The sequence below is a fragment of the Huaxiibacter chinensis genome (assembly GCF_022171985.1).
Taxonomy (GTDB): Bacteria; Pseudomonadota; Gammaproteobacteria; order Enterobacterales; family Enterobacteriaceae; genus Enterobacter; species Enterobacter chinensis_A.
In genome coordinates this window covers 56,047-170,029 of record NZ_JAJVHF010000001.1, presented here as the reverse complement: position 1 = coordinate 170,029, position 113,983 = coordinate 56,047, and the positions used below count along the sequence as shown (strand labels likewise).

General features: G+C 54.1%; 113 protein-coding genes, 2 tRNA genes and 1 other RNA gene (2 of these 116 running past the window's edge). 56 read left to right on the top strand and 60 right to left on the bottom strand.

The genetic code is table 11. The features are described 5' to 3' along the window. The 4 genes in view from LZP96_RS00855 to LZP96_RS00840 are tightly spaced (at most 11 nt apart) and all read right to left on the bottom strand, a layout consistent with a single transcriptional unit that may run on beyond the window. Positions 1–1,020, bottom strand: the 5' portion of a protein-coding gene (locus LZP96_RS00855) for an alpha-amylase family glycosyl hydrolase (protein ID WP_258925646.1). Its footprint begins 561 nt before the window's first position; the window shows 1,020 of its 1,581 coding nt (coding positions 1–1,020); its start codon is at positions 1,018–1,020; its stop codon lies beyond the left edge, outside the window. Between the two features lie 11 nt (positions 1,021–1,031). Then, on the bottom strand, positions 1,032–1,859 hold the full coding sequence (locus LZP96_RS00850; protein WP_258925645.1) for a carbohydrate ABC transporter permease: 828 nt from the start codon (positions 1,857–1,859) through the stop codon (positions 1,032–1,034). Beyond that, entirely contained in the window at positions 1,860–2,726 is an 867-nt protein-coding gene (locus LZP96_RS00845) for a carbohydrate ABC transporter permease (protein ID WP_258925643.1), read from the bottom strand. A 9-nt stretch (positions 2,727–2,735) separates the two neighbouring features. Further along, a complete protein-coding gene (locus tag LZP96_RS00840; protein ID WP_064325834.1) occupies positions 2,736–4,022 on the bottom strand; it encodes an ABC transporter substrate-binding protein in 1,287 nt (428 codons plus the stop codon). Positions 4,023–4,229: 207 nt separating this feature from the next. On the opposite strand from LZP96_RS00840, the gene LZP96_RS00835 reads away from it, so the two are divergent. The 4 genes from LZP96_RS00835 (at position 4,230) to LZP96_RS00820 (ending at position 10,473) form a co-directional block, all read left to right on the top strand. Then, positions 4,230–5,264: a LacI family DNA-binding transcriptional regulator gene (locus tag LZP96_RS00835; RefSeq protein ID WP_258925642.1), complete on the top strand. Its 1,035-nt coding sequence runs from the start codon at positions 4,230–4,232 to the stop codon at positions 5,262–5,264. Positions 5,265–5,384: 120 nt separating this feature from the next. Further along, complete coding sequence (locus tag LZP96_RS00830; RefSeq protein WP_258925641.1) at positions 5,385–6,458, top strand: ABC transporter ATP-binding protein; 1,074 nt, start codon at positions 5,385–5,387, stop codon at positions 6,456–6,458. 234 nt (positions 6,459–6,692) lie between these two features. Further along, positions 6,693–8,093 carry an MFS transporter gene (locus tag LZP96_RS00825; RefSeq protein ID WP_258925640.1) on the top strand — a complete coding sequence of 467 codons (1,401 nt, stop codon included), beginning with the start codon at positions 6,693–6,695 and terminating at the stop codon, positions 8,091–8,093. A 4-nt stretch (positions 8,094–8,097) separates the two neighbouring features. After that, positions 8,098–10,473, top strand: a complete 2,376-nt coding sequence (locus LZP96_RS00820) for a glycoside hydrolase family 3 N-terminal domain-containing protein (protein ID WP_258925638.1) — start codon at positions 8,098–8,100, stop codon at positions 10,471–10,473. Between the two features lie 5 nt (positions 10,474–10,478). Here the strand turns inward: LZP96_RS00820 and rprA are convergent. Together rprA and ydiK are read right to left on the bottom strand one after the other, a co-directional pair. Further along, positions 10,479–10,586, bottom strand: an RNA gene (gene rprA, locus LZP96_RS00815) — antisense sRNA RprA. Positions 10,587–10,783: 197 nt separating this feature from the next. Next, positions 10,784–11,899 carry an AI-2E family transporter YdiK gene (gene ydiK, locus LZP96_RS00810; protein ID WP_064325839.1) on the bottom strand — a complete coding sequence of 372 codons (1,116 nt, stop codon included), beginning with the start codon at positions 11,897–11,899 and terminating at the stop codon, positions 10,784–10,786. Positions 11,900–12,099: 200 nt separating this feature from the next. On the opposite strand from ydiK, the gene ydiJ reads away from it, so the two are divergent. From ydiJ to LZP96_RS00795, 3 genes are all read left to right on the top strand, one after another. Further along, positions 12,100–15,156, top strand: a complete 3,057-nt coding sequence (gene ydiJ, locus LZP96_RS00805; RefSeq protein ID WP_258925636.1) for a D-2-hydroxyglutarate dehydrogenase YdiJ — start codon at positions 12,100–12,102, stop codon at positions 15,154–15,156. Further along, a complete protein-coding gene (gene menI, locus LZP96_RS00800) occupies positions 15,153–15,563 on the top strand; it encodes a 1,4-dihydroxy-2-naphthoyl-CoA hydrolase (protein WP_258925635.1) in 411 nt (136 codons plus the stop codon). Before ydiJ ends, menI begins: the two co-directional genes overlap by 4 nt. A 94-nt stretch (positions 15,564–15,657) precedes the next feature. Next, positions 15,658–15,852, top strand: a complete 195-nt coding sequence (locus LZP96_RS00795) for a YdiH family protein (RefSeq protein ID WP_064325842.1) — start codon at positions 15,658–15,660, stop codon at positions 15,850–15,852. Positions 15,853–15,906: 54 nt separating this feature from the next. Here the strand turns inward: LZP96_RS00795 and LZP96_RS00790 are convergent, their stop codons facing one another. Next, positions 15,907–16,548, bottom strand: coding sequence for a winged helix-turn-helix transcriptional regulator (locus LZP96_RS00790; RefSeq protein WP_064325843.1), 642 nt, complete (start codon positions 16,546–16,548; stop codon positions 15,907–15,909). A 94-nt stretch (positions 16,549–16,642) separates the two neighbouring features. Then, a complete protein-coding gene (locus LZP96_RS00785; RefSeq protein WP_064325844.1) occupies positions 16,643–17,302 on the bottom strand; it encodes a winged helix-turn-helix transcriptional regulator in 660 nt (219 codons plus the stop codon). A gap of 484 nt (positions 17,303–17,786) precedes the next feature. On the opposite strand from LZP96_RS00785, the gene LZP96_RS00780 reads away from it, so the two are divergent. The 6 genes from LZP96_RS00780 to LZP96_RS00755 are packed head-to-tail and all read left to right on the top strand — an operon-like array spanning position 17,787 to position 23,793. Next, complete coding sequence (locus LZP96_RS00780; RefSeq protein WP_064325845.1) at positions 17,787–18,317, top strand: fimbrial protein; 531 nt, start codon at positions 17,787–17,789, stop codon at positions 18,315–18,317. Between the two features lie 57 nt (positions 18,318–18,374). Further along, positions 18,375–19,052 (top strand): fimbrial biogenesis chaperone, encoded by a 678-nt coding sequence (locus LZP96_RS00775; protein ID WP_064325846.1) that lies wholly within the window; start codon positions 18,375–18,377, stop codon positions 19,050–19,052. Between the two features lie 34 nt (positions 19,053–19,086). Next, positions 19,087–21,606: a fimbria/pilus outer membrane usher protein gene (locus LZP96_RS00770; RefSeq protein ID WP_064325847.1), complete on the top strand. Its 2,520-nt coding sequence runs from the start codon at positions 19,087–19,089 to the stop codon at positions 21,604–21,606. 13 nt (positions 21,607–21,619) lie between these two features. Beyond that, complete coding sequence (locus tag LZP96_RS00765) at positions 21,620–22,579, top strand: fimbrial protein (RefSeq protein WP_232462965.1); 960 nt, start codon at positions 21,620–21,622, stop codon at positions 22,577–22,579. A gap of 11 nt (positions 22,580–22,590) precedes the next feature. Further along, positions 22,591–23,103 (top strand): fimbrial protein, encoded by a 513-nt coding sequence (locus LZP96_RS00760; protein WP_064325848.1) that lies wholly within the window; start codon positions 22,591–22,593, stop codon positions 23,101–23,103. Between the two features lie 60 nt (positions 23,104–23,163). Then, positions 23,164–23,793, top strand: a complete 630-nt coding sequence (locus LZP96_RS00755) for a helix-turn-helix transcriptional regulator (protein ID WP_064325849.1) — start codon at positions 23,164–23,166, stop codon at positions 23,791–23,793. 39 nt (positions 23,794–23,832) lie between these two features. Here LZP96_RS00755 and fdhF read toward each other — a convergent pair whose 3' ends face one another. The 4 genes from fdhF to ycgZ form a co-directional block, all read right to left on the bottom strand. Continuing rightward, positions 23,833–25,983 carry a formate dehydrogenase subunit alpha gene (fdhF, locus tag LZP96_RS00750; protein ID WP_064325850.1) on the bottom strand — a complete coding sequence of 717 codons (2,151 nt, stop codon included), beginning with the start codon at positions 25,981–25,983 and terminating at the stop codon, positions 23,833–23,835. A gap of 191 nt (positions 25,984–26,174) precedes the next feature. Beyond that, positions 26,175–26,453 (bottom strand): biofilm development regulator YmgB/AriR family protein, encoded by a 279-nt coding sequence (locus LZP96_RS00745; protein WP_064325851.1) that lies wholly within the window; start codon positions 26,451–26,453, stop codon positions 26,175–26,177. 36 nt (positions 26,454–26,489) lie between these two features. Then, positions 26,490–26,810 carry a hypothetical protein gene (locus tag LZP96_RS00740; protein ID WP_064325852.1) on the bottom strand — a complete coding sequence of 107 codons (321 nt, stop codon included), beginning with the start codon at positions 26,808–26,810 and terminating at the stop codon, positions 26,490–26,492. Between the two features lie 95 nt (positions 26,811–26,905). Continuing rightward, entirely contained in the window at positions 26,906–27,145 is a 240-nt protein-coding gene (ycgZ, locus tag LZP96_RS00735; protein WP_064325853.1) for a regulatory protein YcgZ, read from the bottom strand. 344 nt (positions 27,146–27,489) lie between these two features. Between ycgZ and LZP96_RS00730 the strand changes: the two genes are divergently transcribed. Further along, positions 27,490–28,710, top strand: a complete 1,221-nt coding sequence (locus LZP96_RS00730) for a diguanylate phosphodiesterase (RefSeq protein ID WP_064325854.1) — start codon at positions 27,490–27,492, stop codon at positions 28,708–28,710. 187 nt (positions 28,711–28,897) lie between these two features. Further along, positions 28,898–29,635 carry a MerR family transcriptional regulator gene (locus LZP96_RS00725; protein WP_064325855.1) on the top strand — a complete coding sequence of 246 codons (738 nt, stop codon included), beginning with the start codon at positions 28,898–28,900 and terminating at the stop codon, positions 29,633–29,635. A 19-nt stretch (positions 29,636–29,654) separates the two neighbouring features. On the opposite strand, the gene LZP96_RS00720 is transcribed toward LZP96_RS00725, so the two are convergent. Continuing rightward, positions 29,655–29,927: an ElaB/YgaM/YqjD family protein gene (locus LZP96_RS00720; protein ID WP_064325856.1), complete on the bottom strand. Its 273-nt coding sequence runs from the start codon at positions 29,925–29,927 to the stop codon at positions 29,655–29,657. A 402-nt stretch (positions 29,928–30,329) separates the two neighbouring features. On the opposite strand from LZP96_RS00720, the gene sufA reads away from it, so the two are divergent. The 7 genes from sufA to ldtE all read left to right on the top strand — a co-directional run bounded on the left by sufA (position 30,330) and on the right by ldtE (position 36,962). After that, on the top strand, positions 30,330–30,698 hold the full coding sequence (gene sufA / locus LZP96_RS00715) for a Fe-S cluster assembly scaffold SufA (protein ID WP_064325857.1): 369 nt from the start codon (positions 30,330–30,332) through the stop codon (positions 30,696–30,698). An 8-nt stretch (positions 30,699–30,706) separates the two neighbouring features. After that, on the top strand, positions 30,707–32,194 hold the full coding sequence (gene sufB, locus LZP96_RS00710; RefSeq protein WP_064325858.1) for a Fe-S cluster assembly protein SufB: 1,488 nt from the start codon (positions 30,707–30,709) through the stop codon (positions 32,192–32,194). A gap of 16 nt (positions 32,195–32,210) precedes the next feature. Next, on the top strand, positions 32,211–32,957 hold the full coding sequence (gene sufC / locus LZP96_RS00705) for a Fe-S cluster assembly ATPase SufC (RefSeq protein ID WP_064325859.1): 747 nt from the start codon (positions 32,211–32,213) through the stop codon (positions 32,955–32,957). Beyond that, positions 32,932–34,203, top strand: coding sequence for a Fe-S cluster assembly protein SufD (gene sufD / locus LZP96_RS00700; protein ID WP_064325860.1), 1,272 nt, complete (start codon positions 32,932–32,934; stop codon positions 34,201–34,203). Before sufC ends, sufD begins: the two co-directional genes overlap by 26 nt. Then, positions 34,200–35,420 (top strand): cysteine desulfurase SufS, encoded by a 1,221-nt coding sequence (sufS, locus tag LZP96_RS00695; RefSeq protein WP_258925634.1) that lies wholly within the window; start codon positions 34,200–34,202, stop codon positions 35,418–35,420. Before sufD ends, sufS begins: the two co-directional genes overlap by 4 nt. Positions 35,421–35,434: 14 nt before the next feature. Further along, complete coding sequence (sufE, locus tag LZP96_RS00690) at positions 35,435–35,851, top strand: cysteine desulfuration protein SufE (protein WP_064325862.1); 417 nt, start codon at positions 35,435–35,437, stop codon at positions 35,849–35,851. 97 nt (positions 35,852–35,948) lie between these two features. Beyond that, positions 35,949–36,962, top strand: a complete 1,014-nt coding sequence (gene ldtE / locus LZP96_RS00685; protein ID WP_064325863.1) for a L,D-transpeptidase LdtE — start codon at positions 35,949–35,951, stop codon at positions 36,960–36,962. A gap of 64 nt (positions 36,963–37,026) precedes the next feature. Here the strand turns inward: ldtE and LZP96_RS00680 are convergent, their stop codons facing one another. The 3 genes from LZP96_RS00680 to ynhH all read right to left on the bottom strand — a co-directional run bounded on the left by LZP96_RS00680 (position 37,027) and on the right by ynhH (position 39,245). After that, positions 37,027–37,263: a major outer membrane lipoprotein gene (locus tag LZP96_RS00680; protein ID WP_012017161.1), complete on the bottom strand. Its 237-nt coding sequence runs from the start codon at positions 37,261–37,263 to the stop codon at positions 37,027–37,029. A gap of 307 nt (positions 37,264–37,570) precedes the next feature. Then, complete coding sequence (pykF, locus tag LZP96_RS00675) at positions 37,571–38,992, bottom strand: pyruvate kinase PykF (protein ID WP_064325864.1); 1,422 nt, start codon at positions 38,990–38,992, stop codon at positions 37,571–37,573. A gap of 7 nt (positions 38,993–38,999) precedes the next feature. Continuing rightward, a complete protein-coding gene (gene ynhH / locus LZP96_RS24275) occupies positions 39,000–39,245 on the bottom strand; it encodes a protein YnhH (protein ID WP_445297874.1) in 246 nt (81 codons plus the stop codon). 427 nt (positions 39,246–39,672) lie between these two features. On the opposite strand from ynhH, the gene LZP96_RS00670 reads away from it, so the two are divergent. The 4 genes from LZP96_RS00670 to fumD all read left to right on the top strand — a co-directional run bounded on the left by LZP96_RS00670 (position 39,673) and on the right by fumD (position 42,529). After that, positions 39,673–40,695, top strand: a complete 1,023-nt coding sequence (locus LZP96_RS00670) for a methionine ABC transporter ATP-binding protein (RefSeq protein ID WP_064325865.1) — start codon at positions 39,673–39,675, stop codon at positions 40,693–40,695. Beyond that, a complete protein-coding gene (locus LZP96_RS00665) occupies positions 40,688–41,356 on the top strand; it encodes a methionine ABC transporter permease (RefSeq protein WP_064325866.1) in 669 nt (222 codons plus the stop codon). Before LZP96_RS00670 ends, LZP96_RS00665 begins: the two co-directional genes overlap by 8 nt. Before the next feature lie 28 nt (positions 41,357–41,384). Beyond that, a complete protein-coding gene (locus LZP96_RS00660) occupies positions 41,385–42,197 on the top strand; it encodes a MetQ/NlpA family ABC transporter substrate-binding protein (RefSeq protein ID WP_064325867.1) in 813 nt (270 codons plus the stop codon). 116 nt (positions 42,198–42,313) lie between these two features. Further along, positions 42,314–42,529, top strand: a complete 216-nt coding sequence (gene fumD / locus LZP96_RS00655; protein WP_064325868.1) for a fumarate hydratase FumD — start codon at positions 42,314–42,316, stop codon at positions 42,527–42,529. 94 nt (positions 42,530–42,623) lie between these two features. Here the strand turns inward: fumD and LZP96_RS00650 are convergent, their stop codons facing one another. Continuing rightward, a complete protein-coding gene (locus LZP96_RS00650) occupies positions 42,624–42,764 on the bottom strand; it encodes a hypothetical protein (protein WP_010430278.1) in 141 nt (46 codons plus the stop codon). A 127-nt stretch (positions 42,765–42,891) separates the two neighbouring features. Here LZP96_RS00650 and LZP96_RS00645 point away from each other — a divergent pair, with 127 nt between their 5' ends. Both LZP96_RS00645 and LZP96_RS00640 read left to right on the top strand, forming a co-directional pair. Beyond that, a complete protein-coding gene (locus LZP96_RS00645; protein ID WP_064325869.1) occupies positions 42,892–43,680 on the top strand; it encodes an MBL fold metallo-hydrolase in 789 nt (262 codons plus the stop codon). A 72-nt stretch (positions 43,681–43,752) separates the two neighbouring features. Then, complete coding sequence (locus LZP96_RS00640) at positions 43,753–44,388, top strand: carbonic anhydrase (protein ID WP_064325870.1); 636 nt, start codon at positions 43,753–43,755, stop codon at positions 44,386–44,388. A gap of 47 nt (positions 44,389–44,435) precedes the next feature. Here LZP96_RS00640 and LZP96_RS00635 read toward each other — a convergent pair whose 3' ends face one another. The 4 genes from LZP96_RS00635 to mdtK all read right to left on the bottom strand — a co-directional run bounded on the left by LZP96_RS00635 (position 44,436) and on the right by mdtK (position 47,881). Further along, positions 44,436–46,046 (bottom strand): FAD-NAD(P)-binding protein, encoded by a 1,611-nt coding sequence (locus LZP96_RS00635; protein WP_064325871.1) that lies wholly within the window; start codon positions 46,044–46,046, stop codon positions 44,436–44,438. Positions 46,047–46,196: 150 nt separating this feature from the next. Next, positions 46,197–46,273, bottom strand: a tRNA-Val gene (locus tag LZP96_RS00630). Positions 46,274–46,277: 4 nt separating this feature from the next. After that, positions 46,278–46,354 (bottom strand) — tRNA-Val (locus tag LZP96_RS00625). Between the two features lie 153 nt (positions 46,355–46,507). Then, the gene (gene mdtK, locus LZP96_RS00620) at positions 46,508–47,881 is read right to left on the bottom strand and encodes an MdtK family multidrug efflux MATE transporter (RefSeq protein ID WP_064325872.1); all 1,374 of its coding nucleotides are present in this window, start codon (positions 47,879–47,881) and stop codon (positions 46,508–46,510) included. A gap of 227 nt (positions 47,882–48,108) precedes the next feature. On the opposite strand from mdtK, the gene LZP96_RS00615 reads away from it, so the two are divergent. Further along, complete coding sequence (locus LZP96_RS00615; RefSeq protein ID WP_064325873.1) at positions 48,109–48,747, top strand: riboflavin synthase; 639 nt, start codon at positions 48,109–48,111, stop codon at positions 48,745–48,747. Positions 48,748–48,776: 29 nt separating this feature from the next. Here the strand turns inward: LZP96_RS00615 and cfa are convergent, their stop codons facing one another. Both cfa and punC read right to left on the bottom strand, forming a co-directional pair. Beyond that, a complete protein-coding gene (cfa, locus tag LZP96_RS00610) occupies positions 48,777–49,925 on the bottom strand; it encodes a cyclopropane fatty acyl phospholipid synthase (RefSeq protein ID WP_064325874.1) in 1,149 nt (382 codons plus the stop codon). A 296-nt stretch (positions 49,926–50,221) separates the two neighbouring features. Then, positions 50,222–51,418, bottom strand: a complete 1,197-nt coding sequence (gene punC, locus LZP96_RS00605) for a purine nucleoside transporter PunC (protein ID WP_064325875.1) — start codon at positions 51,416–51,418, stop codon at positions 50,222–50,224. A gap of 116 nt (positions 51,419–51,534) precedes the next feature. Here punC and punR point away from each other — a divergent pair, with 116 nt between their 5' ends. Beyond that, positions 51,535–52,446 carry a DNA-binding transcriptional activator PunR gene (gene punR / locus LZP96_RS00600; protein WP_064325876.1) on the top strand — a complete coding sequence of 304 codons (912 nt, stop codon included), beginning with the start codon at positions 51,535–51,537 and terminating at the stop codon, positions 52,444–52,446. 16 nt (positions 52,447–52,462) lie between these two features. On the opposite strand, the gene purR is transcribed toward punR, so the two are convergent. Then, positions 52,463–53,488, bottom strand: coding sequence for an HTH-type transcriptional repressor PurR (gene purR, locus LZP96_RS00595; protein WP_064325877.1), 1,026 nt, complete (start codon positions 53,486–53,488; stop codon positions 52,463–52,465). 296 nt (positions 53,489–53,784) lie between these two features. Between purR and cydH the strand changes: the two genes are divergently transcribed. Next, positions 53,785–53,874: a cytochrome bd-I oxidase subunit CydH gene (cydH, locus tag LZP96_RS00590; RefSeq protein WP_157685353.1), complete on the top strand. Its 90-nt coding sequence runs from the start codon at positions 53,785–53,787 to the stop codon at positions 53,872–53,874. 162 nt (positions 53,875–54,036) lie between these two features. Next, positions 54,037–55,203, top strand: coding sequence for an MFS transporter (locus LZP96_RS00585; protein ID WP_064325878.1), 1,167 nt, complete (start codon positions 54,037–54,039; stop codon positions 55,201–55,203). Between the two features lie 36 nt (positions 55,204–55,239). On the opposite strand, the gene sodB is transcribed toward LZP96_RS00585, so the two are convergent. Both sodB and LZP96_RS00575 read right to left on the bottom strand, forming a co-directional pair. Next, positions 55,240–55,821 (bottom strand): superoxide dismutase [Fe], encoded by a 582-nt coding sequence (gene sodB / locus LZP96_RS00580; protein ID WP_064325879.1) that lies wholly within the window; start codon positions 55,819–55,821, stop codon positions 55,240–55,242. Positions 55,822–55,941: 120 nt separating this feature from the next. Then, positions 55,942–56,709: a C40 family peptidase gene (locus LZP96_RS00575; protein WP_064325880.1), complete on the bottom strand. Its 768-nt coding sequence runs from the start codon at positions 56,707–56,709 to the stop codon at positions 55,942–55,944. 337 nt (positions 56,710–57,046) lie between these two features. On the opposite strand from LZP96_RS00575, the gene grxD reads away from it, so the two are divergent. Further along, on the top strand, positions 57,047–57,394 hold the full coding sequence (gene grxD, locus LZP96_RS00570; protein WP_064325881.1) for a monothiol glutaredoxin 4: 348 nt from the start codon (positions 57,047–57,049) through the stop codon (positions 57,392–57,394). A 45-nt stretch (positions 57,395–57,439) separates the two neighbouring features. Here grxD and rnt read toward each other — a convergent pair whose 3' ends face one another. From rnt to eptA, 5 genes are all read right to left on the bottom strand, one after another. Then, positions 57,440–58,090, bottom strand: a complete 651-nt coding sequence (gene rnt, locus LZP96_RS00565; RefSeq protein ID WP_064325882.1) for a ribonuclease T — start codon at positions 58,088–58,090, stop codon at positions 57,440–57,442. A gap of 96 nt (positions 58,091–58,186) precedes the next feature. Further along, a complete protein-coding gene (gloA, locus tag LZP96_RS00560; protein WP_064325883.1) occupies positions 58,187–58,594 on the bottom strand; it encodes a lactoylglutathione lyase in 408 nt (135 codons plus the stop codon). A 98-nt stretch (positions 58,595–58,692) separates the two neighbouring features. After that, entirely contained in the window at positions 58,693–59,790 is a 1,098-nt protein-coding gene (locus LZP96_RS00555) for an alkene reductase (RefSeq protein ID WP_064325884.1), read from the bottom strand. Positions 59,791–59,843: 53 nt separating this feature from the next. Next, the gene (locus LZP96_RS00550; protein WP_064325885.1) at positions 59,844–60,440 is read right to left on the bottom strand and encodes a TetR/AcrR family transcriptional regulator; all 597 of its coding nucleotides are present in this window, start codon (positions 60,438–60,440) and stop codon (positions 59,844–59,846) included. Positions 60,441–60,478: 38 nt separating this feature from the next. After that, positions 60,479–62,110 carry a phosphoethanolamine transferase EptA gene (gene eptA, locus LZP96_RS00545; RefSeq protein ID WP_064325886.1) on the bottom strand — a complete coding sequence of 544 codons (1,632 nt, stop codon included), beginning with the start codon at positions 62,108–62,110 and terminating at the stop codon, positions 60,479–60,481. Between the two features lie 146 nt (positions 62,111–62,256). Between eptA and LZP96_RS00540 the strand changes: the two genes are divergently transcribed. From LZP96_RS00540 to sodC, 3 genes are all read left to right on the top strand, one after another. Next, complete coding sequence (locus LZP96_RS00540) at positions 62,257–62,496, top strand: DUF1289 domain-containing protein (RefSeq protein ID WP_064328110.1); 240 nt, start codon at positions 62,257–62,259, stop codon at positions 62,494–62,496. Between the two features lie 49 nt (positions 62,497–62,545). Further along, positions 62,546–63,442 (top strand): aldo/keto reductase, encoded by an 897-nt coding sequence (locus tag LZP96_RS00535; protein WP_064325887.1) that lies wholly within the window; start codon positions 62,546–62,548, stop codon positions 63,440–63,442. Positions 63,443–63,520: 78 nt separating this feature from the next. Beyond that, complete coding sequence (gene sodC / locus LZP96_RS00530; RefSeq protein WP_064325888.1) at positions 63,521–64,039, top strand: superoxide dismutase [Cu-Zn] SodC; 519 nt, start codon at positions 63,521–63,523, stop codon at positions 64,037–64,039. Here sodC and LZP96_RS00525 read toward each other — a convergent pair. Genes LZP96_RS00525 through LZP96_RS00515 form a run of 3 tightly spaced genes read right to left on the bottom strand, consistent with a single transcriptional unit; the run spans position 64,018 to position 67,147 of the window. Beyond that, entirely contained in the window at positions 64,018–66,048 is a 2,031-nt protein-coding gene (locus LZP96_RS00525; RefSeq protein WP_064325889.1) for an FUSC family protein, read from the bottom strand. The genes sodC and LZP96_RS00525 overlap by 22 nt on opposite strands. Further along, the gene (locus LZP96_RS00520) at positions 66,048–66,908 is read right to left on the bottom strand and encodes an efflux RND transporter periplasmic adaptor subunit (protein WP_064325890.1); all 861 of its coding nucleotides are present in this window, start codon (positions 66,906–66,908) and stop codon (positions 66,048–66,050) included. Before LZP96_RS00520 ends, LZP96_RS00525 begins: the two co-directional genes overlap by 1 nt. 2 nt (positions 66,909–66,910) lie before the next feature. After that, a complete protein-coding gene (locus tag LZP96_RS00515) occupies positions 66,911–67,147 on the bottom strand; it encodes a DUF1656 domain-containing protein (RefSeq protein ID WP_064325891.1) in 237 nt (78 codons plus the stop codon). 185 nt (positions 67,148–67,332) lie between these two features. Between LZP96_RS00515 and slyA the strand changes: the two genes are divergently transcribed. Further along, the gene (slyA, locus tag LZP96_RS00510; protein WP_064325892.1) at positions 67,333–67,773 is read left to right on the top strand and encodes a transcriptional regulator SlyA; all 441 of its coding nucleotides are present in this window, start codon (positions 67,333–67,335) and stop codon (positions 67,771–67,773) included. Positions 67,774–67,808: 35 nt separating this feature from the next. Here the strand turns inward: slyA and LZP96_RS00505 are convergent, their stop codons facing one another. Continuing rightward, entirely contained in the window at positions 67,809–69,170 is a 1,362-nt protein-coding gene (locus LZP96_RS00505) for a sensor domain-containing diguanylate cyclase (RefSeq protein WP_258925633.1), read from the bottom strand. A gap of 207 nt (positions 69,171–69,377) precedes the next feature. Then, positions 69,378–69,845, bottom strand: coding sequence for an outer membrane lipoprotein SlyB (gene slyB / locus LZP96_RS00500; RefSeq protein ID WP_064328111.1), 468 nt, complete (start codon positions 69,843–69,845; stop codon positions 69,378–69,380). 252 nt (positions 69,846–70,097) lie between these two features. On the opposite strand from slyB, the gene anmK reads away from it, so the two are divergent. From anmK to pdxY, 5 genes are all read left to right on the top strand, one after another. Beyond that, positions 70,098–71,222: an anhydro-N-acetylmuramic acid kinase gene (gene anmK, locus LZP96_RS00495; protein ID WP_258925632.1), complete on the top strand. Its 1,125-nt coding sequence runs from the start codon at positions 70,098–70,100 to the stop codon at positions 71,220–71,222. A 95-nt stretch (positions 71,223–71,317) separates the two neighbouring features. Continuing rightward, a complete protein-coding gene (mliC, locus tag LZP96_RS00490) occupies positions 71,318–71,641 on the top strand; it encodes a C-type lysozyme inhibitor (RefSeq protein ID WP_258925631.1) in 324 nt (107 codons plus the stop codon). 57 nt (positions 71,642–71,698) lie between these two features. Then, entirely contained in the window at positions 71,699–72,355 is a 657-nt protein-coding gene (pdxH, locus tag LZP96_RS00485; RefSeq protein WP_064325896.1) for a pyridoxamine 5'-phosphate oxidase, read from the top strand. Between the two features lie 125 nt (positions 72,356–72,480). Next, the gene (tyrS, locus tag LZP96_RS00480) at positions 72,481–73,755 is read left to right on the top strand and encodes a tyrosine--tRNA ligase (protein WP_258925630.1); all 1,275 of its coding nucleotides are present in this window, start codon (positions 72,481–72,483) and stop codon (positions 73,753–73,755) included. 62 nt (positions 73,756–73,817) lie between these two features. After that, the gene (gene pdxY, locus LZP96_RS00475; RefSeq protein ID WP_064325898.1) at positions 73,818–74,678 is read left to right on the top strand and encodes a pyridoxal kinase PdxY; all 861 of its coding nucleotides are present in this window, start codon (positions 73,818–73,820) and stop codon (positions 74,676–74,678) included. 79 nt (positions 74,679–74,757) lie between these two features. Here the strand turns inward: pdxY and gstA are convergent, their stop codons facing one another. From gstA to blr, 12 genes are all read right to left on the bottom strand, one after another. Beyond that, positions 74,758–75,363: a glutathione transferase GstA gene (gstA, locus tag LZP96_RS00470; RefSeq protein ID WP_064325899.1), complete on the bottom strand. Its 606-nt coding sequence runs from the start codon at positions 75,361–75,363 to the stop codon at positions 74,758–74,760. Between the two features lie 108 nt (positions 75,364–75,471). Further along, on the bottom strand, positions 75,472–76,980 hold the full coding sequence (gene dtpA / locus LZP96_RS00465) for a dipeptide/tripeptide permease DtpA (RefSeq protein WP_258925629.1): 1,509 nt from the start codon (positions 76,978–76,980) through the stop codon (positions 75,472–75,474). Between the two features lie 615 nt (positions 76,981–77,595). Next, positions 77,596–78,231 (bottom strand): endonuclease III, encoded by a 636-nt coding sequence (nth, locus tag LZP96_RS00460; protein WP_258925628.1) that lies wholly within the window; start codon positions 78,229–78,231, stop codon positions 77,596–77,598. Continuing rightward, on the bottom strand, positions 78,228–78,914 hold the full coding sequence (locus tag LZP96_RS00455; RefSeq protein WP_258925627.1) for an electron transport complex subunit E: 687 nt from the start codon (positions 78,912–78,914) through the stop codon (positions 78,228–78,230). The genes nth and LZP96_RS00455 overlap by 4 nt, the downstream gene beginning before the upstream one ends. A gap of 2 nt (positions 78,915–78,916) precedes the next feature. Then, positions 78,917–79,537 carry an electron transport complex subunit RsxG gene (gene rsxG, locus LZP96_RS00450; RefSeq protein WP_064325903.1) on the bottom strand — a complete coding sequence of 207 codons (621 nt, stop codon included), beginning with the start codon at positions 79,535–79,537 and terminating at the stop codon, positions 78,917–78,919. 9 nt (positions 79,538–79,546) lie between these two features. After that, positions 79,547–80,599, bottom strand: coding sequence for an electron transport complex subunit RsxD (gene rsxD / locus LZP96_RS00445; protein ID WP_258925626.1), 1,053 nt, complete (start codon positions 80,597–80,599; stop codon positions 79,547–79,549). Further along, a complete protein-coding gene (gene rsxC / locus LZP96_RS00440) occupies positions 80,600–82,909 on the bottom strand; it encodes an electron transport complex subunit RsxC (RefSeq protein WP_258925625.1) in 2,310 nt (769 codons plus the stop codon). Continuing rightward, on the bottom strand, positions 82,902–83,480 hold the full coding sequence (rsxB, locus tag LZP96_RS00435; protein WP_258925624.1) for an electron transport complex subunit RsxB: 579 nt from the start codon (positions 83,478–83,480) through the stop codon (positions 82,902–82,904). The genes rsxC and rsxB overlap by 8 nt, the downstream gene beginning before the upstream one ends. After that, complete coding sequence (gene rsxA, locus LZP96_RS00430; RefSeq protein ID WP_064325907.1) at positions 83,480–84,061, bottom strand: electron transport complex subunit RsxA; 582 nt, start codon at positions 84,059–84,061, stop codon at positions 83,480–83,482. The genes rsxB and rsxA overlap by 1 nt, the downstream gene beginning before the upstream one ends. A gap of 83 nt (positions 84,062–84,144) precedes the next feature. Continuing rightward, entirely contained in the window at positions 84,145–84,585 is a 441-nt protein-coding gene (locus tag LZP96_RS00425) for a DUF2569 domain-containing protein (protein WP_258925623.1), read from the bottom strand. Between the two features lie 88 nt (positions 84,586–84,673). Then, on the bottom strand, positions 84,674–84,889 hold the full coding sequence (gene ydgT / locus LZP96_RS00420; protein WP_064325909.1) for a transcription modulator YdgT: 216 nt from the start codon (positions 84,887–84,889) through the stop codon (positions 84,674–84,676). 223 nt (positions 84,890–85,112) lie between these two features. Beyond that, positions 85,113–85,238 (bottom strand): division septum protein Blr, encoded by a 126-nt coding sequence (gene blr / locus LZP96_RS00415; protein ID WP_198324768.1) that lies wholly within the window; start codon positions 85,236–85,238, stop codon positions 85,113–85,115. 241 nt (positions 85,239–85,479) lie between these two features. On the opposite strand from blr, the gene LZP96_RS00410 reads away from it, so the two are divergent. Next, positions 85,480–86,520, top strand: coding sequence for an oxidoreductase (locus LZP96_RS00410; RefSeq protein ID WP_258925622.1), 1,041 nt, complete (start codon positions 85,480–85,482; stop codon positions 86,518–86,520). Between the two features lie 32 nt (positions 86,521–86,552). Here the strand turns inward: LZP96_RS00410 and add are convergent, their stop codons facing one another. The 3 genes from add to malX form a co-directional block, all read right to left on the bottom strand. Beyond that, a complete protein-coding gene (add, locus tag LZP96_RS00405) occupies positions 86,553–87,554 on the bottom strand; it encodes an adenosine deaminase (RefSeq protein WP_064325912.1) in 1,002 nt (333 codons plus the stop codon). A gap of 96 nt (positions 87,555–87,650) precedes the next feature. Continuing rightward, a complete protein-coding gene (locus LZP96_RS00400) occupies positions 87,651–88,823 on the bottom strand; it encodes a MalY/PatB family protein (RefSeq protein ID WP_258925621.1) in 1,173 nt (390 codons plus the stop codon). Positions 88,824–88,872: 49 nt separating this feature from the next. Further along, complete coding sequence (gene malX / locus LZP96_RS00395; RefSeq protein ID WP_064325914.1) at positions 88,873–90,465, bottom strand: maltose/glucose-specific PTS transporter subunit IIBC; 1,593 nt, start codon at positions 90,463–90,465, stop codon at positions 88,873–88,875. A 178-nt stretch (positions 90,466–90,643) separates the two neighbouring features. On the opposite strand from malX, the gene LZP96_RS00390 reads away from it, so the two are divergent. After that, on the top strand, positions 90,644–91,672 hold the full coding sequence (locus LZP96_RS00390; RefSeq protein ID WP_064325915.1) for a Mal regulon transcriptional regulator MalI: 1,029 nt from the start codon (positions 90,644–90,646) through the stop codon (positions 91,670–91,672). A gap of 5 nt (positions 91,673–91,677) precedes the next feature. Here LZP96_RS00390 and LZP96_RS00385 read toward each other — a convergent pair whose 3' ends face one another. The 3 genes from LZP96_RS00385 to manA form a co-directional block, all read right to left on the bottom strand. Next, positions 91,678–92,781 (bottom strand): serine hydrolase domain-containing protein, encoded by a 1,104-nt coding sequence (locus tag LZP96_RS00385; RefSeq protein ID WP_374230082.1) that lies wholly within the window; start codon positions 92,779–92,781, stop codon positions 91,678–91,680. A gap of 298 nt (positions 92,782–93,079) precedes the next feature. After that, entirely contained in the window at positions 93,080–94,624 is a 1,545-nt protein-coding gene (locus LZP96_RS00380; protein ID WP_064325917.1) for a YdgA family protein, read from the bottom strand. Between the two features lie 101 nt (positions 94,625–94,725). Beyond that, positions 94,726–95,901 carry a mannose-6-phosphate isomerase gene (manA, locus tag LZP96_RS00375; protein ID WP_258925620.1) on the bottom strand — a complete coding sequence of 392 codons (1,176 nt, stop codon included), beginning with the start codon at positions 95,899–95,901 and terminating at the stop codon, positions 94,726–94,728. 200 nt (positions 95,902–96,101) lie between these two features. On the opposite strand from manA, the gene fumA reads away from it, so the two are divergent. Then, the gene (gene fumA / locus LZP96_RS00370; RefSeq protein ID WP_064325919.1) at positions 96,102–97,748 is read left to right on the top strand and encodes a class I fumarate hydratase FumA; all 1,647 of its coding nucleotides are present in this window, start codon (positions 96,102–96,104) and stop codon (positions 97,746–97,748) included. A gap of 173 nt (positions 97,749–97,921) precedes the next feature. Further along, positions 97,922–99,316, top strand: a complete 1,395-nt coding sequence (fumC, locus tag LZP96_RS00365) for a class II fumarate hydratase (RefSeq protein WP_258925619.1) — start codon at positions 97,922–97,924, stop codon at positions 99,314–99,316. On the opposite strand, the gene tus is transcribed toward fumC, so the two are convergent. After that, complete coding sequence (gene tus / locus LZP96_RS00360; protein ID WP_258925618.1) at positions 99,317–100,246, bottom strand: DNA replication terminus site-binding protein; 930 nt, start codon at positions 100,244–100,246, stop codon at positions 99,317–99,319. A gap of 240 nt (positions 100,247–100,486) precedes the next feature. Between tus and nikA the strand changes: the two genes are divergently transcribed. From nikA to nikR, 6 genes are read left to right on the top strand one after another with little or no spacing between them, the layout of a single operon-like run. Then, a complete protein-coding gene (gene nikA, locus LZP96_RS00355) occupies positions 100,487–102,061 on the top strand; it encodes a nickel ABC transporter substrate-binding protein (RefSeq protein ID WP_258925729.1) in 1,575 nt (524 codons plus the stop codon). Continuing rightward, positions 102,061–103,005 carry a nickel ABC transporter permease subunit NikB gene (nikB, locus tag LZP96_RS00350; RefSeq protein WP_258925617.1) on the top strand — a complete coding sequence of 315 codons (945 nt, stop codon included), beginning with the start codon at positions 102,061–102,063 and terminating at the stop codon, positions 103,003–103,005. Before nikA ends, nikB begins: the two co-directional genes overlap by 1 nt. Continuing rightward, positions 103,002–103,835 (top strand): nickel ABC transporter permease subunit NikC, encoded by an 834-nt coding sequence (nikC, locus tag LZP96_RS00345; RefSeq protein WP_258925616.1) that lies wholly within the window; start codon positions 103,002–103,004, stop codon positions 103,833–103,835. Before nikB ends, nikC begins: the two co-directional genes overlap by 4 nt. Continuing rightward, positions 103,835–104,596, top strand: coding sequence for a nickel import ATP-binding protein NikD (gene nikD, locus LZP96_RS00340; RefSeq protein ID WP_258925615.1), 762 nt, complete (start codon positions 103,835–103,837; stop codon positions 104,594–104,596). Before nikC ends, nikD begins: the two co-directional genes overlap by 1 nt. After that, positions 104,596–105,375: a nickel import ATP-binding protein NikE gene (gene nikE / locus LZP96_RS00335; RefSeq protein ID WP_258925614.1), complete on the top strand. Its 780-nt coding sequence runs from the start codon at positions 104,596–104,598 to the stop codon at positions 105,373–105,375. The genes nikD and nikE overlap by 1 nt, the downstream gene beginning before the upstream one ends. A 2-nt stretch (positions 105,376–105,377) precedes the next feature. Next, entirely contained in the window at positions 105,378–105,779 is a 402-nt protein-coding gene (gene nikR / locus LZP96_RS00330) for a nickel-responsive transcriptional regulator NikR (RefSeq protein WP_064325926.1), read from the top strand. Positions 105,780–105,785: 6 nt separating this feature from the next. Here nikR and rstB read toward each other — a convergent pair whose 3' ends face one another. Then, positions 105,786–107,087 carry a two-component system sensor histidine kinase RstB gene (gene rstB / locus LZP96_RS00325; RefSeq protein ID WP_258925613.1) on the bottom strand — a complete coding sequence of 434 codons (1,302 nt, stop codon included), beginning with the start codon at positions 107,085–107,087 and terminating at the stop codon, positions 105,786–105,788. Between the two features lie 16 nt (positions 107,088–107,103). After that, entirely contained in the window at positions 107,104–107,820 is a 717-nt protein-coding gene (gene rstA / locus LZP96_RS00320) for a two-component system response regulator RstA (protein WP_064328113.1), read from the bottom strand. Between the two features lie 127 nt (positions 107,821–107,947). On the opposite strand from rstA, the gene LZP96_RS00315 reads away from it, so the two are divergent. Then, a complete protein-coding gene (locus LZP96_RS00315) occupies positions 107,948–108,283 on the top strand; it encodes a GlpM family protein (protein ID WP_258925605.1) in 336 nt (111 codons plus the stop codon). Here LZP96_RS00315 and folM read toward each other — a convergent pair. The 3 genes from folM to ydgH form a co-directional block, all read right to left on the bottom strand. Beyond that, the gene (gene folM, locus LZP96_RS00310; protein WP_258925727.1) at positions 108,280–109,002 is read right to left on the bottom strand and encodes a dihydromonapterin reductase; all 723 of its coding nucleotides are present in this window, start codon (positions 109,000–109,002) and stop codon (positions 108,280–108,282) included. The two genes, LZP96_RS00315 and folM, sit on opposite strands and share 4 nt — an antisense overlap. A 37-nt stretch (positions 109,003–109,039) precedes the next feature. After that, complete coding sequence (locus LZP96_RS00305) at positions 109,040–110,422, bottom strand: amino acid permease (protein ID WP_258925604.1); 1,383 nt, start codon at positions 110,420–110,422, stop codon at positions 109,040–109,042. Positions 110,423–110,606: 184 nt separating this feature from the next. Then, positions 110,607–111,551, bottom strand: a complete 945-nt coding sequence (gene ydgH, locus LZP96_RS00300; protein ID WP_258925603.1) for a DUF1471 family protein YdgH — start codon at positions 111,549–111,551, stop codon at positions 110,607–110,609. A gap of 252 nt (positions 111,552–111,803) precedes the next feature. On the opposite strand from ydgH, the gene LZP96_RS00295 reads away from it, so the two are divergent. The 3 genes in view from LZP96_RS00295 to pntB are tightly spaced (at most 39 nt apart) and all read left to right on the top strand, a layout consistent with a single transcriptional unit that may run on beyond the window. Beyond that, positions 111,804–112,049, top strand: coding sequence for a hypothetical protein (locus tag LZP96_RS00295; RefSeq protein WP_157685354.1), 246 nt, complete (start codon positions 111,804–111,806; stop codon positions 112,047–112,049). A 39-nt stretch (positions 112,050–112,088) separates the two neighbouring features. Further along, positions 112,089–113,618, top strand: coding sequence for a Re/Si-specific NAD(P)(+) transhydrogenase subunit alpha (gene pntA, locus LZP96_RS00290; RefSeq protein ID WP_064325932.1), 1,530 nt, complete (start codon positions 112,089–112,091; stop codon positions 113,616–113,618). Positions 113,619–113,628: 10 nt separating this feature from the next. Further along, positions 113,629–113,983, top strand: the 5' end (the start) of a protein-coding gene (pntB, locus tag LZP96_RS00285; RefSeq protein ID WP_064325933.1) for a Re/Si-specific NAD(P)(+) transhydrogenase subunit beta. It continues 1,034 nt past the right edge of the window; only the first 355 of its 1,389 coding nucleotides appear in the window; it begins with the start codon at positions 113,629–113,631; the stop codon falls past the right edge of the window.

Below are 113,983 nucleotides of genomic sequence, written 5' to 3'. Positions count from 1 at the left end.
GGGCACACCCTGGGCGGAAAGCTGCAACATCATCACCGCACGGGCGCGATCGGTATCACCGGCGCATTCACCAAATCGCCCAATCATGCGGGGCATATCGTGGCTGGAGAAAAAGAGCGTCGGTAAGCCGGATTGTTTCTGCCTCATGGCCTGAAGCTCAGCAAAAAGCGTGTCGACGTGAAAGGTTTTAAGGCTGCCGAGGTTGAAGTTAAACACAACGTCCATCAGATCCGCCGCCTGATAGCGGCTGATAACTTCAAGGTCATCGCTACCCACTTCACCGATCAGGAAAAACTCACCTCGCTGGCGAATAGAGCGACAGAGACGGCGTAACGTGGGCAAGATAGCCGGCTGGTTAATATCGTGAGCGTGAATCTGTTGGCCATCTGCAGAAGGATTGTCCTGCCCGATGCCGTCCGTTGTCAGAAAATTAATCACGTCGAAGCGAAAACCGTCCACTCCCAGCGCTATCCAGAAATCGATTACCGTTAAGATATGCGCTTCAACGTCGGGGTTACCCCAGTTGAGATCCGCCTGTTCCGGGGCAAACTTATGATAGTAATACTGTCCGGTGTCCGGCTCTTTTTCCCATGCGCTGCCCGAGAAAAAGGCCTGCCAGTTATTGGGCGTGGAGGTAAAAAGAAAAAAGTCACGGTACGGGCTGGCGGGCGTGTTCCAGGCATCCTGAAACCAGGGATGGGCGGTTGACACATGGTTGAGCACTAAATCGATGACAATTTTGATCCCTTTTTGATGACACGCGCTCACCAGCTGCCGGAAATCGTCCAGCGTGCCAAAGCGCGGATCGACGTTGCAGTAATCGCTGATGTCATAGCCATTATCCACCAGCGGAGAAGGGTAAAAAGGGGTGATCCACAGCCCGCCGATCCCCAACGAGGCGAGATAATCAACCTTACTGATAAGGCCTGGAAAATCGCCGAGTCCGTCGTCATTCCCGTCAAAGAAAGAGGGTAAATAGACTTGATAAAAAACGCTTTTTTGCCACCATCCTGGGTTCATTTATCGGCTCCTTATTTCAGTGATAACGACATACCGGCGAGGAAATATTTGCGAAACAGAATAAACAGCACCACGACCGGCAGCATCTGGACGACCGAGCCTGCCAGCACCGGGCCGAGCCAGACGCCGTAGGATTGACTGAAGGTGGCGAGCAGAACGGAAAAGGGCATTTTATTGGCATCGCGCATAACGATGAGCGGCCAGAGAAAATTATCCCAGGCGCTGGAAAAGGTAAAAAGCGCCACGATGGCGAGGATAGATTTATTTAGCGGCATCATGACGTGGCGTAAAATGCCCCATAACCCCGCCCGGTCAAGACGGGCAGCAAAAAGATAATCATTCGGCGTGCCTTTAAAACTCTGCGAGACCATAAAGATCCCCCATGCGCCCATGGCGTAAGGCAGGATCATGGCGCTGTAGCTGTTAATTAACCCCAGCTCGCGCATTAAAATAAACTGCGGGATCACGAACATAAACGCCGGAAAAACCATCTGCACGATGATCAAATTTTTAAACGCCCCAAGGCCCGGGAATCGCGTTTTCGCCACCGCATAACCCACCAGAACGGAGCTCAGGGTCACGCTTGCGGTGATAGTGAAGGAGACAAAAAGCGAATTCAGGAGGGTGCGCAAAAAAGGCTTATCGGCACGCTGGCTGTTATCGAACAGAAACGCGTAATTTTCCAGCGTCAGCGGGCCGGAAAAGAGTGAATCGGTGTAAATATTCGCCGTCGGTTTAAGCGAAGAGAGCACCATCCAGATAAAGGGATAAAGCCAGGTTAACGCCAGCAAGAACATGGCCAGATGGATAAGCAGACTGGAGACGGAATGTTTTTTCATTTAAACAATCTCGATGTTTTTTTCGCAAAACCGCCTGAAGAGCCAAATCATCAGGAAGCTGCTCGCCGCCACGATAATCGACATCGTCGCGGCCAGATTCGGCCTCATCTTTTGAAAGGCGACCTCGTACATCACGACCATTGGGCTGGTGGTGCTGTTGAGCGGGCCTCCGCCGGTAATTAAATAGGGTTCGGTGAAAATGCTGAAGGCGACGGTGATGGCCAGCACCGTCACCATGATCCATTGTGGATTCATCATCGGTAAGGTGATGGACCATGTCTGTTTGAACCTGCCAGCTTTGTCCAGACGGGCGGCAGCGTAGATATCTTCGGGAATGGCCATCATGCCCGAATAGAGGATTAGCCCGTAATAGCCGACAAATTTCCAGGTGACAATCAGGGCAATCGACAGCATGGCGCAGTCGGGATCGGTAAACCAGGGAACGGAGAGGCCAAAGGCCTCTCGTAGCAAGGCATTAAGCGGGCCAAATTCGCTGAACAATTTTGAAAAGACGATGGAATAGGCCACGCCGGAGGAGATATTGGCCAGTAAAAAACTCAGTGCGATAAACCCGTTGCCAACGCGCAGCTTTTTTAACCCTGCGGCAAATAACAGCGAGGCCAGCAACACCAGAGGAAGGTAGTAACATAAAAACCGGCAGACGTTCCACATCGACTGCCAGAACAGGGGATCCTGAAAGACCTCCCGCACATTACTGAGCCCGGACCAGACGGGCACGCCGATAAACTGCCACTGCGTAACGCTTAACAAGGCCAGCCAGATCAGCGGATAAAACCAGAATACCGATGAATATCCCAGCCAGAGGGAGGCCAGAAGGCCTCCGGTACGTGCTTCGTGTCCCAACATGTTCATCTCTTATGGCTTGAGAAGGGCGTTAACGTCTGCCGCGGATTGCGTCACTGCCTCTTCAGGTGTCGATTTTTTGAATATCACCTGCTCAAGCATCTGCGTCATGCTGCGCTGAACGTCGCTGGTTTTTGTGGTAACGGCAGGCGGCAGCGCAACGTCCACGTACGAGGCAATCGCTTTTTCTAACGGGTTTTTCGTGAAATAGTCGACGAAAACGGGGTTGCTGAGCAGGTCGGCGCGGGCGGGGGGCATCCCGGTCAACTCAAGCCAGCTGAGGTCGTGTTGTACGTTGCCGTACACCCACTGAATAAACGCCCAGGCCTCTTCTTTATGCTGGCTGGATTTGAAAATCACCACGCCTTTGCTGTCGCCAAAGGTGTACGGATGCGCTTTGCCCTGCTGGGTCAACATCGGGCCGATAAGAATATGCTTTAACACGTCTGGATATTGCGTCCGGTAGCGGGCGATATCCCATGGACCGCGCGTGGACGCCAGGACCTGACCGCTGGCAAGAGGATCGTCCGCTGAGGTGAAGTCATAGCTTGACCACTTGTTGTGGAAGACCTTCCCCATAAACGTGACCACGGCCTTGCCGGTAGGGTTGTCAAAGCGCGCCTGGTTATTTTCGATATAGGGTTTGCCCTCCCCGGCGGCGTAAAACAGGGGGATAAGATCAAACCAACGCTCCCACCAGTTTTTTCCGTAGGTCATCTGAATGGTATAGCCGCCGTTATCCGCTGCCCGACGTTCTGCCAGGCGGTAGAGTTCATCGTAGGTGTCAGGGGGGCTCTCGTAACCATACTGCCTGAGCAGATCGCCACGCCACCACCACACGACAGGGTTGATATAAAGCGGTAACACGGTTTGTTGCCCGTTTATTTTCCATGCCGGGAGAAGGCTCTCCATTGCGCGCGAGGTGACAAGCGTGGCAAAACCGGGCAGCGTCGCGAAATCTTCCAGTTGTCCAAGCTCGCCAAGCTGGCTGGCGAAGCCGGTGAAAATGTTGCTGGACATATCCGGCTCGGTGCCGGAGGCGAGGGCATTCATGATGGCCTCTTCAGAACTGCCAGCCGCAGGAATGGGCGAGAAGGTCACCGGGGTATGGGCGGGATCGCGATTCCATTCGGTAACCATTTTGTTCCAGAACGCTTCTTCGTTTTCATTTGGCGCGACCCACAGGGTAATGGCCTTTGCTGGCAGTGGGACGGCTGACTTTTCATCCGGCCCACAGCCTGTCAGAAACAGGGCGCAGGCCAACGGGGCTGTCCATCGGGCGAGTCTTTCCACGTTCACAATGTTCTCCTTCACAGTGTTACCGATGAGCACGTTGCTCAGGTATTGAACGAAACGTACGCTAACACCCTGCTTTTTTGTTTAACGTTAAACAACTCACAAAACGATTTATGTTTAACGTTAAACTTGCTTCAACGTAGCCACAAAGACCAGTAAGATTTCCTGTAACGCACCTTGTCGATGCAGGCTACCGAGAAAACTAACTTCATGAAAAATGACGGCAAAATTACCACTAAGTCGCTGGCGAAGCAGATGGGCATTTCCCACACCACCGTATCGAACGCGTGGAATAACCCGGAAAAGCTCTCTGAAGAGCTCCGGGAGAAGATCTTCGCTCGCGCACAGGAGGTGGGGTTTCAGGGGCCGGATAAACTGGCCCGTGCGCTGAGGACAGGCCAGGCTGACGCGATTGGCGTCATCTTTAACGATCCGATGAGCTATGTCTTCATCGATCGGCACGATATTAATTTGATGCGCGGGATCGCGATGGAGTGTGAAAAACAGCGGACTAACCTGGTGTTAATACCGCTAAACGGCGAAAAAGAGAACCACACCGCGCCCGTGACGACCCTGGTCGATGGATACATTCTGAATGCGACGTACAACAATGAGCGGGTCATCCAGCAAGCGTTTGGACGGCGGATCCCCATCGTGACGCTCGATTTCTCGCTGCCCTGGTACAGCAGCGTCTCTATCGATAATAGCCGCGCCATGCGCGACCTGTGCCTGTATCTGGTGGAAAAGGGCCATCGGCATTTTGGCATTATTGCCTTCCCCTCATCGACAGCGGCGGCGGGCGAAAGCCGGCTCAGTGAGCCACGGTGCGGCGATAACGATCTCATGCTAACCCGCGTGAATGCCTGTCAGGAAACCCTCTTTACCCAGGGTATTCCGCTTGAGCAGTGCTGGCTGTACGAGACGCAACACGATGAGGAAAATGGCGCCCGTGCAGCCGGGGCACTGTTGAGCGCGCATCCTGAGATTACGGCGCTGATCTGTCTGTCCGATCGCTTTGCCGCAGGCGCAATTCAGTACTGTTTAGACCACCACATCGCCATTCCGCAGCATGTGGCGGTGACCGGATTCGATAATACGTTGCCGGAGGTGCAGGGCATTGGCCTGACCACGATCGCGCAGGATGCTGTGAAAAAGGGCCAACTGGCGGCGCAGATCCTTCTGCAAAAAGGGCCGGTGACCCACTGCGAGCTGGAGTATCAGCTTATCAGCAGAGCTTCAGCCTGACGGGGGGTGCGCGGAGGCAGAGACAGGGAACTGACCGAATATCACGCGAGCGGCATTCGTACAGAGAGGAATGTCACGCTCACACAGACGCACACGCAGAACAGGATAAGGACATCGACTATGGCAGGCCTGATCTTAAAAAACATTCACAAGCAGTACGACAAAAACACCATCATCGAAAATCTGTCGCTGGAGATCGCCTCCGGTGAATTTATCGTACTGGTGGGGCCCTCCGGCTGCGGAAAATCGACGCTGTTGCGCATTATCGCCGGGCTGGAAGAACCCGATGGCGGGAGCCTGTACATGGGGGAGGAGGACGTGACGCATCTTGCTGCCGGTAAACGAAGCCTGTCGATGGTCTTTCAGTCCTATGCGCTCTATCCCCACATGACGGTGCGCGGGAATCTGGCTTTTGGCCTGAAGAATCTGAAAACCCCGCCGGAGGAGATTGAACGTCGCATCACCGAGGCGGCAAGCATGCTGCAACTGGAGACATTACTGGATCGCCTGCCGCAGCAGCTCTCCGGCGGACAGCGCCAGCGCGTGGCTATCGGACGTTCGATCGTCCAGCAGCCGGCCCTCTTTTTATTTGATGAACCTTTATCGAATCTTGATGCGGCACTGCGCGTGGAGATGCGTCAGGAGATCCAGGAGCTGCATGCCCAGCTCAAAAACACCATGGTGTATGTCACCCACGATCAGGTCGAGGCCATGACGCTGGCCGATCGGATTGTGGTGATGTACAAAGGCAAGATTGAGCAGTCGGGCACCCCGCTGGATCTCTATAATCAGCCCGCGAATCTGTTTGTCGCGCAGTTTATCGGTACGCCAAAAATTAACGTGCTTCCTGCACGCTGGAAAGCGGGGCGTATTGTTATCACTCCCCATGTAAGCTTTCAGCCAACAAAGGCGCCGTCGGGCCTGGCAGAAGACGATGCGCTGTTTGTCGCCATCCGGCCTGAGCATATTAAGCCGGATGAAACGGGCGCTTTTAGTTGCCAGGTTACCACCCGGTTGTGCGAGCTGCAGGGGGATTCAACGCTGGTGTGGTGCAACCTGGAGGAGAGTACGTTGTGCTTTAAATCTTTTCAGCAGCTGGATTATCCGCCGCGCAGTTCAATTACCGTCAGCGTCGATGAAAAACATCTTCATTTATTCGATGGATTAGGTAAACGTCTCGCCTGGCAGGAGTGAATAGCTACCCTGCCGTCCACACATCTGCAAAAAAGGGGAGCCCAGGCTATTGCTCCCCGCTTTTTGCGCTCCGTCACAATTAACGTAAATAACCAAATATCATAATTCACCTGGTCATTTAGACAATTGTTAGCCTGAAAAGAGACGCTAATACTTGTGCCTTCACTGCGCATTATTCTGGACCGTGCGCAACTGGTTGAAATACGTTTTAACCTGATAAAAGGCATATAAAAAATGACAATCTCCTCTGTATTGCGTACTCAAGATAAAATAGGCTATGGCTTAGGTGATATGGCAAGTGCGCTGGTCTGGCAAACCGCAACCTTATTTCTCGCGTATTTTTATACCGATGTGTTTGGTCTTCCGGCTGCGATAATGGGCACCATGTTTCTGGTGGTGCGGGTTATTGATGCCTTTGTCGATCCCTGTATTGGCGCGCTGGTGGATCGCACCCAAACCCGACATGGACGGTTTCGCCCGTGGCTGCTGTGGTTTGCCATTCCGTTTGGCGCCAGTTGCCTGATTACCTTTTACGTTCCGGACGTCGGTGAAACAGGGAAGATTATTTATGCCTGCGTCACCTATGCCATTCTGAGCCTGATCTATTCCGCGATTAATGTACCCTATTGCGCGATGCCTGGCGCACTCACCCAGGATCCCCGGGAACGTCACTCCTTACAGTCATGGCGATTTGGTTTGTCCTTTATTGGCGGCCTGATTGTGACGGTCATTGCTTTACCGCTGGTCTCGCATTTAGGCCAGGGTAATGTGCAGAAAGGCTATTTTTATGCCATGAGCTTAATGGGGCTGTTAGGCATTATCTTATTCTTCTGCTGCTTTATGATGACCCGCGAACGTTATTCCCCACGTAGCGACACCTCCGGCTCAATGTTGACTGATTTAAAATTGCTGGCGGGGAATAGCCAGTGGCGTATTGTCTTCCTGTTTAATATTTTACTGCTGACCGCCGTGGTCACCCGCGGTTCGGCGACGATGTATTATGTGAAATATGTTCTGCTGCGCCCGGAACTGGTCTTTATGTTTATTGTCTCCGGCATGATTGCCTCTCTGACCGGGGCATTATTATCCGAGCATCTGCTGGGGAAATTTGACCGCGTTCGCGCCTATCAGTGGACCATTATTTCCTTTGTCATTTTTGGCGCGCTGATTTTCTTCCTGCCCCCCACGCAAATCTGGCTGATTCTTGGCCTGAACATTGTCTTTAGCTTTATCCAGAACCTGACCACGCCGCTACAGTGGACGATGTTTTCAGACGTGGTGGATTACGAAGAGCATCGCAGCGGCCGCCGCCTGGACGGTCTGGTCTTCTCGACCGCGCTCTTTGCCATTAAATTCGGCCTCGCGCTGGGTGGGGCCGTGGTCGGCTGGGTACTGGGCATGATGGATTATATGCCCGGTCAGGATCTTCAGACACCTCAGGTACTGACCACCATCAATGCCCTCTTTACGCTGATCCCCTGCGCGCTGTTCCTGTGCATGGTGGCGTTGCTCACCATTTACAAACTCAACAGCCGTCTGGTAGACACCATCGCCCGCGAGCTGGCCAGCAAACGCGAGGCGCGTACTGACGCAGGACAGATGCGTCCGGCAGTTCATTCCCCACTACAGGAGTAACGACATGACGGCTATTTATAAGGACGCGGGGCGTCCCGTTCAGGAACGTGTCGATGATTTACTGGCGCGCATGACCCCTGAAGAGAAGTTTGCGCAGATGCATGCGTACTGGTTAATCCTCGATGAAGAAGGGCATCACCGCGAACGCAGCGATTTAAGCGATGAGTTTGCCGGCGTGAGCGCGCAGGCGGCCTTAAGCGAACGGCTGAAGCTGGGCGTGGGTCAAATCACTCGCCCGTTAGGTACGCATATTGTGGATGCTCATACCGGGGTACGGGCGGCGAACCGTCTGCAACGGACCATGATGGAACAGACGCGGCTGGGGATCCCGGCGCTGTTTCATGAGGAGTGTCTGGTCGGGCTGTTGGCCCGGGATGCGACGCTGTTTCCGTCTTCATTGAACTATGGTTCGACGTGGGACCCGCAGCTGGTGGAACGGGCTGCGCAAAAGATTGGGGCCGAAGCGCGCTCCGTCGGATGTCAGCAGGGGCTTGCGCCGGTGCTCGACGTGTCGCGTGACGTCCGATGGGGGCGCACGGAAGAGACCTTTGGCGAAGACCCGTGGCTGGTGGGGGTGATGGCCACCGCGTATGTGAAAGGCTTACAGGGTGAACGGCGCGATTTACTGGCGACGCTGAAGCATTATGTCGGCCACTCATTCAGCGAAGGGGCGCGTAACCATGCCCCGGTGCATCTGGGTTTTTCTGAGCTAAACGACACCTTCCTGCTGCCGTTCGAAATGGCGGTGAAGCTGGCAAACGCCGGCTCGGTCATGCCAGCGTATCACGACATTGATAACCAGCCGGGGCACAGCGACAGCTTCCTGCTCACCACGGTTTTGCGCGAGCAGTGGGGATTTGACGGCATCATCGTCGCGGATTACGGCGGCGTAAGCCTGCTCCATCAGCATCATGGTATCTCTCACGATGCCGCGGAATCTGCCGCGCTGGCCTTTAACGCGGGCCTGGACGTGGAATTACCAAAAGACGACTGCGCCCGTCATCTGGGCGAGGCCGTAGAGCGCGGGCTGATTGCCATGAGCAAAATTGATGAGATAGTCGCGCGCGTGCTGACGGAAAAATTTCGTCTTGGCCTCTTTGAGCATCCGTATGCCGATGAAGATGCAATCGACTTACAGAACAGCGAAACGCGACAGGTAGCCCGTGAGGTCGCCACCCGCTCGATCACCTTGCTGGAAAATAACGGTATCCTGCCGCTCTCCACGACCCGGCGCGTTGCGGTGGTCGGCCCAACGGCTGACGATCCGCTGGCGCTGCTGAGTGGTTATAGTTTTCCGGTGCATCTCATCATCAGCGATATGCTGGATGAAACCTCGCAGGTCACCACGCCGCTGGCGGCCCTGCAGCAGGCTTTCGGGGAGGCGCACATTCGCTACGCCAAAGGCTGCCATATTATTGAAAAACGCATGGCGGGCGCGCCGGTCTTCCCGGGTGACAGCGCAGGGAAACCGATGCAGCATTCGCCGGTCTCCTTCGATACGCACTTGATACCTGAGGCCGTGCGAGCGGCACAGGAGAGCGAGGTGGTTATCGCCTGCGTGGGGGACCTGGCCGGTCTGTTCCAGAGTGGGACGGTCGGTGAAGGCTCGGATACCGACAGCCTGAATCTGCCGGGTGTTCAGCAGCAGCTCTTGCACGCCCTTGTCGAGACGGGCAAACCGGTCGTCGTGGTGATGACCGGCGGGCGGCCCTACAGCCTGCAAGGGCTGGAAGACAAGGTCGCCGCGCTTATGCTGGCCTGGGCGCCAGGACAGGAGGGCGGCTGGGCGATTGCCGATGTGTTGACCGGGCGCGCCGAGCCTCAGGGGCGTCTGGTGGTCAGCGTACCGAAAAGCGCAGGCGCCATGCCCTATTATTACAACCACAAGCTCAAGAGCGGCGGCACGCCGTTTGCTTTCCACTTCGGCGCCCGCTATCCCTTTGGTTACGGCCTGGGCTGGACTCGCTTCGACTGGCAGGCGCCACGGCTTCATCAGGAGAGCGTCGCCATAGACGGTGAGGTGACCTTAAGCGTGACGGTGAAAAACGTAGGGGAGCGCAGCGGCAGTGAGGTCGTTCAGATCTATGTGCGCGATAAGGTCGCGACCCAGGTGCGCCCGTTGCAGGAGCTAAAAGCTTTCCAGCGCGTCACGTTGTCACCCGGGGAACGGCAAACGCTGACCTTTACCCTGCCGGTAGACCTCTTTAACTTCACGTGTCGGAAGGGGAAACGTATCGTGGAACCGGGCGAGTTTGAGCTGCAGGTCGGGGCCTCATCGGCGGATATTCGCGCTACCGTCACCGTGAAGGTCACAGGCGAAACACGCGTGCTCCCTGATGACTGGCGAATGCTGAGTACCTGTGAGATCGCGAAGGAATAATCAGGATAAAAAAAAGCCCATCGTGGGAGATGGGCAAAGACTACACACAGCAATTCGTTGTTTCACTCAGGGGATTTCCATGCTTATAAATCAAGGTGTTGATTTATAACCGTGTCCTAATAGTAGGCATGCTAACTTTTTGCGTCGATCAGATTCGTCTCAATAGTTTAAGAGGCGTTACGATTCTGAGAGGTTTAAAGAGGGAGCAGGGACAATACAGGGGGTCTGACCAGTGTGCAGAGAATAAATTGATTAGTCAGGCTTAAGTATTCGCGGCCGGGCACTACAATCTTGCCCGGCCGCGCAGCGTTTACGGTTTGTTAATCTCTTCCAGCGTTTCCAGTTCGCTGATGATGACATCCGGGTCGGTTGCTGGCGGTGGGATTTCGTGTACCCAGGCAGAGAAGAGACGCCAGGTGACGGCCAACAGCACCGGGCCAATAAACAGTCCGATCATGCCAAAGGCGATCAATCCGCCAATCACGCCGGAAAGAATAAGAATTAACGGCAGATCGGCGCCCATGCGAATCAACACAGGGCGAATCACGTTATCCATGGTGCCCACCACGCAGCTCCATACCAGCAGCACGGTTCCCCAGGTGGTATCGCCGCTCCAGTATAGCCAGATAATACTCGGCACCAGGACCAGCAAAGGGCCAAGCTGTGCCAGGCAGGTCAGGATCATAATCACGGTTAAGATCGTGGCATAGGGCACGCCAGAGATAGCCAGCCCAATGCCGCCCATTACCGCCTGGACCAGCGCCGTCACCACCACGCCCAGCGCGACCGCACGGACTGCCTGCGCGGCCAGCAGAACCGCTGCGTCCCCGCGCGTGCCCGCAAGACGGGTAGCAAAATGCCGTACGCCCAGCGCCACCTGCTCACCGCGCCAGTAAAGCAGGGCGCTAAAGAGCAGCATCAGCACGCAGTGCATCATAAAGCGGCCAATGTGCGCCGCCTGGCCGACAAACCAGGTGGTGGTGGTGCCGATGTAGGGACGTACCTTTGCCATGATGGCGCTGCCGCCCATTTCCAGCAGGCTGTGCCAGCCGCTGTAAAGCTTAGCGCCAACAACCGGAATGCTGTTCAGCCACGCCAGATCCGGCACGGTCATTTCTCCGCTGGTGATAGAGCGAATTACCGGGCCGCTGTTGTCGACAAGGCTGTTGACCAGCAGGGCAATAGGAATGATAAAGACCAGGAAGAGCAAGAGCGTCATCACCAGCACCGCCAGCCCGCGGCGGCCAAAAAGCACCCGCTGTAAACGCAACAGCAACGGCCAGGTGGCGACGACGACCGTACCGGCCCACGCGAACCCCAGGACAAAGGGGCGAACAATCCATAGACACGCAATGATCATGATGGCTAAAAACAGCACCGACAGCAAAATTTGCGCAACATCCCTGGGCTGACGAAGATTGACCATAAATGAAATTTACCTTGAATGAATACCAGCCGCGCTGGCAGAAACAAAAAACCGCGTCCCTCTTATCATTAGTGATTTCGGCGATTTTTGACAGACGAATTCTGCCCGTAATTCAGCAGAGCGCGTAAGAAAAAAATGTGATACAACTTTTCAGACACAACGCAAACGATTATCTACAACTACTATTAGGGTCGACAGTAATGATCCCACAGATTTCTCAGGCACCGGGCGTAGTACAGCTGGTGCTCAATTTTTTGCAGGCACTGGAGCAGCAGGGTTTTACGGGTGATACCGCCACAAGTTATGCCGACAGGCTCACCATGGCGACCGACAACAGTATCTATCAGTTACTCCCCGATGCCGTCGTTTTTCCTCGTTCGACTGCGGATGTCGCGCTCATCGCCCAACTGGCCGCGCAGGAGCGCTTCGCTTCGCTGATATTTACCCCTCGCGGCGGGGGCACCGGCACCAACGGTCAGGCGCTGAATCAGGGCATTATCATCGATATGTCCCGTTATATGAATGCGATCATCGAAATCAACCCGGAAGAGGGCTGGGTACGCGTCGAAGCGGGGGTCATCAAAGATCAGCTGAATCAGTTCCTCAAGCCTTACGGCTACTTCTTCGCGCCGGAGCTCTCAACCAGTAACCGTGCGACGCTTGGCGGGATGATAAACACCGATGCCTCGGGCCAGGGTTCGCTGGTTTACGGTAAAACCTCCGATCATGTGATGGGCGTGCGGGCGGTTCTGCTGGGGGGCGATATTCTCGATACGCGACCGATGCCCGTGGCGCTGGCCGAAACGCTGGCCAGCGAAAGCACCACGTCCGGGCGCATCTATCGGACTGTCCTTGAAAGCTGCCGCGATAACCGCCAGCTTATTCTCGATCATTTCCCTAAGCTTAACCGTTTCCTGACCGGGTACGATTTGCGTCATGTTTATAATGACGACCTCAGCGAATTCGACCTGACGCGTATTCTCACCGGCTCTGAAGGGACGCTGGCCTTTATCACCGAAGCGCGTCTGGATATCACCCGCCTGCCCAAGGTCCGTCGTCTGGTTAATGTGAAGTACAACTCTTTCGACTCGGCATTGCGTAACGCGCCGTTTATGGTGGAGGCGCGGGCCCTGTCGGTGGAGACGGTGGATTCCAAAGTGCTAAATCTGGCCCGGGAAGACATCGTCTGGCATTCGGTCAGCGAACTGATTACCGACGTGCCCGATAAAGAGATGCTGGGCTTAAACATCGTCGAGTTTGCTGGCGACGATGAGGAACTGATTGAACGCCAGGTGTCCATGCTCTGTCAGCGGCTGGATGAGCTGATTGCCCTGGGGGAAGGCGGTGTGATCGGCTGGCAGCTGTGCAGCGATCTGTCCGGCATCGAGCGTATCTATGCCATGCGTAAAAAAGCGGTCGGCCTGTTGGGCAATGCGAAAGGTGCGGCAAAGCCGATCCCGTTTGCGGAAGATACCTGCGTGCCGCCGGAGCATCTGGCCGATTATATCGTTGAGTTTCGTGCGCTGCTCGACGGTCATGGCCTGAGCTATGGCATGTTTGGTCATGTCGATGCCGGCGTGCTCCACGTGCGTCCGGCGCTGGATATGTGCGATCCGCAGCAGGAGATCCTGATGAAGCAGATCTCCGACGATGTGGTGGCATTAACGGCTAAATACGGCGGCCTGCTCTGGGGAGAACACGGCAAAGGCTTCCGGGCACAATACAGCCCGGCCTTTTTCGGCGAGCAACTTTTTGGCGAGCTGCGTAAAATTAAAGCCGCCTTTGACCCAAATAACCGTCTGAATCCGGGCAAGATTTGTCCACCAGCGGGCCTCGACGCACCGATGATGCAGGTCGATGCCGTGAAGCGGGGCACCTTTGACCGACAAATTCCGATTGCGGTACGTTCGTCCTGGCGTGGCGCCATGGAGTGTAACGGCAATGGCCTGTGCTTTAATTTCGACGTGAAAAGCCCGATGTGCCCGTCGATGAAAATCACCAGCAACCGTATTCACTCGCCCAAAGGGCGCGCGACGCTGGTGCGTGAATGGCTGCGTTTGCTGGCCGATCGCGGTGTCGATCCGCTGAAGCTTGAACATGACCTGCCCGAAAAACGCGCCAGCCTGCGCACGCTGATCGAGCGCTCGCGTAACAGCTGGCACGCCAGCAAAGGCGAGTATGATTTTTCGCACGAAGTGAAAGAGGCGATGTCAGGGTGTCTGGCCTGTAAGGCCTGCTCCACGCAGTGCCCGATTAAAATCGATGTGCCGGATTTCCGCTCACGCTTCTTACAGCTCTACCATTCGCGTTATCTGCGCCCCGTGCGCGATCACCTGGTGGCGACCGTCGAGAGCTACGCCCCGCTGATGGCGCGAGCGCCGAAGACCTTCAACTTCTTTATAAACCAGCCGCTGGTGCGCAGACTCTCTGAAAAGCATATCGGGATGGTGGATCTGCCGTTGCTGTCCACGCCGTCGCTCCAGCGGGAACTGGTGGGTCACCGTTCGGCGAATATGACCCTCGAAAAGCTTGAAACCCTGAGCGACGAGCAAAAAGCGAAAACGGTTCTGGTGGTTCAGGATCCGTTTACCAGCTATTACGATGCGCAGGTCGTCGCAGATTTTGTCCGTCTGGTTGAGCGCGTGGGATATCATCCTGTGGTGCTGCCATTCTCGCCAAACGGCAAAGCGCAGCATATTAAGGGCTTCCTGAGCCGCTTCGCGAAAACCGCGCAAAAAACGGCTGATTTCCTCAATCGCGTGGCGAAACTGGGTATGCCAATGGTAGGGGTCGATCCCGCGCTGGTGCTGTGCTATCGCGACGAATATAAGCAGACGCTGGGTGAAAAACGCGGCGATTTTCACGTCATGCTAGTGCATGAATGGCTGCCAGCCGCCCTGCAACACGCCGAAGAGAAAGAGCTGAGCGGAGAGTCCTGGTACCTGTTTGGCCACTGTACGGAAGTCACCGCGCTGCCGGGCGCGGCTTCGCAGTGGGCCGCTATCTTTGCACGCTTTGGCGCCAGGCTGGAAAGCGTCAGCGTGGGCTGCTGTGGCATGGCGGGGACCTACGGTCACGAGGTAAAAAACCATGCCAATTCGCTGGGTATTTACGCGCTGTCCTGGCAACAGGCGATGCAACGTCTGCCGCGAAATCGCTGTCTGGCGACGGGGTACTCCTGTCGTAGCCAGGTGAAGCGGGTCGAAGGCAGCGGGGTGCGCCATCCATTACAGGCATTACTGGAGATGATGGGATGATCTGGAAACGTGCAGTAACGCTTGAGGCACTTAACGTGATGGGCGAAGGCAATATGGTGGGTCTGCTGGATATTCAGTTTAGCCGTATTGGTGAAGACAGTCTTGAAGCGACGATGCCCGTTGACAGCCGGACGCATCAGCCGTTTGGTCTGCTGCACGGAGGAGCGTCCGTGGTACTGGCTGAAACGCTGGGCTCGGTGGCGGGTTATCTCTGCACACAGGGGGAGCAGAAAGTGGTTGGGCTTGAGGTTAACGCCAACCATATTCGCTCCGTCCGCAGCGGACGGGTGCGCGGCGTTTGCCGGGCGCTGCACGCGGGCGGGCGTCATCAGGTGTGGCAGATTGACATCTTTGACGAGCAGGATCGCCTGTGCTGTTCGTCCCGTTTGACGACCGCCGTGGTGTAAAAGACAAATATCATCGTTCTGAGTTGCTTTTGGTCAAAAATTAGCCAGCGAAAGGTGTTATACTGGTTGGGTTTTGTACAAAAGAGAGGACAACATGGATACCGATTTAAACCCAACCACACTTGCCATTGAATTTTTACGTCGCGATAAGAGCAATTTGTCACCGGCGCAGTACCTGAAAAAGCTTAAACAGCTTGAACTGGAATTTGCCGATCTGCTTACGCTCTCTTCAAATGAACTGAAAGAAGAGATCTACTTCGCCTGGCGGTTGGGTGTTCATGTCCATTGATAACAGAGCAATCTGTCATCCCGGAAAAGGCCGCCTGTGCGGTCTTTTTTATGCTCAGTATTTCTCCGGAAGCTTATGAATTTTCATCAGCACGCCATCTTCCATCTCGACATAGCCCCCCGCTTTAAGATCCGCCAGAATGCGCATCACCCCGCTGCGTGAAAGATGTGTTTTATCCCTGATATAGCGTTCGGCGGTGATGTCGTGGCGAAAACTCTCTTCTTCGTTCATTAACTCAAAGAGCTGCTGTCGCACCATATCGTAGGCGGTTGCCGCCCCGCGGGGCATAATATGGTGATAGAGACGGTCATAGATGACCATTAAATGATCCGAGACCAGCTTCCACAGTCCCTTCTCTTTAATGACCGTATTGGCCGTTTGCGTATCGATAAAGCCTATGGTGCAGGGTTTAAGGGTTTTGAGATAATCGTCAAAATAGACGTCGGTAAGATTTGCCAGCCCAAACACGCCGGGGCTGGTGGAGGTCGATAACAACATATTGTCCGAGCTGCGGTATATGGCGACGCTGCCTTCAATAATTAAATAGCACATTCCCTGTCCGTTCACCTCCAGGTTTAACCGTTCCCCGCGCTCAACGCGGCGAATGGAAGCGTAGGGCGCGAGATGCGTAATAAGTTCCTGAGACCAGGGCGAGCCGCGATGCGTCGCGCCGGGAGGCGTTCCTGACGTAGACATATTCACCTCAAAATAATAAAAACCTTCCTTTCGCCCTAATTATAGTGCCAGTTGGAAAAGACCAGAAAATCCTGAGCGTCATTTCCCCGCAACGTCAGTAGCGCAAGGGTAGTCGGTTGATCTCAATCAATATACCGCGATGCATGGTAATGTATCCCCCGGTGCGCAGCTCGGCAAGGATGCGCATAATGCCGCTGCGCGAAAGGTAGGTTCTGCTCTTGATATAAGCCGCTGCAGTAATGTTGTTGCGAATAGCGTCATGCTCCTGCATCAGTTCAACCAGCTGGAAACGAATAATATCGTACGCGGACATTTGTGATATGAGCGCGCAGTGCTCATATACCCGCGATGCGGTATACACCAGAAGCCGGGCGAAATTTTCCCACAGGTTATCTTCCGCCACAATCCGGTTAAAACAGTCGAGCGGCAAACGGGCAATTTCACTGGTTTCCAGCGCTCTTACATACAGATGTTCCGTCGCCAGCTGGCTGCTCACGCCCAGTAAAAAAGGCGAGGATTCTGAATTCAGCACAATGCCATCACCGCGTCGGTGCAGGGCCACGCTGCCATTCAGGAGGAGGAGGCACTGCTGCGTCTCATCGCTATAATAATTGACGATATCGCCCCGTGAGATAACCATTCTCTCGGCAAAGGGCAGTATGTGTGTCAGTAATGTCTCAATATCGCTAAAGGGTTTTAACGCCAGCACGGGCGTTTTTTTCTCTGCTAACCCGGCAGACAGGCGAGTATTCATAGGCACCTCATCGATCACAGTTACTTTTCTCGTGATAAATAAATAAGTATCTTAGAAATTACCGCTGGCTGGAATATTACTCATCGGTCCAAAAATAGACTGATGCCCACCAGGCGGGATTAACTGTTTGAATTACATCTGTTCGGTATCAGAGTCCAAAGCTGGACTCAGGAGGACGGTCAATAAAATAAAATCGGCACGCAATCACCAAAGTAATACTCAACAATTAACGCAGGAAGGATGTTTATATTTTGTTAACTGAAGATCCACAGCTAGACCGGGAAAGTGTTTGAGTTTCGAGCGGTGACTCTATAGATTTTACTTAGTCGGTAAGCGAATGTGTAAAACAAATCTTACTCTAAATAAGCGTGAGAAATAACGCACGGTCTATGAACGCACCACGTCGTATTACCCGCGATAAAAATAAAGCCGGACTCTGCTGAGCCGGTAGCGGTAATAAATAAAGTTATAGAGGAATAGCGTAATGAAGAAGAATATGCTCACAACCATTGTGGCGGCAACGGTCGTCGTCTCAATGTCACAGGCCTTTGCCGCCGCCGGCACGGTTAATTTTAATGGCAATATCCTGGACAGCGCCTGTGATGTCGACGTGGGTTCGCAGAATCAGGTGGTCACGCTGGGCGATATCTATAAAACAGAATTCCCCGCGGCGGGCGCACGTGCCGCAGCGAAGCCTTTCCAGATTGTCCTGAAGAACTGTCCGCCGGGCGTGAATGCGGCACAGGTGCGTTTTGACGGGACGCCGGACCCGTCTAACCCGAACCTGCTTGCCATCGATAACGCTTCGCTGAATGCGGCAACCGGCGTGGCGATTAACCTGATGTCTGCAGATAAAGCGGATCTCCCGCTGCACGGAAGCAATGGTTACCGTTATTTACTGAGCAGCACGCAGGACAATGCCCTGAATTTCTACGCGCAGTATCAATCCACGGCTGCGGCAGTTACCGCCGGTACGGCAAACTCCGTGGCCAATTTCTCTGTCGTTTACAATTAATCACGTCATCCGTCAGACGGCGCAGGTAATGGCTCCGTCTGACCTCCGGGGTCTGTTATGCGATTTATTCATTATGTGCTGTGTATAACGGCCATTTTTGCGACGCTGTTCGGCAGCGCTCGCGCAGGTGTCATTATCGGCGGGACGCGCGTGATATTTGACGGCCATAAAAAAGAGGCCTCCCTGAATATTAATAATCCGGACAATGCTGCTTATTTAATTCAGTCGTGGATGGAAAGCGCAAACGGTGGGTCGGAAAACGTGCCGTTTATTATCACGCCACCGCTTTATCGTCTGGATAAAGGTCAGCAGAACGTTGAACGCATTGTGATGACGGATTCGCTACCGCAACAAAAAGAGAGTTTATTCTGGCTGAATATAAAAGCGATACCCTCAGCGAGCCAAAAACAAAACACGCTGCAAATAGCCGTGAAAACGCGGATTAAATTAATTTATCGCCCGGCGGGTTTAGCGGGATCACTCCCTGAAGAGGAGGCGGACAAATTAACCTGGAAGGTGAGCGGGGATCGCCTGCTGGTCTCCAATCCAGGGCGGTTTGTGATGAATTTTAACGAGGTGCGCATCGGTAATAACAAGGTTGAGGATGCAACCTATGTCTTACCCGGCGCAACGGCATCCTTCAGCCTGCCAAAGGGACATCCCCGCGGTTCGCTCAGTTTTAAATTGATCAACGATTTCGGCAGCACGGGGGCCGAACATCGCGCCAGTCTGTAGGCCAAAGGTCTCCCCCGTTGAAGAAAATAATGAGATGGGAAAGCGAAAAATACTCTCTGGATGGCTGGCTGTTGTCATGACTCCGGCGTTAACCACGCCCTTTGAGTGTGCCTCAGAAACGTTTAATGCCGAGCTGATAGAGCTGGATAATCCTCGTGGCGGGCAGGTTGATTTGTCCGCTTTCGAAAGGGGAACCCAGCCGCCCGGCACTTACCGTGTTGACATTGTGCTGAACAACCAGCTCCAGGAAACCACCGACGTCACTTTTGACGCCGGTAACAATACCGACGGCACACCGACGCTAACGCCCTGTCTGAGCACGGAACAACTGGCGCAGTGGGGCGTGAAAACCGCGCTGTTTACGGGTCTCGTCGTGCCGGGGCATGCCTGTGCCCGGCTCGACGCTATACCGCAGGCGCTGAGTGAGTTTGATTTTGCAGCGCAGAGGCTGACCCTCAGCATTCCCCAGGCCGCCATGCAGTCACAGGCGAGGGATGCCGTGCCACCCGCGATGTGGGATGAAGGTATTGCTGCGGCATTGCTTAACTACAGCCTGAGCGGCGCCACCACGTTGCCGCGAAACGGTGCGGCGACGGTCCAGAGCCAGTATGCGAATCTGCGGCCCGGCATCAACCTCGGGCCCTGGCGGTTGCGCAATTACAGTACCTGGAGCCGGGACGAGAGCGGCCAGGACCAGTGGGATACCGTCTACACCTATCTTCAGCGTACGGTCATCCCGCTGAAGGGACTGCTTACGCTGGGCGACAGCAGCGCCCCGTCTGACGTCTTCGACAGTATGCCGTTTCGCGGCATTCAGCTGGCGTCTGACGACGACATGCTGCCGGAGTCGATGAAAGGCTATGCGCCGGTAGTGCGCGGAATAGCCCGCTCTCAGGCGCAGGTGGTGATTCGCCAGAACGGTTATCAGATTTACCAGAGCTATGTGGCGCCCGGTGCGTTTGAAATCCGCGATATGTATCCAACCGGCGGCGCGGGCGATCTGGAGGTGACCGTGAAAGAGGCCGACGGCAGCGAACAGCATTTCACCGTGCCATTCGCCTCGCTGCCGGTGCTGCAGCGTGAAGGTCGGCTCAGATACGCGCTGACGGCGGGGCAATACCGTTCGTATAACCGTGACGCAGAGAAAACGCCGTTCGCACAGCTAACCGGCATCTATGGCTTGCCGCATGGCTTTACCGTTTATACCGGCGGCCAGGGGGCGGACACGTACCGTTCCATGGCGGCTGGGATCGGCAAAAACATGGGCGATGCGGGGGCCGTATCCGTTGATGTGATTCAGGCATGGTCCACACCGCAGGCGCAACCTGCCTCGTCGGGGCAATCCTGGCGGGCTCGTTACAGTAAGAATTTCACCCATACCGGTACGAACATTTCTGTCGCCGGTTATCGCTATTCCACGCGAGGTTACTACGGAATGCAGGAGGTTCTGGATACTGTCGGGAGCAAGAACCCTGACATCGAACGCCGACGCAATCGCGCAGAGCTGACCTTGAGCCAGTCGTTAGGGCGTGGGGCCGGATCGCTTTCGTTCAGTGTCGTGAAAGAGGACTACTGGAATTCGGCAAAGCCGATGCAGTCATTAAGCCTGGGATATAACAACGACTGGCGCAGCATCAGTTATGGGGTGACCTATACCGACAGTCAAAACGGCAGTCCCGGAGGCACAGGATCGTCGTCGCGAAACGATCACGATCGTCTGTTGGCTATCAACGTTAGCGTACCGCTGGATAAATTCCTGCCACAAACGTGGGTCAGCTACAGCATGAATACCAGCAAAAGCAACGGGACGACACACACGCTGGGTCTGAATGGAACCGCGCTTGAGACTAACGCGCTCAACTGGAACCTCCAGCAAGGATACAGTACGCAGGGCACGGGTTACGTTGGCATGCTTAATGCCGACTATAAGGGAACCTACGCCGGGGTGAACGCCGGTTACAGCTATGACCCGTACAGCGAGCGGTTCAATTACGGCGTGCAGGGTGGGGTGGTGGCCCATGCGGACGGCGTCACGCTTTCACAGGCGCTGGGAGAGACCAACGTTCTGGTGAAAGCGCCGGGCGCGAAAGGGGTCAGTATTCAAAACCAGAACGGGATGCGGACCGACTGGCGCGGCTATACCGTAGCCAGCAACCTTACCCCCTACCGGAAAAATGATGTGGCGTTGTTAACCGAGACCCTGCCAGAAAATGTCGAACTGACATTGACCCGCCAGACGGTTATTCCCACACGCGGGGCGATGGTCGTCGCCCGCTACGACACCAGTATTGGAATGCGTGTTCTGTTGACGCTTAAACGTAAAGATGGAACGCCGCTTCCCTTTGGGACGCTGGTCACCCTGTCGGGGCAGTCTGCCGATCAGACTTTCATCGCAGGAGATAACGGGCAGGTGTTTCTGACAGGGATGCCGGAGCGAAGTCAGCTCCATGCTCAATGGGGCCAACAACCGGAAGCCCAGTGCGATGCGAACGTCTCTCTTTCTCAGGCGTTGGCCTCAAATGGCCTGTATCGCCTGAGCGCCTCCTGTCAGTAATTCAGAGCGTAAGATGATGAAAATAGTTTTATTCACGATGTTATTGATTACCGCCTGGGTCGGGTCGACCCGCGTAAACGCGGCCTGTGGGTATACCTGGAATAACAGCTATACGACCGCTGCTGTCACCATAGGCACCGTCTACGTTCAACGAGATACGCCAGTGGGGAGCGTTATTGCGACGACGCCAGCGAACGTGTCCAATGCGACGAATCAGTTGTATCAGTGTGACGTGGTGTGGTCATGGAGCACGGCACCTGCGCTGTTCACGCTGTCGTCGGCACTCAATCAAAGCATCTATGAAACCAACGTGCCTGGAATAGGTATTCGTATACGCGATACCTTAAGAAACATGGTTGTACCCTATGTGAAAACCAACCCTATGACATCCGGGGCAGCGAACACACCGTTCACGATTGAATTGATAAAAACCTCCAGCGCGCCGGTTAAAGGCGGCATTCTCACTTCCGGCACGCTGGTTTATTTTAAAAGTCTGGAAGATGGTGTGACCTTCGCGCAACTAGATTTAACCGGCAATAACGCTATCGTCCCCGTTGCCTGTTCGATTATGACGCCTTCTCTGACCTTTCCCATTGGCGATGTGCTGGTCGACACGTTTAGCGATGTTATCGGTACTGTCCCCCGGCAGGGGGGGAACACCCAGAATCTGGGACTGGATTGCGATGCAGGGGCAAATATCAATATTAGCCTGTCAGGTATTCAGAACCCCGATGTTGAAACCTCCAGCGTGCTGGCGTTGACCGGACAGGGAAATGAAGGGGTGGCGAAAGGCGTGGGCGTGCAGCTTCTGTATAACGATGTTCCTCTTGAGCTGAACAATCGAATCGTCCTGAAACTCTCAACGGGTGGGCAGGAGTCATTGCCCCTCACCGCCCGATACTACCAAACGCAAACGGAAGTCACGCCGGGTACTGCCAATGCATCAGCCACGCTAAATCTTACGTATCAATAGGGACGAAGAATATGACGCTCTGGAAATACAGCTGGCTTTTTACCCCTGTACTGATTGCTTCTCTTCAGGCGGCTGAGCGCGTCAACCTTAACGTGACGGGAAATATCGTCGCCTCGCCTTGCCAGTTTAACGGCGGTATTAACCAGCTGGATGTTGATCTTGGCGATATTCAGGCAAGCAACATGGTGCAGGCGGGTTCCGTTTCGCAGCCGGTGAATTTTACGCTGTTGTTTAGCGCCTGCCCGGCAGGGACCTCGCAGGTTACGGTGACGTTTACCGGTAATCAGGATCCCATCGCGGGCGTCGATTACTATCAAAATAACGGAACGGCGACGAATGTCGCTGTCGGAATTCGCGATTCCGGCACAGGTGCAATGAAAGGCAGTGGTTCAAGCATGACTCAACAGGTTCTGCCTGACAGAACCGCTGCGATGCCGGTGCAGGCATTTGTCTATTCAGCGGCTGGACACCCCATGCCCGGCAGCCTGCGCAGCGTAGTGCTGCTGACGATGCAGTACAACTAAGTCTGATTGTGCGTCGGGAGTTATCCGGGACGCGATGACCTTTATGACATGGGTACAATAATGATCACTATTTTGTTTCGTGAGCCGGACGTCTATTTTCGTCATGGTGTCGCGTATTTACTTTCCGATCTCTTTCAGAACGCGTTTAACGAAACGATTCAAATTCATTCTGATATGACCCTGGCGCAGTGTGAGCGTGCCGATGTCATTATTCTCTCGTTATGTCATGGGGAGCATCTGGTGTGCAGACCCGAACTCCGTGCGCAAAAGAGGCGTCTGGTGATTGGCTTTGTGGATCGCAAAGAGACTACGCCTTCCGCTTTGCCGATTTGTCATCGCGATATGCTTTTACTGCCCCGACGGATTTCGCCCGCCGACACCGGCGACGCGCTGCGTGCCGCCTGGCTTGCCGTGCAGCAGCGGGCAAGCCCGCCACAAATACCGTCGTGCGCAGAATGTCCGCATAAAACCCTCTCCGCGCAGCAGGCGCGGGTAATGGCCCGTCTGTTAAAAGGCCATGCCATAGAGCAGATTGCCGAAGCGATGACGATCGATGCCAAAACGGTTTTTAATCATAAGTACAAGGTCATGCAGAAGTTTGACTTGCAGAGTGATTACGAATTACATCAGTTCATGCATCGGCAGAGGGAGAAAAACACCGGGTGCCAGTTCTTTCACCATTATCTTTAGGTCTGTAAAAAAGGCTCGCCGCTGCGAGCCCCGGGAGAGTTATACGTTTACGGCACTGATTAGGCGCGTCTTCATCGACTGATAGGCGTTAGCGGCGTAATCTTCCGCCCAGCGCTGGTCGTTGATCGCCTCGATATTCACCGCGCAGTATTTGGTTTCAGGCGTTTTGGATGTGGGATCGAGATTATCCTGCGTCAGTTCGTTACAGGCACCAATCCACCACTGATAGGTCATATACACCGCACCTGTATTAATACGTTCGCTCAGGCTGGCGCGCGTGATCACTTTCCCGCGTCGCGACCGCACCCAGACGAGCTGGCCTTCAGCAATGCCGAGTTTTTCCGCATCTGCCGGGCTTATCTGCACGCGACCTGGCTCATCTGCCAGGCTTTGCAGCGCGGCACAGTTGCCGGTCATCGAACGACAGCTGTAATGACCGACCTCGCGCACGGTACAGAGCACCAGAGGGTAATCAGCATCCGGGACTTCGGCAGGCGCTCGCCAGGGGGCGGCGAACAGCTGGCCCTTACCGTCTGGCGTATCGAACTGATTCTCTTTGTACAGATATGGCGTGCCGGGGTGATCGAGCGTAGGGCATGGCCACTGAACGTGCCCCATCTCACCCATTTTCTGGTAGGTAACGCCATAAAAGAGCGGACAAAGTTCGCGCATTTCATCCCAGATTTGCTGGTCAGAGTCATAATGCATCGGATACCCCATCTCGCTTGCCAGCAGGCTGATAATCTCCCAGTCCCTTTTCACGTTGCCGCTGGCCTCGATGGCTTTGCCAAACCGCTGAAATCCCCTGTCTGCACAGGTAAAGACGCCGCCGTGTTCTCCCCAGGAGGTGGCGGGTAAAAGCACGTCTGCGACTTCGGCGGTTTTAGTCATAAAGATATCCTGAACCACGACAAACTCGAGCGCGTCAAAACCGCGGCGAACCAGACCCAAATCGGCCTCGGTCTGAAGCGGATCTTCCCCCATGATGTAATAGGCTTTGATTTTTCCTTCCAGCGCCAGATGAGGCACTTCGGTAATGCGCGTACCGACCCGATCGTCCATGGTATTGACATCGATTTGCCAGGCATCGGCGAATTTCGCCCGGACGCGGGCATCGGTCACGTTCTGATACCCCGGAAACATATTGGGTAAGACGCCCATATCGCAGGCACCCTGAACGTTATTTTGCCCGCGTACCGGGCCTACGCCGACGGCAGGCCGCCCCAGGTTCCCGGTCAATAGCGCCAGACTGGACAAGCCTTTGACCACATCGACCGCCTGTCCAAACTGCGTCACGCCCATCCCCCACATCACCGTGGCGGACGGAGCCGCAGCGAAGGTGCGCATCGCCTGACGCACCTCGTGTGCGGGAACGCCGGTCAGATATTCCACTTTTTCCGGCGCGTAATCTTCAACCTGTTTCCGGTATTCACTTAACCCCTCGGTAAAGCGTGCTACATAGTTTTTGTCGTAAAGTTCCTCTTCCAGCAGGACGTAGCCAAAGGCATTCACCAGCGCCATATTGCTGCCGTTGTTCAACTGCAAATGCTGATCGGCAATGCGTGCTGTTTCGATACGGCGGGGATCGCAGACGATGATTTTCGCGCCGTTTTGCCGGGCTTTAATGACGCGACGGGCGACAATAGGATGTGAATCCGCGCAGTTATAGCCAAACACCAGTAAGCATTTCGAATTTTCGATGTCGTTGATGGAATTACTCATCGCGCCGTTGCCGAGCGTCTCCTGCAACCCGGCGACGGACGGCCCGTGGCAAACGCGGGCGCAGCAATCGACGTTATTGGTTTTCAGCACCGCGCGGGCAAATTTTTGCATCACATAGTTGGTCTCATTGCCTGTGCCACGAGACGACCCTGTGGTCATGATGGCGCGGGGACCGTGTTGATCCTTGATCGCCTGGAGTTTACTGGCGGTATACCGAATGGCTTCTTCCCAGGTAACCGGGGTTAATTTGTCGCCTTTGTGGTAGCGGATCATGGGCTGGGTGAGGCGAGGGGTGAGTAAGCGGGTATCGTTAAGGAAGTCCCAACCGTAAAAGCCTTTAAGGCACAAGGTTCCCTGGTTGGTCACGCCGTGGGCGGCTTCGGCACGGACAATGCGGTTGTTTTCTACGATAAGGTTTAATTTACAGCCTGCACCGCAATAAGGGCAGACGCTTGCGACTTTTTTCATCAATAACAGACCTGTTAAGAAATGAAGCGGGTAACTGGAACACCAGTCTCGAAACATGAATTAAGCAGAATTCATGCCACTTCATCAGGTCATTGATTTAAAAGGGGAAGGGTGAGAAAGCCTGCGTGTCATCGTCATTAAGTTCGACAGTTATGACGATGACACGCCAGCAACATCCACACGATAAGCGATTAAATATCATCCATAGTGTAACCGACCACAATTTCCAGAGTTTTGCGGATGACATCGGCCTGAACCACATCATCCGTCGATTCCAGGGCCTGAATCAGCCACAGAATAATCGCTTTATTCGAGAGATGCCCTTCAGATTCCAGAACACAACGTACCGCCGTTGAAAAAATGGCGGATTCATCTGCAAATCGATCGCCAGCCGTACGGAAATACTCCGCAAGGGCGCTATCAAAAATGGCGTTGTTTAGTTCGGGTTGAACCTGAATATTCTGTCTCATTTATTCTCACCGTGTTGGTTAAGTAGCAGGTTGCTGTTAATGTATTTTTTTCGGATCGACGGGCTTTCCAGTGTTAAACAGAGGCACAACATTGTTACTTTTTACACGTTGAGATCCCTCTCGCTCCGTTCTCTCGGTAACGGCCCGGTAATGCTTAAATCCACCGCCACCGCCGTTAATTTCGGCGATAACATTTCCAATGGCGTCCCGCCGCTCTGGATCCTTTTCATGAGATTTCATACTTCTTAACCGTTGCACCAGGGCATGCGTATTGATGGGGCCGTTCTCTTTCAGTAGCGAAAGAACGGCCTCACCAATAAGCTCGTCTATCAATTTGTCTACGTCACTTCTCTTCATAACTGCATCTCTGATCGCCTGGTTGCGCTTGTCTGGAGCATTCCTTCGTTCTGTTGACCGACAACCCAGGAAATCTATTAATGGTTTGGCTCACCTTATCGATCGAATAATAAACCGATCAGCATTTGATAATGTTGTTCCTCATGCGTGTCAGTGGCCTTTTCGAGTCTGCCCAGTAATTTGGTGCAGAGCGTCTTGCGATTAAGACTCCGTCCATCACGCAGAATTTCGACAACCACCTGGCCCAGTGTTTCCTGCTGCGATGGCAGGGCCGCTTTGTCAAAGTACTGCGCTATAGCAGCAGCGGCATCGAGCTGGTATCCGTTCTGTTGCATGTTTCGCTCCTGTAAAAAAGTTTAATCACTCGCGTTACAAATAAGGTATACAGTTTTTTTAAATCTGTACATAAAAAATGTACAGTATTTTCGATTTTTTTTAAGTCAGAAATAGTGTGCCATATAAATCAATTGCTTATGCGTATTTTTGCGAATGAAACAGTCAAAAATATATTGTACAAAACACGTCAACGTTAAAAGTTGTACAAGCTTGCTCATTTGTCACGCGAGGGGCGGTAAATCCTTGAGCTGTAAATTATTTGTTATGCAACGAATGTGGTATAACAAGGGATACCCACCTTGCTTCGCACGCGTGGTCCACTTTATCAACGCCCTGGGAAATCATGCTTACAACCATTATTTACCGCAGTCATATTTGCGCGAACGTGGCAGTTAAAGCTCTGGAAGAGATGGTCGCCGCCGCAAATATCACCAACCGGCAGTCAGACGTCACGGGGATTTTATTGTTTAACGGAACGCATTTCTTCCAGCTGCTCGAAGGCCCGGAAGAGAGCGTGACTTCTATCTACCAGCATATTTGCAAGGATGCGCGCCACTATAACGTGGTTGAATTGCTCTATGATTTTGCGCCGTCCAGGCGATTCGGCAAGGTGGGGATGGAACTCTTTGACCTGCGTCGCTATGACCGGGAGGAGGTGCTCCAGCAGGTGCTTGATAAAGGGACAACCCGCTTCCAGTTGACCTACAACGACAGGGCGTTACAGTTTTTCCGCACGTTTGTCGAAGCCACTGAAAAAGAGAACTATTACGAAATTCCCCCCGGGGATTCGTGGGAGTTTATCCCTCAGGAAGACGCGTTTTCCCGCCAGCCTGCCGTGGTGGCGAAGGGGGCTGACTGCAGCTTTGCATTCCAGCCTATCGTAGATCCCTTCACCCTGAACGTGGTGTCGTGGGAAGCCCTGGTCCGTACGCCTTCGGGCGGCTCACCGGGCGACTATTTTGCCTCGCTGAGTGACCATGATGTGTATGAATCCGATCTCAACAGCAAGCAGGTGGCCCTGGCCATGGCCAGCGCGCTAGGCCTGCAGGGGCAGACGTTATCGCTGAATCTTTTACCCATGACGCTGGTCAATGTCCCGGGCGCGGTCAATTTCCTGTTAAGAGAGATCGAGGCTAACGGGCTGGTGCCTGAGCAGATCATCATTGAATTCACCGAAAGTGAGGTGATTTCCCGCCTTAATGAATTTAAAGGGGCCGTCAGGGAGTTAAAAAGCGCGGGTATCAGCGTGGCAATTGATCACTTTGGCGCCGGGTTTGCCGGGTTACTCTTACTGGCGCAGTTTCAGCCCGACCGCATCAAAATTAACCGCGAATTAGTGGCTGATGTGCATAAAAGCGGGCCACGGCAGGCGATCATTCAGGCCATCATCAAATGTTGTTCTTCGCTGGAAATTCAGTTTTGCGCCGTAGGCGTCGAAAAAGCGGAAGAGTGGATGTGGCTGGAATCTGCCGGGATCTCTGAGTTCCAGGGCCATCTTTTTGCCAGTCCAAGACTGGGAGGCATCCCTCCGATTGCCTGGCCAGAAAAGAAATCTGAGTTTTAATCTTCCGGCTCATCGCCCTCACGATTAGCTGTACAGCCTTTAAAATTTGTACAACAATATGTAAACAAGTTCCCGGTTTGCTTAACAGATGCTTGTTATCCGCCGGGTTCTTGGTTATACATTTCATTTGTACAATCTGATAAGGTTAGTTAGTTTTAGTATGGAAGTCTTAAGCGTGAGGGAGTTAATGGCCTATTACAGTATCGGCGAAGTGGCCGAACGATGCGGAATCAACCCCGTAACGCTGCGTGCGTGGCAACGTCGCTATGGTTTGCTTAAACCTCAACGCAGTGAAGGCGGTCATCGGCAGTTTGATGAAGAAGACATTCTGCGTATCGAAGAAATTAAACGCCTGATGAAAAGCGGCGTGTCGGTGGGGAAGGTTAAAGCCCTGCTCGGAACCGAAGAGTTGATGACGCAAAGCGGGTGGAGCTCCTCTCAGGAAGAGATGATGCTCGTGGTACGTTATGCCAGCCCGACAAAGCTCCGCGCCCGACTTGCTGAATTACGCCGCGAACACTCCTTAGAAGCCCTTATCGACAACATCCTGGTGCCCGTGCGCCAGCGCATGAGTCTTGACCAAAATACGGTGCGTCATATGGCCAGCATGCTGGACGGCGTCCTGATTGAGGTGGCAGCCGCGTCGCTGGTGGAATCGCGTAAAAAGCCCGGGAAAGATGCGTTATTAATTGGCTGGGATTGTGAAGATCGCACACGTTTATGGCTGGAGGCGGCGCGTCTGTCACAGAAAGGATGGCATATTGATGTCCTGGCGGACCCTATCGATTCTCCTCGTCCTGAACTGTTTCCCGGTCAAAAGATTTTCGTCTGGACGGGAAAAGCTCCCACTGCACGGCAGCAGGAGCAGTTAGATCACTGGCACGAACAAGGATTTGCAGTTTCCTTCCACGGTGCAGAGTTCTGATTGGCCTTACGGGCCACTATTATTTACGCCCAACCAACAGACCAATAATAAGACCAATAGCACCAGCCGCCATTAACCCGGTCAGTGGGTTATCGCGCACTCTTTCCGAGACATCGTCTGCCACGTCGGAGGCTTTGGCCGCATACTTTCTGGCCGCGCCTTTAAGCTGATGTTTAGGTGAATCAACTGCATCACCGAACTGATATTGCGCTTCGCCCGCCACTTCATCAGCTTTGTTGAAAGCTTTATTTGCCAGGCGATCTGCTTCATTCTCAAAATCTTGTGATGACATAACGTTCTCCTTTTTGTGTCAGTCTTAAGCTTAGAAGTTGTGGACGAAATCACAAATTCTCGCGACCTGTTTCAGGGGATTCCTGGAGGCAGTCGTCAACTTAAAATCGAACCCTTGGCCTCATTTGAACTTTTACTGCGGCTATCTCAAAAATAGGCATTTTCGATACATCATTTGCTTTTCAACCAGTCACGCTTGTCAGCCCTGCTTAATCTTATATTTTTCAATTAATTGAACATTTACATCCAACGATGCTCTCTCGCTATGCAGGGTCTATGCTTAAGTAAAGTTGCCAAAAAGGGCGGTTTAACCGAAAGCCCCTGCTATCAGGGGGTTGAAGTGATAATCGTTATCACTAACATGGTGTTATGCCCTGTGTGGCTTAATCGATGAGGTGGACCTATGGAATTGCAGTCAGAAACCTTTAACCCCGCGGATTTCACCTGGCGCGGCTTATCTCTTACGCCTGCTGCCGCAGCGCATATTCACGAGCTGGTGGCGAAAAACCCTGAAATTATTGGCCTGCGGTTAGGCGTGAAACAGACCGGCTGTGCCGGGTTCGGCTACGTGCTGGATACCGTTACGGAAGGCGAAAAAGACGATCTGGTTTTTGAAACCGATGGGGCAAAACTGTATGTCGCATTACAGGCAATGCCTTTTATCGACGGGACTGAAGTCGATTATGTGCGCGAAGGTTTAAACCAGTTATTTAAATTTAATAACCCGAAAGCGCAGAACGAGTGCGGCTGTGGCGAAAGCTTTGGGGTATAGGCGGTACTATGTCTCGTAATACTGAAGCAACTGATGACGTCAACACCTGGAGCGGCGGACACCTTAATTATAAAGAGGGGTTCTTCACTCAGCTGCAAACCGACGAGCTGGCGAAGGGCATCAATGAGGATGTCGTTCGGGCGATCTCGGCTAAACGTAACGAGCCGGAATGGATGCTCGAGTTTCGCCTGAGTGCGTTTCGTGCATGGCTGGAGATGGACGAGCCTCACTGGCTGAAAGCGCATTACGACAAGCTCAATTATCAGGATTACAGCTACTACTCCGCACCTTCTTGCGGCAGCTGTGACGATACCTGCGCCTCTCAGCCGGGCGCAGTGCAGCAAACCGGCGCCAACGCCTATCTGAGCAAAGAAGTGGAAGATGCGTTTGAGCAGCTGGGCGTGCCCGTGCGTGAAGGGCGTGAAGTGGCGGTTGATGCGATCTTTGACTCCGTTTCGGTGGCAACGACCTATCGCGGCAAGCTGGCGGAGCAGGGCATTATTTTCTGTTCTTTCGGCGAGGCGATCCACGATCATCCCGAACTGGTGAAAAAATATATCGGGACCGTCGTTCCCAGCAACGATAACTTTTTTGCCGCACTGAATGCGGCGGTGGCCTCAGACGGCACCTTTATCTATATTCCGAAAGGCGTGCGTTGCCCGATGGAGCTATCGACCTATTTTCGCATTAATGCGGAAAAAACCGGTCAGTTCGAACGCACGATCCTGGTGGCGGATGAAGGGAGCTACGTCAGCTACATCGAAGGCTGTTCGGCACCGGTCCGTGATAGCTATCAGCTTCATGCCGCGGTCGTTGAAGTCATCATCCATAAAGACGCCGAGGTGAAATACTCGACGGTGCAGAACTGGTTCCCCGGAGACGGTAATACCGGCGGTATTCTTAACTTTGTCACCAAGCGGGCGCTCTGCGAAGGTGAAAACAGCAAGATGTCCTGGACCCAGTCAGAAACCGGTTCAGCCATTACCTGGAAATACCCGAGCTGTATTCTGCGCGGGGATAACTCCATTGGCGAATTCTACTCTGTGGCGTTGACCAGCGGACATCAGCAGGCCGATACCGGCACCAAAATGATCCATATCGGCAAGAACACCAAATCGACGATCATCTCAAAAGGCATCTCTGCCGGTCATAGCCAGAACAGCTATCGCGGGTTAGTGAAAATCATGCCGACGGCGACCAACGCGCGCAACTTTACCCAGTGTGATTCCATGCTGATTGGCACGGATTGCGGCGCGCATACCTTCCCGTACGTGGAGTGTCGAAACAATAGCGCGCAGCTGGAACACGAAGCGACCACCTCGCGCATTGGTGAAGATCAGCTCTTCTATTGCCTGCAACGCGGGATCAGCGAAGAAGATGCGATTTCGATGATTGTGAACGGCTTCTGCAAAGACGTGTTCTCTGAACTGCCGCTCGAATTTGCCGTAGAAGCGCAAAAACTGTTGGCGATTAGCCTTGAACACAGCGTCGGTTAAGGATTAAGGAAAGCACATGTTAAGCATTAAAGATTTACAGGTCAGCGTGGAAGATAAAGCGATCCTGCGCGGGCTGAATATCGACGTTCGCCCGGGCGAGGTGCATGCCATTATGGGGCCAAACGGGTCCGGGAAAAGTACCCTTTCAGCAACGCTGGCGGGCCGGGAAGATTACGAAGTGGTCGGGGGTTCTGTCGAATTTAAAGGTAAGGATTTACTCGAACTGTCACCGGAAGACAGGGCTGGCGAGGGGATCTTTATGGCGTTCCAGTATCCGGTCGAGATCCCGGGTGTCAGCAATCAGTTCTTCCTGCAAACCTCACTGAACGCGGTGCGCAAATACCGTGGGGAAGAGGCGCTGGATCGCTTTGATTTCCAGGATTTAATGGAAGAGAAGATCAAGCTGCTCAAAATGCCCGAAGATCTGCTGACCCGCTCGGTCAACGTGGGGTTCTCCGGCGGCGAGAAGAAACGTAACGATATCCTGCAAATGGCGGTACTTGAGCCTGATTTGTGCATTCTGGATGAGACCGACTCTGGCCTGGATATTGATGCGCTGAAAATCGTCGCTGACGGCGTCAACTCCCTGCGAGACGGCAAGCGGTCGTTCATTATCGTGACGCACTACCAGCGCATTCTGGACTATATCAAACCGGATTACGTGCACGTGCTGTATCAGGGCCGCATCGTTAAGTCCGGTGATTTCACTCTGGTCAAACAACTGGAGGAGCAGGGCTATGGCTGGCTTACCGAACAACAGTAAGGCGCTGCAGCAGTGGCACCGCCTGTTTGAGGCTCAGGGGGAGAATCGTTCTGAGTACGCGCAACATCATCTTCAGCAGATGTTGCGTCTGGGCCTGCCGACGCGCAAACATGAAAACTGGAAATACACGCCGCTTGACGGGTTGCTCAACGCGGACTTTGTTCTTCGTCCGGCCGAAGTAAGCCCCGCTCAGCGAGATGCGCTGGCGCTTGACATCGATGCGGTAAGGCTGGTCTTTGTCGACGGTCACTACCGTCCCGAACTCAGTGACAATACGGCTGAAAGCGGTTTTGACGTAACGGTTAACGACGATCGTCACTCCCTTCTGGCGCCTGTGCAGCCAGACGTCTTTCTGCATTTAACCGAAAGTCTCTCTGCGGGCGTGACGCATATTCAGGTTAAGCGCAACCAGCGCCCGGCGAAGCCGTTGTTGCTCATGCACATCACCCAGGGCGTTGAAGGGACGGAGATCAATACGGCCCACTATCGGCACCATCTTGAGCTGGCAGAAGGTGCAGAAGCAACGCTCATTGAACACTACGTCAGCCTTAACTCGCTGCCGCACTTCACCGGCGCGCGTGTAACGATGAACGTGGCGGCAAATGCCCAGCTGCATCATATTAAGCTGGCCTTTGAAAACGCCGGTTGTCATCACTTTGCCCATAACGATCTGGTTATGGGGGGAGATGCCGGGGCATTCAGCCACAGTTTCCTGTTGGGCGGCGCGGTACTTCGTCATAACACCAGCACGCAGCTGAACGGTGAAAACACCACCCTTCGCATTAACAGCCTGGCGATGCCGGTGAAGTCAGAAGTGTGCGACACGCGCACCTGGCTTGAGCACAATAAGGGCTATTGCAATAGTCGTCAGATGCATAAGGTTATCGTTAACGATAAAGGCCGTGCGGTGTTTAACGGTCTGATCAAAGTGGCGCAACACGCCATTAAGACGGATGGTCAGATGACCAACAATAATCTGTTGCTGGGACGGCTGTCCGAGGTGGATACCAAGCCGCAGCTGGAAATTTACGCTGACGATGTGAAGTGTAGCCACGGTGCAACGGTGGGACGTATCGACGACGAACAGATGTTCTACCTGCGTTCACGCGGTATAAGCCAGCAGGCGGCGCAGAAGATGATCATCTACGCATTTGCCGCCGAACTGACGGAGGCGTTGCGCGATGACACGTTAAAACAGCAGGTGCTGGGCCGGATCGGTGAGCGTCTGCCTGGAGGCGAAGCATGAGTTTTTCTGTAGAGAACGTGCGGGCGGATTTTCCTGTCCTGACCCGTGAAGTCAATGGTCTGCCGCTTGCCTATCTCGACAGCGCTGCCAGCGCGCAAAAACCGGCTCAGGTGATTGACGCTGAAGCCGAATTTTATCGTCACGGCTATGCTGCGGTGCATCGGGGAATTCATACCCTGAGCGCCGAGGCGACCGAACGCATGGAAAACGTGCGCATCCGCGCTGGCGCTTTCCTTCATGCGCGATCGCCTGAGGAGCTGGTCTTCGTGCGCGGCACCACCGAGGGTATCAATCTGGTGGCGAACAGCTGGGGAAATGCGCAGGTCCATGCCGGTGACAACGTCATCATCACGCAAATGGAGCATCACGCCAATATCGTGCCCTGGCAGATGCTTTGTGAACGAACGGGCGCCGAGCTGCGGGTGATTCCGCTCAATGCCGATGGCACGTTGCAGCTTGAGGTCCTGGATAGTCTGCTTGACGAACGCACGCGCCTGGTGGCGGTCACCCACGTCTCTAACGTGCTGGGGACAGAAAACCCTGTCGGCGACATCATTGCCAAAGCGCATCAGGCTGGCGCAAAAGTACTGGTGGATGGCGCTCAGGCGGTGATGCACCATGCGGTGGATGTGCAGGCGCTGGACTGCGATTTTTATGTCTTTTCCGGCCATAAACTCTACGGGCCGACCGGTATCGGCGTGCTGTACGTCAAAGAAGAGATTTTACAGGCGATGCCACCCTGGGAAGGAGGCGGGTCGATGATTGCCACGGTCAGCCTGACAGAGGGCACCACCTACGCGAAAGCGCCCTGGCGTTTCGAAGCGGGCACGCCAAATACGGGCGGCATTATCGGCCTCGGCGCGGCCATTGATTATGTCAGCGCCATTGGCCTTGAGGCCATCGACGAGTATGAACAGACGCTGATGCGCTATGCGCTGGATGCCCTGAGCAGCGTGCCGGATTTAATCCTTTACGGCCCCGCGACGCGTAAAGGGGTGATTGCCTTCAATTTGGGTAAACATCACGCTTATGACGTGGGCAGTTTCCTCGACAATTATGGTGTCGCGGTACGCACCGGACACCATTGCGCCATGCCGCTCATGGCGTTTTATCAGGTTCCGGCCATGTGCCGCGCATCGCTGGTGATGTATAACACAACGGAAGAGATCGACAGACTGGTGGCAGGACTGAAACGTACGCATCATCTGTTGGGATAAGAGAGAGGCAAGAGATGGCAGCGTTGCCAGATAAAGATAAGCTGTTGCGTAACTTCAGCCGTTGCGCAAACTGGGAAGAAAAATATCTCTATATCATTGAGCTGGGCCAACGATTGCCGACGCTCAGCGATGAGGCGCACAGTGCAGACAATATTATCCAGGGCTGTCAAAGCCAGGTCTGGATTGTGATGCAGCAAAATAAAGACGGAGTGATTGAATTACAGGGCGACAGCGATGCTGCCATTGTAAAAGGGCTTATCGCCGTGGTGTTTATTCTTTATCAGTCGATGACGCCGCAGGATATTCTCGCCTTTGATGTCCGTCCGTGGTTTGAAAAAATGGCGTTGACCCAGCACCTGACGCCGTCACGCTCGCAAGGGCTGGAAGCAATGATCCGCGCAATTCGCACCAAAGCAGCCAACATTAGCTAGACTAAACAGACAGCTCTCATTCTGTTCCGCGGGCGGGTTCTCTACCCGCGGGTGTTTCAGCTTTCTGGCATTCAGCCAGTGAATAAGGAATCTCAGCATGAAGCGCGCGTCTCTAATTACACTTTTACTTCTTGGTTCCTTCAGCGCGCTTCATTCTGCGCGCGCGATGGATTATCCCTTGCCGCCTGCGGGCAGCCGTTTGATTGGTCAAAACCAGACCTATACCATTCAGGAAGGGGATAAAAACCTTCAGGCTATTGCCCGGCGATTTAATACCGCAGCGCAGGTGATCCTTGAGACCAATAATACTATGGCCCCGGTGAATCCGGCGCCGGGAACGGTCATCACTATCCCGTCACAAATGTTGCTACCTGATACACCGCGTGAAGGCATCGTGGTCAATCTGGCCGAACTGCGACTCTACTATTTCCCGCCGGGTGAAAATATTGTCCAGGTTTATCCGCTGGGCATTGGCCAGCTCGGACTGGAAACCCCGGTCTCCACCACCCGGGTGAGTCAGAAAATCCCCAATCCTACCTGGACGCCTACAGCGGGCATCAGAGCGCGTTCACTGGCAAATGGGATCAAGTTACCGCCAGTGGTGCCAGCGGGCCCTAACAATCCCCTGGGGCGCTTTGCGTTGCGTTTAGGCATTGGTAATGGGGAATATCTTATCCATGGGACCAGTGCGCCGGACAGCGTCGGCTTGCGCGTCAGTTCCGGCTGTATGCGCATGAATGCCCCGGACATTAAAGCGCTGTTTGAACAGACCCGTGTCGGCACGCGCGTGCAAATCATTAATGAGCCGGTGAAGTTTTCTGTCGAGCCGGATGGCAAACGCTATGTGGAAGTACACCGACCGCTGGCGCAGGTAGAAGGTGAGAATCCACAGACCACACCGATCGCGCATACGGCGGGCTTTGCGGCCTTTGTCACGGAGGAGGGCAGCGATAAGGCGCTGGTCGATAAAGCGTTGTATCGTCGGGCAGGGATCCCGGTGGTGGTATCAGCCGGAAACGGACCGTCAGCCAACAGCGCGGTGTTATCGGTTCAGAACAGCAGAGCGTCTTCGGCGGTCACGGAAAACCAGAGTGAAGCCATCATGCAGTAGCGATGAGCGGAATACAGATAAAAAAAATGGCGCACAATGTGCGCCATTTTATTAACAGGTACTATTACTTACGGTATTTAGTAGCCTGGTTGTCCAGACGCTGGTTAGCGCGTGCTGCGTCGTCTTTAGCAGCCTGAACGTCAGAACGCATTGCGTTCACGTCGTTGCTCAGCTGGTCAACTTTAGCGTTCAGAGTCTGAACGTCAGAAGACAGTTGGTCGATTTTAGCATTGCTAGAACAACCAGCCAGCATAGTAGAAGCCAGGATTACCGCGCCCAGTACCAGTTTAGTACGATTCATTATTTATACCCTCTAGATTGAGTTAATCTCCATGTAGCGTTACAAGTATTACACAAAGTTTTTTATGTTGAGAATATTTTTTTGATGGGAATACACCTATTTTTGATCGTTCGCTCAAAGAAGCAACGAATCCGACACTTTCTCGAAAAAGCTATGTTAAAAAAGGGATTTTTCATCGGATTCATCTTAGATAAATCAGACTTAAATAGAGAATCTCTATTTGCTTTTTATTAAACTTGTCAAAAGACACCCATAAAAAAAGCGCCCCGCAGGGCGCCTTACGTAAAACTAATTCGTTTTAAAATGATTACAGCACGTGAACAGAAGCCGTGTTGGTCGTTCCGCTTGGGACTAATGCACCAGACACCATCACCACAACGTCACCTTTCTGGGCCAGGCCGCGATCGACCAGCTGCAGAGCCACTTCTTTACCCAGACGGTAGAAATCGTCGGTAGAGGCGATCTCTTTCACCAGGTGTGGTACCACACCCTTGCTCAATACCAGCTGGCGAGCGGTGGTTTCGTTCGTGGTCAGCGCCAGAATGGTCGCGTTCGGGAAGTACTTACGGACGGCTTTCGCTGATTTGCCGCCCTGGGTGGCAACCACGATCAGCGGTGCTTCCAGTTTCTCAGCGGTTTCAACAGCACCACGGCAAACGGCTTCAGTGATGCGCAGTTTGCGGCTGTCGTTGTTGTTGTCCAGACGGCTGGTCATGACGCGATCAGTACGCTCACAAATCGTCGCCATGATGGTCACGGCTTCCAGCGGATATTTCCCTTTTGCGGATTCGCCAGACAGCATAACTGCGTCGGTACCGTCGAGGATGGCGTTCGCCACGTCGCCAGCTTCTGCGCGGGTCGGACGTGGGTTTTTGATCATGGAGTCGAGCATTTGCGTTGCGGTGATAACCACTTTACGAGCACGCACGCATTTTTCGATCATCATCTTTTGCGCAAAGATCACTTCTTCTACCGGGATCTCAACGCCCAGGTCGCCACGTGCAACCATGATGCCATCAGACGCTTCGAGGATTTCGTCGAAGTTGTTCAGGCCTTCCTGGTTTTCAATTTTGGAAATGATCTGGATGTTTTCGCCACCGTGCGCTTTCAGGTGCTCACGGATCTCAACCACATCAGAACGTTTACGGATAAAGGATGCCGCAACGAAGTCTACGCCTTGTTCGCAACCGAAGATCAGGTCCTGTTTGTCTTTTTCAGCCAGTGCTGGCAGGGCAATAGAAACGCCTGGCAGGTTAACGCCTTTGTTTTCGCCCAGATCGCCGTTGTTCAGCACTTTACAGATAACGTTGTTACCTTCGATAGCCGTGACTTCCATACCAATCAGACCATCGTCGACAAGCACAGTGTTGCCAACGGACAGATCGCTGGTGAAGCCTTCATAGGTGACGGCAACAATCTCATTGTTACCCACAACGGTTTTGTCGGTAGTGAAGGTAAAGGTCTGGCCCGCTTTCAGGGAAACGTCGTTACCGCCTTCCAGCTTGATGGTGCGGATTTCAGGACCTTTAGTGTCCAGCAGAATGGCGGCTTTTTTACCGGTCTTGCTCATCACGTTGCGCAAGTTTTTGATGCGCTGACCGTGTTCAGCATAATCACCGTGAGAGAAGTTCAGACGCATCACGTTCATGCCCGCGTCCAGCATTTTGGTCAACATCTCTTCGGATTCGGTTTTAGGGCCGATGGTGCAAACAATTTTCGTCTTTTTCATGACAGTCTTAGTCTTTAAGTTGGGAAGGATATGGGAATCTCGCTCCGGGGGCGCACTGCCGCAGAGTCAAACCTGTGTTGCGAAATTTTAAATGACACGCACTAAGAATAGGTGACATCAAATGAGCGTGCAGAAGAAAGTGTGCCTGAGTGACAGCCCAACGGGAGAGAGGAGAAGATGTAGGGTGTTTTCTGTATTCCAAGCGCTGAAACCATTCACCAGGGATTTGGTGCGCATTATACGCTGAATTCATCGCAAAAGGAAAATGAAAACAGCGTTTCAAAAATAATCTGTGCACTTACACATAATATTGTTATCAAGGCGTTAAGCGATGTCGTCATCTTTAGACGCTCAATACCGCCACCTTCAGCCGGTTGTGCGATTTTAAGTCAAACCGCGTGGTTTTTGACGCCGCTGGCGACGATGAACGTCCTTTGAGCGCAGGCTAAACCCACTCGTTGCGGGTTTATTCTCTCATCGTTGCGCAACCCGAAACGCACGTTAGCAATGCGGATGTCCCACCGCGTCTCACCCGTGAAAAGACCGGCCAGCAAAATGCTTATTCTTTAAAGTCATAAGCTAGACGATTTTGTTCATTTAAAACATTAAGACCTCTGATTACTATCATTTGGACATCCATACTTCTAAACCGCTATAAGCGGTACGGATCCAGAAAAAGAATGATTGTTCTCAGGAATATTTCGAAGATTTTCGACACCGGCAACGTCAGCCTGACGGCCGTTGATAACGTCAGTCTGACGGTCGAACAGGGGCAAATTTACGGCATCATTGGCTACAGCGGCGCGGGAAAAAGCACGCTTATTCGCCTGTTGAACGGTCTTGAAAAACCGACACAGGGCCAGGTGACGGTGAATGGGCAGGATATCTCCTCGGCAAAAGGCGAGGCGCTGCGCCAGGCCCGGCTGAAAATCAGCATGGTTTTCCAGCATTTCAATCTGCTGTGGTCACGCACGGTAAGAGAAAACATTGCCTTTTCTATGCAGATTGCGGGCGTTCCTAAAGCCAAAATCACCGCCCGCGTCGATGAACTGATTGAGCTGGTGGGATTAAAAGGGCGCGAAAACGCCTGGCCATCACAGCTGAGCGGTGGGCAAAAGCAGCGCGTAGGTATTGCACGCGCGCTGGCGAATAACCCGGATGTGCTGTTGTGTGATGAAGCAACGTCGGCGCTCGACCCGCAGACCACGGATCAAATTCTGGATTTACTGCTGGATATAAATCGCCGCTTTAATCTCACCATCGTGCTCATCACCCATGAGATGCATGTCGTGCGCAAGATTTGCGATCGTGTGGCGGTCATGGAAGAGGGCAAAGTGGTGGAAGAGGGTGACGTACTGCAGGTGTTTACCCATCCACAAAAGCCCATCACCCAGCAATTCATTCGACAGGTCAGTCAGTATGCCGAGGAAGAGGCATTCAACCCGGAGTTGACCAGCGAGCTCGCCGGTACGGTGATTAAATTGACCTTTACCGGTCACAGCACCCATAAACCGGTGGTAGGGGAACTGACGTTACGTTACGGCCTGCCGTTTAACATTTTACACGGAAAAATGACGCAAACCGCGCACGGTGTGTTTGGTCAGCTATGGCTACAGGTCGTGGCAACAGATGAACAATTAAACAATATCCTCGCGGATCTGCAGCAAAGCGATATTGAAGGCGAGGTCATTAAACATGTTTGAGAATCTTTTCCCGCATCTCAAAGGGGACCAGCTGTGGGCCGCCACGCTCGAAACGCTTTATATGACGGCCCTCTCCGGTATTGCCACTTTTGTTCTGGGTATCGCGCTGGGCTTAGCGCTCTTTTTAACCGCCCGTGGCGGCCTGTTCCATAACCGGACGGTCTACAGCGTCATTTCGATTCTGGTGAACGTCTTCCGCTCGATTCCGTTCATCATCCTGATTGTTTTGTTGATTCCCTTCACCAAAACGCTGGTGGGGACCATTCTGGGCGCGAATGCCGCACTGCCGGCGCTGATTGTCGGCGCGGCGCCGTTCTACGCACGTCTGGTTGAGATTGCGCTGCGCGAAGTGGATAAAGGGGTTATCGAAGCCACGCGCTCCATGGGCGCCCGCCTGAGCACGCTCATCTTCAGAGTGTTACTGCCTGAGTCTTCACCCGCACTGGTCTCAGGCATCACGGTGACGCTGATAGCGCTGGTCAGCTACAGCGCCATGGCAGGGGTCATTGGCGCCGGTGGTTTGGGGAATCTGGCTTATCTGGAAGGATTCCAGCGTAACCATGGTGACGTCACGTTAGTGGCTACGGTGACCATTTTAATCATCGTGTTCATTATCCAGTTCTGCGGCGACGTCATTACTTCACTGTTAGATAAACGATAAACACTAATAACACACAGGAACCATCATCATGACTAAAACACTGACATTGATCGCCGCGGCCACCCTGAGCGCCCTGAGTTTCGCCTCCTGGGCTGACACCCTGACCGTGGGCGCTTCCAACACGCCGCACGCCGAAATTCTGGAGCAGGCAAAGCCTATCCTGGCAAAGCAGGGTATCGATCTGGAGATCAAACCCTTCCAGGACTATATTCTGCCGAACACCGCGCTGGCGGGCCGCGACATTGATGCCAACTACTTCCAGCATATTCCCTATCTGAACAGCGTGCTGAAAGATCATGCAGGCGAGAAAGATTACGATTTCGTCAGCGCCGGTGCGATTCACATTGAACCGATTGGCATTTATTCAAAAAAATACAAGTCGCTGAAAGATCTGCCAGAGGGCGGCAAAGTCATCATGCGTGATGCGGTTTCTGAAGAGGGGCGTATTCTCTCTATCTTCGAAAAAGAGGGTGTCATCAAGCTGAAGCCTGGTATCGATAAAGTGACCGCGCGCATCAGCGATATCGTGGAGAACCCGAAAAAGCTGAAGTTCACCCCTAACGTAGAGGCTGCGTTACTGCCGCAAATGTACAATAACGACGAGGGCGACGCGGTGGTCATTAACGCCAACTACGCCATCGACGCGGGGCTGGATCCGGTCCATGACCCGATCGCCGTTGAAAGCGGTGAAAATAATCCGTATGCCAACATCATCACCGTGCATCGCGGCGATGAGAAGAAAAAGGATATTGTCGCCCTGGTGAGCGTGCTGCACTCGAAAGAGATTCAGGACTGGATCCGTACCAAATATAAAGGCGCAGTGATCCCCGTAAATAACTAATTCACTGATTTTACGTCAGAAGCCCGGAGATCATTCGCCGGGCTTCTTTTTTTGTTTTTTTGTATAGAAGCCATGAATCCTTTAAGCTGATTGTTTACTGCAATGGAGTGATGGCGATGGGCAATGTGACGAAAGATGACGCGCTCTATCAGGAGATGTGTCGTGTCGTAGGAAAGGTCGTACTGGAGATGCGCGATTTAGGGCAGGAGCCAAAACATATCGTGATTGCGGGTGTGCTGAGAACGTCACTGGCAAATCAGCGGGTAAAACGCAGTGAATTAACGACGCAGGCGATGCAGGCAGTGGTCACAGCGCTGGCAGGCCAGGGGTAAGCGTAGCGTCCGTTTTCCGCTTCCGTGAAACGTGCCGGACGGGTTCATTAATTTAGCCATACCGGACGAACGTCCGGTATGGCCAGGTCACTGATTAGATTTTACAGGCGTCGCCGCAATCGTCGTCAGCCACCATCGCCTGGGCTTTTTTATCCGCATCGTCCAGGCGCTCAGCATTTCGCTCTTCCGCTTCATCCAGACCGTTAAACACCAGATTATCGAGATCAATTTCCATTATTTTCCTGCTCTCTATCGTTTTGCTGTAGGTCATATTATAAGGCAAAACGGATGGAGGATGCACGCCAGCGCACATAAGGATAATCCTTGCCATACTCTTTCAGACACCACTGAAAGGAGACGCAATGATCACGTTATGTCACGCCTGCGGCACGTCTTACGACGGGGCGGGTGAACCTGCGCACTGTAAAATCTGTGCGGATGAGCGCCAGTATATCCCGGCGACCGGGCAGAAATGGGTGGGGTTTGATACGGTGAAAGCGACCCACACCAACAAATGGCAGCAGCTGGAGCCGGAGTTGCTCAGTATTAAAACGGTGCCTGCGTTTGCCATCAACCAGCGCGCGCTGCTTCTGCGAACGCCGCAGGGAAATATCTTATGGGACTGTATCGCAAATCTGGATCCTGCAACCCGGTCGCTGGTCTCGGCGCTGGGGGGGATCCACGCCATTGCGATATCGCATCCGCACTATTATACAACGATGCAGGACTGGGCCGAGGCCTTTGACGCCCCGGTGTATCTTCATGCCAGCGATCGCGAATGGGTGATGCGCGACAGTCCGGCGCTGCATTTCTGGCAAGGCGACAGGCTGGAGATTGTGCCATCGGTAACCTTATTGCGGCTTGGCGGTCATTTTGCGGGGGGCACCGTGCTGCACTGGGATCGGGGGCCGGGTGTCCTGCTGGCCGGGGATATTTTGCAGGTCACGCCGGGTAAAGATGCGGTCTCCTTTATGTGGAGTTACCCGAATATGCTGCCCCTGCCTGGCAGAACCGTGGCTGAGATGACCGATCGTCTGCGCGACGTCGCCTTCGCCAGGTTGTACGGCGCGTTTGAAGGCCAGGATATCCAGGCGAACGCCAGTGACATTGTGAAGCGGTCGGGCCAGAAATATATTGCTTGTCTGAAGTAAAGTTCGCTAGTTAAACTCATAAAGCGTGATCGCGATCATGCCTAAACAATTACAGAAAAAAGAGACATTGCTATGCAACATATCATTGAAGGTTTTCTAAGCTTTCAAAAAGAAGTTTTCCCACAACGTAAAGAGCTCTTCCGTAGTTTAGCGTCCAGCCAGAATCCCAAAGCGCTTTTCATTTCCTGTTCTGACAGTCGTCTGGTTCCAGAATTAGTCACGCAACAGGAGCCAGGACAGCTCTTTGTCATTCGTAATGCTGGCAATATCGTGCCACCGTTCGGGCCGGAGCCAGGCGGCGTATCCGCGACGATTGAGTATGCGGTCGTTGCGCTGGGCGTCACTGATATTGTGATTTGTGGGCACTCCAACTGCGGTGCGATGAAGGCCATTGCAGACAATGCAAATCTCGATCCGATGCCTGCGGTTTCTCACTGGTTGCGTTATTCCGACGCGGCGAAAGCGGTAGTAGAGAAAAAAACCTGGGATACCCCGGTCGATAAAGTGAATGCGATGGTGCAGGAGAATGTGTTTGCGCAGCTCAGCAACATCAAGACGCATCCCTCCGTTGCGGTAGGTCTTCGCAACAACTCTCTGCGCCTGCATGGTTGGGTGTATGACATAGAAAGCGGCAAAATTCTGGCACTGGATAAAGAGACCAAAACCTTTGTTTCCCTCTCTGAAAATCCGTCCATTTACTTCGAGTAAGTCATAAAGTTAAGGGCGGGTTATCCCGCCCTTAAGCTCTGTTTCGTTCAGTCTGCTATAGACGGAAGCCGTCTGCGGGCTTTCGACGCAGGCTGTGAGCAGGCTTTCGCAATGGCCTCGCCCATCTCTGCGCAAACGACCAGACCCTGAATAAAGGGCCGATCGTGCATCAGCCAGGGCAGCGCACCAAAGGCAATCTGCCCACGCAGTTCATCAGGTTGAAGCAGCGTGTAATCATCGCCCACGTCGGGGATATCATCACCGGCTGCCTGCAGTTGCTTACGCAACGTGGGGAAGGGAAGATCCTTCGTTTTGAGCGCCTGTTGCCCGCGAGCATCGATAAACAGATCAAACGTTTCACGTTGTCCCTGCGCGACAATGACCGTCTTATCAGCCTGAACCTCCATCTCATAGTCATCACCCAGCGTCAGGATGCTGATAATGCCGGCTTCCCGCAGCGCCAGTAAACGGCGGATAGACTGCGACGGGATGGCGGCATAGTTATCGATAAAAATCCGCGCAAGGCCACGATTAAAGCGCTCCCGGTCCTGCTCATTAAGATGGGGAACGATGTCCTGTACAGCTTCATGCAACCGCAAAACTGTATAACGCCACGGCACCGTGCGTTTATCGCGTTTATTTCTCTCGACTTCATTCAGATTGGAAATGGCCCAGTTAAACGGACCGTGTTGCAACCGGTCGGCAAACCAGGCATCGCGCAGGCTATCGGCATCAAGGGTCGTTAATTTGATGGCCTGGCACCATTGAGGATCGGCCCGTTCAAGCTCCTGCACCATCAGCTGGAATACGCGGTCGAGCAGGCCTTCTGAACCTTTCTCGATCGCCGAAGCGATAGCCTGCCCGGTGACAATGGTTAAGGGTTCATAGGGAAGTGGGCAGTAAAAATCCGCTTCAGGCAGAATACCGGAACGGGACATCAGGACAATGTTGAGTGCCTCGCTGCCTTCGTCCAGATTGAACTGAATATGTCCGTCGTCCGCTTCCTGAAAGCGACCGTGCTGGATGACCACCGCCATCGCCGCATCCAGGCCGCTCAGAGACGTGCCCATGATACCGACACGGCAGGGCGGGATTTTCGCCTCCATTAATCCCGACCAGGGGCTGGGGAAAAATGAGCGAGGCGTGGACGCCTCCTCAGGCCAGACGTGGCCCGTGGCCAGGATGGCCAGATCGAAGTTTTCCGCTACCGGCGTACCCTCCGTCCACAGTCTGACGCCGTCGGGCGTGGCCTCAATGTCGGTAACCTGACAAGATTCATGCACCCTGACGTCGAAACCCTGCGCTTTTGCCTGCTTAACGAGGGTCAGAAAACGGTCGCGGTAGTACTCGCCAAGCAGAATGCGCGGCAAAAACTGACGATCGTGAAGGGTTGATTTCTCCACGCCATAGCGCGCGAGGTGGGCTTCATCCTGTTCGCGTAACCAGTCGAGATAGGTCTGGAAAATAGGGGGTATTTCAATACTGGCGATATTTGCCAGCATCATGCGCGAATTGTCTTCATCGCTGTAGGGCATACCGACCCCAGCCTCAGCCGCCTGCTCATAAATCACCACTGACAGCGGCGTTTTCTGGTTCAGAAGTGAGAAAAACGTATAAATGCCCGTCGGTCCCGCACCGATAATGGCGATCTTTTTCATTGTGTTCACCCGCTTGTTATTGCACCGAATCCATGGGAAAAGCCATACAGGATAAGTGTGGTCGAAAACGAGTAATGAGCAAATAACGGATTGTTCGGGAGAGGGAAAACAGGGAGTAAGAAGAGAATGTGCACCATTTCAGGACTGAAATGGTGCGTCCGAGTGGACTCGAACCACCGACCCCCACCATGTCAAGGTGGTGCTCTAACCAACTGAGCTACGGACGCAGAATGGTGCGTTCAATTGGACTCGAACCAACGACCCCCACCATGTCAAGGTGGTGCTCTAACCAACTGAGCTATGAACGCAACGTGTTGTCTGGGACAACGGGGACGAATATTAGCGGCACGTGCGGGCCGAGGCAAGAGGGAAAATGCAATTTTCTTCCAGATTTCACGCGATTGCTTCATTCCCGCGCAAAGTGCGGAGAAAGTAGCCGCCCGAAGGCGGCTGATGGAGAATTAACGCGCAGCCCGCTGCAAAATAATGGCGGAAGACTGACGTTGCAGGAAGCGCATCCGCAGCATCATCATGATGGCGGCTGAGGTCAGACCGATGATAAAGCCCATCCAGAATCCTGCCGGCCCCATGCGATCCACCACCAGATCGGTCAGCGCCAGCACGTAACCAGTAGGCAGGCCGAGCACCCAATACGCGGTAAACGTAATAAAGAAAATGGAACGTGTATCTTTGTAACCACGCAAAATCCCGCTGCCAATCACCTGAATGGAGTCAGAGATCTGATATATCGCGGCCAGCAGCATCAGGTGCGACGCAAGAAGAACCACTTCCGGATTGTCGTTATAGAGCAGGGCGATATGCTCGCGCAGGGCGACGGTAAACAGCGCTGTACAGATGGCCATGCAGACGCCGACGCCCAGGCCGGTACGCGCAGCGGTTTGTGCATCCAGCGTCGAGCCCTGACCCAGACGGTAGCCAACACGGATCGTGACTGCCGCAGCCAGCGACAACGGGAGGACGAACATCAGCGAACTGAAGTTAAGCGCAATCTGGTGGCCTGCCACGTCAATGATACCGAGCGGCGAGACAAGCAGGGCGACAACCGCAAAAAGCGTGACCTCAAAAAAGAGCGCCAGAGCGATAGGTAAGCCAAGCTGAATCAAGCGCTTGAGAATCACACTGTCAGGTTTACTGAAAGACGCCTCGTGTCGAATATCGCGCATGGCACGCGAGCGTTTCACGTAGGAGAGCATACAGGCGAACATCACCCAATACACCGCCGCCGTGGCTACGCCGCAGCCCACGCCGCCGAGCTCCGGCATGCCAAAGTGGCCATAAATAAAGATATAGTTGACCGGGATGTTCACCAGCAGCCCGATAAAGCCCATCACCATGCCGGGCTTGGTCTTCGCCAGCCCTTCACACTGGTTACGCGCCACCTGGAAGAAGAGATAACCCGGCGCACCCCACAGCAGGGCGCGCAAATAGCCCACGGCTTTATCGGCCAGCGCCGGATCAATGTTGTCCATGGAGCGGATGATATAGCCCGCGTTCCACAGCACGACCATAATCAGAATGGAGACAAAACCGGCCAGCCAGAATCCCTGGCGCACCTGATGCGCAATGCGTTCGCGTCGGCCAGAGCCGTTCATTTGCGCAATGACCGGCGTCAGGGCCAGCAGCAGTCCGTGACCAAAGAGAATGGCGGGCAGCCAGATAGAGGTCCCGATGGCGACGGCGGCCATGTCGGTGGCGCTATAGCCGCCGGCCATTACCGTATCCACAAACCCCATAGCGGTCTGGGCCACTTGCGCAATGATCACCGGTATGGCCAGGGCCAGTAATTGACGCGCTTCAATCATGTACTTCTGCACGTGTACACCTTTTCTATTTTTGTTATATGAGAGACTAAAAGAGCCGCCGTAACTGGCAGCAAGAAGAAAATGCAGGGGGAATAGCAGCTATTGTAGCGGGGTTTATCTATTAATCTAGTGAAAAAATCGTCAGAAAATGCGCTTCACTGGCAACCTGTTTTTCCAACTGTTATTGTGATGGGATTAAACGGCGTGAGCGCCGAACGGATAAAACAGGAGCAGGTCGTATGTTTACGGGTATTGTGCAGGGCACCGCGAAACTGGTGTCCATTGATGAAAAACCTAATTTCCGCACCCATGTGGTGGAGCTGCCGGAATATATGCTCGACGGTCTGGAGACAGGGGCATCGGTGGCGCACAATGGTTGTTGCCTGACGGTAACCGAAATTAACGGCAATCATATCAGTTTTGATTTGATGAAAGAGACGCTGCGCATCACCAACCTTGGCGATCTGGCGGTGGGCGATCTGGTCAACGTCGAGCGTGCGGCTAAGTTTAGCGATGAAATTGGGGGCCACTTAATGTCTGGCCACATCATGACTACCGCTGAAGTTGCGAAAATCCTGACCTCAGAAAATAACCGTCAAATCTGGTTTAAAGTTCAGGACGCGTCATTAATGAAATACATCCTTTATAAAGGATTCATTGGCGTTGACGGAATTAGCCTGACGGTCGGTGAGGTCACGCCCACGCGTTTTTGCGTCTATTTGATTCCGGAAACCTTACAGCGCACCACGCTCGGGACGAAAAAGCTCGGCCATCGTATTAATATTGAAATTGATCCCCAGACTCAGGCGGTGGTGGATACCGTCGAACGTGTTATGGCGGCAAAAGAAGCGGCAATTAACCTGGCTGCGGAAGAATAAAAAAAACCCCGGGTACCCGGGGTTATTTTTTAACGTGCAACACGCAATCCGTTTTCGACACCACGGCTGAAAACAACCTGCCACAGCTGAATATCACGCGCGCGGAATGCACCGGCACAGGCATTCAGGTAATAAATGAACATCCGTTTGAATCGTTCAGAATAGTTGTCTGCGATTTCAGGCCAGGCGGCCAGGAACCGTGAGTACCACGCCATAAGGGTAGTATCGTAGTCAGCGCCAAAATTATGCCAGTCTTCCATCACGAAATGGGCTTCGCTGGCATTCGCAATCTGGCGAACGGACGGTAAACAGCCATTCGGAAAGATGTATTTATTGATCCAGGGATCGACATTGTTGTCGGTGATTTTAGAGCCGATGGTGTGCAGCAGGAAAAGACCTTCAGGCTTCAGGTTACGATCGACCACGTCAAAATAGGTGTCGTAGTTTTTAGGTCCGACATGTTCGAACATGCCTACCGAGACGATACGGTCAAACTGGTCGCGTAAATCACGGTAATCCTGAAGCAGAATCGTCACATCCAGACCTTCACAGCGCGCCTGCGCCATTTTTTGCTGCTCGGCAGATATCGTGACGCCCACTACGCTCACGCCATAATGTTTTGCCATGAACCAGGCAAGACCGCCCCAGCCGCAGCCGATATCCAGCACGCGCATGCCCGGCGCTAACTGCAGCTTTTCGCAAATCAGACGCAGCTTGGCCTCCTGCGCCTCTTCAAGCGTGTCGGCGTCTTTCCAGTAGGCACAGGAATATTGCATTAAGGGGTCAAGCATGCGGCTGAAGAGATCGTTACCCAGATCGTAATGTTCTTTCCCCACAATCCACGCGCGTTTTTTACTTTGCAGATTAAGAATACGTGCGGCCGCGATGCGCAGCGTATCCTTAACGTGGCGGGGGAGTTGCCGTTCGAGACCCGCCCTGAGAACCTGAGTAAAAAAGAGATCGAGGCGTTCGCAGTCCCACCATCCGTCCATGTAGCTTTCGCCTAACCCTAACGAACCCTCCTGTAAAACACGTTTAAAAAAATCGGGGTGTTTCACCTGAATGTCTGATGGGGCAGTCCCGTTAATCGCGACACCTGCTCGATTTAATAATTCGTTAGCGATCCGGAACCAGTTATCGTCCCGTACGCTGACTTCTTCTATACACGATGAACTCATAGCTTCTCCATCACCCGATGTGATCAGAACCTTCAAAAAGCGTAGCCGCTTTTGACAGTTTGTGAGAAATCTCACGGCAAATCCGCGAGGCTAATATCCGACGTAGAACAGAGGAAGGGAGATAACCCTTGCCGAAAGGCCATCCATGGTAAAACGGGAGCACTCCGGCTCCCGTTAACACATAATATTTATAGTATTTATATGAAGCAAATTTAGTATAGGCTTCATAAATCAGTCGTTCAACAGAAAATTGTTAGCAACCTAATCACTGATAAATAACATAGTTTCCGCAGCAATCAGGCGTGGGATTCAGCCTGCGCGTGTTCCTGTGCCTGCCTGTTCGCACTGGCCTGCATACGATAGCCCAGGATGGCCAGCGCAACGGTCACCAGCATCACGCTGGTGGTGGTCATCAGCGGTGTGGCGATGAGCGTCGAAACGATCAGGCTTGCGAGGAAGCACAGGCCAAGCTGTAACGTGTTCTGTAGCGCCGCGGCGCGCCCGGTCGCATGGGGGAACGGGCGAAGCGCCTGCGCCACCACGATAGGGTAAATCGCGCCGTTCGCGATTGCCATAACGCAGAATGGCGCCAGGATTGCTGCCAGCCCTACCTGCGGAATAAAACCGACGGCCCAGGTGCCAATAACGCTCAGTGCGTACAGGACCAGAAGCCACGGCAGCATCTGTTGTCCCTGCCATTTTTGCAGCGCCGCCCGGCAACCGTATCCGCCGACGAGGAAGGCAATGGTCTGCGGTACGTAGCTCAGGCCAATGACGGCAGGACTGTAACCCATGTCGTGCAGAATAAAGGGGGAGCCGGTCAGCCAGGCGAAGAAGCTGGCGGAGCACGCGGCGTAGATCAGCACATTGCCGCGATAGGCGCGTGAGCGCAGGAGCGACATAAAAGTCACACGCGTTTCATGCTGTTCAGCCTTTCTTGCTGGCGCCGCTTTCAGGGCGAAGGCAGGCAGCATCAGAACCAGAGTAATAGCAAAGAGCGTGGCAAAAATAGCCTGCCAGTCAAAATGGACCAGAATCCAGCTGCCGAGCAGCGGCGCAAGGGCCGGCGACAGGCCGACCAGTGGCATAATGGTGGCAAAAATACGGTTCGTGCGGTTTGCCGGATAATAGTCGGTGACCAGCGCCTGCCAGGTGACGGCGGCGGCGCAAACGCCAAAGGCCTGGATAAAACGCAGGGCCAGCAGCCAGGTCGCATCACGCACCCACAGCATGCCAAGGCAACCGAGCGCAAAAATGGCCAGACCCACTAATAAGATGGGCTTGCGGCCAAAACGGTCGGAAAGCGGTCCCCACAGCAGCTGCGCAAACGCAAAACCGGCAAGGAACACGCTTAAGCTGGCGCTGATCGCCGCGGCGGGCGTTTGCAAATCTTCCTGCATGGCCGCAAAGGCAGGCAGGTACATATCAGTGGCTAAGAAGCCCAGCACGCTTAAACCAGCGAGCCAGACTAAAAATCCTTTTCTCGGTTGCATTGTTTTATTCTCCAGCATTCAGCAGGTGTACAGTCGGCCAAGAGTGTAGGGAGTGCAATTCTGCTTGTGAAACGCTAATATTTGCTGGGTGCATTCAAAATTTTTGCAGGCAGATTATGTGGTCGGAATATTCTCTGGAAGTGGTGGATGCGGTCGCCCGTAACGGAAGCTTTAGCAGGGCAGCGCAGGAGCTGCATCGCGTGCCTTCCGCCATCAGCTATACCGTCCGGCAACTGGAAGAGTGGCTGGCCGTTCCGCTCTTTGAACGTCGCCACCGTGACGTGGAATTAACGCCCGCCGGGGTGTGGTTTTTAAAAGAAGGGCGTTCTGTCATCAAAAAAATGATGATCACCCGTGAACAGTGCCAGCAAATTGCCAACGGCTGGCGCGGGCATCTTTCTATTGCTGTCGATAATATTGTGAAGCCTGAGCGAACCCGTCAGATGGTGGTCGATTTTTATCGCCATTTCTCTGATGTGGAGTTGCGGGTCTCACAGGAGGTCTTCAACGGCGTGTGGGATGCGTTATCAGACGGGCGCGTCGAGATGGCGATTGGCGCGACCCAGGCTATCCCGGTCGGAGGACGCTATGCGTTCCGCGATATGGGCACGCTCAGCTGGAACTGCGTGGTCGCCCGCGATCATCCTCTGGCCTCGCTTGCGGGCCCCCTGAGTGACGATACGTTGCGCAACTGGCCGTCGCTGGTGCTGGAGGATACGTCGCGTTCGCTTCCTAAACGCATCACCTGGCTTCTGGATAATCAGCGACGCGTGGTGGCGCCAGACTGGGAGTCCTCAGCAACCTGTATATCGGCAGGATTATGCGTCGGCATGGTGCCCGTCCATTTTGCCCGTTCCCGTATCGACAGGGGAGAGTGGGTGGCGCTCACGCTGGAAAACCCCTTTCCGGATGCGGCATGCTGCCTGACCTGGCAACAAAACGACATTTCCCCTGCGCTGGCGTGGCTGCTGGACTATCTGGGGGACAGTGAGACGATGAACAAAGAGTGGTTACGGGAGCCGGATTAACCGGCCCCGCTGATGCTTAACGACGGTAGTCGCGGAACGGGCCGTCTGCCACGGAGCGGCGCTCGATCAGGCGCGGATGGACTTCAATCGACTGTGACTCTTCACGTTTGTTGACGATGCGGTCCAGCAGCATATTGAAGGCAGTTTCACCTAAGGAGTCTTTCGGCTGATGAATGGTCGTCAGCGCCGGGGTAAAGTAACGGGCGTTGCGCACGTTGTCATACCCAATCACCGAAATATCCTGCGGAACGCGCAGGCCCATTTCATCGGCGGCACACAGGGCGCCCATTGCCATGATATCGCCGCCGCAGAAAACAGCGGTAGGGCGGTGCTGCTGGGAGACAATCTGCTGCATGGCGCGATAGCCGGATTCCGGCTCAAAATCACCCTGCACGATCCACTGTGGCGGCACGGTGATCATGGCTTCTTCCATGGCTTTCATAAAGCCTGCCAGACGACCGGCACCGGTGTTGCGCTCCAGCGGACCCGGAATCACGCCAATTTCGCGATGACCACGATCGATAAGATAGCGCCCGGCCATGTAGCCCCCTTCAAAGGCGTTATCATTAACCGAATCGGTAAAGTCTGCGCGGGTATCACCCCAGTCCATGACCACCATCGGAATGTGGCGATACTCTTCCAGCATCGACAGTACTGATTCCGGGTATTCTGAACACATCACCAGCAGACCATCGACGCGTTTCTGCGCCATCATTGACAGGTAGGCGCGCTGTTTTTCCTGGCTGTTCCAGGCGTTGCCTAAAATCAGGGTATAGCCCTTATCAAAGCAGTTTTGTTCTACCGCTTCGATGATCTCGGCAAAATAGGCGGCCTCGCTGCTGGTCGCCAGTAATCCAATGGTCTTTGTGTGATTCACTTTCAGGCTGCGGGCGACGGCACTCGGAGAGTAGTGCAGTTCTTTGATTGCTGCCCACACGGCGTTGCGCGTCTCTTCAGCGACGAAACGCGTTTTGTTAATAACATGTGATACGGTTGTAGTGGAAACGTTTGCGCGTTTCGCTACATCTTTAATAGTTGCCATTATATGTCACTCCAGACCACATCCTAAGCTCCTGATAAATTGAGAGGTAAACGTTTGCCTTCTCTCACCCTAATCTCGCAAATTGAATTGCGATACGCCGGGAAAACGACACAGGACGTCAGGAGGGGGTCAATGGCCGGTACGCTTATAAATTTAGCGTGGAATTTTGTCCTATCTTGATGAAAAGGGAAAGCGCAAAAACGTCCATCCGCTGAATTCTGAGAAGATTTTTGTCCTGAACTGTGTAAAAATGAGCAAGCTCACTTTTCGTGTGGGCATAAAAAGGAGAAAAATTGATGAATACCGATCTGAAGTTTTCGCTGACAACCACGGTTATTGTACTGGCTCTGATTGTTGCTGCCAGCCTGACGGCGGTTCTGCACTGATTCTGGCGGGGGAGAGTTTTCTCCCCCGTAACCCGCCCCAATTGTTACTCCCCCGGCAATAATCTTTTGCCAAATTGTTAACTTTTCATTTTTTGTGATTGGTGTCATGCTTTCGGCTTCTTTATTCTGTGTCCCTGAGTGACACGGCCCCGGAGTTGACCCATGAAAATCAATTTTCCTTTGCTGGCCCTGGCGATTGGCGCCTTTGGTATCGGCACGACTGAATTTTCCCCGATGGGGCTGTTGCCCGTAATCGCCAAAGGTGTGGATGTTTCCATTCCCGCCGCAGGCATGTTGATCAGCGCCTATGCCATTGGCGTCATGGTTGGTGCGCCGCTGATGACGCTTCTGCTTTCTCATCGCGGACGACGTAACGCGTTAATTTTCCTGATGGCTATTTTCACCGCGGGGAATGTTCTGTCGGCCATTTCACCGGACTACACTACGCTGATGCTGTCGCGGATCCTGACCAGTCTTAACCACGGTGCCTTCTTTGGCCTGGGGTCGGTGGTGGCGGCGAGCGTGGTTCCTAAGCACAAGCAGGCCAGTGCCGTAGCCACCATGTTTATGGGGCTGACGATCGCCAACATCGGCGGCGTACCGGCTGCAACCTGGCTTGGGGAAACCATTGGCTGGCGGATGTCCTTCCTCGCCACGGCGTTGCTCGGTATTCTGTCGATTGTCGCGCTGTTCTTCTCTCTGCCGAAGGGTGGGGCAGGCGCGCGTCCTGACGTCCGCAAAGAGCTTTCCGTACTGATGCGCCCGCAGGTGCTTTCTGCGCTTCTGACTACCGTTCTTGGCGCGGGTGCGATGTTCACGCTCTATACCTATATCTCCCCGGTGCTGCAGGATATTACCCATGCCACGCCGGTGTTTGTTACGGCAATGCTGGTACTTATCGGCGTTGGGTTTTCGGTTGGCAACTTTCTGGGTGGCAAACTGGCGGATCGCTCCGTTAGCGGAACCCTGAAAGGCTTCTTAGCGCTGTTGATCGTGATTATGTTACTGATTCCGTGGCTGGCGCGTAATGAGCTGGGCGCGGCCGTCGCGATGGTCATCTGGGGTGCAGCCACTTTTGCCGTTGTTCCCCCCTTGCAGATGCGCGTTATGCGTGTGGCGCATGAAGCGCCGGGCCTCTCATCCTCGGTCAATATCGGGGCCTTTAATCTCGGCAATGCGCTGGGGGCCGCTGCAGGCGGCGCGGTTATCTCTGGCGGGCTGGGATACACGTTTGTGCCGGTGATGGGCGCGATCATCGCGGCACTGGGTTTACTGCTGGTGCTGGTGTCAGGGCGTAGACAGCCTCAACCAGCGTGCGCAACGGAATAACAATAACGCAGAAGGGTGGCCCCTTCTGCGTCTCTTTTAGGCGGCGAGGTTCTTCGCCACAAAGTCCCAGTTGACCAGCGCCCAGAAGTGCTCAAGATAGTTTGGACGCGCGTTACGGTAGTCAATGTAGTAGGCGTGTTCCCACACGTCCACGGTCATCAGCGGCGTTGCGCGGGTGGTTAACGGCGTACCGGCATTCGAGGTTGAAACGATAGCCAGTGTGCCATCGGCCTCTTTCACCAGCCATGTCCAGCCAGAACCAAAGTTTTTAATTGCCGCATCGGTAAACTTCGCCTTGAAATCTGCAAAGCTGCCAAACGCCGCGTTAATGGCGGAGGCCAGTTCGCCAGTGGGTTCGCCACCGGCATTCGGTGCCAGGCAGTGCCAGTAGAAGGTGTGGTTCCAGACCTGCGCGGCGTTATTGAAAATGCCCGCTTCAGAAGTGCGCACGATCTCTTCCAGCGTTTTGCCTTCAAAATCGGTGCCTTTGATCAGGTTGTTCAGGTTGGTGACGTAGGTCTGATGATGCTTGCCGTAATGGTAGTCCAGGGTTTCCGCAGAAATGTGCGGGGCCAGGGCGTCTTTTGCATACGGTAGTGCAGGTAATTCAAACGACATTGCTTCTCTCCTTATTATTTTGCGCACCTAATAACCTTATTAAACGCAGGGGTAGAGTAGCAAATTGAAAGAGTATGCAAAAGAGGAACTTACCCTGCCGACAGTGCGGCAGGGCAGGGATTAACGAATGGTTTTCGGGGTCATAACCCGGCGGGCACCCACGTAGTGGCGCACCCAGTAGTCTTCGCTCAGAGAGGTGATTTGAATATCCTGACCACTGCGTGGAGACTGAATAAATTTACCGTTTCCAACGTAAACGCCCACGTGATCGGCCGTGCCGCGCCCTTGCGTACGGAAGAAGACCAAATCGCCACTTTCCAGTTCACCCCGGTCGACCGAGGCGGCATCACGCAGGTGATACATTTCATTCGCTGTGCGCGGAATACGGAATTTAACCAAATCTTTATAGGCGTAATAGACCAGGCCGCTGCAGTCAAAACCGGTGCGGGGAGAGGAACCACCCCAGTGATAGGGTTTCCCAATTTGCCCCATCAGCTTTTTCATGGCCGTTTTTTGCGCTTTCTGCATTCGTACTTTATGCACTTCTGACAGCTTCGCCGTTTTGCTCACTTTCAGACAGGTTGATTTATGGCCTTTTCGGACCGTGCATTTTTCTTTCAGAGAAGCGGAGGCAGTACGGGAAGTTTTGCGGGTGTTTTTTGCTGTGGTGTGGCTGGACTTGCTGGAAACCTTTTTTTGCTTGCTGGCTGTTTTATTCTTTTCGTTTTTTTGCGTACTTTTTTTCTTACGTTCTGTGGTCTTAGCCAGATGTGTTTTTTGTACAGCCGTATGCCGTGCCTGCTCAGAGGCGTTGGCCAGCGGCGTAAATGAGAGTGTGGTAAACAGTAAAGCACAGAGCGTCATCGAGATTTTTGTTATGCGCGCCACTGGGCAGTCCTCTGGTGAGTGCAGGCCATCAATAATACCCACGTATGATTTACAAAGCCCGTCGATTCTAATCTATAAAAACATGAAATGTTAATAGCATTTGCCCCACTAAAATTGCGTTTCGTAACCAAGTGCAAAAAAAAACGTCAATCTGGACGGGGTTGCTGTTTCCTTAAGCAAAACCACACCGCTGACAGGGATAACCTCTATCAGGAATGCAACTTTAGCCAACAAAGGTTAAAATAATAAGACGTGACGAAAATGTTATTTTCCGATGTCTCTCTGACCCGCTACAATGTCAGACGAATGCCGTAACAGAAGTATAAGGAAGCAAGACATGAGCACTACTATTGAAAAAATCCAGCGCCAGGTCGCTGAAAACCCGATTCTCCTGTATATGAAAGGTTCTCCAAAACTGCCTAGCTGCGGTTTTTCTGCTCAAGCGGTTCAGGCGCTGTCAGCCTGTGGCGAGCGTTTTGCTTACGTTGATATTCTGCAGAACCCGGACATCCGCGCCGAGCTGCCGAAATACGCCAACTGGCCGACCTTCCCGCAGCTGTGGGTGGACGGCGAACTGGTTGGCGGTTGTGATATTCTGATTGAAATGTACCAGCGCGGTGAGCTGCAGCAGCTGATCAAAGAAACCGCTGCGAAGTACAAAACGGAAGAGCCTGACGCAGAGTAACGGAGCGTTAAGCAAAAAAAAAGCGACCTTTTAAGGTCGCTTTTTTTATTCCTCGCTCTCGCCCATCGGCAGCGGCCAGCCGCCAAGCCGCTTCCAGCGGTTGACGATTTCGCAAAACAATTCAGCCGTGCGCTCGGTGTCATAAAGGGCGGAGTGCGCCTGCGTCCCGTCAAAATCAATGCCTGCCGTGATACAGGCTTTCGATAAGACCGTCTGCCCTAACGCCAGTCCGCTGAGCGCGGCGGTATCAAAGGTAACGAACGGATGGAACGGGTTACGCTTAAGGGACGCACGCTCGGCGGCGGCCATCATAAAACCGTGATCGAAGGTCGCGTTATGCGCCACCATAATCGCCCGGTTACAGTGTGTCTCTTTCATGCCTTTGCGCACCATTTTAAAGATGGCGTGCAGCGCGTCGTATTCGCTCACGGCACCGCGCAGGGGGTTCGTGGGATCGATGCCATTAAAGGCCAGCGCTTCAGGTTGCAGATTGGCGCCTTCAAAAGGGTCAACGTGGAAGTGCAGCGTGGTGTCCGGTGTAAGCCAGCCCTGTTCATCCATTTTCAGTGTGATGGCCGCAATCTCAAGCAGCGCATCGGTTTTAGCGTTAAACCCGGCCGTTTCTACATCAATGACGACAGGATAAAAACCACGAAAACGGTCACACAGACCGGTAAGTTGAGCGTTATCGGACATCAGGGTCTCTTACAAGGGGAAAAAAGCAGAGCGTATTATGGCAAATTTTGCGCGGGGATGCAGTAAAACAACGGGCGCATTGCGCGCCCGCAGGGATCAATTGCCCAGACCACGACCAGCGTCTTTGGCTTCAATCAGTTCAATTTTGTAGCCGTCTGGATCTTCAACGAACGCGATAACGGTGGTGCCGCCTTTGACCGGACCCGCTTCACGCGTGACGTTGCCGCCGTTACTGCGGATACGCTCGCAGGCTTCTGCCGCGTTGTCCACTTCCAGGGCGATATGACCATAGGCATTACCCAGATCGTAACTGTCGACGCCCCAGTTATAGGTCAGCTCAATCACCGCCTCGTCGCTTTCCGGGCCGTAGCCCACGAACGCCAGTGAGTATTTGTATTCAGTATTTTCGCTGGTACGCAGGAGCTGCATGCCCAGTACATTCGTATAGAACTCGATGGAGCGTTGCAGGTCGCCAACGCGCAGCATGGTGTGAAGCAGGCGCATAATTTCCTCTTAACCAATGAAATGGATTATCTTTTTGAACAGAAACGATGTTTTAGTATAGCGGCGAAGTGTCGCCGCTATCAATGTACAAAGGGGAATTACAAGGAAGGATAGTCGGTATAACCTTCAGCGCCACCGCCATAGAAGCTTTCCGGGCGCTGTGGATTCAGTGCGGCTTTACGCTGCAAGCGCGCCACGAGATCCGGGTTGGCGATGAAATCGCGGCCAAACGCAACGGCATCGATCAGACCTTTCTCGATCAGCTCTTCTGCTTTTTCCGGGGTGTAGGCACCGGCACCGATGATCACGCCGTGGAAGCGCGCGCGCACTTTTTCGCGGAAGGCATCAGAGTACGGTTCGCCGCCCGCCCAGTCTGGTTCTGACATGTGCAGATACGCAATGCCGCGTTTTGCCAGCTCTTCAATCAAATACAGGGCATCAGCTTCTTCATTTGGACCGTTATCGACATTCTGGAAGGAGCCGACAGGTGAGACTCGAATCCCAATACGATCGGCACTCCACTCCTGACAAACGGCATCCACCACTTCCAGCACCAGACGCGCACGGTTTTCAACGCTGCCGCCATACTGGTCAGTACGATGGTTAGAGGAGGGAGACAGGAACTGGTGCAGCAGATAGCCGTGTGCGGAGTGCAGTTCGACCAGGTCAAAGCCCGCTTCGCGCGCATTTGCCACTGCCTGACGGAAATCATTCACGATGCCAGGAATTTCCTCCAGCGCCAGGGCGCGTGGGGTTGAGGTGTCGACGCGAATCGCATTGCCGTTTTCATCACGCAGAGACGTACGGGTACCTGCATTTAGCGCTGAAGCAGAGACGGGCGCTTCGCCGCCAGGCTGGATGCTGCTGTGAGAAATACGACCGGTATGCCACAGCTGTACCGCAATGCGGCCGTCATCAGCATGCACACCCGCGGTGATTTTCTTCCACGCGGCAATTTGTTCCGGGCTGTGCAGGCCTGGCGCGCCGGCATAGCCTTTGGCCTGTGCGGAAATCTGGGTCGCTTCAGAGATGATAAGGCCAGCGCTGGCACGCTGACGATAATATTCGCCCATCAGCGGCGTAGGGATGTCGCCCGGCTCAATGCTGCGCAGGCGCGTCAGTGGCGCCATAAATACGCGGTTAGGTGCCATGACTGCACCAACTTTCAACGGGGTGAATAATTTTTCAGCTGACATAAAAGCTCCTGAATAGACCAGTCGACTAGTAATAGGGTAAATAAAAACGCCTGTCAGACAGGCGCCGTAATGGTGTTTTTCACATGCGCCAGCGCGCTTTCAAGCGGCACAGCGCTGCGAGAAATCTTGGCCTGCAGATTTGCCCCCAGCCATAGCGCATAGAGAACTTGCGCCTGCGTGAGAGGGGCTCCGGAAAAGGTCAGCGTCTTTTCGTCGCGACCTTTTTCCAGCGCCTCGCCCAGGAGCGCAATCACGCCCCGGGCGCCTTTATCCATTGCTGTGCGCATATCTTCTGACAGATCGCACACCTCTGCGGACAATTTTACGGTCAGACAACCGCTGATAATGCCTTGCTGGCAAAACTGCGTCAGGGTTTCCTGATAATAATTCAGAACACGATCGCGATAGTTACCTTCACCGCTGGCGAAATGCGTGGCCAGACGCTGATGGTAACTGGCGTAATGCCGTTCCAGCATCGCCACGCCGAAGGCCTCTTTCGACCGGAAGTAGTGATAAAACGACCCTTTAGGCACTTCAGCCGTTTTTAACAATTCACTCAATCCCATGCCGGTAAACCCGCGGTGCATACAAAGACGCTCGCCGGTCGCCAGTAAATGTTCTCGTGTGTCGTGTTCAGTGTTTCTGCTCATGGGGCTACTGTAATAGACCATTCGGTCTATTGCAACCCTTACGCTTTCCGGCACGGCGTCAGAATGTCCATCAGCGGTTGGTAAACGGCTGATTTGACATTCATCATGCCCATGACGGTGGAGTACAGATTATCCTGCGACACCGCATTTTTTGCGGCCAGATCCCGCAGGCAAGGCTCATCCACGCCGTAATTTTTCACATAGTCCGGAGACAGCCAGAACATAAAGGGAATATGCGTCTGTTGGGAAGGGGCCAGCAGATAAGGCGTACCGTGGAGATAAATCCCGTTCTCACCCAATGATTCACCGTGATCGGAGAGGTAAATGAGCGCTGTATTCATCGTCGACTGGCGGGCCTTAAGGGCATCGATTGTTCTGCTAAGCACGCTGTCGGTATAGAGGATCGTGTTGTCGTAAGTATTGATCAGCGCCTGGTGATCGCAGTCCTGAATTTGGTTAGTGTCACAGGTTGGGGTAAATTTCCGGTAAGCCTGTGGATAGCGCTGGTAATAGGCCGGACCGTGGCTGCCCATGAGATGGACCACCAGCACGGAATCCTGTTTTAACCCATCCAGTACGTTATCCAGATGATAGAGATCCGCGTCATCGATACAGGATTTATCCTTGCAGAACTGATCCAGTTTCCACTGCGTCATGTCAGTATGAGGGATGCGATCGCAGGCGCCTTTACAGCCGCCATCATTCTCACGCCACAGCAGATTAACGCCAGCATGAGCGAGCACGTCGAGAAGACCTTCCTGATGGTGTGCCAGATCGGCATCATATTTCTTACGCGGCATCCCTGAGAACATGCAGGGCACGGAGACGGCGGTTTCGGTCCCGCAGGAGGAGGCCTGGGGGAAGTTAATCACGTTTTGCTTCGTGAGTTCAGGGTTTGTCTCGCGGCCGTAACCGTTCAGTGAGTAATTTTCTGCGCGGGAGGCTTCGCCAATCACCAGCACCAGCACGGTTTTCTTCGTCTGGCCCAGAATTACCGGCCCTTTATGGGCATCTTCACCCATGCGCACCAGCGTCTGATCGCCGGCGAACCAGCGTTCTTTACTGTATTTCATCATGGCACTCACGTAGTTAGCGGGAGTGACCATCTTGACGATGCTTTTGTTGTTACGAAAAAGCGAGGCGTAATCTTTATAAAAGACGGAGGCGATAAGAAGGATGATTAACAGCGCGCCCAGCATTGAGGCCAGACGCATCAACAGGGTATACCACCATTTGCCTGAATGAATACGCGTAAGCGCCAGAACCAGTGAGGGAATCACCCCGGCTATCGCAATCCATAAAATCATTTGCGGCGTGACTAACGCGGTGGCTTCCTGTGAGTTGGTTTCAAACACGTTCACGATCATGTTCTGATCGATGACCGCGCCGTAGGTATACATAAAGTAGGTCGCCCCGGCGCAGCCCATCGTCAGCAATATCAACAGCGGCTTGCGAATAAACGGGATATTCAGCAGGCTGAATACAATCACCCAGCCGCAAAATAGCACCAGCGGGACGGAGGCGGCAAACAGGACTTCATGCAGATGTGCCGGGGCGATTAACGTCCAGCTGCGCTGAATGAAGAGGGCGTTCAATACGGTGAAAAAAAGCGCACATGCCAGGGTAAATTTTGTGTCGTTACATTGTAACTTCTTAACTGTCCACTTCATCTTTCTTAACCATTCATACTTATGATGTGTCGAGTATAGGGAGGGAAGATTAGAGAAACCTTAATGAGACATTTCTGTACCAAGCCCCTTGCATGCCCGGCATTTAACGTCTTCACTGTAGGGATAACAGGTTTCGGGAGGTGGTCGTGGCAGAGCAACTGGAGTTTTTCCCCATCCAGAGCCCGTGCCGGGGGATTTGTCAGTCTGACGAGCGCGGATTTTGTCGAGGATGCATGCGCAGCCGCGATGAGCGTTTTAACTGGCAAAAAATGAGCGACGTTGAGAAGCAGGAGGTGATTCGCCTGTGTCGGCAGCGTTTATTGCGTAAATTACGCGCGAATAAAGCCCCCGATACCGAAGAACCGCAGCAACCCTCACTGTTTTAGCTGCGTATATGCGTATACTCACAGCAATGACATCACTGAGGAAATTGTTATGGTTCAGCGTATTACCCTTGCACCCCAGGGTCCGGAGTTTTCCCGTTTTGTGATGGGCTACTGGCGTTTAATGGACTGGAACATGTCCCCGCGTCAGCTGGTAAGTTTTATTGAAGAGCATCTCGATTTAGGGGTTACCACGGTCGATCATGCGGATATCTATGGCGGCTATCTTTGTGAGGCGGCCTTTGGCGAGGCGCTGAAGCTGGCACCTGCACTGCGCGATCGTCTGGAAATCGTTACCAAATGCGGCATTGCCACTACCGCCAAACCTGAGCACAGTCTCGGCCATTACATTACCGACGCCGACCATATTATCAAAAGCGCCGAGCAGTCGTTAACCCATCTGGCGACCGATCGTCTTGACCTGTTGCTGATTCACCGTCCGGATCCGCTGATGGATGCCGATGAGGTGGCTGAGGCGTTTCTGAGCCTGCACCAGAGCGGCAAGGTGCGTCATTTTGGCGTCTCGAACTTCACACCTGCGCAATTTGCCCTGCTGCAGTCTCGTTTGCCTTTTACCCTCGTCACTAACCAGGTGGAAATTTCCCCGGTACATCAGCCTCTGCTGCTGGATGGCACGCTCGATCAGCTGCAACAGCTGCGTGTTCGTCCTATGGCATGGTCTTGCCTGGGCGGCGGGCGTCTGTTCAATGACGAGGCGTTCCAGCCGCTGCGCGATGAGCTTGAAACCGTGGCGCGTGAGTTGAATGCAGACAATATCGAGCAAGTCGTTTACGCGTGGATCCTGCGTCTGCCTTCTCAGCCGCTGCCGATTATTGGCTCAGGCAAAATCGAACGCGTTCGTTCGGCGATAGCTGCCGAAGAACTGCAGATGACCCGCCAGCAATGGTTCCGTATCCGTAAGGCGGCGCTGGGCTACGACGTGCCATAAGTGCCTGATGGTGGCTTTCCGGTCAAAACTGCGTCCCTGGTATAGACTTAAGGGGCAAAACTAAACCGAGGAGGCTACATGAAGCATTTTGCGCTGGCAGTTGTCGCAATGGTGGTGTGCGCAGGGGCGCAGGCCGCCAGCCATGAAGTAGAAATGAATCTGGTCACGTCTCAGGGTGTCGGTCAGTCCATCGGAACAGTGAACATTACTGAAACGGACAAGGGACTGACCTTTACCCCCGATCTCAAAGCGCTTCCTCCCGGTGAACATGGTTTTCATGTTCACGCCAAAGGCAGCTGTCAGCCCGCGCTGAAAGACGGCAAAGCGTCTGCAGCCGAAGCCGCTGGTGGGCATCTCGATCCGCATAATTCAGGTAAACATGAAGGTCCTGAGGGAATGGGGCATCTGGGCGATCTGCCCGTGCTGGTCGTCAACAACGATGGCAAAGCGACCGAGCCCGTAACCGCGCCCAGGCTGAAAAAACTGGACGACGTGAAAGGCAAAGCGCTGATGGTTCACGTGGGGGGCGATAATATGTCCGATCAGCCTAAACCGCTGGGCGGCGGCGGGGCGCGTTACGCCTGCGGCGTCATCTGACCAAGGGTGCCCGGCGGCGGCGCTTGCTCTAATTGAGAAAGCGAGCAGTGCAGTCGCCAGATAAGGGAGGCCAGCTCGCGCGCGGCCGGTAACGGGTGGTGCGCGAGCGTGTCACAAATACGCTGAAGTTCTGCCAGCGTCACGGCCAGCGGACGCTGCTGAACCCCGCGTTCACTCATCACATCCCGCAGCAGTGACAGGCAGACATCGCGCACCTGCGAAAGGGGATCGGAACGGGTCTCCCACCCACGCAGCTGCCACACCACATGCGAACAGTTCAGCAGAACCACACCCCAGCGCAAAAGCCAGCGGCGCGACAGTGAATCCTGGCTGTTGTTCAGCTGGCTGACGTGGTGATACACCAGCGACTCATATTCGCTTTCCAGCAGATGCGGCTTGCGGCTGAGTTGATCGACAAATCCCCGACGTAGCTCACGAATATGACGGCGGCTTTTTCGCGCGTCAGAGCCGGGTCGCAGTACGGCGAACGCCAGCCATGCCAGCCCAACGCCCACTATTTTCGCCAGATTATCATTCAGGAAATCGGCGTAATCATAGACCGGAGGATTGGTGACGGCGATAAAGGAACCCATAAAAACAATCAGTTGTCCCCACAGTCCGGCGAGTTTGGGCATTTGCAGTTTGAGCAACTGCATAGTGGTCAACAACGGGAAGAGAAACAGTAAAAACTGCCACAGGTCGCTGATTTGTACCATCAGGCCAAATTTCACCACAAAGCTGAAAAGCGACAAAAGAACCAGCGTGCGCAGCAGCAGCGTAAGGGAGTGATAAGGTGATGCGACAATGGAGTAGAGTACGCAGCTTATCGCCGCCAGCGTCAGTGCCGCCGCGCCAGATTCCCATTGTGTCGTAATGCTCCACGCCCCAACCAGCATCAGCGCGCAAAACGTGCGAAACCCGCTCCACAACGCTTCGAGATTATCGGTGTGTCGCGCCAGCGCCGGGCTGCGCGGAACCTTGAATTCAGTGATGGGGGTGGCGTTTTCTACAACAGCAATCCAGCGACTGCTTCGCAGGTAAAGCCGACAAAAATAGATGAGCCGCTGCCAGAAGGCGCGGTGGCGGTAGTCATACTCGTCCGTCGGGGCAAGCGGGGCAATAATACGCGCCACGGTGTAAAGGTCGGTTTGGGGTTGCGCCAGTGCGGCCAGCAGGGATTCGATTACCGCCCGTGTATGCTCAGGCGGATTGGGCCAGTTGAGCAGCATCCGACGCAGGCTGGAGATGGCGCTGGTCATGCGCAATTGCTGGTGCAGCAGAGCGTTGAGCAGGGCATTCTGGCGGCGAAAACGGTAATGGCTCCAGAATGCCTGAATACGCAGCAGGTTCATGGTCAGAATCTGGCTAATGACTTTTTCATGAGCCAGGCGGATGCCGTCATGCGTCTCGGGCTGCCAGAGCAGGCTCGCATGTTCGAGTAAACGAGCGTGCATGGTTTTTAACGCTGAAATGAGCGTCGTGCCATCGGAGGTGCTGGGCAGAATCATCATCATTACGCCACCGCACAAAATACCGATAATGACTTCACAGACGCGTGCCTGGGCGATATCCCACAGTTCGGTGGTATCAACAACGTTAATCACCGGGAAGGCGATAATCGCTGCCGTATAGCCTGCCAGCTGAAAGGCATACGCCACATTATTGGTAAAGTGGGCGCAGGCCCAGGTGCAGATACCCAGCCAGGTCGCCATACTCAGCAAAAACAGCCAGGGGTCGTTCAGGGTATGCCCGGCGATAATCAACGCCGCCGTGGCGCCCAGCAAACTGCCGGCAATACGACCAAAGCTTTTACTGATCACCCCGCCCACGGTCGGAAAACTGACTACCGCAGCAGAGGTCATCGCCCAGTAGGGTTCATCCAGATTCAGGTAGTAGGCAACGGTAAGAGCGAGACACATGGCAATACCGTTGCGTAAGGCGTAGCGCCACTGCGGGCGGGTGGCTTTCACCCAGGGTAACTGATGCCAGAAAAAAGCCGGCCCATTCATTATCGCTGTCCAATCGACACGGTACAGGTGGTGCCAGACACCAAAGTGATATCCTCAGGAAGCGCGTCGAAGGCGATGCGAACCGGTACCCGCTGCGCCAGACGCACCCAGGGTACGTTGGGTTTGATATCCGGCACCAGCCCAGAATCTGTCTCCACGCTCTGGTCATAAATGGCGCGACCGATGCTGGAAACGTGACCCTGTAACGCCTCATGACCACTGTACAGGGTGATCCGGGCGGGGGCACCTTCACGAATATGGCGGAGTTTCGTCTCCTCAAAATAGCCTACGACATAAAAAGAGCGGCTATCTACCAGAGCAAATAACGGTTGTCCCTGGGTGGCGTAATCCCCGGTGCGGGTAGCCAGATTGGTTATCCATCCCTCTACCGGCGCTGTCACGACGGTTTGCGATAACTGCCACTGCGCCTGTTTTAACGTAGCCTGCGCAACGTCTACGCTTGCCTGCATCGCTTTGACGTTGATATTAGCGGTATCCAGATCTTCTGCAGAAATATAATTTTTTGACAGGTGGCGCCGACGATTCGCTTCATTATTCGCTTTAGCCAGTTCCGACTGTGCTTTCGCCAGCTGCGCCTGAGCGTTCAGCACCGCGATATGGTAAGGCGTCTCATCGATGCGGAATAACACCTCGCCTTGCTTAACATACTGGTTATCTTTTACCCGCAATGTGGTAATGCTCCCGGACACCTGTGGCGTAATGCTGACCTGCTCAGCGCGCACTTTTCCATCGCGCGTCCAGGGGGATTGCATATAGAAGCTCCACAGCCACCACCCGGCGATTAACGCCAGCGCAAGAACAAGTAAAGTAGAAAAATACTTTATGGTTTTCAGCGACATAGTTACCACGCAATCAACAGGCCAAGGCCCAGACAAACGGAAAGCACAAACAGCGAAAGGTCCATTAGCATGGGGTGCCAGATTTCACCGGAGTACATCCAGTCGCGCAGCAGACGGTGCGCGACGAGCCAGATCAAAAAACCAAGTAATACCGCCTTAAACAGCGGAGGAAAGTAGACGGAAGCGCCAAGGATCAAATCCTGAAGGGGGAGGCCAACAGCGCTATTGGTGAACGTCACAAGCAGAAATCCTTTGCAATGGGGATGGGCGTTGCGGCCTGTCTTAACATGACGGAGCCGTCAATATTAAGTGTAAATCAAAGTTTCAACATGGTTGAATGCAGTATTGCATTTGTTTTGGCAATACAAATGCTGCACACTATTCTAAAATCAGTATAATAACTTAGCAAGCTAATTATAAGGAGATGAAATTGGAATCGCCATTAGGTTCTGATCTGGCCAGGTTAGTACGCATCTGGCGTGCTCTGATTGACCATCGCCTGAAACCTCTGGAATTAACGCAGACGCATTGGGTCACACTGCACAACATTCACCAGTTGCCGCCCGACCAGTCGCAGATTCAACTGGCAAAAGCGATAGGCATTGAGCAGCCGTCTCTGGTTCGCACGCTCGATCAGCTGGAGGAGAAGGGTTTGATCTCTCGTCAAACCTGCGCCAGCGATCGCCGTGCAAAACGTATTAAGCTCACCGAGAAAGCTGAGCCTATTATTACTGAGATGGAAACCGTCATCAGCAAGACGCGGGGCGAAATCCTTTCGGGTATCTCTCCTGTTGAGCTGGAACAACTGATTGATTTGATTGCTCGCCTGGAGCAAAACATCAACGAGCTGCAATCCCGCGACTAACCTCTGTAAAGCCTTGCATCTGCAAGGCTTTATTTTTAGCGATAAACGACCACCCGGTTTCGTCCTGTCTCTTTAGCCTGATACATCGCCCGATCCGCCAAGCCCACGCACGCTTCGGCGCTGTCATCGGACGTGGTCGCGGTATAAACACCCATACTGATCGTTATCGGCTCCGGCAACTGGCCATGGCTGCTCTCCTGGTCGAAACCGCTCAGAGTAACCCTGATCCGCTCTGCAACCTCTCGCGCATCGGCGGCACAGGTGTTTTGCAGTAATAACACAAACTCCTCACCACCAATGCGTGCCGCAACGTCTTCGGGTCGTACGGAGTCCATCAGCAGCTGTGCCACAAACTGCAATACCTTATCCCCCTGCAGATGACCATAAGTGTCATTGATGCGTTTGAATCGATCTAAATCGCTGACAATCACCGAGACGGGTTTGCTTACGCTCGCCGTTTTCAGGGCGTGCGTTAAGGTGTCGTAAAAATAGCTGCGGTTATAAAGCCGGGTCAGGGCGTCACGTATAGAGTTCTGATAAGACTGTTGGTATCTGGCGTTCGATAAGCGGTAAAGGCGAAACACGTCACACAGCAGGACAAAAATCATCATTAACGTAGCCAGCGTTTCAAAGAGGCGTGATGTGTACCAGGTATATCCTTCCGTGTGTCCAGCAGATAACAAGATGACCAGTGCCGCAATATAACTGATACACAAAAAATTACCGCTCATCCAGAAAAGATTACGCAAGCGGGTGACAGACATTAATACCGCCAGGGTCACACACCACAAGGCAATTAAAACTATATTGTAGGTCTTCTGCCATAAAATCATAAATTGCTTATTTTCGTTATCCACCAGATCCATGGATAAAAAGGGCGAATGGCTTGAGTAAAGCCAGGCGGTAATTAACATCCCGACGGTAAACAAAAAGATTAAAAAGATAACCAACTGCTGGAAATGGGGCCGTACGTTCTCTCGGCGCAATCTGAACAGGAAGGCAGATAACAAGAATAACGTCGCCATCATCAGATGACGAAACAGGAAGAAGATCATCGCGTCATTATAATTGACGCTGGCAAAATGATACAGGTCCAGCCAGCCGGGGAAGCTCGCCAGCGTACCCACCATCATGATGGCGGATCCCACAAAAGCAAATGCAATGGGAACAAGGTAGAGACGGGTTCGGTCACACCAGTACTTCATGATCATGAAACATGACATGAACAAGTGAAACACCAGCAGAAAAATGGTCAGCGTCGGAAATAACAGGGGCGAAAAGGAGGGGATGATTTTTTCGAGGTGCAACATTGCGCATTGCAACGAGCCAATAATGAAAACACACCCCAGCAAAAAAGGGATATAAAGTGTGATGACACGGTTGCGCATAGTTTTCATAAATTAATCTTGTCATTGATAAGAGGAAGCGGCCCGGAGCCAATAATCAGGACAGTTTAATTGATTTGGATAAATGAGACTTTGCGCAAGGACAATATAACAGAAGGGTGAATTATATGTTCTGTAAATATAATTATATTAATATATTTATATAATGAATATATAAAGATAAACGATGTGGTCCAAGGGCCACATCGTTTATTCACGTTAGCGTGGAGAGACGGTGACCTGGCTGCCGTTGCTTGCCAGAACAACACGCTGGCCTGCTGAGAAACGGGTATTACCCTGTTTCTGCACAACCATAATGGTATTACCGTCGTCTTTGCGAATCTCCAGCTCGACACCCTGCGTTTTGTTCATCGATCCCTGAACACCCTGACCCGCTACGCCGCCAGCCACAGCACCTGCTGCTGTTGCCAGTGAACGCCCTGTGCCGCCGCCAACGGTGTTACCCAGGAAACCGCCCAGAACAGCACCGCCGATTGCACCGATCACGTTGTTGTCGTCGCCACCCTGAATCTGGACAGGACGTACATTCACAACCGTACCGTAGGTGACGTTCTGAACTTGTTTAGCTTCGCCTGCGGTATAAACGTCTCCTGAAAGGGAGTCGTTGTTCACACAGCCCGCCAGCGTCAGTCCAATCATCGATACGCCCAGTACACGTAAAATCATTTGAATCTCCTGTTCACCAAAACGCTCAATCTGAGCATCCGTCATGGCTAAATTATATGGCATAGAGCGCCATAGATCATATCTTTGCACTACCAATCAGAAAATTGTACTTGAATTTAGCTTAACAACACATAAACGAAGCGGGCTACTCTGACGTAAGGATGATTGTTAAAAAGTATTATCCCGTCATAGCAAAGCGGGGCGGTTTATGGTGGAGTGGTATTCATTACCTCTCGCAAATAAGGAAAGCGCATGAAATCGGGTCGTTACATTGGCGTTATGTCAGGTACCAGTCTTGATGGGGTAGATGTTGTATTGGCTACCATTGACGAAAACATGGTGGCACAACAGGCGAGCCTCACCTGGCCTATCCCTGTTGTGCTCAAGCAAGCCGTTCTGGACATCTGTCAGGGCCAGCAACTGACACTTTCACAGCTTGGACGACTGGATGTGCAGCTTGGTGCGTTATTTGCCGATGCGGTTCAGGCGCTGATGGATCAAGAGAAACTGCGCCCGCAGGATGTGGTCGCGATTGGTTGTCACGGACAAACGGTCTGGCATGAGCCTACCGGCGCGGCACCGCACACGCTGCAAATAGGCGATAACAACCAGATTGTAGCGAAAACCGGTGTTGCCGTGGTGGGGGATTTCCGTCGTCGTGATATGGCGCTTGGCGGTCAGGGTGCGCCGCTTGTACCGGCCTTCCATCAGGCGTTGCTGGCGCATCCGCACGAACGGCGTATGGTGCTCAACATCGGCGGCATCGCTAACCTTTCCATGCTGATTCCGGATCAACCTGTGCGGGGCTATGACACGGGTCCGGGCAATATGCTCATGGATGCGTGGATCTGGCGTCAGTGCGGTAAACCGTACGATAAAGACGCGCAGTGGGCCTGCGAAGGAAAAGTGATCATACCGCTTCTGCAATCCATGCTGAGCGATCCCTGGTTCGCCTTGCCTGCACCGAAAAGCACCGGAAGAGAGTATTTCAACTACAGCTGGCTTGAGCGTCAGCTCGCAGCGTTCCCGGGGCTGGCGCCGCAGGACGTACAGGCCACCCTGGTTGAACTGACGGCAACGTCCATTGCTGAACAGGTGCTTTTGAGCGGGGGCTGTGAACGTCTGCTGGTCTGTGGCGGAGGGAGCCGGAATCCACTCTTAATGGCGCGTCTGGCGGGGCTATTGCCGGGAACGGAAGTTACGACAACGGATGAAGCGGGGATCAGCGGTGATGATATGGAAGCGCTGGCCTTTGCCTGGCTTGCCTGGCGCACCGTTGCCGGTTTACCAGGCAATCTTCCTTCCGTCACCGGTGCCCGTGAAGCGAGCGTGTTAGGGGCCATTTTTCCAGCCAATCCACGGAATAATCAGAGTTAACTGAATTGCAGGGCTTTCCGTTGACGTTACTATCTGACGAACCAGAGGAGGGTGTTTTCGCCCTCCAGGACCAGGAAAGTCTTCGGAACAGGCCCATGAAAAAAATTCTTCTCGCTATTATCCCCCTCGTACTGTCAGGTTGTAGTTACTACAACCAGTTTGTCGAACGTATGCATACCGACACGCTGGACTATCGCTGCGATGAAAAACCGCTGACGGTGAAGCTCAATAATCCGCGTCAGGAAGCCAGTTTTGTCTTCGATAATAAACTGTTGACCCTGAAAGAGGGCATGTCAGCCTCCGGCGCACGTTATACCGACGGTATTTATGTCTTCTGGTCAAAAGGCGACAGTGCAACGGTGTACAAGCGCGACAACGTGGTACTGAGCAACTGCACACTGCAGAATCCAAAGCGTTGAGATTTTCTGAGGGGCGGCGCACAATAGCGCCACCCACTCCTCATCTCAGCTAACGTCATGTCAGATAACGATGAATTGCAGCAAATAGCGCATCTACGCCGTGAATACACCAAAGGCGGCCTGCGCCGTCAGGATCTTCCCGCTGAACCCCTCGTGCTTTTTGAACGCTGGCTGAAACAGGCGTGCGAAGCGAAGCTCGCCGACCCCACGGCGATGGTCGTTGCGACCGTGGATGAAAACGGTCAGCCTTACCAGCGTATCGTCTTGCTTAAGCACTATGATGAGAAAGGTCTGGTGTTTTATACCAATCTGGGCAGCCGCAAAGCCCACCATCTGGACAATAATCCCCGTATTAGCCTGCTCTTCCCGTGGCATATGCTGGAGCGCCAGGTGATGGTAACGGGCAAAGCCGAACGGCTTTCCACCCTGGAAGTGGTCAAATATTTCCACAGTCGCCCCCGCGATAGCCAGATTGGCGCCTGGGTGTCAAAACAGTCGAGCCGTATCTCCGCCCGCGGCGTGCTGGAGAGCAAATTCCTCGAACTGAAACAAAAATTCCAGCAGGGCGAAGTCCCTTTACCCAGCTTCTGGGGCGGTTTCCGTATCCCCATCGACCAGATGGAGTTCTGGCAGGGCGGCGAACATCGTCTCCATGACCGCTTTTTATACCAGCGCGACAATGGCGCATGGAAAATTGACCGACTGGCCCCCTAATCCCCGAAATTTGTTGTGTTAAGCGCTAGCGCACGCCGCGCTTGCGCTTTATTCTATGTACCTTTCGCGTTAGGCGAAAAGTCGTGTACCGACAGAGGTGCAGTCGTTTATACATGGAGAATTTGATGGCAAGCAGTAACTTGATTAAACAATTGCAAGAGCGGGGCCTCGTGGCTCAGGTGACGGACGAAGAAGCGTTAGCAGAGCGACTGGCGCAAGGCCCGATCGCGCTCTATTGCGGCTTCGATCCCACCGCCGATAGCTTGCATTTGGGGCATCTTGTTCCCTTGTTATGCCTGAAACGCTTCCAGGAGATGGGCCACAAACCTGTTGCTCTGGTGGGTGGTGCGACCGGTCTGATTGGTGACCCAAGCTTTAAAGCCGCCGAGCGTAAACTGAATACGGAAGATACCGTGCAGGAGTGGGTAGACAAAATTCGCAAGCAGGTCGCACCGTTCCTCGACTTTGACTGCGGCGACAACTCGGCCATTGCTGCTAACAACTACGACTGGTTTGGCAGCATGAACGTGCTGACCTTCCTCCGTGATATCGGCAAGCACTTCTCCGTGAATCAGATGATCAACAAAGAAGCGGTTAAACAGCGTCTGAACCGTGACGATCAGGGCATCTCTTTTACCGAGTTCTCCTACAACCTGTTGCAGGGGTATGATTTTGCCTGCCTGAATAAACTGCACGGCGTTGCGCTGCAAATTGGCGGATCCGACCAGTGGGGTAACATTACCTCGGGTATCGATTTGACCCGTCGTCTGCACCAGAATCAGGTATTTGGCCTGACCGTTCCGCTGATCACCAAAGCGGATGGCACCAAGTTCGGTAAAACCGAAGGTGGCGCGGTATGGCTCGATCCTAAGAAAACCAGCCCGTACAAATTCTACCAGTTCTGGATTAACACCGCCGATGCGGACGTTTACCGCTTCCTGAAATTCTTCACCTTTATGGACATTGCCGACATCAACGCTCTGGAAGAAGAAGACAAGAACAGCGGCAAAGCGCCACGTGCGCAGTATGTGCTGGCCGATCAGGTCACCAAACTGGTTCACGGTGAAGCCGGCCTGGCTGCGGCGAAACGCATTACGGCAAGCCTGTTCAACGGCACCTTAAGCGATTTGAGCGAAGAGGACTTCGAACAGCTGGCGCAGGATGGCGTCCCTATGGTTGAGATGGATAAGGGCGCTGATTTGATGCAGGCGCTGGTGGATTCCGAACTTCAACCGTCTCGCGGTCAGGCGCGCAAAACCATCGCGTCTAATGCTATTACCATTAACGGCGAGAAGCAGGCCGATCCGGAATACACCTTCGTTGAAAGCGATCGTCTGTATGGCCGTTATACGCTGCTGCGTCGCGGTAAAAAGAACTACTGTCTGGTTTGCTGGAAGTAATTAATAGTCAGTAGGGGCGTGGGAAACCACGCCCCTTTATTTTCAGGGTTGTGGTAAGAAAAATGAATAACATCCTCGCCATTCAGTCCCACGTTGTTTTTGGGCATGCGGGTAACAGTGCTGCAGAATTCCCCATGCGTCGCCTCGGTGCCAATGTCTGGCCTTTGAATACCGTCCAGTTTTCAAATCATACGCAGTACGGCAAATGGACCGGATGCGTTATGCCTCCCTCTCACCTGACCGAAATTGTGCAAGGCATTGCCGATATCGATCAGCTGAAACGCTGTGATGCGGTCCTGAGCGGCTATCTCGGCTCGGCAGAGCAGGGCGAACATATCCTTGGCATCGTGCGTCAGGTTAAGGCGGCCAACCCGGCGGCAAAATATTTCTGCGACCCGGTTATGGGCCACCCTGAGAAAGGCTGCATCGTTGCGCCAGGCGTAGCGGAGTTTCACGTGCGCCACGCGCTGCCCGCCAGCGACATTATCGCGCCTAATTTGATCGAGCTGGAAATTCTCTGCGAGCATCCGGTCAATAGCGTCGAAGACGCGGTTGCGGCGTGTCGGGAACTGATTGCCCAGGGGCCGGAAATCGTGCTGGTGAAGCATCTTGCGCGGGCGGGGCTCAGCCAGGATCGCTTCGAGATGTTGCTGGTCACGAAGGATGAGGCGTGGCATATCAGCCGGCCGTTGGTGGATTTTGGCGCGCGTCAGCCGGTTGGCGTGGGCGATGTAACCAGCGGATTACTGTTGGTTAAATTGCTGCAAGGTGCTTCACTGCGTGACGCGCTTGAGCATGTGACCGCGGCGGTATACGAAATTATGATTGCGACAAAAAATATGCAGGAATATGAGTTGCAGGTCGTCGCGGCACAGGATCGTATTGCGAAACCAGAGCACTATTTCAGCGCAACCCAGCTTTAAAAAGCGCCGGAGGGCGCAACGTATACCCGGTCTGTAAACCGGGCCATCGCTGCGTCAGCCGGCACTATTAAACGACTCTTTAGTTAAGCCCTTCCGCTTTCAGCGCCGCGGCAACGGCCGGGCGTTCTTCAACACGTGCCATATATGCCGCGATATGATCTAACCCGTCCATATTCAGTTTCACCGCACGCGCCCAGCGCAGAACCGTAAACAGATACGCATCGGCTATCGTGAAGCGTGGGCCACAAATCCACTGATCGTCTTTCAATGACTCATCAATATACTGCAGCTTTTTCTCCAGCATCGTACGCACGGTGGGTTTGTACTCTTCTGGCGTATCCGGGCGGAACAGCGGCGTAAAACCTTTATGCAGTTCGGTTGCAATGTAGTTGAGCCATTCCAGCGTCTTATAACGCGCAATGCTGCCGGCAGGTGCCAGTAGCTGACGATCGGGGACGGTGTCAGCCAGATATTGCATAATGGCGACGCCTTCGGTAAGCAGCGTAGCGTCATCCAGCAAGAGAGCGGGAACCTGTCCCTTCGGGTTAATTGCGAGGAAGTCATCGCCGTTTTCAAGGCGCTTTTTCATCAGGTCGACGCCATCGAGCGTAAAATCTTTACCGCTCTCGCGCAGTGTGATGTGTGAAGCAAGCGAACAGGCACCCGGTTTGTAGAACAGTTTCATCGGTAACTCCTTTGTGCTGAGGTTCTTACATGTTAGTGCGGCGCAGGATAAAAAAAAAGCCGCTAACGCACAGTTAGCAGCTTCTCTTTATTCGTTTCCCGAGAACAATCAGGCCGTCGCGGTATCCGTTGATTTGGCCGGCTGTTCGTCGTCAACCGTCATACGGTTCAGTTTCGGTGCAGTCAGCATCATCAGCACGGCAATGACGCCCGTAGCGATACCAATCTGCATGAACACACGACCGTAAACTTCCAGGGAGACCAGCGGATCGGTCACGTTCTCAGGCACCGCCATCAGATTGGCGATTTTACCTGCAATCAGTGCCGCGCCAGCCGTGGTCAGGAACCAGCTACCCATAATGAAGCCCATCAGGCGCTGTGGAACCAGCTGCGCCACCATTGCCAGACCCAGACCGGAGATCATCAGTTCACCGATGGACTGCAGGGCGTAGCTCAGAATCAGCCAGCTAACGGAAACGATGCCTGCGTCTGTTGCAAACCTGGTGCCCAGCGGCAGCACGAGGAAGGCGCCAGAACACAGCATCATGCCGATTGCAAACTTGTGCGGCATAGGCATGCGGTCGCCCATTTTGTTATAAATAGCGGCCAGAATCGGGCTACCAATCATGATCCAGAACGGGTTCAGCGCCTGATACTGCTCCGGCTCGAAGGCGATACCCAGAATAGAGTGCTCAACGTTACGGATCGCGAAGAAGTTCAGTGACGTCGGCATCTGGCTGTACAGCACGAAGAAGACAATCGCTTCCAGCATCAGAATAAAGGCAACAATCATCTTACGACGAGCAGCGCCTTTCATGGCGAAGGCTTCTTTTGCAAAGATGCACACGATACCCAGGGCAACCAGACCCAGAACCGCACGTGCTACGCCCTGGTTATGCAGCAGCCAGGTGGCAATCGCAACCAGCACCACAACGCCTGCGATAGTCGCCATCAGCTTGCCCATATGGACAGGTTCGAAGTCTGGCTTAGAACCGTACTGTTTCACCCAGCGCTTGCAGAACGCAAAGTTCACAACGGTAATCAGCATACCCACTACGGACAGCGAGAATGCAACGCTCCAGCCATACTTCGCCGCCAGCCATGGCGTTGCCAGCATAGAGAAGAAGGATCCGATGTTCACCGACATGTAGTACATGGTGAAAGCGCCGTCCAGACGCGGGTCATCTTTTGCGTAGCAGGTTGAGAGCAGGGAAGACGGGTTAGCTTTAAACAAGCCGTTACCCACGGCAATGGCTGCCATACCCATATAGACCATAGCGGCATCGTGACCGGACCATGCGACCAGCGCATAACCAATCGCCAGCACGATAGCACCCAGCATGATAACGCGTTTGGTGCCCAATACTTTATCGCCCAGCCAGCCGCCGACAGCAACCAGACCGTAAACCAGGGCACTAAAAGAAGAGAACAGTGTGATGGAATCCGCTTCAGACATACCCAGTTGTTTAACCAGGTAGACGGCCATAATCCCTTGCAGGCCGTAGTAACCAAAGCGTTCCCATAACTCGATAGAGAAGATGAGATAAAACGCTCTTGGTTGTTTGAAAGCGTTCAGGCTGACGCTTTCTTCTGTTGGTTTATTGTTTGCAGTAGACACATATACCTCTTTTTTTACATCCCATATTAACGGGGGTGTTCACAGCGTTAGACCGTAGTCCATTCGCCTTATAGTTATATTGGGAGGGGAAACGGCAGGTAATGTTCACTATCCTGCCTGTTCTGACAAGTCATTTGTAATACTCTGTTACATATAACTTACGTGGTATAATCCTCGGATCATACAAATGTTATTTAGCGTTAAATCTTTCCGCTTCGATATTAGTAGTTTTTTTCACTGCTTACCCCCGGCTGGCGATCCCTTATGGCGATATGTTCTGCTGTCTTGCCTGAATAGCAGTCATATAGCCCATATTCTGAAAAATGTCTGGTTTAATCTGTTGTGTAAGTGCGGCGGGATACAGCCTGTCCAAGGGCTTAGGTTGATTTTGGCAACAAAATTTCAACAACAGGTTATCAGAGTGATCCCGATCACATATGTATAGAAATTTTCGCTGACAAAAAAACAATTAACCTGTTTGATTGTTAATTGACCGCATATTCCACAGGTGTCTGAAGGAATAAGGCGAATAAAGAAGGGGAAAATGACAGGCTTACCGTAAACCTGTCAGAGGCGCGGGGAATGCCGAGCGTATCGAAGACAAAAAGCGAGGGATCAGGCGTACACTTTCTCTTTGTACTCACATAAATCTTCGATAATGCAGGAGCCGCAGCGAGGTTTACGCGCTATACAGGTGTAACGACCGTGAAGGATGAACCAGTGGTGGCAATCAACTTTGAACTCTGCCGGAACCACCTTCAGCAGTTTTTCTTCCACCTGCTCGACGTTTTTGCCCGGGGCAAACTGCGTGCGGTTACAGACACGGAAGATATGGGTATCAACGGCGATGGTCGGCCAGCCAAAAGCCGTATTGAGCACCACGTTCGCGGTTTTACGTCCGACGCCGGGTAAGGCCTCCAGCGCTGCCCTGTCTTCCGGCACCTCACCGCCATGCTGCTCCAGCAGCATACGGCAGGTTTTGATGACGTTTTCAGCTTTGCTGTTAAACAAGCCGATCGTCTTAATATAGGATTTCACCCCCTCGACGCCCAGCGCGAGCAGGGCGGCTGGGGTGTTCGCCACGGGATAGAGCTTCGCCGTCGCTTTATTGACGCTGACGTCGGTGGCTTGCGCTGAAAGCAGCACCGCAATCAGCAGTTCGAAAGGCGAGGAGAAATTCAGCTCCGTGGTCGGGTGTGGGTCATTCTCCCGCAAGCGGGAGAGGATGGTGATGCGTTTCTCTTTGTTCATGAAGCCTTCTCGGGGATCCCTTCCTGCGGGCTACGCTCCGCTGCCCGGCGCTGGCGCTTTTCATCAATGACATATTTCACCGCCAGCATCATGCCAAGGCCGATAAACGCGCCGGGCGGCAGCATGGCCAGCAGGAACGGCGTGTCGGTATGGAAGACCTCAATGCGCAGAGACTTCGCCCAGCCGCCCAGTAACGCGTCGGCGCCGTCAAACAGGGTTCCGTTGCCCAGTATTTCACGCATTGAGCCCAGCACGAACATGGCCCCGGTAGCGCCCATGCCGATGGCAAAGCCGTCGAGGGCGGAGATCAGCGGGTCATTTTTTACCGCAAAGGCTTCTGCACGACCAACAACAATACAGTTGGTGACGATCAGCGGAATAAAGATCCCCAGTGACTGATACAGGCCAAACGCATAGGCGTTAATCAGCATCTGTACCACGCTCACCACCGAGGCGATGATCATGACGTAAATAGGAATACGGATTTCAGACGGTGTCCAGCGGCGCAGCGCGGAAATGGACAGGTTTGTCAGCGTCAGGACCAGCGTTGTCGCCAGCCCCAGGCCCAGGGCATTGGTGGCGGTCGAGGTCACCGCCAGCAGCGGACACATGCCCAGCAGCTGTACCAGCGCGGAGTTGTTTTTCCAGAGGCCCTGGACAATAACGTCTTTAACCTGACTCATGTTTAGTCCTCGCAGGCGGGAAGGGTATCGAGTTGTGCCGGCAGGGTCTCGGCGTAGAGACCCGCGCGTTTCACGGCATTTACGACGGCACGCGGCGTGATGGTCGCGCCAGTAAACTGGTCAAACTCTCCGCCATCTTTTTTAACGGCGAAGGCGGTATCATCCTCGCCATGTATGATTTTACCGGCAAAGTTTAAAATCCACCTGCTTAAGCGCAGCTCGATTTTATCTCCCAGACCCGGTGTTTCATGATGCTGGGTGACTCGCGTGCCCAATATCTTTCCGGAGAAATCACTGCCGACCAACAGCTGAATCGCGCCGGAATAACCATCCGGCGCGGTGGTTTCCATCACGGCCCCGACGGCGGTGTCGCCCTTACGTGCAATAAAGACCCGATGCGGCCCTTTACCAAGCTGCGGCGCCTGAACGATGAAACAGCTGTTTTGCAGATTATTATCATACACGTCGGACGGCATCACCTGATCGAATAACGCTTTTTGCTGTTTAGCGGCCTGTTCATCAATGGTGGATTTGGTCAGTTCATTAACCAGCGCGGTCAGCCCGGTCAGGGCTGCGGCGAAAATTGCCAGCGTCACGCCGTGTTTTTGCATGGTTTTTAGCATGGCGATCTCCTAGCGGTGACCATACACGCGAGGGCGCGTGTAATAATCGATTAACGGTACGGTGATATTGGCCAGCAGCACGGCAAACGCAACGCCATCCGGATAGCCGCCAAAGCTGCGGATCAACCACACCAGCAGGCCTGCCAGCGCGCCGAAAATCAGCCGACCACGGTTAGTGGTGGAGGCGGTCACCGGATCGGTCAAAATAAAGAACGCGCCGATCATCGTCGCACCGGAGAATAACTGCATGACGGGGCTCGGGAGCGGCTCGGAAGAGAATGCCCAGCCCAGCGTAGAGCAGACGGTCAGCGTAACAAGAAAACTGACCGGGATGTGCCAGCGAATGGATTTATTCCATAACAGGAAAAGCCCCCCCGCAAGCCAGGCAAGGTTCACCCACTCCCAGCCTTCACCTGCCAGCACACCGCGGAAAATAGGGTATTGCATGACCTGTTCAACGCTGTGTCCGGCATGAAGGGACGTTTTAAAGGTGTCAAGCGGGGTAGCCTGACTCACGCCGTCGATACCCATGCGCAGGGTGGTCATATCCCCGCCGGAGACGGTATGTCCGGTAAAGATCATCTGCAGCGTATCCATAAAACCGGGCACGTTTACTGCAATCTCATGCGGAGGAAGCCAGCTGGTCATCTGCACCGGGAAGGAGATCAGCAGAACCACATAGCCAATCATGGCCGGGTTAAACGGGTTATGTCCCAGGCCCCCATAAAGCTGCTTGGCAATAATGACCGCAAAGAACGTCCCCAACACCACCATCCACCAGGGGGCGAAAGAGGGAATACTGACCGCAAGAAGCAGGCCGGTAAGGAGCGCCGAGTTGTCAGCCAGAATCCGTGATACGGCCATTTTGCGAAGCTTCAGGATCAACGCTTCGGCAGTCAGGGCGCTTATGCAACCCAGGAGGAGCTGAACGAGGGTTCCCCAGCCAAAAAACCAGCTCTGGACGGCAATGCCCGGCACGGCGGCCAGACACACCAGCATCATGATACGCGATGTCTGGCGCTGGTTATGGGTATAGGGAGAGCTTGCGATTCTGAAAACCATTTAATCCTCGTTGACTGCCTGCTGTGCGGCTTTCTTAGCCTGAACACGCGCAATCGCGGCGGCGACTGCGGTTTTTCGTGGGTCATCATTAGCCGCCGGTTCAGCTTCCTGTTGCGCGGCCTGACGTGCTTTCGCGCGGGCAATGGCGGCTTCAACCGCCGCTTTGCGCGGGTCAACCGGTGCAGCCTCTTGAGGCGCGTCGTCTGGCTGAGCGGCTTTACGTGCTTTGGCGCGGGCAATGGCGGCTTCAACCGCTGCTTTGCGCGGGTCAACCGGTGCAGCCTCTTGAAGCGCGTCGTCTGACTTAGCGGCTTTACGTGCTTTGGCGCGGGCAATGGCGGCTTCAACCGCTGCTTTGCGCGGGTCAACCGGTGCAGCCTCTTGAGGCGCGTCGTCTGGCTGAGCGGCTTTGCGCGCTTTGGCGCGAGCAATGGCGGCTTCAACCGCCGCTTTGCGCGGGTCAACCGGTGCAGCCTCTTGAGGCGCGTCGTCTGGCTGGGCGGCTTTGCGCGCTTTGGCGCGGGCAATAGCAGCTTCAACCGCCGCTTTGCGCGGGTCAACCGGTGCAGCCTCTTGAGGCGCGTCGTCTGGCTGGGCGGCTTTACGTGCTTTGGCGCGGGCAATAGCAGCTTCAACCGCTGCTTTGCGCGGATCCGCTGGCGTTGCAGCGTGTTCGCTTTGCGCCTTTTCAGCCTGGCGAACGCGAGCCTGCGCTTTGCGCGCTTCCCGGGCGGCAATGGCGTCGCGGTTATCCGGTTTCTCGCCTGCCGGGATCACAATAGTTTGCGCGGCAGTCGCGTTTTTCTCACGGACGCGCGCCAGCGCAGCGTTGATCGCATCCTTGTCTTGTTCACCAGGCTGAACGGCGGCCTGTTTATGGCGTGCCTGGCGGGCCGCTTTTTCGCGCTCCAGACGCGCCTGACGTGCTTCGAAACGCGCTTTTGCTTCAGCGGCACGTTTATCTTCCAGAGAAATGGCCCAAATTTCGGCTTTCTCCTGACGGAAGTACTGCACCAGCGGAATATTGCTTGGGCAGACCCAGGCACAGGCGCCACACTCAATGCAGTCGGCTAAGTTATGGGCCTGCGCTTTATCGTGTAATTGACCTTTGCTGTACCAGTAAAGCTGCTGCGGCAGCAGGTCGGCAGGGCAGGCATCGGCACAGGCGCTGCAGCGGATGCAGCCTTTTTCTTCCTGCTCTTCGCCCATTTCACTGGCCGACGGGGCCAGCAGGCAGTTCGTGATTTTGACGACAGGCACGTCCAGCCATGGCAGGGTAAAGCCCATCAGAGGGCCACCCATGATCACCATCTGTTCGCTGCCGGGGCAGAAGCCTGCATGATCAAGCAGGTGGCGCACGGGGGTGCCGAGACGCGCCCAGACGTTTCCAGGCAGGGAGACGGCTTCGCCGGTCAGCGTGACCACGCGCTCTGTGAGGGGTTCACCATCGATGACGGCTCGCTTCACCGCGTAGGCTGTGCCCACGTTTTGCATCAACACACCGATATCGGAAGAGCGGCCACCGTGAGGAACCTGTTTACCGGTCAAAATTTGTGTGAGCTGTTTAGCCCCGCCCGACGGGTATTTGGTCGGTATGACGCGCAGGCTGATATCATGACTGCCTGCAAGCACCGCACGCAGCATAGAAATGGCCTGAGGTTTATTATCCTCAATGCCAATGAGCACTTCACGCGGCTGTAAAATATGCGCCAGGATGCGAATACCTTCAACAACTTGCGCGGCGCAATCCTGCATCAGCCGATCGTCGGCGGTGATGTAAGGTTCACATTCGGCGGCGTTAATGATCAGGGTCTGAATGTTATCGCCACCGCCACGCAGCTTCACGCCGGTAGGGAAACCCGCGCCGCCTAAACCGGCCACGCCAAACTGATGAATTCGCTCAATCAGCGCTTCGCGTGTGTGTGATCGATAATCACTCCAGCCGTCGCGTTCGATCCAGCGATCTTCGCCGTCAGGTTCAATAATGACGCTGAGTTCGGCCAACGCAGAAGGGTGGGCAACGGTGTGCGGTGTGATACTTACGACGGTCCCCGAGGTGGGCGCATGAACCGGCAGCATACGTCCGCGACCAAAGGTTAACGGCTGACCGCGCAGGACGGTATCACCGGGCTTAACGCGCAGTTCACCTTCAGCACCGATATGCTGTTTCAATGGCATCACAAAACGGGTAGCCAGCGGGATTTGACGCAATGGCGTACCGCTGGACTGGGTTTTCATCTCAGGGGGATGGATGCCACCGTCGAAGTCCCAAATCTTCTCTTTTCTGAATGCAGAAAATAACTTAAACATGATGTTCCACAGGAATAACGCGAACCGGAATGGTGTGAAGATCCCATTTCCAGCTTTCGATAGTCGTTTCGACCGGACGCAGCTCAATACACTGGGTCGGGCAGGGGGCGACACACAGATTGCAGCCTGTGCACAAATCCGCCATGACGGTGTGCATGGCTCGGGTTGCGCCCACGATGGCATCAACCGGACATGCCTGAATGCATTTGGTGCAGCCTATGCAGTTTGGCTCGTCAATCACGGCAAGCATGCGCGCGGGTTCTGGGGCATTGTCATCGCCATCGGCAGGCTGTGGATCGACATTCAACAGCGTGGCAATTTTTAGCATGACGGCTTCACCGCCTGGCGCGCAGCGGTTTATCTTTTCACCCTGCAGACCGACGGCCTCAGCGTAAGGGCGGCAGCCAGGGTATCCGCACTGTCCACACTGACTTTGCGGCAAGAGTTCATCAATTTTTTCTACAACCGGATCGTCTTCGACCGCAAAGCGGCGCGAGGCGTAACCCAGAATGATGCCAAACACCAACCCCAACACGCTGAGGGCAGCGATAGCAATCCAAATCGCATTCATTACAACTTCACCAAACCACTAAAGCCCATAAAGGCCAGAGACATCAGCCCTGCGGTGACCAGCGCGATCGCGTTTCCGCGAAACGGGGCAGGGATATCGGCAGCGGCCATGCGTTCGCGAATAGAGGCAAACAACACCATGACCAGCGAGAAGCCGACCGCAGCGGAAAACCCGTATAACGCGGACTGCAGAAAGTTATGCCCAAGGTTGATATTGAGCAACGCGACGCCCAGCACCGCGCAGTTGGTGGTAATCAGCGGTAAAAAGATCCCCAGCAGACGATAGAGTGCCGGGCTGGTTTTACGTACCACCATTTCGGTAAACTGCACCACGACGGCGATCACCAGGATAAAGGCCAGCGTGCGCAGATAGATAAGCCCCAGCGGGATCAGAATCCAGGTATCAATCCACCAGGCGCAAATGGAAGCGAGCGTCATGACGAACGTGGTCGCCAGGCCCATGCCCATTGCGGTTTCCAGCTTTTTGGACACGCCCATAAACGGACACAGGCCAAGGAACTTCACCAGCACGAAGTTGTTAACCAGTACGGTTCCGACAAAAAGCAGTAAGTAATCAGTCATTATTAAGCATTAAGCCTGAAATAAAAAAGCCATCTATTATCGGATAAACCAGGTCACGCGACAACAGGATAACTGTAAGGTTATTACGGGTTCACAAAGGTCTTTTTCACGCGTTCAGACCGTCTGAAATAGGGGGCAAACAGCGCCGCCGCAAGCAGCGGAAAAAGAAGCTGGCGCACGGCAAGGGCGTCGGAAACGGGAGAAAAAGCAAAGGCTTTCAACGCTAACAGCACGGATATCAAAAGCCAGATAATAAAGTGTTTTGGCACGCGGCGGCGGCGTTTAAAGAACGCGATGGTCAGCCATAGCGTGTAGTACCACATGGCAATCGCGAAACCAAATGAAACAAACCATACCGCAATGTCCATTGTCGTCTGCGAGGTCAGGTTCTTCAGCGCATAGGGCGTCACCAGAGCGGTACAATAAAGCAGTAAGGCCAGTGAGGCACTTAACAATGCAACCAGTAACCAGGCAAGCGGGGCAAGTAACCAGCCTCCGATTTTCTCTCCAGGCAATGCGGTCATGTTGTCTCCCGTAAGTCAACGCGAAAGGTTATCCGGCAAAATTTGCCGGGGCGTGAGTATATAACATTTCGCGAGGATGGCTACTTTCTTATAGGACGTAGCGCCAGACTGACTTCGGGACTTCGCCAATGTTGAATAAACGGCCACCCGAGACCAGTTCAGCCCGGCGATGATCGGCCGCCCTGTACATATTGATGATGTCCTGATTATCGGTCAGCGTGTAGTTCAAATGGTCGAACAACTTTTCCAGACTCTCAAGCGAACTGATTTTACGAAATTTTAATAAATAATCCTGTACCGTCATTTTTTATTAGCTTCCATATAAAGAGTACGTACCCGTAGGGTAATTCTTGCGAATAATAAACGGATAGATAAAGACGCACACGGCGCACGTAAGCCATACGATAAATTTAAGATTTTTCTATAATAATTTCAGGCGTCGGACGACGCCCGGGGAAGAAGGTTAACCCTCATGACGCAGACTGGCAATAAGCAACTGACAGGATATGTCATTCGCCTGTTGAGCGTCACTTTGCCTGAGTGGCCACGACGGGCTCCGGAGGCTGATAGTTATCAATATGGCTGGCAACGCCGAGCAGCACGACCGAAACACCCAGGACAATCCATCCCGCTAATTCAATAATTCGATTGATAATTGACGTCATGATTCTTGTGTGTGATTTATCCATAAATACAGGTTGAGAATGTTACAGCGTGACATGGATCACAGCAAGTCTCTGAGTAAGGAATCTCTTTTTTAATTCAGCAGGTTATATAATTGTAACGAAAATGTTTAGTGACTCATGCTGTTTTTAATAAAGGGCCGTGAAACGTCGAGCGCGGTGCACGATAATTTAGCCAGTGAATGCGCGTAAACCGATCGGAGGCAAGGGTATGAATGAGACAATCCGCGTGGCAATTATCGGCTACGGCTACGCCAGCAAAACCTTTCATGCTCCGTTAATTGCGGGCACGCCGGGGCTTGAGCTGTGTGCGGTGTCGAGCAGTGACGCGTCAAAGGTCCATCAGGACTGGCCGACCGTGAACGTGGTGTCAGAACCTAAGCACCTCTTTAACGATCCTAATATCGATTTAATTGTTATTCCCACCCCCAACGATACGCACTTTCCGCTGGCAAAAGCGGCGCTGGAAGCGGGTAAGCACGTGGTGGTCGATAAACCTTTTACCGTGACGTTGTCACAAGCACGTGAGCTGGATGGGCTGGCGAAAAGTCTGGGACGACTGTTATCCGTCTTTCATAACCGGCGCTGGGACAGCGATTTCCTCACGCTGAAGGCGCTGATTGCCGAGGGGGCACTGGGCGAAGTGGCCTATTTTGAATCACACTTCGATCGCTTTCGTCCCCATGTGAAGCAGCGCTGGCGCGAACAGCCCGGTCCGGGGAGCGGTATCTGGTACGATTTAGCCCCGCATCTCCTGGATCAGGCTGTCAATCTGTTTGGGTTACCGGTAAGCATGACGGTGGATCTGGCGCAGCTGCGGCCTGGCGCGCAGGCAACGGACTATTTCCACGCGATACTGAGCTATCCTCAGCGCCGCGTTGTGCTTCACGGCACTCTGCTGGCGGCAGCCGAATCCGCGCGCTATATCGTGCACGGGTCGCGGGGGAGCTATGTGAAGTACGGTCTGGACCCTCAGGAGGATCGCCTGAAGAGTGGCGAGCGCCTGCCGCAGGAAGACTGGGGCTATGATATGCGTGACGGAATTTTGACCCGCGTCGACGGGGACGATCTTATGGAGGAGAGCTGGCTGACCCTGCCCGGCAACTATCCTGCCTATTATGCTGCGATTCGCGACGCTCTCAATGGGGCAGGTGACAACCCGGTGCCGGCAAGCCAGGCGATTCAAATAATGGAACTGATTGAACTGGGGATGGAATCCGCCAGACACCGTGCCACGCTCTGCCTCGCCTGAAAAAAAGCCGGCAATCTTGCCGGCCAGATACTTTACTGTTTTGCCACTTTATCGCGCAGCGCCTGCTTCTCTTCCGGGGATAAGAAGGCGATGTCCAGACCATTAATCTGCGCCTGACGAATCTGTTCACGGCTTAAGCCCGCCTGCGGCGCGGCAATAGTGTACTCGTGAATAATATCCACGCCCTGCACAGCAGGATCGTCCGTGTTCAGCGTGGCCAGTACGCCGTGTTCGAGGAACGTTTTTAATGGATGATGGGCCAGCGATGCCACGGTGCTGGTCTGGATATTGGAGGTCAGGCAGGACTCAATACCAATACGCTGTTCGGCCAGGAAGTCCATCAACGCGCGATCTTCAACCGCTTTCACGCCGTGACCAATGCGTTCCGCGCCCAGTTCACGGATCGCCTGCCAGATGCTCTCGGGGCCAGCGGCTTCTCCCGCGTGCACGGTAATGTGCCAGCCCGCGTCACGTGCACGGTTAAAATGCGAGAGGAAAAGGCTGCCCGGGAAGCCCAGTTCGTCGCCCGCAAGATCGATGGCGGTGATATGGTCACGGTGCGCCAGCAGTGCCTCAAGCTCCTGCAAACAGGCCGCTTCCCCGAAGGTGCGACTCATGATGCCGATCAGTCGTGCCTGCACGTCAAAGGCTTTACAGCCTTCCCGCACCCCTTCGATAACGGCTTCGACCACGCCCGCCACCGGCAGGCTGTGGGTCATCGCCATATAGCCGGGGGAAAAGCGCAGCTCAACGTAATGCAGGCCGTTACGGGCGGCATCCTCAATATTCTCAAACGCCACGCGACGGCAGGCGTCCAGGGAGGCCAGTACTTTGACGCCCCAGTCCAGTTTGCTCAAAAAGCTCACCAGATCCGGTTCATTGGCGGTGACCTGAACGTGGGGAATAAGGGATTCAAGGGACTGAGCGGGCAGGGCTAAATTGAACTGGCGGCCAAGATCGAGAATAGTTTGGGCACGAATGTTGCCATCAAGGTGACGGTGGATATCGGTTAAAGGCAGGCGTGTATCAATCATGGTCGCACTCTTTTTCTGGTTAAAGTGCGGCTTATTATAAGAACAAAACGGGGTAAAAAGCTATTTGCGCAACGGAATATTCCATTGCGCAAAGGGTTAAAGCAGGGTGTTTATCCCCGCGATAAGCCTGTGAACGCCTTGCTCCAGCTTACTTCTTGGGCAACCCGCATTCAGTCGGATAAAACCACGCCCCTCTTCACCGTAGGTATATCCCGGCATGATGGCGACTTTTTGCTGCTCAATCAGCACCGTTTGCAGAGCACGATCGTCTATGCCTAAAGGCCGCAGATCGATCCATGCCAGATAGGTCGCCTCTGGCGGCTGCCAGTTCAGTTTCGGAAAAGCACGGTTCAGTTCTTCAGCAATATAGTTCAGGTTGCTGGCGAGACAGGCACGCAGGGCGTCCAGCCAGGGGGCACCCTGCTGGTAAGCCGCGATATGCGCCGTCAGAGCAAGCACGGACGGGGAAGAGAGCCCGTCGCGGTTTTTCAGGGCGGTCAGGTAGGCCGCGCGCGTTTCATCATCGCCAATCAGGCCATATGCGCCGGTCAACGCCGGGATGTTAAAACTCTTGGAGCCTGATGTCAGTAACGCCCATTTTCCGCGGGCCACCTCATTCCACGGGGTGTGCTGGTGGTTATTCCAGGTCATGTCCATATGGATTTCGTCGCTGATGACCGCGACATGATGCCTGGCGCATAACGCGGAAAGGGTGGTTAGCTCATCACGTGTCCAGACTTTGCCTGTGGGGTTCTGTGGGCTACAGAGCAGCAGCACCGTATTTTCAGGTTTTGCCAGTTCAGCTTCAAGTTTACGCCAGTCGCCCTGCCAGCCAGCGGCCTCTTTGATCATCGGCACGGGAACAAGTCGGCGCTGATTGCCTTCAACCGCTTTATAAAAAGCGTCGTAGGCCGGCGTGTGGACGACAATGCCCTCCCCCGGCTTTGACCAGAGTCGAATCAACTCTGAAACCATATAGATCACGGAAGGGCCATAAACGAGAGTTGCCGTATCTATTTCGCTGGCAAAACGCTGACGGAACCAGTGCGCAACGGCGGCGAGAAACTCGTCATTTTTCCAGCGACTGTAGCCAAACACGCCGTGCTGAATGCGCGCATGCAGCGCATCGGTGATACAGGGCGCGGTGGCGAAATCCATATCGGAGATGGTGAAGGGAAGCAGATCGTCTGCGCCAAAACGGTCGGCGACGTAATCCCACTGGGTGCACCAGGTGCCGTGACGATCCACAACCTGTGAAAAATCGAACATCTTTATCGTCCTTATTATTAAGCCCCCTTCAGAAGAAGGGGGCAAGACGTCAGGCCTCGACGGTTCTCATTAGCGTCGATAGCTCATCTTTGACCGACTGAACCTGCGGACCAATCACCACCTGCAGGTTGTGCTGGTTCAACTGTACCACGCCAATCGCACGGTTGGCTTTCAGTGCGTTGGTGTCAACTTTGGACATGTCCGCCACCGACAGACGCAGGCGGGTTATGCAGTTGTCCAGAGAGGTAATGTTGTCCGCGCCGCCCAGCGCTGCCAGAATCGCCGGCGTGTTGTAGCCGGATTTACCCACGGTGCCGGTCACCGCCTGCTCAACACTGCTGGCTGTGTCAAGGTCACGACCCGGCGTTTTCAGATTAAAGCGGACGATCGCAAAGCGGAAGATGCCGTAGTACACCGCGAACCAGATAGCCGCCACGACAGGGACCAGATACCACTTCGTTGACAGGCCGTGCAGGATGCCAAAGACCACGAAGTCAATCACGTTGCCGTCGGTGTTACCGATGGTCACGCCCAGTACGGCCATCACGGTAAAGCCCAGACCGGTTAACACCGCGTGGATGAGATACAGCACCGGCGCGACGAACAGGAAGAGGAATTCAATGGGTTCGGTTGTTCCGCCTACGACGCAGGCGATCACACCGGAGATCAGCAGGCCTTTAATTTTATGGCGATTTTCAGGACGTGCGCAGTGGTACATCGCCAGCGCCGCACCCGGCAGACCGCCGAGGAAAGCGGGCATTTTCCCTTGCGACAGGAAGCGCGTGGCGCTTTCAGAGAAGCCATGCGTGGTCGGACAGCTCAGCTGCGCCTGGAAAATGGTCAGCGCGCCGCTAACGTCGTGGCCGCAGACATCCATTGTCCCGCCCGCCTCGGTAAAGCGAATCAGCGCAACCAGAATATGTTGTAAACCGAAGGGGAGCAGCAGACGTTCACCGGTACCGAAAATCATCGGACCAAAATCACCCGCGCTATTAATGATGCGGCCAATGCCGGTAATGCCCATGGCGAACACTGGCCAAATCAACGGGATAATCAGACCAAACAGCCCCATCACTACCAGAGTGACGATAGGCACAAAACGCGTGCCGCCGAAGAAGGCCAGAGCATCGGGGAGGCGGATATTATGGAAACGCTCGTGCAGCATCCAGATAATCACACCCGCAATAACCGCACCCAGAATCCCGGTATCGATGGACTGGATCCCCAGCACGCTCTGAATGTTATTCGCTTTCAATACGGCCGCATCGGTGGTCGGCAAAATGCCTTTTGCGGTAAGCCAGAAGTTGACGGCAAGGTTCATCACCGCATAGCCGACGAAGCCGGCAAACGCCGCGACGCCTTTATTTTCGCGGGCCAGACCCAACGGGATGGCGATACAGAACATGACCGGCAGGAAGCTAAAGGCAAAGGAGCCGACCTTGCTCATCCAGATGAAGATGGCCTGCAGCACAGGGTTCCCCAGGAAGGGGATTAAGGTCACGACATCATGACTGCTCAGAGAACTGCCAATGCCCAGCATAATCCCGCAGAAGGAGAGCAGTGCCACGGGCAACATGAAGGTTTTCCCCAGTTGCTGGAAAAATTCCCACAGCGATATTTTTTGTGCTGCTTTCGCCGTCATAAAACGACTCCTTAATAGTTAAACAATAAAGACCTGCTTCAATGCTGCGAAAAGATAAAACGTTTTATCAAACTTTAGTGAGCGCCAAATCACATTCCCGTGCTTTAATTAGCAGTATAAAGATAACGTATTGATAAATCGTTTTACCGCGTCAAATATCAGGGAGTCATGCCGCTACATGTCTGTCGCAAAGAAAATCACCATTAATGATGTCGCGCTCGCGGCCGGGGTATCAGTGAGTACGGTTTCGCTGGTTCTGAGTGGTAAAGGGCGTATTTCTCCCGCCACGGGGCAGCGGGTCAACGAGGCCGTCGAGCAACTCGGCTTTGTGCGTAACCGTCAGGCAGCCTCTCTTAGGGGTGGGCAAAGTGGCGTCATTGGCTTGATTGTGCGCGATCTGACGTCACCCTTTTATGCCGAACTGACGGCTGGCCTCACGGAGGCGCTGGAACGGCAAGGGCGTATGGTCTTTTTGCTGCACGGGGGGCGCGAGCCTGAACAACTCCTGTCCCGGCTGGACATGCTCCTGACCCAGGGCGTTGATGGGGTGATTATTGCCGGTGCCTCTGGGGTTGGCAGTGAATTATGTGAGCGCGCTGCACAGAAAGGGGTTCCGGTGGTCTTCGCCTCGCGAGCCAGTTATCTCGACGAGGCAGACACCTTGCGTCCCGATAATATGCAGGCCGCCCAAATGTTGACCGAACATCTGATTCATCGGGGTCATCAGCGAATTGCCTGGCTGGGCGGCAAAAGCTCCTCGCTCACCCGCGCCGAACGTGTCGGGGGATATTGCGCCACGCTGATTAAATATGGTTTACCGTTCCACAGCGAATGGGTGGTTGAATGTGAGTCCAGCCAGAAAAAAGCCGCAGAAGCGATGGGCACCCTCTTGCGTAACAGTCCCACGATTAGCGCGGTGATCTGCTATAACGACATCATCGCGATGGGCGCATGGTTTGGTTTACATCGTGCGGGCCGACAGAGTGGCGAAGGCGGGGTAGAAACCTTTTTCGATCAGCATGTCTCGCTGGGTGCCTTTGCCGATGTCGGCGAGTACGCCCTGGATGATTTACCCATTGTCTGGGCCACCACGCCAGCGCGCGAAATGGGCTACACCCTTGCAGAAAAAATAATGCAGCGTATTGAAAAATCAGAGGTGCAGGGCGGGCATCAGATCGTTTCCGCGCGTCTGGTACTGGCTAAATAGGGCGGTTAATGACGCGGGCTGGTGGTTTTCAGCGCCAGACGCGACAGAATGCTATGGCCGATGTAGTTGCTCCAGTTAAAGCTGTTTTGCAGCACTACCACGGCATTCTGGTTCTCCCTGTCGAACCCGATGTAACTCGAATACCCTCCGATATACCCGACCTGCCAGATAATTTTACGGTCGGCATACCGATCGCTAACCCAACCGATATTGGCCGCTTCTTTCTCACGGTCATAGAAGGTTTGCGTGACATCTTCAAAGGCTTTGTCCAGAGAGGGCACGCCGGTTGAGGTGAAATGCGCGCGGGCATAGGTCGCCAGATCCCGGGCACTGCTGTAAAGACTCGCCGCGCCGGTCATATTATGGTGGAACACCCAGTCGGGGGTTAATTCGCCCCGCGGAATGAACTTCGGCTGGTCTCCGGCATGACCCAGTGCCCTACAGGCATACGCTGGCAGGACGTCAGGCGTAAAACTGCTGTGAGTCATTTTTAACGGTTTAAAGATCATGCTTTGCGCCAGCGCCTCAATGGTTTGCCCGGTGTGTCTGTGCAAAATATACCCCACCAGGGCATAGCCCAGATTGGAATACTGAGGGGCTGCCGACGTCGGGGCGCTAAAATCATCGAGATAGCTCAGCACGCTGTCCGCATCAAGCCGGGTATAAAAATTCTCGCCGGAGCGGAAATAACTCAGCAGGTTCTCCAGGGTCAGCAGATCCATAGGCTGACGCGGTAAACCAGAGGTATGGGTCACAAGCTGGAGCAGGGTGATTCGTCGGGCATCGTCACTTAACGGCGTGTTCGCCGGTAACAGGGTTTCAAGCGTGTCCGTCCACTTAAGCCTGCCCGCGTTAACCAACAGGGTGGTGACCTCGGCGGTGACGCCTTTGCTCAGCGATCCCAGCGCGAACAGCGTGTCGGGTGTGACAGGATAGCGATGCCTGTCATCCGTAATCCCGTAGCGATGAAACTCGACCGGGCCATTATTTTGAATGATTGCCACGATCATCCCGCTTACCTGCTTTTCCTGCATGTACTGACGAACGAGGGGATCGATCCCGTGCCCGTAATCTCCCACCGTGAAAGCGGCGTTTTGATTCACAGGCATATCCATCTGCGACAGCGTGCCGTTACCGCAGCCGGTTAACAAGACGGTTAACCAGGTAAGCAGCAAAGGAGACTTTCTCAACAGACGGGGGGATACCCTCATAACGCGTTAGGATCCCCGCAAAAAAGCGGCAGCGGATGGCAAAAAGAAGAATAGAGAAGCATACGAGGCAAGGGTTCCGCTGAAAGATGAGGCCGTATTATACAAACCCTTTCTTCAGGAAAACCATAGGAAGCAGGCGCTATTTAACGACGGAGGAAAAAGTCAGAAAACGCCCCTCCTGAGAGGGGCGTGAGGATTACTGCTGCGGGACGGCAGGTGTTGCAGGGAGAGCCGGGGTAGCAGGAACGGCCGGTTCAGGCATGCCCAGCGTTGGCATACCGAACATGCCGACAAACTCTTCCAGCGGCATTTTCTGGCCGTTCAGGGTGACCTGACCATTCGCATACTGCAGGCTGGTACCCACCACATTGTCTTCCAGCGTGGTGATGCGGAACATCTGGCCCATCGCCGCCATGCCTTTTACCTGCTGGCTTGCCAGCTTGCCGGCATCGGCTTCGTTATACCCTTCCAGTTTGGCAACCTGGGTCATCAATTCTGTCGCCATGTCGACCGGAATGGACAGTTTGCTCTCCAGCGATTTCACGTTGCGATCCACTTGCTGTGCCAGAGTCTGCACTTCACCGGTTGCGGTTGCCGGATCTTTCAGGAACAGCGACAGGTTAAAGTTGGCTTCGCCTTTGCTGTTTTTCCAGCTCAGAGGAGCTATGGTGATCACCGGATCGCCTTTGAGCAGCAGCGGCAGGTTGCCAAAGAGGGCATCCATGACTTTTTGCTGATACAGCTCCGGATTTTTGTCCATCAACGCTTTGTCGGCCAGGGCGGCCTGACTCTGCTGGGTATATCGCTGGCTAAACTGATGCCACGCCTGGCCATCGATGTTGCCAATTTTCAGGGTCAGCTTGCCTGAACCCAGGTCCTGGCTCTGCACTTTCAGGCTGTTCAGCGTGTAATCGAGCTGGCTGTTGATGCTCTTGCCATCTTTCGAGACATCGGAAGTTCCCTTCAGATCCATCCCTTCCAGCACGGCCATCTCTTTGCCTTCAACAGAAACAGCCAGTTTATCCAGGCTCATTTTTTGGTCGCCGATGCGCTCTTCAAAGCTGGTCAGACGGCTGTTACCGTCCGCTTTCAGGTTGTTGAAGGTTAGCTGCACCTTTTGACCGTATTCGTTAACGGCATTAATCAGGCCGCTCTCCGCATTGCCGGTCAGAGAGAAGACGTTACCCTCGCGATCCGCATCCAGCGTAAAGTTACCGCCGCTAAAGGTGACTTTTTCATCCCCTTTTTCGTAATTCAGCGCTTTCAGCGCGATATCCGATCGCGTATCACCCGCGTAGCTAATACGGGTATCGATGACCATCGGTGATTCATTTTTCGCCAAATCAAACAGAGGTTGCGTGGTCTCGTTTTTCACAAGCGTTGATTTTACCGACGCCATCGAAGGGATCAGGTTGAAATGCTTCAGTTGCCCCATCGGGAACGGACCGTGATCGACCACTTCATTGAGCACCACGCTTTGATCCGCTTTTAGCCAGCCATTCTGCGCACCGGCTACAGGCTTCACGACCAGCTGCATATGGCTTGTGAAAACGCCGCGCTGGTAATTCTGGTAGCTCAGCTCCAGCCCGGCTTCAGGCGCGCTGCGCTTAAGCTCGCTGTTGGCCTGGGCCACCATTTCGCCCAGACGATTCTCCAGCTGCTTCCCGGTAAACCAGGCGGCGCCCGTCCAGACGATGCCTAATGCAACAATAACACCCACCGCTACGACTGATTTTTTCATCGTGATTATCCCTAAAATGAAACCAGGCGGTAAAACCGCCTGGTGAGGTAAACAAAGCTCTGACTAGCTTAGCAAGAGTTAGTGAAAAATTCAGTAAGCCCTTAAAGTTTATTGAAAACTCGCGCCAGTCGGCCATGGCCCTGAATCGCAACAGGAGAGTCGCTCGCCGATAAAAATGCCGACTCGCCAGGCGCCAGCGTAAGCTGCTCATCGCCTTTGCTTAATCGGGCTTCCCCTTCCACGCAGAAGACAATCGCGGCGCTCTCCTGGGCAATGGTGGCGGTCGCTTCACTGAGGTCATGAAGAGAGAAGGCAAAATCGTCCACCGGGATAGGGAAATCGAGTTCTGCGCCGTGGTGGCTCGGCTGGGTCAGCAGCTCAGCAGCAGGTTTAGCCACAAACTTCACGTTAGCGACCAGCTCAGGGATGTCGATGTATTTTGGCGTAAGACCGGCACGCAGTACGTTATCTGAGTTTGCCATGACCTCCAGCGCCACGCCCTGCAAATAGGCGTGAGGCGTTTCGGCAAACAGGAACATCGCCTCGCCCGGGTTTAACTTCACCACGTTCAGCAGCAGCGGGGAGAAAAGACCGCTGTCTTCCGGGTAGAACTCAGCAATCAGACGGATGGTCTCCCATGGCTCGCCTTGCTGGCTGGTTAGCGCCGCTTTGAGTACCGCCAGCGCGTGGGACTTTTCGCTGTCCTGCATATTGAGCAGGCTGGCAAAGAGCTGGCTCAGGCCCGCGGCATCAGGGTTTTCGAGGAAGTGCGCAATGGCTTTATGCGCCCCGGCCACCGGTTGCAGCAACGAGACGGTCTCGGAAAACTCACGGAACGCGTTCATCGCCAGGAACGGCGTGAGGGCGAAAACCAGTTCCGGCTTGTGGTTAGGATCTTTGTAGTTACGCTCCGCGGCATCGAGGGGGATACCCGCCGCGTTCTCTTTTGCAAAACCCACTTCAGAGGCTTTTTTATTCGGATGAACCTGAATCGAAAGCGGCTGATCGGCGCAAAGAACTTTAAACAGGAAAGGGAGTTCACCAAAACGGCGGGCCACTTTCTCACCCAGCAACGCCGTTTTGTCGGCGTCAATCACGTCGCGCAGTGAAACAACCTGGCCGCTGGCATCTTTAATTTTTGAGCTGCTCTTCGGGTGCGCGCCCATCCATAACTCTGCCATCGGCAGATGGTTGTCATTGGCGATACCGTAGAGATCCGTTAACGCAGTTTTACTTCCCCAGGCGTAGTTTTGCACTGAGTTGATGAGTTTTTGCATTATCAAGCCCTGCTTCAAATGTGGAATTAACTGCCCGTATTAAAGCAATAAACCGGACGGAAGTAACCTGCGCGTGCAAAAAGTCGTACTAGTCTCAGTTTTTGTTAAAAAATTGTGTAGGATAAGCCAACTCGCTTTTAAGCAGGGCAAACGGAAGATCTGCCTGGACCATAATCAGCAATGTTGTAAGTGAGAGCACAATGTCGAATAAACCCTTTCATTACCAGGATCCTTTCCCACTGAGCAAGGATCACACTGAGTATTATCTGTTAACCCGCGATCACGTCTCTGTCTCGGAGTTTGAGGGGCAGGAGATCCTGAAGGTCGATCCGCAGGCGCTCACGCTTCTTGCGCAGCACGCCTTCCATGATGCCTCCTTCATGTTACGCCCGGCGCATCAGCAGCAGGTGGCGGATATCCTGAGCGATCCCGACGCCAGCGAAAACGATAAGTACGTTGCCCTGCAGTTCCTGCGCAACTCTGACATCGCGGCCAAAGGCATCTTACCGACCTGTCAGGATACCGGTACCGCGATCATCACCGGTAAAAAAGGCCAGCGTGTCTGGACCGGCGGTGGCGACGAAGCCGCGCTGGCGCACGGTGTATACAACACCTACATCGAAGATAACCTGCGTTATTCGCAAAACGCGGCGCTGGATATGTATAAAGAGGTCAACACCGGCACCAATCTGCCTGCGCAAATTGACCTCTACAGCGTGGACGGCGATGAGTATAAGTTCCTCTGCATCGCCAAAGGCGGCGGGTCAGCGAACAAAACCTATCTCTACCAGGAAACAAAAGCGCTGCTTTCACCGGGCAAGCTTAAAAATTATCTGGTGGAAAAAATGCGAACGCTGGGCACCGCTGCCTGCCCGCCTTACCACATTGCCTTTGTTATCGGCGGGACCTCTGCGGAAAGCACCCTGAAAACCGTTAAGCTGGCCTCCACGAAATATTATGATGGGCTGCCGACGGAAGGTAACGAACACGGTCAGGCGTTCCGCGACGTTCAGCTTGAGCAAGAGCTGTTAACCGAAGCGCAGAACCTGGGGCTGGGTGCACAGTTTGGCGGAAAATATTTTGCGCACGACATCCGCGTGATCCGTCTTCCTCGCCACGGGGCCTCGTGTCCGGTCGGGATGGGCGTGTCGTGCTCGGCGGATCGTAATATCAAAGCGAAGATCAATCGTGACGGTATCTGGATCGAAAAACTGGAAAATAATCCGGGCAAATACATTCCTGAAGCACTGCGTCAGGCAGGCGAGGGCGAAGCGGTTCACGTTGACCTGAATCGTCCGATGAGCGATATCCTGGCCCAGCTCTCTCAGTATCCTGTCTCAACGCGCCTGTCGCTCAACGGTACCATTATCGTGGGTCGTGATATTGCTCATGCGAAGCTCAAAGAACGCCTGGACAACGGCGAAGGGCTGCCGCAGTACATTAAAGACCATCCGATCTACTATGCCGGTCCGGCGAAGACCCCTGAAGGCTATGCGTCGGGTTCATTGGGCCCAACAACGGCGGGGCGTATGGACTCTTATGTCGATCAGCTGCAGGCCCACGGCGGCAGCATGATCATGCTGGCAAAAGGCAACCGCAGCCAGCAGGTTACCGATGCGTGCCACAAGCACGGCGGATTCTACCTGGGCAGCATTGGCGGCCCGGCGGCGGTGCTGGCGCAGGGCAGTATCAAGAGTCTGGAATGCGTGGAGTATCCTGAACTGGGTATGGAAGCGATCTGGAAAATTGAAGTGGAAGATTTCCCGGCGTTTATCCTCGTGGATGACAAAGGCAACGACTTCTTTAAGCAAATACAATCCTCGCAGTGCGCGGCCTGTGTGAAGTAGTTTAAACATGCCGGGCGGCGCTTCGCTGACCCGGCCTCCCTTACCTGGCCCGGGTCAATGAAACGTCGGCAGGCAATAAGAGCGCACAAAGCGCCATGCAGTAATTCATAAGCCATCAATACTTATCTCTTCAGCATGTGAGCAATTCCACTATTGTTATCAAGGAGAAAGTAATGACAACGCATCGTCGCGAGAAAGATTCCATGGGTGCCATCGACGTCCCGGCCGACAAGCTGTGGGGCGCGCAAACCCAGCGCTCTCTGGAACATTTCCGCATTTCGACCGAGAAAATGCCCGTCACGCTCATCCATGCGCTGGCGCTCACCAAGCGCGCCGCAGCCAAAGTAAACCAGGATTTAGGGCTGCTGCCCCAGGAAAAAGCCGCTGCCATTATCAGTGCGGCGGATGAGGTACTGGCAGATAAACACGTTGACGAATTTCCTCTCGCCATCTGGCAAACCGGCTCCGGTACCCAGAGCAATATGAACATGAACGAGGTGCTGGCCAACCGCGCCAGCGAGCTGCTGGGCGGCGTGAGCGGAATGGAGCGTAAGGTACATCCCAATGATGACGTCAATAAGAGCCAAAGCTCGAATGATGTCTTCCCGACCGCCATGCACGTTGCGGCGCTGATTGCCCTTCGCGAACATCTTCTTCCTCAAATGGCGACGCTCAGGGAAACGCTTGCAGCCAAAGCAGAGGCGTTTTCCGATATCGTTAAAATTGGCCGAACGCATCTGCAGGACGCCACGCCGCTGACGCTGGGACAGGAGATTTCTGGCTGGATGGCAATGCTGGACCATAATCTCAGGCATATCGACCACAGTCTGGCGCATCTTGCGGAGCTGGCGCTGGGTGGGACGGCGGTGGGTACCGGTCTGAACACCCATCCGGAATACGCCGTGCGGGTAGCCAAAGAGCTCGCTGACATCACCCAGCAGCCTTTTGTGACGGCGCCCAACAAATTTGAAGCGCTGGCAACCTGTGATGCCCTGGTGCATGCCCACGGTGCGCTGAAAGGGCTGGCGGCCTCACTGATGAAAATCGCTAACGACGTGCGCTGGCTCTCCTCCGGTCCGCGCTGTGGGATCGGCGAAATCAGTATCCCCGAAAATGAGCCGGGAAGCTCCATCATGCCGGGTAAGGTCAACCCGACCCAGTGCGAAGCCATGACCATGCTCTGCTGTCAGGTGATGGGGAATGATGTGGCAGTGAATATGGGGGGCGCGTCGGGGAATTTTGAGCTGAACGTCTATCGCCCTATGGTCATCCATAATTTCCTGCAATCGGTGCGCCTGCTTGCCGACGGAATGGAGAGCTTTAACGAGCACTGCGCGGTTGGTATTGAACCGAACCGCGAACGCATCGGTCAGCTTCTCAATGAATCTCTGATGCTGGTCACCGCCCTCAATACCCATATCGGCTACGACAAAGCAGCGGAAATCGCCAAGAAAGCCCACAAAGAGGGGCTGACGCTTAAGGCTTCGGCGCTGGCGCTGGGCTATCTGACCGAGGCCGAGTTTGACCGCTGGGTCCGTCCGGAAGAGATGGTTGGCAGCCTGAAATAGTCACTCCGCTAAATAGAGGTGCAGTCGCGGGATGAGCAGTTTAAGCGGCTGCGCCTGAGGTTTATAACGATGCTGAATGTTTTCCGCATCATAATTGAGCAATTCCCCGATATCCGGAATAACCGCCCCCTGATCGGCATCGTAAAAGGCTATAAGCGGGGTCGGACAGGCATACTGCACCTGCTTTTGCTCCCCGGCGTACCAGACGCGGGCGATAGGCTGGACCTTCACGGGGCGCTTGATCTTCAGGCGCGCGTCTACCGGCAGGGCGGCAATGCGCTGGTATTCAGCCTCCAGGCGTTCAATCCACTGTTCCCGTGACCACGGAGCAACGGTACGCGGTGACTTCAGGCTTTTCTCCAGCAGGGATAACACCTCATTCCGGCTGAAATTCTTAATCACATGTTTGTTGGCCCAGCCAAAGCGCAGCGTTGCCGGATGCCGCAGCGCGGTCAGCGTACGATAGGCATTCAGCGTGATAAGCCCGGGTAAATGTCGATGCACCCACTCGAAACGCGCCGTGGGGGGCAGGCCCGATTCACGGGTGACAATGTTTTCGAAGGCGGCTTTAAGATCGTTGATCCTGGCTATCTGCTGCTCGATCTGCTCCCGCTCGGCGGCGGGCGTTTGCAGACAAATTACCCCAGGCAGGCGCACCGCGGCTTTGCTGCTTCGGTTTTCAGATTGCTGCTGAATAAAAAGATGCCGGTAGTGCCGCAGGGCAAGCCCCAGTGCCTCCTGTCCCGTATGTTGTTTCACTTCAATGCTGTCGAGCGGGTCATGTTCCGCGCCTTTAACCACATCCGGCAGGCTAAAAACGCGCGCGGCCAGCAGACGACAGCTTTGCAGGCGTTCAGCAAGCGTAGCCAGTTCATGCTCAATCTCGCCAAAGGTCGAATTGAGCCGTTCTATCAGGTCGTAAGTCGCCATACAGATCTCACAGTAGTTACAACATACTTATTGTATAGCACATTGCCCGGGGTCAGGCTATTGTGCCGGAAAGGTCGGGCAGGGAGTAAGGGGAGATTATGTATAGCGGTTTAAATATACAGATTTTGTATATTTCTCCGTGCGGACGGACCCTCCATTGATCCAGGACACGTTAAAAGTATGATGAATATCTAAAATCATCACACGCTTTTATGTACTCCCTAATGATGAGAGGCAATGATGTTGACCCTGACTGGTCGCACGATAGCGGCGCTGTTTGCCTGTTTGGCTTTCGTTGCTCAGGCGGCCGCCCTTGACGAAATAACTACCGCATGGCCGGTGAACGTTGGTCCGTTGAATCCCCATCTTTATACGCCAAATCGACTGTTTGCACAGAGCATGGTCTATGAACCCCTGGTGAAATATCAGGCCAACGGGACGGTGATACCCTGGCTTGCAGAGAAATGGACCACCACATCAGACGGGAAAATATGGGTTTTTACGCTTCGTGACGGCGTCACGTTTTCCAATGGCGAGCCTTTTAACGCGCAGGCCGTGGTCGCTAATTTCCGCGCTGTTCTGGCCAATCGCCAGCGACATGCCTGGCTCGAACTCACCCGTCAGATAACCGACGTTAAGGCGCTGAGTGCGAATGAAGTGCAGATCTCGCTCAAGAGCGCCTATTACCCCTTCCTCCAGGAGCTTGCGCTGCCGCGACCGTTCCGCTTTATTGCGCCTTCGCAGTTTAAAAATAATGAGACAATGAACGGCATCGTTTCGCCCGTGGGTACAGGCCCCTGGATACTGAAAACGTCGAAACTGAATCAGTACGATGTCTTTGTGCGTAACGAACACTACTGGGGAGCGAAGCCCTCCTTGCGTCAGGTCACCATTAATGTAATCCCCGATCCCACCACCCGCGCTGTCGCCTTCGAAACGGGTGAAGTCGACCTGCTGTATGGCAATGAAGGCCTGCTTCCTCTCGATACCTTCGCCCGATTTAGTCAAAATCCGGCTTACCGTACGCAGCTCTCTCCGCCGGTCGAAACGGTCATGCTGGCGTTAAATTCTGCCAAAACACCGACCAATGAGCAGGCCGTACGCGAGGCGCTGAACTATGCGGTGAATAAAAAATCGCTGGTCGACAATGTGTTGTATGGCACGCAGCAGGTGGCGGATACGCTATTTGCGCCGACGGTGCCTTACGCCAATATTGGGCTGAAACCGCGTCAGTACGATCCGCAAAAAGCGAAAGACCTTCTGGAGAAGGCCGGATGGATTCTGGTGAACGGGAGCGATATTCGCCAGAAGCAGGGTAAACCGTTGCGAATTGAACTCTCATTTATCGGCACCGATGCGTTAAGCAAATCCATGGCGGAAATTATTCAGGCCGATCTGCGTCAGGCAGGCGTGGATGTCGCGCTGGTGGGCGAGGAGGAGAGCAGCATTTATGCCCGCCAGCGCGATGGTCGTTTCGGCATGATCTTTAACCGCACCTGGGGCGCACCTTATGATCCACACGCGTTTGTCAGCTCGATGCGCGTGCCGTCCCATGCTGATTTTCAGGCGCAGCGTGGGCTGGCGGACAAGCCGCTGATCGACCGTGAGATTGGCGAGGTCCTTTCAGCCACGCAGGAAACGGAGCGACAGTCGTTATACCGCGATATCCTCACCCGCCTGCACAATGACGCCGTCTATCTGCCCATCAGTTATGTCTCGATGATGACGGTCGCGAAGCCCGCACTGGGCAGTATTCCGTTTGCACCGGTGGCCTCCGACATCCCCTTTGAACAAATCCAACCGGTGGCCCCGTGATGTTACGTTATCTTTTGCGGCGTCTTCTGCTGCTCGTTCCGATGATTTTTGCCGCTTCGGTGATTATCTTCGCCATGCTGCGGCTGGGGACCGGCGATCCCGCGCTTGATTACCTGCGCCTGTCAAATCTGCCTCCCACGACTGAGATGGTCGCCTCTACGCGGGTGATGCTTGGTCTGGACCAGCCTTTGGTCATTCAGTATGGAACCTGGTTATGGAAAGCGATGCAGCTCGATTTCGGGATGTCATACGCCACGCAACGACCGGTGCTGGACGATGTCATGCGCTTTTTGCCCGCCACGCTGCTGCTGGCAGGCGCCGCCTTAGCGCTTATTTTACTGACGTCGGTCCCGCTGGGCATTTGGGCTGCACGCCATCCCGATCGTTTACCGGATTTCCTCGTGCGGGCAATCGCCTTTTTGGGCGTCTCGATGCCAAACTTCTGGCTCGCGTTCTTACTGGTGATGCTCTTTTCTGTCCATCTTAACTGGCTGCCCGCGATGGGGTACGGAGGATGGGAACACCTTATCTTGCCTGCGGTCTCGATTGCTTTTATGTCGCTGGCGATCAATGCCCGTTTGCTGCGGGCCAGCATGCTGGAGGTGGCGGGGCAACGGCATGTTACCTGGGCACGGCTGCGCGGTCTGAGCGATAAACAGACCGAGCGTCAGCATATTTTGCGCAACGCGTCTCTGCCGATGATCACCGCCATTGGAATGCACATCGGTGAGCTGATTGGCGGCACGATGATCATTGAAAACATTTTCGCCTGGCCAGGGGTGGGCCGCTACGCCGTCTCCGCGATATTTAACAGGGATTACCCTGTCATCCAGTGCTTTACCCTAATCATGGTCATCGTGTTTGCTCTTTGTAATCTCACCGTGGATGTGGTCAATGCGGCGCTCGACCCGCGCATTCGTCGTCATGAAGGAGCGCATGCATGACCTTTTTTCTTTCTTCTCGCGGATCAGTACGTCTGGCTGTGCTGATTATTCTCCTTCTGGGGCTGATTGCGCTCACCAGCGCCTGGTGGCTGCCGTTCGATCCGCAGGCCATAAACTTGCCCGCTCGCCTGCAGTCGCCGGACGCGCAGCACTGGCTTGGGACCGATCATCTTGGCCGCGATACGTTTTCTCGTCTTATGGCGGCTACGCGTGTCTCGCTCGGCTCGGTGCTGGCCTGCCTGACGCTGGTGCTGGCGCTCGGGCTGGTGGTGGGCGGCGCTGCCGGTTTGCTGGGCGGACGCGTAGACCAACTGACGATGCGGGTGGCGGATATGTTTATGACCTTTCCGACGTCTGTTCTCTCTTTTTTCATGGTGGGTGTCCTGGGGACGGGCCTGACGAATGTCATTCTGGCCATCGCTCTCTCTCACTGGGCCTGGTATGCCCGCATGGTGCGCAGCCTGGTGATCTCCCTGCGTCAGCGTGAATTTATCCTGGCGTCGCGTCTTTCGGGGGCCAGTCAGATGGCCGTTTTCGTTGAACATGTCTTAGGGGCAGTACTGCCGTCGCTGCTGGTGCTGGCAACGCTGGATATCGGACACATGATGCTGCACGTGGCGGGGATGTCTTTCCTCGGACTGGGCGTGACAGCCCCGACGGCGGAGTGGGGCGTAATGATCAATGATGCCCGCCAGTATATCTGGACGCAGCCGATGCAGATGTTCTGGCCGGGGTTGATGCTCTTCATTAGCGTGATGGCGTTCAACCTGCTCGGGGATGCCTTGCGCGATCGCCTTGATCCTCATTTGACGATGGAGCATGCCCACTGATGCCGAAACAGATTGAACTGAATAATATCGTGATTGAAGCCGATCAAACGCGGGTGAAGGGGGTCACGCTGACGCTCACGCGAGGACGCGTGCTGGCGTTGGTTGGGGGAAGTGGGAGCGGGAAATCACTAACCTGTGCGGCCGCACTGGGTCTTTTGCCCGCAGGCGTGCGCCAGACCGCAGGACAGGTGCTGGCTGATGGCATACCTGTCCGCCCTGATGCCCTGCGAGGGCTTAAAATTGCCACCATTATGCAAAACCCGCGCAGCGCGTTTAATCCCCTGCATACCATGGAAACGCATGCCCGTGAAACCTGTCGGGCACTGAATAAGCCTGCCGATAACGCGACGTTGACGCACGCAGTAGAGGCGGTTGGCCTTGAAAACGCATCGCACATCCTCAGGCTTTATCCTTTTGAGATGAGCGGCGGCATGCTGCAACGGATGATGATTGCGATGGCGCTCTTGTCCGATGCGCCTTTTATCATTGCGGATGAACCCACGACCGATCTGGATGCTATCGCTCAGGCGAGAATTCTGGATTTGCTTGATGAAATCATGCAATCCCGCGCACCGGGAATATTGCTGGTGACGCACGATATGGGCGTCGCGGCCCGGCTGGCAGATGATGTGGCCGTGATGGATGAAGGCAAAATAATCGAGCAGGGCGACGTGGAAACGATATTCCGCGTGCCCAGGCATAAAATCACCCGTCAGCTGGTGTCGGCGCATCTGGCGCTTTATGGAATGGAGCTCGCGTAATGACTTTTCTGACGGCCACACATATTTCGCATCACTATCATCCCGCCCAACGCGTGCTGAATGATATTTCACTGAGCCTGTCGCCGGGGGAGACCGTGGCATTGTTGGGCCGCAGCGGTTGCGGAAAAAGCACGCTCGCCCGGCTGCTCATCGGCCTGGAAACGCCGACGCAAGGGGTGGTTCGCTGGCAAGGCGAAACGCTTTCTGGGCTGAGTCGTGCCCGCCAAAAAGCCTTCCGCCAGGAGATCCAGATGGTCTTTCAGGACCCCCTCAGTGCGGTAAATCCGCGAAAAACGGTGGGAGAAATATTACGGGAACCGATGCGTCATCTCTTGTCCTTGTCCAGACCTGAACAACACGCGCGCGCGGTTGCGATGCTGGCAGCCGTTGAACTGGAGGAGGCACTACTTGATAAGCGACCGTCGCAGCTCAGCGGCGGTCAGCTACAGCGCGTTTGCCTGGCCAGGGCGCTGGTCGTGGGTCCTAAACTGCTGATTCTGGATGAAGCGGTTTCCAACCTCGATCGCGTGCTACAGGCGGGTGTCATTCAACTTCTGAAAAAAATACAGCACCAGTCAGGCACTGCCTGCCTGTTTATCACCCATGATTTACGCCTGGTGGAACGTTTTTGCCATCGCGTGGTGGTGATGGAAGAAGGCGCCATTGTTGAAACGCAGCCGGTCTGCGAAAAGCTGAACTTCACCTCCGCGGCCGGGCGTGCCTTACAACGTGCCGTTCTGCCCGCGTTTCCACGTCGTCGTCCTTCACGTCAGGATTAACCATGCAACGTATTACCATTACCCTTGATGATGATTTACTGGAGATGCTGGATACGCTGAGCCAGCGTCGCCGCTACAATAACCGGTCGGAAGCGATACGCGATATTCTGCGTGATACGCTGGCGCAGGACGCGTCTCAGGAGCAGGGCACTCAGGGTATGGCCGTGCTGTCATATGTGTATGAGCATGAAAAACGCGATCTGGCCCGCCGCCTGGTTTCCACCCAGCACCACCACCACGATCTGTCGGTCGCGACGCTGCATGTGCATATCAGTCACGAAGATTGCCTGGAGATCGCGGTACTGAAAGGTGATATGCGCGAAATCCAGCATTTTGCACAGGACGTTATCGCCCAGCGCGGGGTTCGACACGGCCATCTCCAGCGCTTACCCGACGAGGCGTAACGCGATTCAGGTCGTTTCGGGCAAGGCCACAAGGTGATCAATCGGCCAGCAAAACGTGAATTTCGCGCCGCCAAGATCGCTCGTTTCGCAGCTCACCTGGCCGCCCATCGCCTGAGCAATAGAGTGCACAATCGCCAGTCCCAGACCACAGCCCCCTGTGGCGCGGTCGCGGCTGGGATCGAGCCGTACAAAAGGCTCAAAGATCTTATCCCGCTCATCCGCAGCGATACCCGGCCCGTCATCTTCTACCGTGAGCCTGGCCTGGCTCTCTTCGGCCGCCAGGCTCACGCGTAGCGTTTTCTCGCTGTAGCGCAGGGCATTATTAATAAGGTTATCCAGCACCCGCTCCATCAGCCGCATATCAATGGCACCGTAATCGCCCTGAGGCGGACATGACAGCTGTAACTGACGCTGCGGATTGACGTTCTGCACGTCCTCAATATGGCTGCGCAGCCAGGCGGGAAGGTCGGGCGTGCTCAGCTGAAGCTCGTTTTGCGGTCGGTCAAGACGGGCGTAAGTGAGCAGTTCCTGAATTAACCCTTCAAGCTGCCCGATATCCCGGTTGAGGGCCTGAGATTCACTTTCCGTCAGGTTATCGCTCATCGCAAGCCGGTATCGCAGCCGGACAAGCGGGGTGCGAAGTTCATGGGCGATACCGTCAATAAGCTGTTTTTTACTCGCAATTAGCGCATTGATGTTATCGGCCATCTGGTTAAAGGCCACGCCAAGACGCTCAAAGCTTGAGCCGCTTTCAAAATGGATACGCTCGGTGAACCGGCCTTCGCCAAAACGTTGTGCCGCAGACTCCAGGCGTAACATATCCTGCCAGTGCGGACGCATCCAGATAAACACGGGGAAGGCGAGGGAAATGGCAATAAATGCCAGCAGCGCCATATCCAGCAGCCGCATTTGATGTAAGAAATAGAGATACGGAACGGGACCCACGGCCAGCACATAGTGGCTGCGGGGAATGCGCTGGATGAACGTATATTGATCGTCCAGCGCCACGATGTCTCCATCGCGCAGGCGCTGCGTCGTGGGGCCATCAAGCGTATATTTCTTGAGCGGTTCTATGCGCATGTTAAAAGAGAGATTTAGATCCATCTCTTTCAGCGTACGCGCCCAGTCATGGGGCGGGATCTCTCTTAATTCACTGCGCATCAGGTACAGCGAACTTTTCATCAGATCGTCCAGCGATTGCCTGCCGGCGCGCTCTGCGGTGAATTTATACACCAGCCCAACCAGCAGCGTCATCACCAGAAAGCAGACAAACAGCAAAAGATAAAACTGCACAAACAGCTTCTTCATGGAGATTTCCGGAGGATCAGGTTTCCCAGGCGTGCGGAGCAAAAAGATAGCCTTTATTGCGCACGGTTTTTATGCGGAACGGTTCGGTGGCGTTATCCAGCAGCTTTTTACGCAAACGAGAAATGGCAACGTCCACGCTGCGATCCATGCCGTCGTAGCTCACGCCACGCAGGTTTTTGAGCAACGCATCGCGGTCCATGATTTGTCCGGCATGCGTCGCCAGCTCCCACAACAGATCGAAATCAGCGGTAGAAAGCGCCACTTCTGCGCCGGCAAGCAGGACCTGGCGATTAACCGGGTCGATGGAAAGCGTGCCAAAGCGCATGGCTTTGTGCGGCGTTAAGCTCACGGGTGACGTTTCGCTGCCTGACGCAGCATGCTGGCGCAGGTGCAGACGCAGGCGCGCCAGCAGCACGGCCGGTGGGGTTGTTTTAAGAATATAATCGTTTGCCCCCATCTCCAGTGACAGAATATGGTTCATGTCGCTGTCGAGCGAGGTCAGCAGAACGATAGGACCTTCCCATTTTGCCCGAAGGTCGCGGCAGAGCGTCATACCGTCTTTACCAGGCAACATAATATCCAGTAATACCAGGTCGGGCTTCTCACGCAGCACAACCTCTTCACCCCTGTCACCGCGGGGTTCTACGACAACATCCATGTCGTGTTTTCCCAGATAAGCGGCGATCAACTGGCCGACTTCTGGCTCGTCCTCAACAAAAACGATCTTATTCATACAACGTCTGTGTTCGCGAAAAATGCCAACATACACCGCGTAACCTTAACCTTCCATTAATCTTTCATAATTAACCTGAGTTCCGTTATTCTGCCCTGTATTGTTATTTGATTGTTAAGGGAAAAAGATGGGGCTTTTGATAAAAGCGGCGTTGGGCGCGCTGGTCGTCGTGCTGATTGGGCTGCTGGCGAAAACAAAGAACTACTATATCGCCGGGCTGATCCCGCTTTTCCCGACGTTTGCGCTTATTGCGCATTATATCGTGGCTTCGGAGCGGGGTATCGAGGCGCTGAGAAACACGATCGTTTTTGGCATGTGGTCCATCATTCCCTATTTTGTCTATTTACTGTCGCTGTGGTACTTCACGGGGATGATGCGTTTACCGCTGGCGCTGGGTGGGGCAGTCGTCTGCTGGAGCCTCAGCGCCTGGGTATTAATCTATTTCTGGAGTCGTTTCCATTAATTGAGCGGACGGCCCCCGTCGACGCCAAAGGATCGGCCCGTGACGTAGCAGCTGGTTAACAGGTAGTCGATAAGGTCGATGATCTCTTTTTCGCCCGGGGCGATTTTCATCAATGATTTATTCAGCGCTTTCTGACGGTACAGTGCATCGTCTTCTTCATTGAATAAAATCAACGACGGCGCGATAGCATTGACTTTGACTTCAGGGGCGAGTTTACGGGCGAAGGAGCGCGTCATATTATCCAGCGCCGCTTTGCTGGCAGCATAGGCGATATGCTTATCACTTCCGCGTTCAACAACATAATCCGTAAAGTGAATAATATCGCTGGCCGCATGACCATGACCGCAGAGCAAATCCTGCAAAGCGTGATTAAGCAGATACGGCGCATGCACGTGGATTTGCAGCATACAGGAAAGCGTATCGCTCAGCGACGTGCCGGGTTTTTCCGGTAGCCAGGCGCTGGCATTATGCACAATAGCGCGCAGGCCGCGGGTGGTGGATTTCACCTGTTCAGCGAAGGCAAGAATCCCTTCATCGGTGGAAAAATCAGCCTGGATGCAGATGGCACCCGCCTGACGTAATCCCTCAATAGAAGGATAGTCGTTGCGATAGCTCACAATGACCGGCTGGCGGATATTCAAAAAGTGGTGGGCGAGGGCGAGGCCAATACGACGGCCTCCTCCGGTAATCAACACTGGACGCTGCGGCGCGCTTCCCATCATATTCTCCTGTTATTTTTATAATGGGAAAAATGCACTATCCCATCAACATCCACGTAGCCGGTACGGCGGCGACCAGCAACAGACCAATCAACACCATTTCACGACGCTTCAGGGCCGTCGAAAGCTGATGCGTGCGGCGAGCATAGATAAAGACTAACAGACCTGGCGCATACAGCACGACGGAAAGCAATAAATGCATCGGGCCTGAGGCATATAATAACCAAACGCCGTAGAGACAAGCCCCTGTGCCGACCACGTAATGCACCGGACGGGTGGCGATTTTTAACAAATAGGCGCCCACCAGGAAATAGGGTACCAGAATCATCTCCGAGGCGATGGTCAACAGGGTGTTATAGTCTGAACCTGTGAGCCAGATCAGCACCAGGCACACCTGCACGCTGATATTGGTCAGCCACAGCGAGGCCGAAGGGGCGCTATTGCTGTTCTGCCGGGCGAAGAGACGTGGAAACGCTTTGTGGGTCGCCGCCAGGAAAGGGACTTCCGCCGCCATAATCGTCCAGCTTAAATAGGCGCCGCACACAGAGACGATAAGCCCTGCGGCAATTACGACGTCCCCCCAGGAACCCATCATCCTGACCATTAACCCTGCCATCGAGGGATTACGCATTTCGGCCAGCTCCGGGCGGGCCACCACGCCCAGGGAGAGCAACGTGACCAGGAGATAGACGCTGAGCGCCGCCAGGACGGCCAGCAGCGTCGCACGGCCGACATCACGTTTGTTTCGTGCCCGGGCTGAAACCACCACGGCCCCTTCAACCCCGATAAACACCCACAGGGTGATAAGCATGGTATTTTTTACCTGCTCCCAGACCGGTACGCCCAGCGCCACACCGGTAAAATCCAGGCTGAAGACGTCAAGACGGAAGGCAATAAACGCCAGCACGATAAACAAGCCCAGCGGCACCAGTTTCGCCAGCGTGGCCACCAGGTTGATACTGGCTGCCGTCTGCACGCCGCGTAATACCAGCCAGTGAACAATCCACAGCAGTACCGACGCGCCAACGATAGACTGCCAGGTATTACCATCGCCGAACAGGCGAAGTTCCGGGGTGTCCGTGAAGAAACTTAATGCAGAAAAAACGATCACCAGATAGGAGACGTTGGCAATCACCGCGCAGAGCCAGTAGCCCCAGGCCGAGCAAAAACCAATCAGCTCGCCAAACCCTTCTCGTGCATAGGTGAATATACCGCCATCCAGGTCGGGACGAATACGCGTAAGCAGCAGCATGGCAAAGGCCAGCAGCAGAATACCCACCCCGGTGATCCCCCAGCCGATGAGCAGGGCGGCCGGACTGGCGACCATCGCCATATTCTGCGGCAAACTGAATACACCTGCACCCAGCATGGAGCTTAAAACGAGCGCAGTTAAAGCGCTCAGGCCAAGTTTCTTTTCCATTGGCTTCCTGTTATGAAACGTCAGAATCCAGAATAATTATTTCGCAGTGGCGCATAAAAATGGTGGATCACACTAAGGCGCGGAATTTTACGGAGTGTCGTGAAGGCATGCAATGATGTGTGGCAGAAATTCAGTTAAAACTTAAAAAAAAAGGCGGCTTGCGCCGCCTGATAGTATGCGTTTTTTACTTATAGAGGTCGGCACTGATGGTGACGTTGTTACCACGTTCCTGCCACTGGCGGGTAATGTGGTAGTACTTCGCGCCTTTTTTCGCCGCACGCTTCGCGACCTGATAAGACACTTCAGTCATATTGCCGTAGTTACCGGTGAACTTGATGCTGTCGAATGGCACCATTTGCGCTGCGGTGGTTTTGTTCAGTTCTTCGATCTTCGTTCCGTCCGGCAGCGTGACAGTGTAACGGCCGCCTTTGGTTGTCTGCGTTTCGAAGAAGCGGCCTACTTCAGCGCTTGGCGTTGCAGTCGTCGCTACGCCTGGAATTTCAACGTTCTTCGCAGCAGCACCGCCCGCAGCGAGAGCAGCACGGCCCGCTTCAGAATCCGCCGGGATCACATCCGGGCTTTGCAGAACGCGTTTCTTGGCATCCGCTTTGTAAATGAAAGCGGTAATTCGCTGGTTGCCACCCTGGTTGGCATCAATCTGACGCACAATATAGAAAGACGCTGCGCCTTTGGCTTTTGCGGCTTTGGTGATGGCCTCGTTAACTTCTGGCTGGCTGCGGTAGAAACCCTGAATGGTGACAGTATCAAACGGTTCCAGGGCAATGGCCTGGTCTTTTGGCAGTTCCATGACGCCATTAATTACGCGGTTTTTCGGCGCGTCTGCTTTTTGAGCGTCGTTTTTGTACAGGGCAACAATCACACGCTGATTGCCGCTGTTACCGTAATCAGAGGAATCGACAACGTAGAACGAATCAGCGCCTGCTTTATCAGCCTGTTTAGATGCGGCGGCGACGGTGTCACTGATCGCGTTGAAACGACCCACAATGATGGCGCGGTCGTAAGGTTTAACCGCTGCCGCTTGCTCCGGCGTTAACTCTGTTGCGGCATGAGCAGACAGGGCGGTCGCAGACAGAAGCGCGGTCGCCAGAAGAGTGTTCTTAAGCTTCATAAAAATGATCCTTCGCCAAACGCAAACCAGGTACTGGTGTTGTTGTTAAATTAAAAACGTTGCCGATTATGGCATTTAAAACCCGCTGCTGTCTGCGGCATTTTTCACAGCCTGTGCTCAGGGCAGGATCTTATTAGATAACATTTAGTGATATGTTGTGGAAACAGCGGTTTGAACAGTAAAACTGATTATTCATATGACTTTCACAAGTTAATTTAATGTTAATGAGTTGTTCTTATATGGCGCTAAATCATGTTTTTACCGCTTCGCTTAAGCGAATCATCGGGCCTGGCGACGAATTTAAGGCAAATATCTCTGTCAGAGACGGCGATCACTTATTTTTCACAGATAAAGTCAGAAATAGTGTTTCCTTGCGGTAGATCACAGGCGCTATTTTCAGTAGGTTATAGAAAGTTTGTTACTGTTTTATTTTTTCGTGGTTCATTCTTTAGCCAGGCCGATCGCTTTGGCGAAGAGTATGTCAACCGCGGGCAATGATCGACAAACCATCAATAAGAACCGATGGAAGGGAAAACTATGCGTATTGGGGTACCTAAAGAACGGTTAGCCAATGAAACCCGCGTAGCTGCAACGCCGAAAACGGTAGAGCAGCTGCTTAAACTGGGTTTTACCGTCGCGGTTGAAAGCGGCGCAGGCAAGCTGGCCAGCTTCGATGACGAAGCATTTATTCAGGCTGGGGCAGAGGTCGTGAGCGAATCTGACGTCTGGCAATCGCCGATCATACTAAAAGTGAACGCGCCGCAAGAGGATGAAATTGCACTTCTGAATCCAGGCACGACGCTGGTGAGCTTTATCTGGCCGGCACAAAACGCAGAGCTGATGGAAAAGCTGGCGGCGCGTGGCGTAACCGTGATGGCGATGGACTCCGTGCCGCGCATTTCGCGTGCTCAGTCTCTGGATGCGCTGAGCTCAATGGCCAACATTGCGGGTTATCGCGCGATTGTCGAAGCCGCACACCAGTTTGGTCGTTTCTTTACCGGCCAGATTACCGCAGCGGGTAAGGTTCCTCCTGCGAAAGTGATGGTGATTGGCGCGGGCGTTGCGGGTCTGGCGGCCATTGGTGCGGCGAACAGCCTGGGTGCCATCGTACGCGCCTTCGATACCCGTCCGGAGGTGAAAGAGCAGGTCCAGAGTATGGGCGCCGAGTTCCTTGAGCTGGACTTCAAAGAAGAAGCGGGCAGCGGGGATGGTTACGCGAAAGTCATGTCTGAAGCGTTCATCAAAGCTGAAATGGCGCTTTTTGCCGCCCAGGCAAAAGAGGTAGACATCATTGTCACCACCGCGCTGATTCCCGGTAAACCTGCGCCAAAACTGATCACCCGTGAAATGGTTGATTCCATGAAGCCGGGTAGCGTCATTGTTGACCTGGCCTCGCAGAACGGCGGCAACTGCGAATACACCGTGCCGAATGAAGTGATGACCACCTCAAACGGTGTGAAAGTCATTGGCTACACCGATTTGCCGGGGCGTCTGCCAACCCAGTCTTCTCAGCTGTACGGCACAAACCTTGTTAACTTGCTGAAACTGCTGTGCAAAGAGAAAGACGGCAACGTTGTTGTCGACTTTGATGATGTGGTGGTTCGCGGGGTGACGGTTATCCGTGATGGCGAAATCACCTGGCCTGCACCGCCGATTCAGGTTTCTGCTCAGCCTCAGGCAGCGGCAAAAGTTGCGCCTGCACCTAAAGAGCCGGCAGAACCGGTTTCGCCATGGCGCAAATACGCCCTCATGGCGCTGGTGATTATCCTCTTCGGCTGGCTGGCTGACGTAGCACCAAAAGAGTTTCTTGGTCACTTCACCGTCTTTGCGCTCTCCTGCGTAGTGGGTTACTACGTGGTGTGGAACGTGTCGCATGCACTGCATACGCCGCTGATGTCGGTAACAAATGCGATTTCGGGGATCATCGTCGTGGGGGCATTACTGCAGATTGGTCACGGCGGCTGGATTAGCTTCCTCAGTTTTATCGCGGTGCTTATTGCCAGTATCAATATTTTCGGTGGTTTCACCGTGACTCAGCGCATGCTGAAAATGTTTCGTAAGGGCTAAGGGGTAGCATATGTCTGGAGGATTAGTTACAGCTGCATACATTGTTGCCGCGATCCTGTTTATTTGTAGTCTGGCGGGGCTTTCTAAACACGAAACCTCACAACGTGGAAATAACTTCGGCATCGCCGGTATGGCGATTGCCTTGCTGGCAACCATCTTCGGCCCTGACACCGGCAACGTTGCCTGGATCCTGGTGGCGATGATCATCGGTGGCGCAATTGGTATCCGTCTGGCGAAACGCGTTGAAATGACCGAAATGCCAGAGCTGGTAGCCATTCTGCACAGCTTTGTTGGCCTGGCGGCCGTACTGGTGGGCTTTAACAGTTACCTTTACCACGAGCCGGGGCTGGAGCCGATCCTGGTCA

Bases quoted from the DNA above. Each gene is read 5' to 3' on its own strand.
- LZP96_RS00455 (WP_258925627.1), bottom strand. From the start codon at position 78,914: ATGAGTCAGGTTAAAGACGTTATTGTCCAGGGCCTCTGGAAAAACAAC.
- rsxD (WP_258925626.1), bottom strand. From the start codon at position 80,599: ATGGTTTTCAGAATCGCAAGCTCTCCCTATACCCATAACCAGCGCCAG.
- ydgT (WP_064325909.1), bottom strand. From the start codon at position 84,889: ATGACGGTACAGGATTATTTATTAAAATTTCGTAAAATCAGTTCGCTT.
- fdhF (WP_064325850.1), bottom strand. From the start codon at position 25,983: ATGAAAAAAGTCGCAAGCGTCTGCCCTTATTGCGGTGCAGGCTGTAAA.
- manA (WP_258925620.1), bottom strand. From the start codon at position 95,901: ATGCAAAAACTCATCAACTCAGTGCAAAACTACGCCTGGGGAAGTAAA.
- LZP96_RS00820 (WP_258925638.1), top strand. From the start codon at position 8,098: ATGACGGCTATTTATAAGGACGCGGGGCGTCCCGTTCAGGAACGTGTC.
- LZP96_RS00670 (WP_064325865.1), top strand. From the start codon at position 39,673: ATGATTGTTCTCAGGAATATTTCGAAGATTTTCGACACCGGCAACGTC.
- nikB (WP_258925617.1), top strand. From the start codon at position 102,061: ATGTTACGTTATCTTTTGCGGCGTCTTCTGCTGCTCGTTCCGATGATT.
- punR (WP_064325876.1), top strand. From the start codon at position 51,535: ATGTGGTCGGAATATTCTCTGGAAGTGGTGGATGCGGTCGCCCGTAAC.
- mliC (WP_258925631.1), top strand. From the start codon at position 71,318: ATGAAAAAAATTCTTCTCGCTATTATCCCCCTCGTACTGTCAGGTTGT.
- slyA (WP_064325892.1), top strand. From the start codon at position 67,333: ATGAAATTGGAATCGCCATTAGGTTCTGATCTGGCCAGGTTAGTACGC.
- LZP96_RS00775 (WP_064325846.1), top strand. From the start codon at position 18,375: ATGCGATTTATTCATTATGTGCTGTGTATAACGGCCATTTTTGCGACG.
- LZP96_RS00795 (WP_064325842.1), top strand. From the start codon at position 15,658: ATGGATACCGATTTAAACCCAACCACACTTGCCATTGAATTTTTACGT.
- LZP96_RS00520 (WP_064325890.1), bottom strand. From the start codon at position 66,908: ATGTCGCTGAAAACCATAAAGTATTTTTCTACTTTACTTGTTCTTGCG.
- tus (WP_258925618.1), bottom strand. From the start codon at position 100,246: ATGGCGACTTACGACCTGATAGAACGGCTCAATTCGACCTTTGGCGAG.
- LZP96_RS00740 (WP_064325852.1), bottom strand. From the start codon at position 26,810: ATGAAGAGAAGTGACGTAGACAAATTGATAGACGAGCTTATTGGTGAG.
- LZP96_RS00400 (WP_258925621.1), bottom strand. From the start codon at position 88,823: ATGTTCGATTTTTCACAGGTTGTGGATCGTCACGGCACCTGGTGCACC.
- rstB (WP_258925613.1), bottom strand. From the start codon at position 107,087: ATGAAGAAGCTGTTTGTGCAGTTTTATCTTTTGCTGTTTGTCTGCTTT.
- anmK (WP_258925632.1), top strand. From the start codon at position 70,098: ATGAAATCGGGTCGTTACATTGGCGTTATGTCAGGTACCAGTCTTGAT.
- LZP96_RS00410 (WP_258925622.1), top strand. From the start codon at position 85,480: ATGAATGAGACAATCCGCGTGGCAATTATCGGCTACGGCTACGCCAGC.
- eptA (WP_064325886.1), bottom strand. From the start codon at position 62,110: ATGAAGTGGACAGTTAAGAAGTTACAATGTAACGACACAAAATTTACC.
- LZP96_RS00295 (WP_157685354.1), top strand. From the start codon at position 111,804: ATGTTTTTACCGCTTCGCTTAAGCGAATCATCGGGCCTGGCGACGAAT.
- rsxC (WP_258925625.1), bottom strand. From the start codon at position 82,909: ATGTTTAAGTTATTTTCTGCATTCAGAAAAGAGAAGATTTGGGACTTC.
- LZP96_RS00380 (WP_064325917.1), bottom strand. From the start codon at position 94,624: ATGAAAAAATCAGTCGTAGCGGTGGGTGTTATTGTTGCATTAGGCATC.
- LZP96_RS00730 (WP_064325854.1), top strand. From the start codon at position 27,490: ATGCTTACAACCATTATTTACCGCAGTCATATTTGCGCGAACGTGGCA.
- LZP96_RS00770 (WP_064325847.1), top strand. From the start codon at position 19,087: ATGGGAAAGCGAAAAATACTCTCTGGATGGCTGGCTGTTGTCATGACT.
- LZP96_RS00665 (WP_064325866.1), top strand. From the start codon at position 40,688: ATGTTTGAGAATCTTTTCCCGCATCTCAAAGGGGACCAGCTGTGGGCC.
- rsxB (WP_258925624.1), bottom strand. From the start codon at position 83,480: ATGAATGCGATTTGGATTGCTATCGCTGCCCTCAGCGTGTTGGGGTTG.
- ydiK (WP_064325839.1), bottom strand. From the start codon at position 11,899: ATGGTCAATCTTCGTCAGCCCAGGGATGTTGCGCAAATTTTGCTGTCG.
- gstA (WP_064325899.1), bottom strand. From the start codon at position 75,363: ATGAAACTGTTCTACAAACCGGGTGCCTGTTCGCTTGCTTCACACATC.
- LZP96_RS00680 (WP_012017161.1), bottom strand. From the start codon at position 37,263: ATGAATCGTACTAAACTGGTACTGGGCGCGGTAATCCTGGCTTCTACT.
- LZP96_RS00390 (WP_064325915.1), top strand. From the start codon at position 90,644: ATGTCTGTCGCAAAGAAAATCACCATTAATGATGTCGCGCTCGCGGCC.
- LZP96_RS00760 (WP_064325848.1), top strand. From the start codon at position 22,591: ATGACGCTCTGGAAATACAGCTGGCTTTTTACCCCTGTACTGATTGCT.
- LZP96_RS00640 (WP_064325870.1), top strand. From the start codon at position 43,753: ATGCAACATATCATTGAAGGTTTTCTAAGCTTTCAAAAAGAAGTTTTC.
- LZP96_RS00525 (WP_064325889.1), bottom strand. From the start codon at position 66,048: ATGAATGGGCCGGCTTTTTTCTGGCATCAGTTACCCTGGGTGAAAGCC.
- LZP96_RS00550 (WP_064325885.1), bottom strand. From the start codon at position 60,440: ATGAGCAGAAACACTGAACACGACACACGAGAACATTTACTGGCGACC.
- tyrS (WP_258925630.1), top strand. From the start codon at position 72,481: ATGGCAAGCAGTAACTTGATTAAACAATTGCAAGAGCGGGGCCTCGTG.
- nikA (WP_258925729.1), top strand. From the start codon at position 100,487: ATGTTGACCCTGACTGGTCGCACGATAGCGGCGCTGTTTGCCTGTTTG.
- malX (WP_064325914.1), bottom strand. From the start codon at position 90,465: ATGACGGCGAAAGCAGCACAAAAAATATCGCTGTGGGAATTTTTCCAG.
- sodC (WP_064325888.1), top strand. From the start codon at position 63,521: ATGAAGCATTTTGCGCTGGCAGTTGTCGCAATGGTGGTGTGCGCAGGG.
- nikC (WP_258925616.1), top strand. From the start codon at position 103,002: ATGACCTTTTTTCTTTCTTCTCGCGGATCAGTACGTCTGGCTGTGCTG.
- punC (WP_064325875.1), bottom strand. From the start codon at position 51,418: ATGCAACCGAGAAAAGGATTTTTAGTCTGGCTCGCTGGTTTAAGCGTG.
- sodB (WP_064325879.1), bottom strand. From the start codon at position 55,821: ATGTCGTTTGAATTACCTGCACTACCGTATGCAAAAGACGCCCTGGCC.
- LZP96_RS00835 (WP_258925642.1), top strand. From the start codon at position 4,230: ATGAAAAATGACGGCAAAATTACCACTAAGTCGCTGGCGAAGCAGATG.
- nikE (WP_258925614.1), top strand. From the start codon at position 104,596: ATGACTTTTCTGACGGCCACACATATTTCGCATCACTATCATCCCGCC.
- ynhH (WP_445297874.1), bottom strand. From the start codon at position 39,245: ATGAATTCAGCGTATAATGCGCACCAAATCCCTGGTGAATGGTTTCAG.
- sufD (WP_064325860.1), top strand. From the start codon at position 32,932: ATGGCTGGCTTACCGAACAACAGTAAGGCGCTGCAGCAGTGGCACCGC.
- rsxG (WP_064325903.1), bottom strand. From the start codon at position 79,537: ATGCTAAAAACCATGCAAAAACACGGCGTGACGCTGGCAATTTTCGCC.
- cydH (WP_157685353.1), top strand. From the start codon at position 53,785: ATGAATACCGATCTGAAGTTTTCGCTGACAACCACGGTTATTGTACTG.
- LZP96_RS00425 (WP_258925623.1), bottom strand. From the start codon at position 84,585: ATGACCGCATTGCCTGGAGAGAAAATCGGAGGCTGGTTACTTGCCCCG.
- purR (WP_064325877.1), bottom strand. From the start codon at position 53,488: ATGGCAACTATTAAAGATGTAGCGAAACGCGCAAACGTTTCCACTACA.
- LZP96_RS00725 (WP_064325855.1), top strand. From the start codon at position 28,898: ATGGCCTATTACAGTATCGGCGAAGTGGCCGAACGATGCGGAATCAAC.
- pdxH (WP_064325896.1), top strand. From the start codon at position 71,699: ATGTCAGATAACGATGAATTGCAGCAAATAGCGCATCTACGCCGTGAA.
- LZP96_RS00650 (WP_010430278.1), bottom strand. From the start codon at position 42,764: ATGGAAATTGATCTCGATAATCTGGTGTTTAACGGTCTGGATGAAGCG.
- LZP96_RS00790 (WP_064325843.1), bottom strand. From the start codon at position 16,548: ATGTCTACGTCAGGAACGCCTCCCGGCGCGACGCATCGCGGCTCGCCC.
- ldtE (WP_064325863.1), top strand. From the start codon at position 35,949: ATGAAGCGCGCGTCTCTAATTACACTTTTACTTCTTGGTTCCTTCAGC.
- pykF (WP_064325864.1), bottom strand. From the start codon at position 38,992: ATGAAAAAGACGAAAATTGTTTGCACCATCGGCCCTAAAACCGAATCC.
- LZP96_RS00635 (WP_064325871.1), bottom strand. From the start codon at position 46,046: ATGAAAAAGATCGCCATTATCGGTGCGGGACCGACGGGCATTTATACG.
- add (WP_064325912.1), bottom strand. From the start codon at position 87,554: ATGATTGATACACGCCTGCCTTTAACCGATATCCACCGTCACCTTGAT.
- fumC (WP_258925619.1), top strand. From the start codon at position 97,922: ATGACAACGCATCGTCGCGAGAAAGATTCCATGGGTGCCATCGACGTC.
- rstA (WP_064328113.1), bottom strand. From the start codon at position 107,820: ATGAATAAGATCGTTTTTGTTGAGGACGAGCCAGAAGTCGGCCAGTTG.
- nikD (WP_258925615.1), top strand. From the start codon at position 103,835: ATGCCGAAACAGATTGAACTGAATAATATCGTGATTGAAGCCGATCAA.
- pntA (WP_064325932.1), top strand. From the start codon at position 112,089: ATGCGTATTGGGGTACCTAAAGAACGGTTAGCCAATGAAACCCGCGTA.
- sufS (WP_258925634.1), top strand. From the start codon at position 34,200: ATGAGTTTTTCTGTAGAGAACGTGCGGGCGGATTTTCCTGTCCTGACC.
- menI (WP_258925635.1), top strand. From the start codon at position 15,153: ATGATCTGGAAACGTGCAGTAACGCTTGAGGCACTTAACGTGATGGGC.
- cfa (WP_064325874.1), bottom strand. From the start codon at position 49,925: ATGAGTTCATCGTGTATAGAAGAAGTCAGCGTACGGGACGATAACTGG.
- LZP96_RS00785 (WP_064325844.1), bottom strand. From the start codon at position 17,302: ATGAATACTCGCCTGTCTGCCGGGTTAGCAGAGAAAAAAACGCCCGTG.
- LZP96_RS00385 (WP_374230082.1), bottom strand. From the start codon at position 92,781: ATGCCTGTGAATCAAAACGCCGCTTTCACGGTGGGAGATTACGGGCAC.
- LZP96_RS00825 (WP_258925640.1), top strand. From the start codon at position 6,693: ATGACAATCTCCTCTGTATTGCGTACTCAAGATAAAATAGGCTATGGC.
- LZP96_RS00745 (WP_064325851.1), bottom strand. From the start codon at position 26,453: ATGAGACAGAATATTCAGGTTCAACCCGAACTAAACAACGCCATTTTT.
- ydiJ (WP_258925636.1), top strand. From the start codon at position 12,100: ATGATCCCACAGATTTCTCAGGCACCGGGCGTAGTACAGCTGGTGCTC.
- ycgZ (WP_064325853.1), bottom strand. From the start codon at position 27,145: ATGCAACAGAACGGATACCAGCTCGATGCCGCTGCTGCTATAGCGCAG.
- LZP96_RS00645 (WP_064325869.1), top strand. From the start codon at position 42,892: ATGATCACGTTATGTCACGCCTGCGGCACGTCTTACGACGGGGCGGGT.
- sufC (WP_064325859.1), top strand. From the start codon at position 32,211: ATGTTAAGCATTAAAGATTTACAGGTCAGCGTGGAAGATAAAGCGATC.
- LZP96_RS00660 (WP_064325867.1), top strand. From the start codon at position 41,385: ATGACTAAAACACTGACATTGATCGCCGCGGCCACCCTGAGCGCCCTG.
- folM (WP_258925727.1), bottom strand. From the start codon at position 109,002: ATGGGAAGCGCGCCGCAGCGTCCAGTGTTGATTACCGGAGGAGGCCGT.
- rsxA (WP_064325907.1), bottom strand. From the start codon at position 84,061: ATGACTGATTACTTACTGCTTTTTGTCGGAACCGTACTGGTTAACAAC.
- LZP96_RS00780 (WP_064325845.1), top strand. From the start codon at position 17,787: ATGAAGAAGAATATGCTCACAACCATTGTGGCGGCAACGGTCGTCGTC.
- LZP96_RS00755 (WP_064325849.1), top strand. From the start codon at position 23,164: ATGATCACTATTTTGTTTCGTGAGCCGGACGTCTATTTTCGTCATGGT.
- LZP96_RS00850 (WP_258925645.1), bottom strand. From the start codon at position 1,859: ATGAAAAAACATTCCGTCTCCAGTCTGCTTATCCATCTGGCCATGTTC.
- LZP96_RS00830 (WP_258925641.1), top strand. From the start codon at position 5,385: ATGGCAGGCCTGATCTTAAAAAACATTCACAAGCAGTACGACAAAAAC.
- LZP96_RS00765 (WP_232462965.1), top strand. From the start codon at position 21,620: ATGATGAAAATAGTTTTATTCACGATGTTATTGATTACCGCCTGGGTC.
- fumD (WP_064325868.1), top strand. From the start codon at position 42,314: ATGGGCAATGTGACGAAAGATGACGCGCTCTATCAGGAGATGTGTCGT.
- ydgH (WP_258925603.1), bottom strand. From the start codon at position 111,551: ATGAAGCTTAAGAACACTCTTCTGGCGACCGCGCTTCTGTCTGCGACC.
- LZP96_RS00305 (WP_258925604.1), bottom strand. From the start codon at position 110,422: ATGGAAAAGAAACTTGGCCTGAGCGCTTTAACTGCGCTCGTTTTAAGC.
- gloA (WP_064325883.1), bottom strand. From the start codon at position 58,594: ATGCGCCTGCTTCACACCATGCTGCGCGTTGGCGACCTGCAACGCTCC.
- LZP96_RS00535 (WP_064325887.1), top strand. From the start codon at position 62,546: ATGGTTCAGCGTATTACCCTTGCACCCCAGGGTCCGGAGTTTTCCCGT.
- sufE (WP_064325862.1), top strand. From the start codon at position 35,435: ATGGCAGCGTTGCCAGATAAAGATAAGCTGTTGCGTAACTTCAGCCGT.
- LZP96_RS00505 (WP_258925633.1), bottom strand. From the start codon at position 69,170: ATGAAAACTATGCGCAACCGTGTCATCACACTTTATATCCCTTTTTTG.
- LZP96_RS00720 (WP_064325856.1), bottom strand. From the start codon at position 29,927: ATGTCATCACAAGATTTTGAGAATGAAGCAGATCGCCTGGCAAATAAA.
- LZP96_RS00585 (WP_064325878.1), top strand. From the start codon at position 54,037: ATGAAAATCAATTTTCCTTTGCTGGCCCTGGCGATTGGCGCCTTTGGT.
- grxD (WP_064325881.1), top strand. From the start codon at position 57,047: ATGAGCACTACTATTGAAAAAATCCAGCGCCAGGTCGCTGAAAACCCG.
- pdxY (WP_064325898.1), top strand. From the start codon at position 73,818: ATGAATAACATCCTCGCCATTCAGTCCCACGTTGTTTTTGGGCATGCG.
- LZP96_RS00555 (WP_064325884.1), bottom strand. From the start codon at position 59,790: ATGTCAGCTGAAAAATTATTCACCCCGTTGAAAGTTGGTGCAGTCATG.
- sufB (WP_064325858.1), top strand. From the start codon at position 30,707: ATGTCTCGTAATACTGAAGCAACTGATGACGTCAACACCTGGAGCGGC.
- LZP96_RS00845 (WP_258925643.1), bottom strand. From the start codon at position 2,726: ATGTTGGGACACGAAGCACGTACCGGAGGCCTTCTGGCCTCCCTCTGG.
- slyB (WP_064328111.1), bottom strand. From the start codon at position 69,845: ATGATTTTACGTGTACTGGGCGTATCGATGATTGGACTGACGCTGGCG.
- rnt (WP_064325882.1), bottom strand. From the start codon at position 58,090: ATGTCCGATAACGCTCAACTTACCGGTCTGTGTGACCGTTTTCGTGGT.
- sufA (WP_064325857.1), top strand. From the start codon at position 30,330: ATGGAATTGCAGTCAGAAACCTTTAACCCCGCGGATTTCACCTGGCGC.
- nikR (WP_064325926.1), top strand. From the start codon at position 105,378: ATGCAACGTATTACCATTACCCTTGATGATGATTTACTGGAGATGCTG.
- LZP96_RS00315 (WP_258925605.1), top strand. From the start codon at position 107,948: ATGGGGCTTTTGATAAAAGCGGCGTTGGGCGCGCTGGTCGTCGTGCTG.
- nth (WP_258925628.1), bottom strand. From the start codon at position 78,231: ATGAACAAAGAGAAACGCATCACCATCCTCTCCCGCTTGCGGGAGAAT.
- fumA (WP_064325919.1), top strand. From the start codon at position 96,102: ATGTCGAATAAACCCTTTCATTACCAGGATCCTTTCCCACTGAGCAAG.
- LZP96_RS00615 (WP_064325873.1), top strand. From the start codon at position 48,109: ATGTTTACGGGTATTGTGCAGGGCACCGCGAAACTGGTGTCCATTGAT.